General features: G+C 43.8%; 86 protein-coding genes, 19 tRNA genes, 3 rRNA genes, 4 pseudogenes and 2 other annotated features. Of the genes and pseudogenes, 24 read left to right on the top strand and 88 right to left on the bottom strand.

Annotated elements, in window-relative coordinates; all coding sequences use genetic code 11:
* The 13 genes from FZC79_RS19450 to FZC79_RS19390 all read right to left on the bottom strand — a co-directional run.
* Window positions 1-427 (bottom strand): 16S ribosomal RNA (locus tag FZC79_RS19450); the annotation flags it as partial.
* Between the two features lie 122 nt (window positions 428-549).
* Window positions 550-623: transfer RNA gene (locus FZC79_RS19445), tRNA-Gly, on the bottom strand.
* 16 nt (window positions 624-639) lie between these two features.
* Window positions 640-716 (bottom strand) — tRNA-Pro (locus tag FZC79_RS19440).
* 45 nt (window positions 717-761) lie between these two features.
* Window positions 762-838 (bottom strand) — tRNA-Arg (locus FZC79_RS19435).
* 17 nt (window positions 839-855) lie between these two features.
* Window positions 856-941, bottom strand: a tRNA-Leu gene (locus FZC79_RS19430).
* Window positions 942-1,012: 71 nt separating this feature from the next.
* A tRNA-Leu gene (locus FZC79_RS19425) sits at window positions 1,013-1,094 on the bottom strand.
* A gap of 36 nt (window positions 1,095-1,130) precedes the next feature.
* Window positions 1,131-1,206 (bottom strand) — tRNA-Lys (locus FZC79_RS19420).
* Window positions 1,207-1,210: 4 nt separating this feature from the next.
* Window positions 1,211-1,285 (bottom strand) — tRNA-Gln (locus FZC79_RS19415).
* An 84-nt stretch (window positions 1,286-1,369) separates the two neighbouring features.
* Window positions 1,370-1,446 (bottom strand) — tRNA-Asp (locus tag FZC79_RS19410).
* Window positions 1,447-1,598: 152 nt separating this feature from the next.
* Window positions 1,599-1,673 (bottom strand) — tRNA-Glu (locus FZC79_RS19405).
* Window positions 1,674-1,681: 8 nt separating this feature from the next.
* Window positions 1,682-1,772 (bottom strand) — tRNA-Ser (locus FZC79_RS19400).
* Between the two features lie 10 nt (window positions 1,773-1,782).
* Window positions 1,783-1,857 (bottom strand) — tRNA-Asn (locus FZC79_RS19395).
* A gap of 79 nt (window positions 1,858-1,936) precedes the next feature.
* Complete coding sequence (locus FZC79_RS19390; protein ID WP_148948376.1) at window positions 1,937-2,401, bottom strand: SprT family protein; 465 nt, start codon at window positions 2,399-2,401, stop codon at window positions 1,937-1,939.
* A 195-nt stretch (window positions 2,402-2,596) separates the two neighbouring features.
* Here FZC79_RS19390 and cmpA point away from each other — a divergent pair, with 195 nt between their 5' ends.
* Window positions 2,597-2,710: a cortex morphogenetic protein CmpA gene (gene cmpA, locus FZC79_RS19385; protein WP_006838640.1), complete on the top strand. Its 114-nt coding sequence runs from the start codon at window positions 2,597-2,599 to the stop codon at window positions 2,708-2,710.
* A gap of 98 nt (window positions 2,711-2,808) precedes the next feature.
* Here cmpA and FZC79_RS19380 read toward each other — a convergent pair whose 3' ends face one another.
* From FZC79_RS19380 to acpS, 14 genes are all read right to left on the bottom strand, one after another.
* On the bottom strand, window positions 2,809-4,974 hold the full coding sequence (locus FZC79_RS19380) for a Tex family protein (protein WP_148948375.1): 2,166 nt from the start codon (window positions 4,972-4,974) through the stop codon (window positions 2,809-2,811).
* 344 nt (window positions 4,975-5,318) lie between these two features.
* Complete coding sequence (locus tag FZC79_RS19375; protein ID WP_148948374.1) at window positions 5,319-5,915, bottom strand: PP2C family serine/threonine-protein phosphatase; 597 nt, start codon at window positions 5,913-5,915, stop codon at window positions 5,319-5,321.
* Window positions 5,912-6,709: an RNA polymerase sigma factor SigB gene (gene sigB, locus FZC79_RS19370; protein WP_148941362.1), complete on the bottom strand. Its 798-nt coding sequence runs from the start codon at window positions 6,707-6,709 to the stop codon at window positions 5,912-5,914. Before sigB ends, FZC79_RS19375 begins: the two co-directional genes overlap by 4 nt.
* A complete protein-coding gene (rsbW, locus tag FZC79_RS19365; RefSeq protein ID WP_286365386.1) occupies window positions 6,687-7,154 on the bottom strand; it encodes an anti-sigma B factor RsbW in 468 nt (155 codons plus the stop codon). Before rsbW ends, sigB begins: the two co-directional genes overlap by 23 nt.
* Entirely contained in the window at window positions 7,154-7,486 is a 333-nt protein-coding gene (locus FZC79_RS19360; protein WP_148948373.1) for an anti-sigma factor antagonist, read from the bottom strand. Before FZC79_RS19360 ends, rsbW begins: the two co-directional genes overlap by 1 nt.
* 70 nt (window positions 7,487-7,556) lie before the next feature.
* Window positions 7,557-8,567 carry a PP2C family protein-serine/threonine phosphatase gene (locus tag FZC79_RS19355; RefSeq protein ID WP_148948372.1) on the bottom strand — a complete coding sequence of 337 codons (1,011 nt, stop codon included), beginning with the start codon at window positions 8,565-8,567 and terminating at the stop codon, window positions 7,557-7,559.
* A gap of 10 nt (window positions 8,568-8,577) precedes the next feature.
* A complete protein-coding gene (locus FZC79_RS19350; protein ID WP_119547306.1) occupies window positions 8,578-8,979 on the bottom strand; it encodes an anti-sigma regulatory factor in 402 nt (133 codons plus the stop codon).
* Window positions 8,980-8,982: 3 nt separating this feature from the next.
* The gene (locus FZC79_RS19345) at window positions 8,983-9,339 is read right to left on the bottom strand and encodes an STAS domain-containing protein (protein ID WP_006838632.1); all 357 of its coding nucleotides are present in this window, start codon (window positions 9,337-9,339) and stop codon (window positions 8,983-8,985) included.
* Complete coding sequence (locus tag FZC79_RS19340) at window positions 9,336-10,166, bottom strand: RsbT co-antagonist protein RsbRA (protein ID WP_148948371.1); 831 nt, start codon at window positions 10,164-10,166, stop codon at window positions 9,336-9,338. Before FZC79_RS19340 ends, FZC79_RS19345 begins: the two co-directional genes overlap by 4 nt.
* 462 nt (window positions 10,167-10,628) lie before the next feature.
* A complete protein-coding gene (gene ndoA, locus FZC79_RS19335; protein ID WP_006838214.1) occupies window positions 10,629-10,979 on the bottom strand; it encodes a type II toxin-antitoxin system endoribonuclease NdoA in 351 nt (116 codons plus the stop codon).
* Between the two features lie 4 nt (window positions 10,980-10,983).
* The gene (locus tag FZC79_RS19330; RefSeq protein WP_148941368.1) at window positions 10,984-11,265 is read right to left on the bottom strand and encodes a CopG family ribbon-helix-helix protein; all 282 of its coding nucleotides are present in this window, start codon (window positions 11,263-11,265) and stop codon (window positions 10,984-10,986) included.
* 351 nt (window positions 11,266-11,616) lie between these two features.
* A complete protein-coding gene (gene alr / locus FZC79_RS19325; protein WP_252183403.1) occupies window positions 11,617-12,801 on the bottom strand; it encodes an alanine racemase in 1,185 nt (394 codons plus the stop codon).
* A gap of 692 nt (window positions 12,802-13,493) precedes the next feature.
* Window positions 13,494-14,510, bottom strand: a complete 1,017-nt coding sequence (locus FZC79_RS19320) for a LolA family protein (protein WP_148948369.1) — start codon at window positions 14,508-14,510, stop codon at window positions 13,494-13,496.
* Between the two features lie 882 nt (window positions 14,511-15,392).
* Window positions 15,393-15,746: a holo-ACP synthase gene (gene acpS / locus FZC79_RS19315; protein WP_148948368.1), complete on the bottom strand. Its 354-nt coding sequence runs from the start codon at window positions 15,744-15,746 to the stop codon at window positions 15,393-15,395.
* Between the two features lie 171 nt (window positions 15,747-15,917).
* Between acpS and FZC79_RS19310 the strand changes: the two genes are divergently transcribed.
* Window positions 15,918-16,520 carry a rhomboid family intramembrane serine protease gene (locus FZC79_RS19310; protein ID WP_148948367.1) on the top strand — a complete coding sequence of 201 codons (603 nt, stop codon included), beginning with the start codon at window positions 15,918-15,920 and terminating at the stop codon, window positions 16,518-16,520.
* Between the two features lie 641 nt (window positions 16,521-17,161).
* Here the strand turns inward: FZC79_RS19310 and FZC79_RS19305 are convergent.
* From FZC79_RS19305 to FZC79_RS19280, 5 genes are all read right to left on the bottom strand, one after another.
* Window positions 17,162-18,628 carry a PH domain-containing protein gene (locus FZC79_RS19305; protein ID WP_353733621.1) on the bottom strand — a complete coding sequence of 489 codons (1,467 nt, stop codon included), beginning with the start codon at window positions 18,626-18,628 and terminating at the stop codon, window positions 17,162-17,164.
* Entirely contained in the window at window positions 18,618-19,097 is a 480-nt protein-coding gene (locus FZC79_RS19300; RefSeq protein ID WP_148948365.1) for a PH domain-containing protein, read from the bottom strand. The genes FZC79_RS19305 and FZC79_RS19300 overlap by 11 nt, the downstream gene beginning before the upstream one ends.
* Window positions 19,098-19,165: 68 nt before the next feature.
* Window positions 19,166-20,131 carry a UV DNA damage repair endonuclease UvsE gene (gene uvsE / locus FZC79_RS19295; RefSeq protein ID WP_148948364.1) on the bottom strand — a complete coding sequence of 322 codons (966 nt, stop codon included), beginning with the start codon at window positions 20,129-20,131 and terminating at the stop codon, window positions 19,166-19,168.
* A gap of 515 nt (window positions 20,132-20,646) precedes the next feature.
* Window positions 20,647-22,113, bottom strand: a complete 1,467-nt coding sequence (locus FZC79_RS19285) for a DEAD/DEAH box helicase (RefSeq protein ID WP_113927680.1) — start codon at window positions 22,111-22,113, stop codon at window positions 20,647-20,649.
* A 462-nt stretch (window positions 22,114-22,575) separates the two neighbouring features.
* A complete protein-coding gene (locus FZC79_RS19280) occupies window positions 22,576-23,262 on the bottom strand; it encodes an alpha/beta hydrolase (RefSeq protein ID WP_148948363.1) in 687 nt (228 codons plus the stop codon).
* 255 nt (window positions 23,263-23,517) lie between these two features.
* Between FZC79_RS19280 and FZC79_RS19275 the strand changes: the two genes are divergently transcribed.
* The gene (locus tag FZC79_RS19275; RefSeq protein ID WP_187442896.1) at window positions 23,518-24,183 is read left to right on the top strand and encodes an HAD family hydrolase; all 666 of its coding nucleotides are present in this window, start codon (window positions 23,518-23,520) and stop codon (window positions 24,181-24,183) included.
* A gap of 66 nt (window positions 24,184-24,249) precedes the next feature.
* Here the strand turns inward: FZC79_RS19275 and FZC79_RS19270 are convergent, their stop codons facing one another.
* From FZC79_RS19270 to FZC79_RS19260, 3 genes are all read right to left on the bottom strand, one after another.
* Window positions 24,250-25,626 (bottom strand): UDP-N-acetylmuramoyl-tripeptide--D-alanyl-D-alanine ligase, encoded by a 1,377-nt coding sequence (locus FZC79_RS19270; RefSeq protein ID WP_148948361.1) that lies wholly within the window; start codon window positions 25,624-25,626, stop codon window positions 24,250-24,252.
* Between the two features lie 121 nt (window positions 25,627-25,747).
* Window positions 25,748-26,824 carry a D-alanine--D-alanine ligase gene (locus FZC79_RS19265; RefSeq protein ID WP_148948360.1) on the bottom strand — a complete coding sequence of 359 codons (1,077 nt, stop codon included), beginning with the start codon at window positions 26,822-26,824 and terminating at the stop codon, window positions 25,748-25,750.
* 382 nt (window positions 26,825-27,206) lie between these two features.
* Window positions 27,207-27,623, bottom strand: coding sequence for a universal stress protein (locus FZC79_RS19260; RefSeq protein ID WP_187442895.1), 417 nt, complete (start codon window positions 27,621-27,623; stop codon window positions 27,207-27,209).
* Window positions 27,624-28,216: 593 nt separating this feature from the next.
* On the opposite strand from FZC79_RS19260, the gene FZC79_RS19255 reads away from it, so the two are divergent.
* Both FZC79_RS19255 and FZC79_RS19250 read left to right on the top strand, forming a co-directional pair.
* On the top strand, window positions 28,217-28,537 hold the full coding sequence (locus FZC79_RS19255; protein WP_148948358.1) for a transposase: 321 nt from the start codon (window positions 28,217-28,219) through the stop codon (window positions 28,535-28,537).
* Entirely contained in the window at window positions 28,534-29,481 is a 948-nt protein-coding gene (locus FZC79_RS19250) for an IS3 family transposase (RefSeq protein WP_148948357.1), read from the top strand. Before FZC79_RS19255 ends, FZC79_RS19250 begins: the two co-directional genes overlap by 4 nt.
* 380 nt (window positions 29,482-29,861) lie before the next feature.
* Here the strand turns inward: FZC79_RS19250 and FZC79_RS19245 are convergent, their stop codons facing one another.
* The gene (locus tag FZC79_RS19245) at window positions 29,862-31,334 is read right to left on the bottom strand and encodes a SulP family inorganic anion transporter (protein WP_435873958.1); all 1,473 of its coding nucleotides are present in this window, start codon (window positions 31,332-31,334) and stop codon (window positions 29,862-29,864) included.
* 406 nt (window positions 31,335-31,740) lie between these two features.
* On the opposite strand from FZC79_RS19245, the gene FZC79_RS19240 reads away from it, so the two are divergent.
* Entirely contained in the window at window positions 31,741-32,991 is a 1,251-nt protein-coding gene (locus tag FZC79_RS19240; protein ID WP_148948355.1) for an MFS transporter, read from the top strand.
* A gap of 169 nt (window positions 32,992-33,160) precedes the next feature.
* On the opposite strand, the gene FZC79_RS24090 is transcribed toward FZC79_RS19240, so the two are convergent.
* From FZC79_RS24090 to FZC79_RS19225, 3 genes are all read right to left on the bottom strand, one after another.
* Window positions 33,161-33,316: a YjcZ family sporulation protein gene (locus FZC79_RS24090; protein ID WP_397541142.1), complete on the bottom strand. Its 156-nt coding sequence runs from the start codon at window positions 33,314-33,316 to the stop codon at window positions 33,161-33,163.
* A gap of 148 nt (window positions 33,317-33,464) precedes the next feature.
* Window positions 33,465-34,304, bottom strand: a complete 840-nt coding sequence (locus tag FZC79_RS19230) for a protein-glutamine gamma-glutamyltransferase (protein ID WP_187442894.1) — start codon at window positions 34,302-34,304, stop codon at window positions 33,465-33,467.
* A gap of 350 nt (window positions 34,305-34,654) precedes the next feature.
* Window positions 34,655-35,035, bottom strand: coding sequence for a VOC family protein (locus tag FZC79_RS19225; protein WP_148948354.1), 381 nt, complete (start codon window positions 35,033-35,035; stop codon window positions 34,655-34,657).
* Between the two features lie 151 nt (window positions 35,036-35,186).
* Here FZC79_RS19225 and FZC79_RS19220 point away from each other — a divergent pair, with 151 nt between their 5' ends.
* The gene (locus FZC79_RS19220) at window positions 35,187-35,756 is read left to right on the top strand and encodes a GNAT family N-acetyltransferase (protein WP_148948353.1); all 570 of its coding nucleotides are present in this window, start codon (window positions 35,187-35,189) and stop codon (window positions 35,754-35,756) included.
* 511 nt (window positions 35,757-36,267) lie between these two features.
* On the opposite strand, the gene FZC79_RS19215 is transcribed toward FZC79_RS19220, so the two are convergent.
* On the bottom strand, window positions 36,268-37,059 hold the full coding sequence (locus FZC79_RS19215) for a hypothetical protein (RefSeq protein WP_252183401.1): 792 nt from the start codon (window positions 37,057-37,059) through the stop codon (window positions 36,268-36,270).
* Between the two features lie 141 nt (window positions 37,060-37,200).
* Here FZC79_RS19215 and mgtE point away from each other — a divergent pair, with 141 nt between their 5' ends.
* Window positions 37,201-38,559, top strand: a complete 1,359-nt coding sequence (gene mgtE, locus FZC79_RS19210) for a magnesium transporter (RefSeq protein WP_148948351.1) — start codon at window positions 37,201-37,203, stop codon at window positions 38,557-38,559.
* Window positions 38,560-38,617: 58 nt separating this feature from the next.
* Here mgtE and FZC79_RS19205 read toward each other — a convergent pair whose 3' ends face one another.
* A complete protein-coding gene (locus FZC79_RS19205) occupies window positions 38,618-38,896 on the bottom strand; it encodes a hypothetical protein (RefSeq protein ID WP_148948350.1) in 279 nt (92 codons plus the stop codon).
* A gap of 325 nt (window positions 38,897-39,221) precedes the next feature.
* Here FZC79_RS19205 and FZC79_RS19200 point away from each other — a divergent pair, with 325 nt between their 5' ends.
* On the top strand, window positions 39,222-40,400 hold the full coding sequence (locus FZC79_RS19200) for an FtsW/RodA/SpoVE family cell cycle protein (protein ID WP_187442893.1): 1,179 nt from the start codon (window positions 39,222-39,224) through the stop codon (window positions 40,398-40,400).
* Between the two features lie 58 nt (window positions 40,401-40,458).
* Window positions 40,459-40,665: a binding site (T-box leader), on the top strand.
* Between the two features lie 73 nt (window positions 40,666-40,738).
* The gene (gene argS, locus FZC79_RS19195; protein ID WP_148948348.1) at window positions 40,739-42,427 is read left to right on the top strand and encodes an arginine--tRNA ligase; all 1,689 of its coding nucleotides are present in this window, start codon (window positions 40,739-40,741) and stop codon (window positions 42,425-42,427) included.
* 192 nt (window positions 42,428-42,619) lie between these two features.
* On the opposite strand, the gene FZC79_RS19190 is transcribed toward argS, so the two are convergent.
* The 4 genes from FZC79_RS19190 to FZC79_RS23380 form a co-directional block, all read right to left on the bottom strand.
* Complete coding sequence (locus tag FZC79_RS19190; protein ID WP_187442892.1) at window positions 42,620-43,435, bottom strand: DUF368 domain-containing protein; 816 nt, start codon at window positions 43,433-43,435, stop codon at window positions 42,620-42,622.
* 187 nt (window positions 43,436-43,622) lie between these two features.
* Window positions 43,623-44,540: a diacylglycerol/lipid kinase family protein gene (locus FZC79_RS19185; protein ID WP_148948347.1), complete on the bottom strand. Its 918-nt coding sequence runs from the start codon at window positions 44,538-44,540 to the stop codon at window positions 43,623-43,625.
* Window positions 44,541-44,634: 94 nt separating this feature from the next.
* Window positions 44,635-44,919, bottom strand: a complete 285-nt coding sequence (locus FZC79_RS19180) for a hypothetical protein (protein ID WP_252183400.1) — start codon at window positions 44,917-44,919, stop codon at window positions 44,635-44,637.
* A gap of 72 nt (window positions 44,920-44,991) precedes the next feature.
* A complete protein-coding gene (locus FZC79_RS23380) occupies window positions 44,992-45,141 on the bottom strand; it encodes an Lmo0850 family protein (protein ID WP_187442897.1) in 150 nt (49 codons plus the stop codon).
* A gap of 771 nt (window positions 45,142-45,912) precedes the next feature.
* Between FZC79_RS23380 and safA the strand changes: the two genes are divergently transcribed.
* The 5 genes from safA to FZC79_RS23375 all read left to right on the top strand — a co-directional run bounded on the left by safA (window position 45,913) and on the right by FZC79_RS23375 (window position 47,982).
* The gene (gene safA / locus FZC79_RS19175; protein WP_148948380.1) at window positions 45,913-46,533 is read left to right on the top strand and encodes a SafA/ExsA family spore coat assembly protein; all 621 of its coding nucleotides are present in this window, start codon (window positions 45,913-45,915) and stop codon (window positions 46,531-46,533) included.
* A 108-nt stretch (window positions 46,534-46,641) separates the two neighbouring features.
* On the top strand, window positions 46,642-47,163 hold the full coding sequence (locus FZC79_RS19170; protein WP_148948346.1) for a hypothetical protein: 522 nt from the start codon (window positions 46,642-46,644) through the stop codon (window positions 47,161-47,163).
* 172 nt (window positions 47,164-47,335) lie between these two features.
* Window positions 47,336-47,503, top strand: coding sequence for a hypothetical protein (locus FZC79_RS23685; protein ID WP_252183399.1), 168 nt, complete (start codon window positions 47,336-47,338; stop codon window positions 47,501-47,503).
* 16 nt (window positions 47,504-47,519) lie between these two features.
* Window positions 47,520-47,672, top strand: a complete 153-nt coding sequence (locus tag FZC79_RS23680) for a hypothetical protein (RefSeq protein ID WP_252183398.1) — start codon at window positions 47,520-47,522, stop codon at window positions 47,670-47,672.
* 151 nt (window positions 47,673-47,823) lie between these two features.
* A complete protein-coding gene (locus tag FZC79_RS23375) occupies window positions 47,824-47,982 on the top strand; it encodes a hypothetical protein (RefSeq protein WP_187442891.1) in 159 nt (52 codons plus the stop codon).
* Here the strand turns inward: FZC79_RS23375 and FZC79_RS19160 are convergent.
* From FZC79_RS19160 to FZC79_RS19150, 3 genes are all read right to left on the bottom strand, one after another.
* Window positions 47,965-48,471: an NUDIX hydrolase gene (locus tag FZC79_RS19160; protein WP_148948345.1), complete on the bottom strand. Its 507-nt coding sequence runs from the start codon at window positions 48,469-48,471 to the stop codon at window positions 47,965-47,967. The genes FZC79_RS23375 and FZC79_RS19160 overlap by 18 nt on opposite strands.
* Complete coding sequence (locus FZC79_RS19155) at window positions 48,468-49,055, bottom strand: histidine phosphatase family protein (protein ID WP_148948344.1); 588 nt, start codon at window positions 49,053-49,055, stop codon at window positions 48,468-48,470. Before FZC79_RS19155 ends, FZC79_RS19160 begins: the two co-directional genes overlap by 4 nt.
* 1,092 nt (window positions 49,056-50,147) lie before the next feature.
* Window positions 50,148-51,530: an L-cystine transporter gene (locus FZC79_RS19150; RefSeq protein ID WP_148948343.1), complete on the bottom strand. Its 1,383-nt coding sequence runs from the start codon at window positions 51,528-51,530 to the stop codon at window positions 50,148-50,150.
* Window positions 51,531-51,782: 252 nt separating this feature from the next.
* Here FZC79_RS19150 and cls point away from each other — a divergent pair, with 252 nt between their 5' ends.
* A complete protein-coding gene (gene cls / locus FZC79_RS19145; protein WP_148948342.1) occupies window positions 51,783-53,231 on the top strand; it encodes a cardiolipin synthase in 1,449 nt (482 codons plus the stop codon).
* A gap of 159 nt (window positions 53,232-53,390) precedes the next feature.
* Here the strand turns inward: cls and FZC79_RS19140 are convergent.
* The 10 genes and pseudogenes from FZC79_RS19140 to FZC79_RS19090 all read right to left on the bottom strand — a co-directional run bounded on the left by FZC79_RS19140 (window position 53,391) and on the right by FZC79_RS19090 (window position 66,427).
* Window positions 53,391-54,286 (bottom strand): annotated as a pseudogene (locus FZC79_RS19140) (3-hydroxyacyl-CoA dehydrogenase).
* A gap of 1,096 nt (window positions 54,287-55,382) precedes the next feature.
* Complete coding sequence (locus FZC79_RS19135; protein ID WP_187442890.1) at window positions 55,383-56,405, bottom strand: NAD-dependent epimerase/dehydratase family protein; 1,023 nt, start codon at window positions 56,403-56,405, stop codon at window positions 55,383-55,385.
* Window positions 56,406-56,418: 13 nt separating this feature from the next.
* On the bottom strand, window positions 56,419-57,009 hold the full coding sequence (locus tag FZC79_RS19130; protein WP_148948340.1) for a hypothetical protein: 591 nt from the start codon (window positions 57,007-57,009) through the stop codon (window positions 56,419-56,421).
* A gap of 145 nt (window positions 57,010-57,154) precedes the next feature.
* Window positions 57,155-57,919 carry a (S)-benzoin forming benzil reductase gene (locus tag FZC79_RS19125; RefSeq protein ID WP_252183397.1) on the bottom strand — a complete coding sequence of 255 codons (765 nt, stop codon included), beginning with the start codon at window positions 57,917-57,919 and terminating at the stop codon, window positions 57,155-57,157.
* Window positions 57,920-58,037: 118 nt separating this feature from the next.
* The gene (locus tag FZC79_RS19120) at window positions 58,038-60,413 is read right to left on the bottom strand and encodes a putative bifunctional diguanylate cyclase/phosphodiesterase (RefSeq protein ID WP_148948338.1); all 2,376 of its coding nucleotides are present in this window, start codon (window positions 60,411-60,413) and stop codon (window positions 58,038-58,040) included.
* A gap of 1,054 nt (window positions 60,414-61,467) precedes the next feature.
* Window positions 61,468-62,388 (bottom strand): DUF1002 domain-containing protein, encoded by a 921-nt coding sequence (locus FZC79_RS19115; RefSeq protein ID WP_148948337.1) that lies wholly within the window; start codon window positions 62,386-62,388, stop codon window positions 61,468-61,470.
* 54 nt (window positions 62,389-62,442) lie between these two features.
* A complete protein-coding gene (locus FZC79_RS19110) occupies window positions 62,443-62,988 on the bottom strand; it encodes a GNAT family N-acetyltransferase (protein ID WP_148948336.1) in 546 nt (181 codons plus the stop codon).
* Between the two features lie 767 nt (window positions 62,989-63,755).
* On the bottom strand, window positions 63,756-63,956 hold the full coding sequence (locus FZC79_RS19100; RefSeq protein ID WP_148941401.1) for a cold-shock protein: 201 nt from the start codon (window positions 63,954-63,956) through the stop codon (window positions 63,756-63,758).
* Between the two features lie 119 nt (window positions 63,957-64,075).
* Window positions 64,076-65,323: a tyrosine--tRNA ligase gene (gene tyrS / locus FZC79_RS19095; RefSeq protein ID WP_148948334.1), complete on the bottom strand. Its 1,248-nt coding sequence runs from the start codon at window positions 65,321-65,323 to the stop codon at window positions 64,076-64,078.
* A gap of 192 nt (window positions 65,324-65,515) precedes the next feature.
* Window positions 65,516-65,728 (bottom strand) — a binding site (T-box leader).
* Between the two features lie 159 nt (window positions 65,729-65,887).
* On the bottom strand, window positions 65,888-66,427 hold the full coding sequence (locus tag FZC79_RS19090; RefSeq protein WP_252183396.1) for a CBO0543 family protein: 540 nt from the start codon (window positions 66,425-66,427) through the stop codon (window positions 65,888-65,890).
* Window positions 66,428-66,693: 266 nt separating this feature from the next.
* On the opposite strand from FZC79_RS19090, the gene liaG reads away from it, so the two are divergent.
* Entirely contained in the window at window positions 66,694-67,560 is an 867-nt protein-coding gene (liaG, locus tag FZC79_RS19085; protein WP_148948333.1) for a LiaG family protein, read from the top strand.
* 100 nt (window positions 67,561-67,660) lie between these two features.
* Here the strand turns inward: liaG and FZC79_RS19080 are convergent, their stop codons facing one another.
* The 5 genes and pseudogenes from FZC79_RS19080 to FZC79_RS19060 form a co-directional block, all read right to left on the bottom strand.
* Window positions 67,661-68,551, bottom strand: coding sequence for a glycine betaine ABC transporter substrate-binding protein (locus FZC79_RS19080; RefSeq protein WP_148948332.1), 891 nt, complete (start codon window positions 68,549-68,551; stop codon window positions 67,661-67,663).
* 18 nt (window positions 68,552-68,569) lie between these two features.
* Window positions 68,570-68,863, bottom strand: a pseudogene (locus FZC79_RS19075) (ABC transporter permease subunit); the annotation flags it as partial.
* A pseudogene (locus FZC79_RS23370) lies at window positions 68,860-69,041 on the bottom strand (ATP-binding cassette domain-containing protein); the annotation flags it as partial. The pseudogenes FZC79_RS23370 and FZC79_RS19075, both read right to left, overlap by 4 nt.
* Before the next feature lie 289 nt (window positions 69,042-69,330).
* Window positions 69,331-69,540 (bottom strand): hypothetical protein, encoded by a 210-nt coding sequence (locus FZC79_RS19065; RefSeq protein ID WP_148948331.1) that lies wholly within the window; start codon window positions 69,538-69,540, stop codon window positions 69,331-69,333.
* A 75-nt stretch (window positions 69,541-69,615) separates the two neighbouring features.
* Entirely contained in the window at window positions 69,616-70,491 is an 876-nt protein-coding gene (locus FZC79_RS19060; RefSeq protein ID WP_148948330.1) for an alpha/beta fold hydrolase, read from the bottom strand.
* Between the two features lie 275 nt (window positions 70,492-70,766).
* Between FZC79_RS19060 and FZC79_RS19055 the strand changes: the two genes are divergently transcribed.
* The gene (locus tag FZC79_RS19055; RefSeq protein ID WP_148948329.1) at window positions 70,767-72,035 is read left to right on the top strand and encodes an MFS transporter; all 1,269 of its coding nucleotides are present in this window, start codon (window positions 70,767-70,769) and stop codon (window positions 72,033-72,035) included.
* Between the two features lie 470 nt (window positions 72,036-72,505).
* On the opposite strand, the gene FZC79_RS19050 is transcribed toward FZC79_RS19055, so the two are convergent.
* Both FZC79_RS19050 and FZC79_RS19045 read right to left on the bottom strand, forming a co-directional pair.
* Window positions 72,506-73,150 (bottom strand): FusB/FusC family EF-G-binding protein, encoded by a 645-nt coding sequence (locus tag FZC79_RS19050; protein ID WP_252183395.1) that lies wholly within the window; start codon window positions 73,148-73,150, stop codon window positions 72,506-72,508.
* Window positions 73,151-73,314: 164 nt separating this feature from the next.
* Window positions 73,315-73,578: a CD3324 family protein gene (locus tag FZC79_RS19045; RefSeq protein ID WP_148948327.1), complete on the bottom strand. Its 264-nt coding sequence runs from the start codon at window positions 73,576-73,578 to the stop codon at window positions 73,315-73,317.
* 388 nt (window positions 73,579-73,966) lie between these two features.
* On the opposite strand from FZC79_RS19045, the gene FZC79_RS19040 reads away from it, so the two are divergent.
* Together FZC79_RS19040 and FZC79_RS19035 are read left to right on the top strand one after the other, a co-directional pair.
* Entirely contained in the window at window positions 73,967-74,665 is a 699-nt protein-coding gene (locus FZC79_RS19040) for a DUF2294 domain-containing protein (protein WP_148948326.1), read from the top strand.
* A 201-nt stretch (window positions 74,666-74,866) separates the two neighbouring features.
* On the top strand, window positions 74,867-75,154 hold the full coding sequence (locus FZC79_RS19035; RefSeq protein WP_148948325.1) for a hypothetical protein: 288 nt from the start codon (window positions 74,867-74,869) through the stop codon (window positions 75,152-75,154).
* A 560-nt stretch (window positions 75,155-75,714) separates the two neighbouring features.
* Here FZC79_RS19035 and FZC79_RS19030 read toward each other — a convergent pair.
* A pseudogene (locus FZC79_RS19030) lies at window positions 75,715-76,143 on the bottom strand (peroxiredoxin-like family protein); the annotation flags it as partial.
* Window positions 76,144-76,519: 376 nt separating this feature from the next.
* Here FZC79_RS19030 and guaC point away from each other — a divergent pair.
* Window positions 76,520-77,503, top strand: a complete 984-nt coding sequence (gene guaC / locus FZC79_RS19025) for a GMP reductase (RefSeq protein WP_148948323.1) — start codon at window positions 76,520-76,522, stop codon at window positions 77,501-77,503.
* 61 nt (window positions 77,504-77,564) lie between these two features.
* Here the strand turns inward: guaC and FZC79_RS19020 are convergent, their stop codons facing one another.
* Window positions 77,565-78,722 (bottom strand): cation:proton antiporter, encoded by a 1,158-nt coding sequence (locus tag FZC79_RS19020; protein WP_252183394.1) that lies wholly within the window; start codon window positions 78,720-78,722, stop codon window positions 77,565-77,567.
* A gap of 171 nt (window positions 78,723-78,893) precedes the next feature.
* Complete coding sequence (locus tag FZC79_RS19015) at window positions 78,894-79,520, bottom strand: metal-dependent hydrolase (RefSeq protein ID WP_148948322.1); 627 nt, start codon at window positions 79,518-79,520, stop codon at window positions 78,894-78,896.
* 142 nt (window positions 79,521-79,662) lie between these two features.
* On the opposite strand from FZC79_RS19015, the gene FZC79_RS19010 reads away from it, so the two are divergent.
* Window positions 79,663-80,619 (top strand): D-2-hydroxyacid dehydrogenase, encoded by a 957-nt coding sequence (locus tag FZC79_RS19010; protein WP_148948321.1) that lies wholly within the window; start codon window positions 79,663-79,665, stop codon window positions 80,617-80,619.
* Window positions 80,620-81,271: 652 nt separating this feature from the next.
* Here the strand turns inward: FZC79_RS19010 and FZC79_RS19005 are convergent.
* The 9 genes from FZC79_RS19005 to sigW form a co-directional block, all read right to left on the bottom strand.
* Complete coding sequence (locus FZC79_RS19005; RefSeq protein ID WP_148948320.1) at window positions 81,272-82,411, bottom strand: mannitol-1-phosphate 5-dehydrogenase; 1,140 nt, start codon at window positions 82,409-82,411, stop codon at window positions 81,272-81,274.
* 5 nt (window positions 82,412-82,416) lie between these two features.
* Window positions 82,417-84,504: a BglG family transcription antiterminator gene (locus tag FZC79_RS19000; RefSeq protein ID WP_148948377.1), complete on the bottom strand. Its 2,088-nt coding sequence runs from the start codon at window positions 84,502-84,504 to the stop codon at window positions 82,417-82,419.
* A gap of 280 nt (window positions 84,505-84,784) precedes the next feature.
* Complete coding sequence (locus FZC79_RS18995) at window positions 84,785-86,698, bottom strand: PTS mannitol transporter subunit IICBA (protein WP_148948319.1); 1,914 nt, start codon at window positions 86,696-86,698, stop codon at window positions 84,785-84,787.
* Window positions 86,699-86,939: 241 nt separating this feature from the next.
* Window positions 86,940-88,742, bottom strand: a complete 1,803-nt coding sequence (glmS, locus tag FZC79_RS18990; protein ID WP_148948318.1) for a glutamine--fructose-6-phosphate transaminase (isomerizing) — start codon at window positions 88,740-88,742, stop codon at window positions 86,940-86,942.
* 605 nt (window positions 88,743-89,347) lie between these two features.
* Complete coding sequence (glmM, locus tag FZC79_RS18985; protein WP_148948317.1) at window positions 89,348-90,694, bottom strand: phosphoglucosamine mutase; 1,347 nt, start codon at window positions 90,692-90,694, stop codon at window positions 89,348-89,350.
* A 40-nt stretch (window positions 90,695-90,734) separates the two neighbouring features.
* On the bottom strand, window positions 90,735-91,970 hold the full coding sequence (locus FZC79_RS18980) for a CdaR family protein (RefSeq protein ID WP_187442888.1): 1,236 nt from the start codon (window positions 91,968-91,970) through the stop codon (window positions 90,735-90,737).
* Complete coding sequence (gene cdaA, locus FZC79_RS18975; protein WP_148948315.1) at window positions 91,963-92,799, bottom strand: diadenylate cyclase CdaA; 837 nt, start codon at window positions 92,797-92,799, stop codon at window positions 91,963-91,965. The genes FZC79_RS18980 and cdaA overlap by 8 nt, the downstream gene beginning before the upstream one ends.
* 283 nt (window positions 92,800-93,082) lie before the next feature.
* On the bottom strand, window positions 93,083-93,727 hold the full coding sequence (locus tag FZC79_RS18970) for an anti-sigma factor family protein (RefSeq protein ID WP_148948314.1): 645 nt from the start codon (window positions 93,725-93,727) through the stop codon (window positions 93,083-93,085).
* Window positions 93,728-93,734: 7 nt separating this feature from the next.
* Window positions 93,735-94,298: an RNA polymerase sigma factor SigW gene (gene sigW / locus FZC79_RS18965; RefSeq protein WP_113926574.1), complete on the bottom strand. Its 564-nt coding sequence runs from the start codon at window positions 94,296-94,298 to the stop codon at window positions 93,735-93,737.
* Window positions 94,299-94,464: 166 nt separating this feature from the next.
* Between sigW and FZC79_RS18960 the strand changes: the two genes are divergently transcribed.
* Window positions 94,465-94,623: an aspartyl-phosphate phosphatase Spo0E family protein gene (locus FZC79_RS18960; RefSeq protein ID WP_148941427.1), complete on the top strand. Its 159-nt coding sequence runs from the start codon at window positions 94,465-94,467 to the stop codon at window positions 94,621-94,623.
* A 235-nt stretch (window positions 94,624-94,858) separates the two neighbouring features.
* On the opposite strand, the gene rocF is transcribed toward FZC79_RS18960, so the two are convergent.
* Window positions 94,859-95,758 (bottom strand): arginase, encoded by a 900-nt coding sequence (gene rocF, locus FZC79_RS18955; RefSeq protein ID WP_148948313.1) that lies wholly within the window; start codon window positions 95,756-95,758, stop codon window positions 94,859-94,861.
* A gap of 198 nt (window positions 95,759-95,956) precedes the next feature.
* Here rocF and FZC79_RS23365 point away from each other — a divergent pair, with 198 nt between their 5' ends.
* Window positions 95,957-96,130: a hypothetical protein gene (locus tag FZC79_RS23365; RefSeq protein WP_187442887.1), complete on the top strand. Its 174-nt coding sequence runs from the start codon at window positions 95,957-95,959 to the stop codon at window positions 96,128-96,130.
* A 938-nt stretch (window positions 96,131-97,068) separates the two neighbouring features.
* Here FZC79_RS23365 and FZC79_RS18950 read toward each other — a convergent pair.
* The 10 genes from FZC79_RS18950 to FZC79_RS18905 all read right to left on the bottom strand — a co-directional run.
* Window positions 97,069-97,141, bottom strand: a tRNA-Lys gene (locus FZC79_RS18950).
* Window positions 97,142-97,145: 4 nt separating this feature from the next.
* Window positions 97,146-97,220 (bottom strand) — tRNA-Gln (locus tag FZC79_RS18945).
* Window positions 97,221-97,291: 71 nt separating this feature from the next.
* Window positions 97,292-97,375, bottom strand: a tRNA-Tyr gene (locus FZC79_RS18940).
* 8 nt (window positions 97,376-97,383) lie between these two features.
* A tRNA-Thr gene (locus tag FZC79_RS18935) sits at window positions 97,384-97,459 on the bottom strand.
* 75 nt (window positions 97,460-97,534) lie between these two features.
* Window positions 97,535-97,610, bottom strand: a tRNA-Val gene (locus tag FZC79_RS18930).
* A gap of 7 nt (window positions 97,611-97,617) precedes the next feature.
* Window positions 97,618-97,692: transfer RNA gene (locus FZC79_RS18925), tRNA-Glu, on the bottom strand.
* 17 nt (window positions 97,693-97,709) lie between these two features.
* Window positions 97,710-97,782, bottom strand: a tRNA-Thr gene (locus FZC79_RS18920).
* A 3-nt stretch (window positions 97,783-97,785) separates the two neighbouring features.
* Window positions 97,786-97,860, bottom strand: a tRNA-Asn gene (locus FZC79_RS18915).
* A gap of 7 nt (window positions 97,861-97,867) precedes the next feature.
* A 5S ribosomal RNA gene (rrf, locus tag FZC79_RS18910) occupies window positions 97,868-97,984 on the bottom strand.
* 144 nt (window positions 97,985-98,128) lie between these two features.
* Window positions 98,129-98,342 (bottom strand): 23S ribosomal RNA (locus FZC79_RS18905); the annotation flags it as partial.

Genomic DNA, 98,342 nt, shown 5'->3' with positions numbered 1-98,342 from the left:
AAAACCTTCATCACTCACGCGGCGTTGCTCCGTCAGACTTTCGTCCATTGCGGAAGATTCCCTACTGCTGCCTCCCGTAGGAGTCTGGGCCGTGTCTCAGTCCCAGTGTGGCCGATCACCCTCTCAGGTCGGCTACGCATCGTTGCCTTGGTGAGCCGTTACCTCACCAACTAGCTAATGCGCCGCGGGTCCATCTGTAAGTGGCAGCCGAAGCCGCCTTTCCACTTTTCCTCATGCGAGGAAAAGAACTATCCGGTATTAGCCCCGGTTTCCCGGAGTTATCCCAGTCTTACAGGCAGGTTACCCACGTGTTACTCACCCGTCCGCCGCTGATTTCAGGGAGCAAGCTCCCATCAATCCGCTCGACTTGCATGTATTAGGCACGCCGCCAGCGTTCGTCCTGAGCCAGGATCAAACTCTCCGAAAGAAGTTTGACTTGCTCATTTGCTAATTAAAGTGTTAGCAACTTTGTAAGAAACGAGTTCTTACTAGATTTACGTTGACGTTTTGTTTGTTTTGTTCAGTTTTCAAGGTTCAATTAGTATAGTATGGAGCGGGTGAAGGGAATCGAACCCTCATCATCAGCTTGGAAGGCTGAGGTTTTACCACTAAACTACACCCGCATATTCAATTGCTCACTGGTCGGGAAGACAGGATTTGAACCTGCGACCCCTTGGTCCCAAACCAAGTGCTCTACCAAGCTGAGCTACTCCCCGTTCTGTTCATCTCATTCCCAAAACAGGATTGAGTCACTATGAAAATGGCGCGCCCGAGAGGAGTCGAACCCCTAACCTTTTGATCCGTAGTCAAACGCTCTATCCAATTGAGCTACGGGCGCATATTGTATTGACTAGTTGGTGCGGCCGAGAGGAGTCGAACCTCCACGGGGTTGCCCCCACTAGGCCCTCAACCTAGCGCGTCTGCCATTCCGCCACGACCGCGTAAAAAGCGACAAAACCAATTATATAATTTAAAACGTTAGATGTCAATCATTATTTCAAAAAAATAAAAGTGCGGGTGAAGGGACTTGAACCCCCACGCCTTGCGGCGCCAGATCCTAAGTCTGGTGCGTCTGCCAATTCCGCCACACCCGCATGATTATAGTTTGTTTCACACCAAGTAAAACAAAATGGTGAGCCATGAAGGATTCGAACCTTCGACCCTCTGATTAAAAGTCAGATGCTCTACCAACTGAGCTAATGGCTCTAAATGGCTGGGCTAGCTGGATTCGAACCAACGCATGTCGCAGTCAAAGTGCGATGCCTTACCGCTTGGCTATAGCCCATCATTTTTTAAATCCCGCAAATGCGAGGTTTATAATATAACATGTTTCTTTAAAAGTTGTCAAGAACTTTCTCGAAAAATATTATGGCGGTCCGGACGGGACTCGAACCCGCGACCTCCTGCGTGACAGGCAGGCATTCTAACCAACTGAACTACCGGACCAGGATTTTTTGCTGACAAGCAAAATATCCTTCCTTAATGTAAGGGGCAGATATTACTTATCAAATTATCTCTCCTTAATGTAAGGAGCAGAAGTTATGCATTTGCCAAAGTCTTTCGAATTGGAGTTCAGCACTCCGCTTCACAAAAGAATTTGGTGACCCGTACGGGATTCGAACCCGTGTTACCGCCGTGAAAGGGCGGTGTCTTAACCGCTTGACCAACGGGCCATATAGTATGGCGGAGAAGGAGGGATTTGAACCCTCGCGCCGCTTACACGACCTACACCCTTAGCAGGGGCGCCTCTTCAGCCACTTGAGTACTTCCCCAAAAATAAAATGGCTCCGCAGGCAGGACTCGAACCTGCGACCGATCGGTTAACAGCCGATAGCTCTACCACTGAGCTACTGCGGAACAAGAAAACTATTAAGTCGTTGTCCGACTTTTATTATTATAACTACATCCACATAGGTTGTCAACGGAATTTCACAAGTTATTCAGAACTTGTTTTTTCAAGCTTCAATTTTCCTCTGCACTTTCCGCAGACATAACGGTCTACATTAATCCTTCGTCTTCTCCGGTAAATGAGGTCACAACTTGTACACCTGTAATAAAGCGTTATTCGCTTCTTCTGTTTTTGCGATTCCAATGGATTGCAATGCCTTGGGGCACCCACTTCCTTCATTAAATCTCTGAAGTCCTTATCCCGGTGCTTGTATCCTTTTCCCTCTATATGCAAATGGTAATGACATAGCTCATGCTTGATGATGCCTGTCAATTCTGCCATCCCATGCTCTGCTAAATACTTGATGTTAACTTCAATGTTGTGTGATCGAAGCATATAACGGCCGCCAGTAGTACGCAGCCTTCTATTGAAAAAGGCTTTATGCCTGAAGGGTTTCCCAAAACTTGCTTTCGATATATCTTCAACCAGCTTTTGCAGTTCACTGTTTTCCACTTATCTCAACTCCTTTGGTGAACATGACAAACTATTATAGCATAGATTAGAGAAATGAACTTTTACTGTACCTAAAAGGTATCCATAGCAATTGTCCCATTCAGCCTCATAACAGAATGATGGATATATTCAAATTGTTGGCCCAATCGATGACTGTATATTCTTTTCATTTTTTTAAAATAAGGAGGTTTGATTATGCCTAACTGGCTTGTCAGCCAAATGCGCAAGGCTTATTTTGAAAAAGATCGCTATCAGATCAAACTTCTCAACCAATGCTGGTATTTCTATAGAAAAAAACACTGCAGTTAACTGCAGTGTTTAATAAACCCTTGGAACGGGCGGAGTGAACTGGCCAAGAAGTAATGTTCCATCAACACTACGAACATTGCCTGTGTGGTCCAGTTTCTCTATTCCTTTACCATGGACAATGCTACTCTTCCTTTTTTCACATCAGCACTTTCTACCCAGACCGTAACGACATCTCCTACTGAAACGACATCGAGCGGGTGTTTGACAAAACCTTTACGCAGTTTTGATATGTGAACAAGCCCGTCCTGTTTGACTCCAATATCTACGAACGCCCCAAAATCTACTACGTTTCGCACCGTTCCTTGCAGTTCCATGCCAGGCTGTAGATCTTCTAGCTTCAGTACATCCTTCTTAAGCAGAGGTGCGGACAACTCGTCCCTTGGATCTCGGCCCGGCCTCACCAAAGCGTCCACAATATCTTTCAATGTCAGCTTGCCAATCCCAAGCTCTTCTGATAACTCTTCCAAGTTGAGCCCTTCCATTCTCTTTCTCAATTCTTCTGTGCCAAGAGAATTTCCGTCCAGGTCTAGTTTACGCAGCAGCTTCCTTACTTCTTCATAATTTTCAGGGTGGATTGGTGTCTGGTCAAGAGCTTCTTCTCCTTCCATGATTCTAAGAAACCCGATACACTGCTCGTATGTCTTGGCCCCAAGCCTCGGAATTTTCTTCAATTGTTTCCTTGAATTAATTCTTCCTTCCTCTTCTCTTTGCTTAACAATATTATTAGCAACTGTTTTAGATAAACCAGCCACATACTGTAACAGAGAGGAAGAAGCGGTATTGACGTTTACACCAACCTGGTTAACAACCGTTTCCACTACAAAAGTGAGGGATTCGTTTAGTTTCTTCTGTGAGACGTCATGCTGGTATTGGCCCACCCCAACTGATCTCGGGTCAATTTTCACCAGTTCAGCCAGCGGATCCTGCAGCCTTCTGGCAATGGATACTGCACTTCTCTCCTCTACTTGCAGATCAGGAAACTCTTCACGGGCGATGTCGGAAGCAGAATACACACTTGCTCCAGCCTCATTAACAATAAGATAAGAGATGTCCATATTGACATCTTTGAGAATATCGACCACAAACTGCTCCGTTTCCCTAGAGGCAGTCCCATTTCCAATTGCTACGATTTCAATATTGTATGTCTGCAATGTTTTCTTAAAGACCTCCACCGCCGCTTCCTTCTTTGCTTTCGGCGGATGAGGGTAGATGACACTGATATCAAGCATCTTCCCTGTTTGGTCCACAACTGCCAGTTTACAGCCAGTCCGGTAGGCCGGGTCGACTCCCAGCACCCTTTTTCCTTTAAGGGGCGGCTGAAGCAGGAGGTTTCTTAAGTTCTCCGTGAAAATATGTATGGCTCGGTCTTCAGCTGTCTCAGTTAAACTATTTCTAATTTCTCTTTCAATCGAAGGCTGAATCAATCGTTTATAGCTGTCCTCGATGGCTTGTTCAATTGATTGAGAAACTGTTGATTCCTTCTTGATGATATTTTTGACTAGGAAATTGTGAATCCGTTCTGCATTAGGTTCAATGGATACTTTAAGAATCCCTTCCTTTTCTCCTCTGTTTACGGCTAGGACACGGTGAGGGACAATTTTATTTACCGGTTCACTGTAGTCATAGTACATTTCAAAAACATTTTTTTCGTCCTCAGCATCTTTTTTCACCGAAGTGACAAGAGTACCTGTTTTGAAAGTGTCATTTCGGATCCACTCCCTGAACTTAGCATCATCTGACACCAATTCTGCAATGATATCCTGTGCACCTGCAATGGCGTCTTCTGCAGAGTTTATTTCATTTTCAACAGATACATACTTTTCCGCTTCACTTTCCAAGTTTCCGTTGACAGGAAAAGTTAACATCCATTCCGCAAGTGGCTCCAGCCCTTTCTCCTTAGCTACAGTCGCTTTCGTTCTTCGTTTTTGTTTGTATGGACGATATAAATCTTCTACTTTTTGAAGCTTGTCAGCTTTTTCTATGTCATTCTTCAATTCCGGAGTAAGCTTTCCTTGTTCTTCAATCAGGCGGAGAACTTCTTCCTTACGACTTTGCAGGTTCTGTACATAATTCCATGCATCCATGACCGCGCGGATTTGAACTTCATCCAGAGCACCCGTCTGCTCTTTGCGGTACCGGGCAATGAACGGAACAGTGTTCCCTTCATCCAGAAGAGAAATTACACTTTTAATCTGTTTTATGTTGATTGCAAGGTCCTTAGAAATTTTCTCTATAAGGTTCGGCTTTTCTTTTAATAACGACACTACTGCATTACCTCCAGTTTATTTCTATACTTATCAAGTTTACCATAGCCTTTCGTATATATACGGCTTGAGTACGATGCATTCCTTCTTGACATTGTTCGGTTCTGCTGCTTTTTGAGTCATCAGAAATCATAACGTAACAATTTTTGCAGCCACACTTCGCAGATAAGGTTGAGGTGCATTTTGAGAGAGTTTGTGTTTATTTATAAATTACCGCTTCGGGATATCCCCCTTGTTACGAGAATAGTACTCTTTGAACAAGCAAGCCTCATTTTTCTTTCTTGCTTATTCAAGAGAATAAGGTCTAACTAACGAATCATAAACAAAAAGAAAAAGCCTACTCATCAGAGTAAGCTCCCTACTATAAAAGTTGTATCGTCTATCGGCTCTGCCAGGTGCAAGCTGATTTCATCATTGATCTTCCTTAAGGAATTGCTTGTCTGAAGTAAGGATTTTATATTCGTGATATTTAATCCATCAGAATGCAGCAAGAATTTAGATTGGGGTTCATAAGTGAATCTTTGTGTTCGGTACTTTTGCGGTCTGCCTGAAAGATAGCCTGTCACCGGCAGGGGGTACGTCATTTTCCCCACCGAGGAATAAAGATAGAAACGTATATTGCCGACACAGCTATATTCAAATTCATTACTGTTATAATAAACCTTCATGATCGCTACAGCTGCGCCTCTTTTATGCATCAATTCTTCATTGCAGTAGTTCATTAAAGTGGAGACATCTTCTTGATGATGTCTTTCCACCAATTCTACTACCGCATGTGAAGATTCATATGCAAACTTCCCGCTACCCAAGCCATCTGCTAGTATGCAGATAAAGTAGTCGTCAGTGGATGTAAAAAAGAAGCTGTCACCGCAATATGGGTTCTGACCTTTTGAAACTTGCTTGGCATAAACCTCAATTTGATCTTGGAGTAAATGGGTCATTCAGAATAACTCTCCGAATTTCTCATTTCTGCGTCAATAGCTTCCTTCAACTTCTTAATAGCACGCCTTTGGAGTCTCGATACATGCATCTGTGAAATTCCCAACTTTTCTCCTGCGTCTTTTTGGCTGAGGTTATCCAAATAAGTATATTGAATAATGAGCCTTTCTCTCTCTGATAAAACGTGAAGGACTTTTTCAAGAACCAGCTTCTGGTTAATTCTTTCGTAGCCGTCATCTATGCTGCCGACTATATCAAGCAGCGTGACGGTACTTCCTTCTGAGTCTGCCTCGATAGAATGGTCCACAGACAAAGCCTGATAACTTTTGCCCATCTCCATCGCTTCCAAAACTTCCTCTTCAGTCACTTCAAGGTAATCCGCAATCTCTTCGACTTTAGGTGACCTCTCCAATGTGTTGGTGAGTTCTTCTACAGTTGATTTAATTTTAGGCCCTAATTCCTTGATCCGCCTAGGCACGTGTACACTCCACGTCTTATCACGGAGAAAACGCTTGATTTCGCCAACTATTGTGGGGATTGCAAACGCTTCAAAGGTTTTCCCAAAAGAATCATCATAACGGCGGATGGCACCTAACAAGCCAATCATACCTACTTGAACGATATCCTCGTGAAAAGATTTCCCTTTTGAATATTTACGGGCTATGGAAATAACAAGGTTTTCATAATGAAGGACTAAGTTACTCTGGGCTTCATCATCGTTCTCTTCTTGATAAGCTTTTATCCACTGTTTGACTTTCTCTTTTGTTTGCTGGTTAGGTTGAGATAGTTTCGGCATCTGTCTCCACCTGCTCTCCTTCTAGGAACTTAGTCATAAAGACTGTTACCCCTTCTTGATGGTGGACTTTCACCTCATCCATCAGACTTTCAATAAGGTATAGCCCAAGCCCGCCTTCTCTTAAAAACTCAACAGAGTTTTCTGCATCATAAGGACCTACTTCTTCACGAGTCTTTTTAAAATCGAAGCTTTCTCCATTATCCGCAACCATAACTTCCAGCCGCTCTTCATATAAAGCAAATCCGACAATGACTTCCCCGGTTTCATCCTTATAGGCATGCTGTACCGCATTGGTGATTGCTTCACTTGTAGCGATTTTCAAGTCTTCAATCGCATCATAGGTAAAACCCATTCTGCTGGCAATTCCGGATAATGTTAACCGGATTACACCCACGTATTCTGGTTTAGCAGGGATCTTCATCTCGATGTAGTCAAAATCTTGCATTATTCTACGCCACCTTTTACCTCGGAATTAATATTCATAATATCTCCAAGTCCTGTAATATCAAACAGGCGTCTTAAGCGTTCTGATAAACCGGTTAGGTAAAGTTGACCACCGTTTGCATTAATGGTTTTGAATAATCCAACAAAAACCCCTAAGCCTGTACTGTCCATATAGGAAACCTCGGAAAGATCAACGTTCATAACCACATTCTCTTCTTCCGCAGAAGAATTCAGTGCATCTTTAAGTTTTGGGGCTGTATATGCATCGATCTCCCCATTAACCTTTACGTCAATCACTTTATCATTTTCATTTAAATCTATCGTCAAATTCATCAATTTCACCTCTTCTGAACAAATCCATTGCTATATTCGTTTACCCTATTCCGGGGATATTAAACATTTATCAACAAATTCTTTTTAGAATGATGAGGGTGAAGTCGTCCCGCAGCTGGAAATGCTGAAGTCTTTCCAGTTCTTTATAGACACTGGTGACAATATCCTGTGCAGGGAGATGGATGTATTTTTCAATATATCCAACAAGGTCTTCCCTTTCAATGAATCCTTCCTCCGTCCGGCATTCCGTTACACCATCCGAAAGCAGGATGATGAGGTCGCCGACATTCACCGGCCTCTCATACTGGCGGTACTTGGCTCTCTTGTCCACTCCCAGAAGGAGCCCCTTTGCGTCGAGGTCTTCAAATTCATTTGTTTGGGAATTAAAGAAAAAGCCGGGTTCATGTCCTGCAGAAGAATAGTTGAATACATGCTTGTAAGGATCATACATGCCATAGAACATCGTGATAAACATGCTTGGATCCACATTCATCTCCACTACTCTATTCAGGCTTTCCAAGACAGCACTTGGATAATGCCTGTGTTCCGGAAGGCTGTCCATGGCATATTTGATCATGGACATACACAGTGCTGCAGGAATTCCCTTCCCAATGACATCGGCAATCGCCACACTTATATAGTCATTGTCATCCTGGACAAAGTGATAATAATCACCATTCATCCTTTTGGCAGGAACACTCAGCGCGCCGACATCCAATGCCTCTATTTCAGGGACGGTTGTGCCGAGCAGGGTCTGCTGCATGTTGGAAGCAATCTCGATTTCATTGTTAAGCTCCTGCTGCTTCGAGCGGAGGCTCTGGTGTTCACGATAGGCAAAACCGTAACCTATCATAACCTCTAGTAAAATATCAAAAGAATCAAGCACACTCTCGGACAGACCCGGCTCCATATCAAGCATGATACTTTTATGGAGGCTGATGATTTCTTCCGGAGAGATATTATGTTCAATCGACTTGCGGCTGAACTTCTGCCCCAGATACAACGCCTGTTCATCTTGTGCTTTTAAATAGTTTTCGATAATTTCTTTATACTTTACGTCCATCAATTCTCTAAAATCCATGTCACTCCCCCTAGCGGAGCCATTTTGTAGCTCTTATATCGGTACCTTCTCCCGGGGTTGACTCCACGTTGAATTCATCCATCAATCGCTTCACACCCGGCAGTCCGGCTCCAAGGCCCCCAGAAGTTGAAAAGCCGTCTTCCATCACTTTGCGAATATCCTTGATTCCAGGCCCTTCGTCCAAAGCGATTATTCGTACACCATTCTTTCCGTTCTCGCTTAATTTCTCTATACATATTTGCCCCTGTCCGGCATAAAGATATATATTCCTAGCCAGTTCAGAGATTGCAGTGGTAATCCGGGCTTGGTCGACAGTGCCAAATCCCAAATCCTTCGCTACATTCCTGCCAAGCTGCCTGGCCGCAACGATATCCCACTCATTTGTAATTTTAACGCAGGATTGGATTTCCATTCACTAGTCCCCCAATTCCTGTTGTAATTTCTCCAAACCTTTTTCTAGGTCCAACGCTGTCAGGACATCATCCAGATGTATACCAAGTTCAATTAATGTGATTGCAACTGCCGGCTGTATTCCAGTGATGACTACTTTTGCTCCCATCAGCCTTGACATATTGATTACATCACCCAGAACCTTGGCGATGAAGGAGTCGATGAAATCGATGGAAGTAATGTCAATAACCACTCCCCTGGCACTTGTTTCGTGAATTTTATGCAGCAGGTCTTCTTGAAATTGAAGCGCTGTTTGGTCATCAAGTTCCCATTGAATGGATATTAATAGACAATCGTGCAGTTTTAGTATTGGTATTCTCACACTGTTCCCTCCGTTGAAACAATTTTTCTATTCGTCATTTCCAGAGCTTTTTCAATGCCCTTTCTTAATGTGCTGTTAGTGCTGAATTGGTTCAAGTCAATGCCCAGATTCACAATCGTCTGCGCGATTTCCGGCCTGATGCCAACAAGCATGCACTGTGCACCCACAAGCCTGACAGCTTCAGAAGCCTGGATGATATGGTGAGCCACCATTGTATCCACCACTGGCACTCCGGTAATATCTATCAGGACTACTTCTGCGCGATGCTTGACCACTCCCGTAAGCAGGTTTTCCATGATCAGCCTGGCACGCTCCGTGTCAATGGTTCCGACAAGCGGCATGACGGAAATCTTTTCAAAAACCGGGATCAGCGGTGCAGAAAGTTCCTGAAGAGCGATTTTCTGCAGGGAAACCGTTTTTTCCCACGTCTTTGCATAAGCATTGACGACTTCGTTGTACATAGGTGAAAGCCACTTATCAAAGTATTCCGCAGCTTCCCTATAATTTTCCTTGTTGATTGTCCCATTTTCGCTCAAGTAATTATAGACAATGCGCCCAAACATCCTTAAGCCAGAGGTGACAAAAGTCAACGGCCAGCCCAGACCCACAATTTTCTCGGAAAAATCTGCAAGCCTGATGGAGTAATCTTCAGAATTCTCCAGGTTTGAGACGACTAAATCGACAAATTCATGGCTTGTCCTGACAAAAACCTGGTTCGATATAACCTCAGTGACAATATCGTCTGATTCGTCCTTCATTATCTCTATCCATTTGGTGACAAACTCCGATTTATTTTCTTTGATTGTTCCAATTAAATCGTTATACATCTAGTCCTCCCCATTTTATCATAAAATTTTCCGTTCCCCGTCAGAGGCGCCAGTTGTAACCTCGATTTAAAGATAGTAAAAATATATGAAGGCATACCAGAAACCGGAGCCGCCCTAGTCAAACATATATATATCAAGAAACAGAATTTCTAATTACCTAAATAAATGATTTACCCCTAATCTCTTTTATATTATAAATATGTTTTGAGTATTTGTCATATATTGTCCACTTTATAACAGTCAATGCACGCAATCCAGTTAAAAACATAATCTAAAAGAGCAATAAGTATGGTACCTTACTGTGCAATTATCCCCACAAGCAAACCTTTGTTTTCACTGGAGGTTCTACCGCCTTTTCAAATTATATGCGCTGGAAGGCCATTCCTTACATACTCATCATGCCCCGCACTAATTTTCTATCAACAAAAAAAAGAACACCCTTCCCTGAAGAGCGTTCTTTTGTCAAAACTGTATGAGACCCACACTGATCTGAAGGGCATCATCCACTTTTTCCATCATTTCATCATCTAAATGCGTAATCTTATCCGTTAAACGCTGTTTGTCGATCGTTCGTATCTGTTCGAGCAAGATAACGGAATCTCTTTCAAAGCCATAACGCTTTGCATCAATCTCAACATGAGTAGGCAGTTTTGCTTTTTGGATCTGGGCTGTGATGGCAGCCACAATCACAGTGGGACTGAACCGATTGCCGATATCGTTCTGTATGACAAGAACAGGCCGAACGCCTCCTTGCTCGGATCCGACTACTGGGGAAAGGTCCGCAAAATAGACGTCACCACGCTTGACAATCAAAGGCTTAGCCTCCACTCACTAAACGTTCGACTGTATGCTCTGCCTCATATTCTGCCTGGATGGCTTCAGAAGCAATGGCAAGATTGATCTTTGCCATTTCCATATATCCACGTCTCATTGTTTCGCGGATTTGGCGCTTCTTCCGTTCACGTAGATACATTTTAGTCGCACGATAGATATACTCATTGCGATTTACATTTTCTTGTTCTGCAAAGCCGTCTAATTCTGTAACGAGCTGTTGCGGTAAGCGAATTAAGATTTCTGTTGTTGTGCTGGAATCCGACACAAACCACACCTCCACCAATCACTATAAACCGTTTCGTTTTACTACCATGACTATCATATCATCAATTGCCTCAAGATAAAAGACATAAATAAAATCCTTCTCTATTATCGGCTTATCCCTTGGAGAATTATGCATCTTTTACCTGATCTTCCTCAATCTTATGGAATTGAACTTGATTCTGGGCAGCTCTTTCAAATAACGCGTTTGAATAAATTTGGTTCACCGCTCAGCGGGGCCTCGGCAGGCCGCTCTCCTTTCGATGCATCAGAAAGGCAGAATTTGATTCAGGCTGAAGTATCGTTTACGAACAACAGAAGGACAATAAGTGAAGGAAAAGCAGCCGCGGCCGCCTTATCTTTTATAAAACCCGCTGGTTGAAAGCAGCTGATTGGATACTTCCACAGGAGCGCCGTCCTTAAGATAAATCCTTGGAACGCGGTTGGAAATGATGCAGGGCACTTCGTAATTGATGGTCTCCATTTTGTCCGCAATCTCATCCATTGATATAAGATCATCCCCCTGCCTTCCAATCAGGGTCACCTTTGTTCCGGGCTTAAGTTCAGCAGGAAGGCTGATCATGCACTGATCCATGCAGATACGCCCTACAATCGGGACACGTTCCCCCTCTACCAGCACTTCCTGCCCTTGAAGCCTCCTTAACCAGCCGTCTGCATAGCCTATTGGCAGGGTCCCGATCCATTCATTTCTTTCTGTTTCATAAGTGGCGCCATAGCTGACCTTTTCACCGGGTTGCAATTCTTTCACCTGGACAACCCTTGAGTGAAGGGAGAAGACTTGTTCCAATGGAAACGGCAGAATTTTTTTCATTTCCTGCGACGGCGAAAGTCCATACATAGCTATCCCTGCCCTGACAGCATTGAAATGAGATTCCGGATGAGAAAGCGTTGCTGCGCTATTTGAACTGTGTATATAACGGGGCCTCTCGGACAGAACGGCTATCATTTCTTTGAAGGCCGTCAACTGCCTGTCAAAATACTGCCTGTCCAACTCATCAGCCGTAGCAAAATGGGTGAATACCCCTTCAAGCCGGAATTTATCTCCCCTCCTGATGAACTTTTCAATTTCCTTGAGTTCTTCAGGAGTCCTCACCCCGATGCGGCCCATCCCGGTATCACACTTAATGTGCAGGTTCAGCATTCCCTCTTCGTTCAACAGGCACTCTTTTGCTGATTGAAGCCACTCAAAATCAAAAACAGTCAGCGAAATTCTATGCGTTAATGCCAAGTATGCATCCTCCGCCCTTGTGGCACCAAGCACCAGGATCGGGGCATCAATTCCGTGTTCCCGAAGCGAGATGGCTTCATCTAAAAACGCCACAGCAAGTCCGCCGGCTCCTGCTTTCAATGCAGTCCGGGCTGTCTGGACATCTCCGTGTCCGTATGCATTGGCTTTAACTACCGCGAACATGGTGACATCCTTCGGTAAGTGCCGTCTGATGTTTTGAACATTTTTATATAAATTATCTAAATCAATTTCCACCCAAGTATCTCTGAAAAAACGGGTTTGAGCTATCACTGAATTCACTTCCTCTTCCTGTGAAAAAACTGCAGGCATTCCGGTATCATTTAAACTTGATTATTAAGGCTGACACAGCTGCCATAGCCTGCTTTCCTTTCCGCCTCCGAAAACCGCCAGTTTCTCAACCTTTGAAAGCCTGGCGCTTGCCGGAAAACTATTGATAAAAAACATTATGATTAAAAATTATATCAAATAGCAAACTGATTTATCTAACGGCAGCCTAAAAAGAATTCAATTTCCACAAGAAACAGCTTCATTATGGACAGCTATAAAAGATTAATTATCAGTCCAGAATCCTTTTTAAAAGGCTGTTTTCGCATATATTGTTGCTTTCGCACCCCGGATACTAAGAGTTTTATCTGTTATCGGGAAAGAGCAGCTCTTTTCTTTTCGGTATTTACCGTATTTTTTCCTTCTTCAGGTTGATATTTCTTCGGAATTAGTATCAAATAGCAACAAAGTCTTCGAAAAGCGCCTTTTTAAAAACTGGCAGAATCCGTTTAGATTGCTGCTTTCGGATACAACGATTTTCTCTTTAACCAATCTTGCTTCAAAGGGTACTTCAGATGAATAATGACGATGTTATTAAATTTATAAATAATCACCAGACGACGTAATGAGGCTAAGTTTACACCGCTCATACTCACCATAAAATAGGAGCCGCCCTATTAGAGCAGCTCCTTGAAAAATTATTTCACCATTGACCCTTGAACAGATTGTGCAATTTCCGTCATCTCTTCCGGAGTCAAATCATTGGAAGCAAGCATATAATCAACGCCATCATACGTCCAGGTAATAGAGCGGTCTGTCATAGCAGCAACCGTAAATCCAAGATCCTGGATCTCTCCGTTTACCGTCGTGGAGACCGTCACAGCCGGAACGACTGTTGATTTCTCTTGTACCAGGGTAAATGATTTTTCACCATCATAGGTGAGGACTACACGTTTTCCATCTTCCGTCTTCACTTCTTTTTCCTCAACAAGCTCTGCCCCTTTTTCAGCAGCTGCAAGCGGATAGTTGACGGAGAATTCACTGTCTCCCACACTGGCCGTTACAGGCATCTCCAGCTGAGCTCCAGTCATATTTTTCTTCATATCAAAGTCGTTTTTATCAAACGCCGCTTTTGTGTCCATTTCAGAAAACTCAACTGTCACAAGCGCATTGCGGTCTGCATCCATCACTTTTACAGATGCCGGCGTCAGATCCTTCTTGTTAAAGCTGATTTCCTGGACAGGAAGCATCTGGCTGTTTTGATACCTTGTAGCTGTTTCAAATACATAATGGCTCTTCGTTTCAGTGAACTTGGCTTCTTTGTCTTTTTCAATATCCTGCACTAATGATTCAAAAAGATAAGCCTGGCTGCTGTTGTTCGGCCAATCGCTTTCAAACCGGAAGCTTTTGTTCAATGCAGGCGTCAATACGAAAACACCTTCATCATTGCGCAAGATCATCTGGCTTTGTTCTTTTGCAGGATTAGATAAATTTACGCGGTAATAATTAGGATCATTATGCCAAATATCCACCTCATAGGTTTGCGGCTCATCGCCGACTTGAAGAGTCATCTTGGCTTTCGCTTTATATCCCTTCATATCTTCCGCTTTGGCAGTCAAATCCTTAAGAACATCTTCTTGCGACTTAGCTCCGCAAGCTGCAAGCATTACTATCGCCATCAACGCTGCAACCAAAACCACTAACTTCTTTTTCATCCTTTCAACCCCTTTTATCTCAGTTAACGTATTTGAGAGAGGGGAAAACCAGACAGCAAGAATGAACTGTTCCCATTCAAGCCGCTCACCATCCGCCGTCCAAATTCCTTCTAGGAACAGCAATCCTTTTGCCGGCTGGCCTTGTCTCTCCTATTGCACTATGAATATATGAGACAACCTTGGCGTTTATGCTAGGAAAGATGACAAGCCAGGAAAATTTAATGAGAGCAGAAGTTAATTGATTTGGATATTCCATAGGAAGTTATTCGATGAGGAGCTCGGTAAGAAGAAGTTGTGATTTCGATGGACAGATGGCTTAGGAAGGCTCAATACCCAATGGAATCTTAATAAGAGGACTAGAGGATTCTTGAGTCCTCTTGATGAAAGAAGTGCTTGGTTTGCGCAGGCTGAAGGGGTCTCTATAATGACCCTTGAGGCCAGTTCAGTCATCGCACTAGGACGTGGTCTCTAAACTGAGTTTTGAGTGCCACTTCAAGGGACAGCACACTCTGAAGTGGTCTCTAAACCTCACCTTGAGCCAATTCACGACACAAACACTCTGAAGTGGTCTCTACACCGATCTTTGAGACCTATTCAGGGCACAACACTCTCCGAAGTGGTCTCTTCACCGCCTCTTGAGACCTACTCAGGCCCCAACTCACCCCGAAGTGGTCTCTTCACCGATTCTTGAGACCAGTACAAGGATCAGCTCACTCCGAAGTGGTCTCTTCACCGATCTTTGAGAACTATTCAGGGCACAACACTCTCCGAAGTGGTCTCTAAACCGATCCTTGAGACCAATTCAAGGCACAACGCTCTCCCAAACGGTCTCAACCGGAACCCTATAACCAAATGAGGTCATCCCATTTTGAAAAGCGATATTTACACCTCTTCAATAATAACCTGCGCAGCAGCAAAGTCGCGGCTGTGCGTAATAGAAAGATGCACACCCTTCTCAACAGGAAGCGCAATATACGGCTTGCCCCGTGAGTCTTTTCTAACTTCAATATCCGTAAAAGAAAGGTCTGATCCGATTCCAGTACCACATGCCTTGGCGAACGCTTCTTTGGCGGCAAACCTGCCGGCGAGAAATTCATTCCGCCGCTCTCCAGATAAGGAGGCGTAATGATCAATCTCCGCCGCCGTTAAAATCCTTTTTATGAATTTTGGCTGCCTCTCGACAAGCTTTGCAATTCTTTTGATTTCCACAATATCCAGGCCGATTCCGCTGATCATCTAAATCCCCCGCATTCTATTTTTATCTTGACGAACATAGTATTAGTACAAGTTTCCCTCTTGAATCCTTACTGCACATCAGACTACACACTTACCGCTCCACCATGTAGAATGGTAATCATGTATGGAAAGATGCCCATCTGAACATAAGCTTATTAAAGGAGGCAATGTATGTTTATCCGGACAGAAAGTTTTTCTCAATTCATCCGTCTTTATCCAATAGTATCTCTTATCATACTCATTCACCTGCTATTATTCAGTGTGACCCTGATTCCATTTCTTCCCCAGATTTGGGTGTATGAACATCTCGCCGGAATCAACCTGTTAATATTCAACGGAGAATGGTGGAGGCTGATCACTCCCATTTTTGTTCATTTAGGGTTTGCCCACCTTTTATTCAACTCTTTTTCACTTATCCTTTTCGCTCCTCCACTGGAAAGAATGCTGGGAAAAGTAAAGTTTACCCTAGTTTATCTTAGCTGCGGCATCATCGCCAATGCCGCCACCTATTTGTTAAAGCCGCTCACCTATAATCATGTTGGCGCTTCGGGAGCGATATTCGGATTGTTCGGCATTTACGTCGGAATGGCCCTGTTCCATAAACACCTTATATCACAGCAAAATAAACAAGTCATCATTCCGATAGTTGTCATCGGGCTGGTCATGACTTTCTTTCAGTCGAACATCAATATTACCGCCCATCTATTCGGCCTGCTTGCAGGGATCACCATCTCATGGCTGCTGCTTCCTTTTATGGTCAAAAATCGGTATTAGGCTGCAGGAGCCCATCGAGGCCGGTTTTACAGCATGAGATCTCACAAGAAGACATTTGATGCTGTTAAAAGCTCTGCTATACATCATCAAATCTAATAAATCACGAGTTGATGCTGTTAAAAATCCGGTTATACATCATCAGATCTCATTAAGAGCAGGGTGATGCTGTTAAAAGTCTGGTTATACTGCATGAAATATCACCAAAAGGAATTTGATGCTGTTAAAAGCTCGGTTATTCATCATCAAATCTAATAAATCACAAGTTGATGCTGTTAAAAATCCGGTTATACATCATCAAATCTCATAAAAAGGAATTTTGTGCTGTTAAAAGTCCCTTTATACATCATCAAATCTCATTAAGAGCAGGGTGATGCTGTTAAAAATCCGGTTATACATCATCAAATCTCATAAAAAGGAATTTGGTGCTGTTAAAATTCCCTTTATACTTCATCAAATCTCACTAAAAGGAATTTGATGCTGTTAAAACGATCGTTCAACAGCACGGCATATTATAAAAGAAACGGCATCCACCGGAATCTTTCCCAAGTGGATGCCGTTCTTATTTACCAGGATAAGCCAAAAGGCAGATCACATCGCTAAGGCTGCTCGGCGTCTGGGTCCAGCCTTAACCTGCAGCTTTCTTAAAGACTCTGCTTCTCCGGATAATACCATTGATAGATGCTCCTCACACTTTCATCATCAAGATCAATGACCTTCCCGGCTGCCCCGGCTTCGCCTGATTTTACGATGGCCTTGATATTTGCCAGTTCTTTTTTCCCCTGAAAGATATTTTGGGTGGTTTCTAAAGATTGAATACGGTATTTTTTCATGAACAGTGTATTCTTTTCAATAAAACGGTGCCTTAAGGTGAGCTGCGTGTCATTGATATTCCAGCCTGCACTTCTGTATTTGGAATAGCCAAACAGCCAAAATGGAAGGTATAGCAGCAAGGACCAGAGACCGAGCGGCCAAAAGGCGATGGACAGCCCGATGACAGCTGCTGACACGAGCAAACTTTCCCTGAATAAATATCTTTTCAATGATCTTTTTGGAACCGGCATTAAGTCGACGGTAAAGTTGTATTCAGGGAGGACATCTTTCATGATTTCCGCTACCCTCCGCTTTTTTACCATGGGCAGAATTTGAATAGTGCTGCTTTCCTTTTCCAAAATCGATCCGCCGGCGCTCTCTATTTTTACTGTTGCAAAGCCCAGTGGCTGCCTCAGGATATTCTCTTCCATCCTGACACCCTGGATTCTATTGAGCGGTACAGTCATTTGCTTTTTCTCCATTAAGCCCCTTGTGATGATGAGGTCATCTCCTTGTTTTTTTACAGTGAAATCAGCATACACAATCAGAGTCCCGATAATTGCTGCAACCCACGCTATAAGAAGTCCGGCAATCACGACAAACGTTACTAGCAGCACGCCGCTGCGGACAAACTGTTCCACCTCATTAAAAACTCTCTCATATGGAATAAGTTCATCAAATTGAGATAGAAAGATAAGCACACCGGATATGACTACCCCGGCTCCTCCGGATGTAGTCCCCATCAGCAGCAAATCTCTGAATGTCATCTTAAAAATCACTTCTCCAGATTCCTGGACAACCTCATTTTCTTCTTCTGCCACTTTGTTTCTTTTCGCAGTTTTCGCTTCATTTATAATTCTCTGCAGTTCTCCAGCCTCCGCTTTGCTGATTGCAGTCAGCTCAGCTTCAGCCTGCTTCATATCAGTAGATCCGGCTGTTTCAACTTTTACCTTCACAAGCCCGAACGGCCTTTGCAGGATTCCTTCTGTCAGATTCAGACTTTGGATTCTTTCAAATGGAATATATCTCTTTTTCTTAACGAACAATCCATATTCAATCCTGAGCTCTCCGTCTTCGAGCCAGTAGGCAAAACGGAGCCACTTGATAATGCCTGCGATGAGCAGAACGACCAGGATGGCCGCCCCGATGATGAACGGAAGCCAGCCCCAAATGCCGTCCGCACTTTCTCCTCTGTTGATAAAAACAAGGAATACAAACGGAATAATAAGTTCTTTGAGCTGTTTAAGAAAGTTTGCGACTGCGGAAATCGGGTGAAGCTTCTTTTTTTCAGACATCATCTTCAGCCACCCTTGCCAATGAAGAAATGGAATTCCGGAGATCATCTGCCTCGTACATATCCAGTGCTGGTATCTCGTGTGTGGTGGCAGCTGTCGATATAGTTATGCTCGCCAGGCCATACTTCCTTAGCAAAGGACCCTGTACAGTATCAACATGCTGAACTCTTACCATAGGCACTAAGGTTCTTTTCACAAAAAAGACGCCTCTTTGAAGCTCAATTTCCTGCTCGCGCACTTCGTAACGCCATCTTTTCCAACGAATCACCGGTAATAGAAAAGCAGAAAAATATGTATATACAATAGCAGCCGCAACGGCCGCTGCCGGTATCCAAATCCGCCAGTCAAATATGACTGCCAATACAACCACCGCTATCGCCAGGATGATGACGGCAGCTGAATGCAAAAGACCAGACCACCTCCATACAGGAAGTGCCTTTTCTGAAATTCTTGTGTTTGGTTCACTAACCATCGTTCTTCCTCCAATCGATTTCTTCCCTTCTCCATTGTATACGATTGCAGAGGCTTTTAAGTTTCAATTCACGATAATATTTCAAAAGAAGCTCCATCAATCCAGCGGAGTCCTTCCTGGCTTTTCAGATCCTCCACCAGCTTAAATAAGGCATCATCCTTCTTTTTTGCTTCAATCATGCAGTCAATTTCACTGACAGAACCTTTAATCCCATTTATAAAATCCATGAACATGACAGGATCGATATATTCAGCATGTGCCCTGAATTCCTTTTCAGAACGGGGGCTCGAGATATGCATTTTCACAGGGAGAGGCGAGTTTTCCCAAGTACCGGCGACCCTTTCCCAATCTTCTTCCCAGCCTTTTTCGTGATGAGCAAGATGGTGATGATAGTCAAAGACCATTGGAATCCCAAGCTTTTCACATAAATATAAAGTATCGTGAAGCGTGAAGACGGTATCATCATTCTCGAGGATAACCATTTCCTGAAGCGGAACGGGTGTCAATCCCCAATTATGGATGAACTGTTCTAACGCCTGTTCTTTATCCTCGTATGCCCCTCCGACATGAAGGACACAGCGGTGCTTGGAATCAATTTCCATCCCTCTCAGCAATGCTTCATGAATCTTCAATGTTTGCAGCGTGTTTTTCAAAGTATCCTTATTATTTGTGTTGAGGAGGACGAAGTGATCAGGGTGAAACCCGACCCGCTGGGGATGTTCCTTAATAAAATCCCCCAATTCACCCAATGGTTCTTTCAGCGCCCTCATGAATTTCCAATCCTTCAACTCCGGATGATTGGCAAGAGGAATAAGTTTGGAGCTGAACCTGAAAAATTTTATATCGTGAGCCAGATTATGCTTAAGGAGCCTCAGGCAGTTTTGCAGATTGCTCACCGCAATCCGTTCGAGCTTCCGCAGGCCTGCCTCCCGATCCTTCAGCTGAGAAAACTGTTTATACGTCATCGTCTGGGATGGTGATGCATTCTCAAGGTGCACACTCATCGCTACATATCCAAGTCGAACTATTGTCATTTCTGCACCCGCCTTTTTGGGAATAGTATCTGCCAACGAAGTGATTTCTATCAGGGTCTTGGCGCTGCAGAATACTTAAAGTGGGTTTATCGGCGGCAACTGGGCGTCTATCGGCACTTTGCGAACTTTTTTCGGCGAAATCTAGAGATTTATCGGCGGTATGGCAGCTTTTATCGGCGAAAAAGGACTGTTTATCGGCCAAACAACAAATTTCGACATCTTTACACATGAACAAAAGCGGAAGCGCCTTGTCCAGCCCCGAGGGGCTAGGCGCTGAAGCTGGACGGACCAAAAGCGGAAGCGCCTTGCCAGCCCCGACAGGCAAATGTTCTCAAGAGAAAAAAAGGAGGGCTTTCCTTTTATTCTCTTGAGGTTATTTGACCCCGAGGGGCTAGGCGCTTAAGCTGGACGTGGATAATATAGCTATAAGCCATCCACAGAGGGTAATTTTTTCATTTTCTTTTCTAAAAAGTAAAAAAACCATCTCCCGAAGGAAATGGTTTTCAAATTCGATATTAAGATTCTCTTTGCTGCTTACGGCGAGGAGGGTTCTTAGAACGGCCTCTGGAAGAAGAGTAACCTTGTCTTCCTCCGCCTTTGCCTCCGCGTGAAGAAGATCCTTTTTTGTAGTCACGGTTTCCACCGCCGCGTCCGCCTTTGTTTGGAAGAGGTCTTTCTTCCGAGATTTGGACTGGAGTATCATCCGGCTCTTTCGTCATAAGACGAAGAGCTGCTGCTACGATTTCTACGCTGTCATGGTCTTCAAGAAGTTCTTTCGCCATACCGCGGTAGTTTTGCAATTCGTTGGATTTCACTGTTTCAACCAGCTTTTCCATTGCAAGGCGCTGCTGCCCTTCCAACGCTTCGTTGGAGCTAGGCGGCTTCATTTGAGTCATGCTCTTCTTCGTTGTTTTCTCAACGATACGAAGGTAACCCATTTCTCTTGGTGTAACAAATGTCAGTGCCATACCTTCTTTACCTGCACGTCCTGTACGTCCAATACGGTGAACGTAGCTTTCAGGGTCTTGAGGAATATCGAAGTTGTACACGTGAGTTACGCCTGAGATATCCAATCCACGGGCTGCAACATCTGTAGCAACAAGAACATCGATGCGGCCTTCTTTGAACTGGCGAAGAACAGTCATACGTTTCGCCTGGCTTAAGTCACCATGGATACCCTCTGCAGAGTAGCCTCTTAGTGTCAAAGCACGAGCCAGTTCATCAACACGGCGCTTTGTGCGGCCGAAGATGATGGCAAGTTCAGGTGATTGAACATCAAGAAGACGTGAAAGCACGTCAAATTTTTCTTTTTCATGTGCTTTCACATAGTACTGCTCAATGTGCGGTACAGTCATTTCCTTGGATTTCACACTTACTGTTTCAGGGTCTGTCATGAAGTTATTTGCAATCTTGCGGATCGGCCCAGGCATTGTCGCTGAGAACAATAGCGTTTGGCGCTCATCCGGTACATTCTTCAAGATTGATTCGATATCTTCGATGAAGCCCATGTTAAGCATTTCATCAGCTTCGTCCAAAACAAGTGTGCTTACGTTTCCAAGCTTTAATGTTCTGCGGTTGATATGGTCAAGCATACGACCTGGTGTACCGACGATGATATGAGGGTTCTTTTTCATTGCACGGATTTGGCGCTGGATATCCTGGCCGCCGTATACAGCTAAAACGTTGATTCTTTTATCCTGGCCGATTTTGTATAATTCTTCTGAAACCTGGATAGCCAATTCACGTGTAGGCGCAATGATAAGCCCTTGAACGTTCGGGTTTTTAACATCGATTTTTTCTACCATCGGGATACCGAAAGCAGTTGTTTTACCAGTACCTGTCTGAGCCTGGCCGATGACATCCTTGCCTTCAAGCGCCAATGGAATCGCACCTGATTGGATTGGTGTAGCTTCTTCAAAGCCCATGCGGTTGACGGCCTTTAATGTACTAGAACTTAAGTTTAACTCTGAAAACTTTGTCAATTTCTCATTCTCCTTTTGTTTAGGACAGTTTTCGCATTATTTGTTGCATTTCGAACCCGGAATCATCCGGATTCCTGCAGACATCTGCTCTATTCCCTAAAGATCCTGAAGGGGAGCGAATGATACAAAGAAATATTTCCACTCTAATAGCAACAAAGCTCACGAAAAAAGCCTTGGTTATTGATGTATATATTATATTGACATGGTCTACATTTTCCTAAAGAGAACCCGGCTATAGTCTAAGCTCCCTTGCAATCAGGGACATGGATCTTACCGAGAATATATTTAATGTGAAAGCCGTGTTATCCTTATCGGCAAAGTATTTGGGACAATTACTACCCTACAAAAAAAATTACTCTTCTTAAAGAAGAGTTTGCACAAAAAAATGTGAACAATGTTATGGATATGTTACCACTAATAGAAAAGAATTTCAATTAAAGTAAAATTATCTTGCTATTCACTTTACTTGGCAAGGAATATTTTCACCTTTTCAAACAACTCTTCACTGTCGTCGCTGTGGCAGATCAAGTGCTTTGCTTCATCCGAAAAATATTTTTCTTTTTCTTTGTATGTAATTTCTTCATACAAGAAATCCGCACTTTTCGGAGGGACGATACCGTCTTTTTTTCCTTGCGCAATGAAAACCGGAACCTCAATTTCCTTCAAAAGGGGCTTCACCATGAGCACTACCTTCCTGAATTGGTAGGTTGCCGATATAGGTGTATCTTTAATTTTTTTCTTATATCTCACATACAGCTCATTATTGGTCAGCTCTCCCCGAAAAACGTCCTGAATCATATCCTTGATGTCTGCCAGAAGTTGTTTCGGGTTGACATAGTATGCAGCCGCGCTCAGGAGGACCAGCTTGCTGACGGGATATTTGACAGTCAGATAGCTTGCAATCAAACCGCCCATCGAAAAACCGATCACATACACTTCATCACATTCCTCTAACAAGAACTGCAATTCTTTTTCAGCATGGTCAATCCATTCGTCCGCCTTCTTGCCTCTCAGGTCGAGGGTTTCACCGTGACCAGGAAGCGTCGGGACAGCAATCTTCCATTCTGTATGATGTTCCAGATATTGTGCAATAGGGTCTACTTCGTAAGGTCCACCTGTAAAACCATGTATAATTAAACATCCATTCATCATTATCACCGTTTTCAAGGTATTATATTTATAGCTGCTTAAATTATTTTTCCGCTCCAGGTGTTCGAAAACTTTGTGATGCTCCCGGGTTTTAAGTGCCAGAAACCAAAGCTTCAGAAACAGATGGCGAGTTTCTTTGTTCATATCCGAAGATTGCGAGACTCTAAGGCAAAATTATGGGCACTAATTGAAATATCGGGCAAATCTCATTTAAGCAGCTGCCGGTTCTTAACTCTTCTTTTAGGAGGCTTCTCCATGAACGCAATTTTGTTTGATCTCGACAGGACACTTCACGACCGTGACGCTTCAGTGCTGCAATTCCTGAAAGCGCAGCATCGATATTTAAACGAACTTCAACACTCTGCCATTCCCTACACTTATATTGACCGGTTCATTGAACTGGAGTGCAGGGGATATGTCTGGAAAGATAAGGTCTACAGCACACTTGCACAAGAGTTCAGTCTGCCTTTAACACCCGAAGAACTGCTTCTTGAATATGTGGCGGGCTTTCACCTGCACTGCCAGGAAATAGATGAAGCTTCAGCCCTCCTGGATTTTTTAAAAACAAAAGGCTATAAAATTGGAATGGTGACCAATGGTATGTCAGACATTCAAAATAAAACAATCGACTCCCTCGGAATCCGTTCTTACTTCGACACGATCATCATTTCTGAGGAAGCAGGTATCAAAAAGCCGGACCCTGCTATTTTTAACATGGCTGCCGAGGTGCTTGGAACAGCCCCGTCAGAATGTCTCTATATAGGGGACCATTATGAGAACGATATTCTCGCAGCCCAAAAAGCTGGCATGAAAGCAGCATGGCTCACGGAGGATGAATCTGCGGTAAGTGAACATGTAGCCGATTTGAAAATTTCATCCTTGGGTGAACTAAAGGGATACTTAACTACATATACTCTCTAAATTTATATTTCGGGGCAGGTGCCTGGCACAACTTGCAGATTCATGCCAGGCACTCCTGGTCAGCCTCTAGTTTGTAAGCTGTTCAATGACTTCTTCCAGCTTCATTCCGCGGGAAGCTTTAAACAGGACAACCTCACCACCCTGAAGGATACTTTCCAATTTCTCAGTCAAAGCTTGCTTATCTTCAAATGAAAAGACTTTTTCTTCACCGATGGATTCAGCTGCACCTTTGGCCAGATGCTTTGAAAGGCTGCCAAATGTAAAGACGAGGTCGATCTTCCCTGTTTGGATTTCCCTGCCCACTTCATAGTGGTAGGTTTCTTCATCCGGCCCTAATTCTAGCATATCGCCGGCCACAAGGATTTTCTTGCTGCCGTCTTCCAATCCGGATAGAAGGTTGATGGCTGCTCTCATGGAGGTAGGGCTGGCATTATAAGCATCATTCAGAATCTTTTCTCCCTGCTTTCCTTGCAGCATTTCCATTCTCATTTGCGTAAGCTTAAGCTGTTTAAAAGCCACTGGCATATCTTTGTACTCAACACCAAATTCTTTAGCGACCATTATGGCTGCTAGGGCGTTCATAACATTATGCTCTCCAAGCACCGGAAGTACGATCTCTGTTTGAGGGTCTCCGTTTACTCTGAACACACTTCCGGAATCTTTTGTTTTAACATCGACAGGATATAATGTATTCTGCTGTCCCGTTCCAAATGTTTCTACCCTGAACGGCCACTCATTGTTAATTCTTTCTCTTAATAACGGCTCTTCTCCGTAATAGACAAAAAGACCCTCTTTCTTCAACCCGCTGATAATTTCCAGCTTGGCTTTGGCAATCCCTTCTCTTGATCCAAGGTCCTGCAGGTGAGATTCCCCGATGTTCGTGATGATAGCTGCATCCGGACGCGCAATATCTGACAGCTTTTCAATTTCGCCAAATCCGCTCATTCCCATTTCCAGCACGGCAACCTCCGTGTCGTTTTCGAGATCAAGGATGGTCAATGGGAGGCCGATATGGCTGTTGAAGTTTCCTTGTGTCTTTTGAACCTTATACTTTAAGCTGAGCAGGTTGGCCACCATATCTTTAGTGGTCGTTTTCCCATTGCTTCCTGTGATCCCGACGACTTTAAGGCCCAGCTCATTGCGATAAGCCGTGGACAGATTCTGCAATGCCTCCAGGCTGTTCTCCACTATAATGATCGGCAGTCCTTCTGGAGGGTTCGGGACATCTTTTTCCCAAAGTGACGCACTCGCTCCGCTCTCGATGGCTCCTTCCACAAACTTATGGCCGTCCACCTTTTCGCCTTTGAAAGGGATGAACAGGTTTCCTTTTTCAATCTTTCTGGAATCAATGCACACTCCTTGAATCGTTACATTGTTAAATGCCGATACATCATTCTCTACTTTAATCATCTTGGCTAATTCGCCTAAAGACTTGTTTATCATTCCGACATCTCCCTTTCAGTTCGCCCATTTTCTTTTATTATAGGCTCTTTTTTCAACATTGTTACTCTTTAATATGTATAAAAGAAGAGAGCTGACCAGTAGATCGTCAGCCCTTCTTGCCTTACATGGTATGTTTGATGTTCTGCTTCTCAGCATGGCGTTCTTTTGCAAGGTGGACAAGGCGCTCGATCAATTCAGGATACTCGACTCCGCTGTGCTTCCAAAGGAGCGGGAACATGCTGAATGGAGTGAAGCCAGGCATCGTATTGACTTCATTCATATAAATCTGGCCGTCTTCTGTTAAAAAGAAGTCGGCGCGTACCAAGCCGGAGCAATCTAGTGCTTTAAAGGAATCGACAGCAATTCTCTTCATATCTTCGTATACATGCTTCGGGATTTCCGCTGGGATGACGAGAGCCGTGTCCCCATCTTCATATTTTGCTTTGTAATCATAAAAATCTTTTTTTGGCAGAATTTCACCAGGAACAGAACATTCCGGTTCATCGTTCCCCAGGACACCAAGCTCAATTTCCCTTGCTTTGACGCCCTGTTCAATGATGATCTTGCGGTCAAATTGGAAAGCTTCTTTGAATGCAAGGATAAGTTCTTCACGGGAAGAGGCCTTGCTGATGCCGACAGAAGAGCCAAGATTGGCCGGTTTGACGAAACAAGGATAGCCGATTTCTTTTTCCACATCCAGATAAGCGGCTTCAGGGTCGCTTTCCCATGTTTTCTTTAAGTACCAGACATAATTCACTTGAGGGATCCCCGCCTGGGCATACAGGTTTTTCATGATGACTTTATCCATGCCTGCAGCTGAAGCCAGGACACCGTTTCCGACATAAGGAAGATTCAAAAGCTCAAGCATTCCCTGCACTGTGCCGTCTTCCCCATTCGGACCGTGAAGAAGCGGAAGAATGACATCAAATGTACCCTCCTCACTTTCTGACGGGCTTAAGGTTGTACTCAAAGCATTGGGAGCAATCGCTTCTCCCTCGGTGAATGCCAGTTCCTTTGCATTTTCGACAGGCCCTTGAAGCTGAGGCCCTTTTACCCACTGGCCCTCTTCAGAAATATAGATAGGGTGGATATCGTATTTATCATTATCAAGTGCGCCGATTACAGCTTTTGCTGTCTGCAATGAGACCTGGTGCTCAGCTGATTTGCCGCCGTATAGTAAACAGATTTTTGTTTTCATAGTATAGCCTCCAATGAAGAAGTAAGATGTTTCTATTTTATCACTTTCGCATAAAAGCGGAAGAAGGATTATGCAGGAAAAACAAAATAAGTGTTTGGTTGATTCCTGCTGAATGAATTGACGAGCCGCTTAGCTTATAAAATGGATAAATTATCATTATTAACCTATGTAGTAAGAAGAATGTCCTGCCACCTGCTATTCAGGCGCATGTAAAATATACCCCCCATACACGCCCCGTCAAACATGATTATTATGGAGGAACAGCTCGGGAGCTATTCACCAATCCACTTTAACACATTAACGCACCGAAAGGGACAGTCCCCTTCAGTGCGTTAACGGGTTAAAGATTTGACATTTTCCCTTATATTTCGGGTGGTGACTGTCACCGCACCACCAGGACAGGCCTGTCCGCTTTTTGAACAACTTTATGGCTCACGCTTCCAAGCATAAGCTCCTGAATGGTGTTTAAGCCCCTGCTTCCTATGACAATCATATCCACGTTTTCCTTTTGTGCACAGAGGATGATTTCTTCTGCCGGATCACCTTTAGTCAGGTTGACAGAGTAGGCCAGTCCCGCTTCTTCAAAAACGTTGGATACCGGCTTCAACTTCTCTTCCCGTTCTCTCTGCCTTGCCCAGGGATTCATGCCGAGCCAGGCATCGTGCTTGGATGCTTCATGATCGATAACATGCACAACCATCAATCTATATTCCGCGCCGCCCTTTAGTAAAGTTACAACATGCTCTGCCGCTTTGCTTACATGCGGCGATCCGTCAGATGCCAGCAGTATCGATTTCAACCTCAACACCTCTTTTAAATGTATTTTAACAGATGCGTGCTTTCGAAGAAGTATCCTTTCGGACCAACTTTTCGTCTTTTTTTATCAAACTTTGCTATACCATACGTCTTTTTTCCTGTTTTTTTGTCGCATTAGAGATTTCTGTAATGAAACTGCTATAAAAGGGATTATAGTTTCTGGTGTGGAGGAAGCCCGCCGCTCATCTTATCGTGATAGTTGTCCTGCTGATTTCCGCTTCAGGTGCGCTGCTCCTCGGGGCAGTTGGTGAGCATCTCAGTGTTGTCTGCATAAAGCCCGATAGACAAATTCTTAAAGGTGAATCATGTCAGTTTTCCTTTTATTACTCCGCAGGGCTGGACGCTTCATTAGAAAAACAACAATGCTCACATAACAAAGCCTAAAATAAAGAGAGAAATTCCCCTTATTTAAGAAACTCGCACTCAAAATAGCTTAAATAGAGGGAAAAAGTCCCTCTATTTGCTTAAAAAACGGAAAAATAGTTCATTTCACTATGCTTACTATTTAGCCCCCTAACTCATTTGGACACCTCATTCTAAAAATAATAAGATAGAAGTATCAAAGGAGGAGTCCAAATGAGTAAACGAAATGGACCGATGGAAGATGTAAAAAAACAATATGTTCGTATGGCCTTAGAGTCTGGAAACATGTCTTTTATCGCTCGAAAAACAGGTGTGAATAAGTCGACTCTTGCTAATTGGGTGAAACAATATCGTGATGATATAGAAGAGGATATGAGGCGAGAAGGCGTTTTGCCCTTATCTAAAACCTCTTCAGAAAATGATATTCAAAAGAAGTACGACCAAGCCATGAAGCTGCTTGGTGAGAAAGAACTTGAAGTAACTATGCTTCGTGAAATGCTAAAAAAAAAGTTTCCGGACTTTCCGAGCGAATAGAGTTCGCCCATGAATGGATCCTGGAGGGTTTTCCTGCTACCCGTGTATTAAACATTGTTTCTGTACAACGAAGTACGTATTACCATAGACTTTCTCATACATCGGTAAAACAAGTGAAAACTGGAGGAAGGCCTATACCGGGATACTCCCGAACCAAGAAAGGCAAAAAAGTGACAGATACGAAAATAAAGGAATATCTATTGGCGTTAATAGAGGGAGAAGAAGCTGTATATGGCTATCGAAAACTCACTAAATCCTTAAAGAAGATCTATCAATTAATCATAAATAAAAAGAAGGTCTATCGCTTGTGTAAGGAGTTAGACATTCTCATGCCTCAACGGGAAAAGAAACAAAAGCATCCTAGAAAACTTGCTAGAAATCGTGAAGTGACAGCTCCTAATCAATTATGGCAGCTGGATATTAAGTATGGATATGTATTGTCTTCTAGGCGTTATTTCTTTCTTGCAAGCGCTAATGATGTCTATGATCGTACGATTGTTGGTCATTACAGAGGAACTGTTTGTGAAGCCAAGCATATAACGAAAATGCTTCAGAAAGCTGTGATGAAAAGGGGCCTTCATATCCCAGATGAAAGCGACACTGACACACCAAAGTTAATCATTCGAACGGATAATGGCCCTCAATTTTGTAGTAACCATTTTCGTGCATTTTGTGCTGAACAGATGAAGGTAGAACATGAAAGAATTCCACCTAAATCACCTAATCTCAATGCGTATATTGAATCGTTCCATAGCGTATTAGAGCGAGAGTGTTATCAACCCAATGAATTCATCACCTTTGAACATGCCTATAAAGTGGTAGATGATTATATTAGGTTTTACAACGAAAAAAGATTCCACGGAAGCTTAAAAGATGATTCTCCTCATGAATACTATGAGAAGTGGAAAAACAATCAACTTAAACCACTTAAGCTAACCATGTGACCTCCTATTCATTGAACTGGGAACCAGTTCAATGAATAGGAGGCAAGCAAGCGAAGGCGCGGTAGAGAGATGAAAAACTAAGCAATCTTAAGGAATAAGGAGAACGTGTCCAAACTTAGGGGGTTGAACCGCTTAAGGGGAATATTTCCCCTTATTTAACCTGAATGGAGTTCTATTTCGCATCTTAAAGGGAAAATTTCCCCTTATTTAAATTATGATTGGTTACTCAATTATTACCTTAACTAATTCACCCACTTTTCACTTAGACCTACTCCTTGCGATAAGGAAATTTGCCCATCCGTAGATGAACCAATAAAAAAACGCACCGTGAATTCACGGTGCGCTCTGTACCTTCCCAGTTATTCGTGGAAGAACATCTATTAATGTCCAGAAAGCTTAGCGCCTTCCTTATTATGGACAGCTAGTTTATCTATAAGATTCGAGCTTGCCTCGTTCATGCCTTTCAGCGTAACCACAGCACCAGAAGCTCTCAATTTCAGAACAATCCGGTCAATGGCGTTGACACCCGAATCATCCCATATATGGGCTTTGGAAAGGTCAATTTCAACCTTCTCCACTTTTTCATTGTAATCGAATGAAGCAATCAGGTCTGTTACTGACGCAAAGAAAATCTGTCCGGTAACCTGGTACACTTTTTGCCCTGTCTGCTTTTCAACAAATGAATGAACATGTACTTCCGAGATTTTAGCAGCAAAGAAAATCGCACTTAGGATAATCCCCGCAAAGACACCTTTGGACAAGTCATGGGTAACGACTACAACCGAGACTGTTACCACCATGACCAGTGAATCTGTGATAGGAGCCTTTTTCAGGGATTTCAATGAACCCCAGTCAAACGTACCAATAGATACCATGATCATAACTCCGACCAGTGCAGCCATCGGAATTTGCACCACAAGGTCTCCAAGTACCAGGATCAGGAACATCAGGAACACCCCTGCTACCAGAGCAGATAAACGTCCGCGCCCACCTGATTTGACGTTAATGACGGACTGGCCGATCATAGCACAGCCTGCCATGCCGCCGAAGAAGCCAGCAACGATGTTTGCAATCCCCTGTCCTTTACTTTCCTGGTTCTTATCACTTGCCGTGTCTGTCATGTCATCGACAATTGACGCGGTTAATAAAGATTCAAGAAGCCCGACCATCGCCAAAGCAATCGAATAAGGGAAGATGATAGCCAGTGTTTCAAGGTTGAACGGAATTTCCGGCACTAAGAATAACGGCAGGGACCTAGTCAGCTCTCCCATATCGCCAACCGTCTTGACTCCCAGTCCCCCAAAAATGACAATCATCGAGATGACGATAATGGCAATCAAGGGCGATGGAACAGCTTTTGTAAATCTAGGCAGAATATAAATAATGGCAAGCGCACCTGCAATCAGCGCGTACACCAGCATCCCTTCATCTAAAAAGTGAGGGACCTGTGCCATAAAGATCAGGATAGCCAGAGCATTTACGAAACCAACCATCACGGGACGAGGAATGAATTTCATATATCTTCCGAGCTTAAATACCCCGAAAAGAATCTGAAGGATACCCGTTAAAATCGTCGCAGCAAATAGATATTGAAGACCATGATCCGCGACTAACGTAACCATCAGTAAAGCCATTGCTCCGGTCGCAGCTGAAATCATTCCAGGTCGTCCACCGACAAAGGCTATCACAACAGCAATACAGAAGGAAGCATACAATCCTACCATCGGATCGACACCCGCAATGATGGAGAATGCGATCGCTTCCGGAATTAAAGCCAAGGCAACGACGATACCGGCAAGAACATCTCCTCTGATATTGCCAAACCATTCAGTTTTATAGTTTTTAAACAAAATCTGCACCTCTTTCCATGCTCTTTACGCACCTGTTATTTGCTAGGATACAGCGGTTCCTTCAGCCCCTCATGAAAACTTCTTCATCAATCAGAAAAGTTTCCATAGACAGCAGCAAATGATACGAAAATAGCACTCTAATAATATTTTTTTCTTTTCCCTTAGAAAAGACACCGACCAAAACATGAGTAATCATACCTTCTATCGAGAAACTTCACAAGGGGTTATGTAAGCGGTAATTTTATACGTTTACTTCAGTTCTCTTCATTTTTCTTTCACATTCGGAGTTATTCGGAGAAAATATCTTTTACAGAAGTTTAACTATTCAGAAATAAATCCGGTTTTTGAAGCCTTATCTTTACAATGGAACTGAGTAATTTTGCTATCCTATTCAAAGGAGGTTTTCAAAATGAGCTCAAACGCACCTATACATACGAAGTTTTACTACGGCTGGGTCATTGTCGCCATCGCTGGAATGGCTGTCTTTTTCTCAGGGCCCGGCCAAACTTATTCTGTTTCTGTATTCATCGACCGGTATATTGAAGATTTCGGCTGGAGCCGTTCTCAAGTTTCTTCTATTTATTCTGCTGCAACTTTGCTTTCTGGTTTATGTATGTTTTTTGTAGGCTGGTTCATTGACCGTTTTGGGCAGAGGCGAATGTTCGTATTGGTTGGCATCGGCCTTGCACTTGCCTGCCTGCTGAACAGTATGGTAGCGAATCTCACTATGCTTTTTATCGGTTTTTTCTTAATCAGGCTGTTTGGTCAAGGTTCCCTCACATTGATTCCGAACACCCTTGTTCCACAATGGTTTATATTGAAACGCGGTAAAGCTTTGAGCTTTATGGCAATCGGGGGGTTTGCAAGTTCAGCGGCGATTCCGCCTGTCAATGCTTGGCTCGTGTCTCAATACGGCTGGAGCTTCACGTGGACCGTATGGGCTGTGCTGCTTCTTATTGTGTTCACTCCGCTTGCTCTGTTTTTTGTGCGAAATAAACCTGAAGATATCGGTCTTCTTCCTGATGGAAGGCAGGTCAGGGCTAGTCTGGATGAAGAGGAAGAGGAGCTCGAGGATAACTGGACATTCGAGGAGGCAGTGAGGACAAAAGCATTTTGGCTTCTGTTATTCTGTGTGAGCATTCCAGCGCTGGTCAACACCGGCATAACCTTCCACCTCATTTCCATCTTCAAGTGGAATGACCTTTCTGCAGGTTCTGCCGCCATCGTACTTAGTTTGATGGCCCTTGTTGGCTTTCCGGTCACGCTGTTTGCCGGAAGGGTTCTGGATAAAGTAAAAGTCAATTACGTACTTGCCGGGATCTTCCTTGGAGAAATTATCTTTATTCTGTTCTTGTTTGTCACCAACACTCCTTGGCTGGCAATCGTTTTCGGTCTTCTATGGGGCATCAGCGGGGGCTTTGAAAGGATTGCATTGACCTATATCTGGCCTAGTTACTACGGCCGGGCAGCACTGGGGCGCATCAAAGGAACTGCAACAACCGTAATGGTACTTGGCTCTGCCTTTGGCCCTCCGCCATTCGGCTTTGCCTACGATACCTTTGGTGGCTACTCCGAAATCCTGCTGTTGACGCTGGTACTGCCTGCGATTGGAATCGCTTTCTCCCTGCTCGCCAAAAAGCCCGAGAGAGAAACTGCCTGATGCTGATATAAGTCGCTGCAACTCCAAGAGCAGTATACCGCCATTGCGTAAAACTACTTTCTCTTTGAACATGGCTCTGTTCCAGACGAGCAGCAATATTCAAACATCGCGCTTAACACAAAAAATCCCTGTACAGATAAAATGTACAGGGATTTTTTTCATTTCTATATTAGCACTTAGGGACGAAAGAGGCACCAACAATGATCAACAAGATGAACAACACGACGATCAATACAAAGTCCCCATATCCACGGGCTGGAGCCACAGGTGCACAATAACCATAAGATGGCGAAGTATACGCCGGAGAAACAGCTGTAGGAGCCATATTGACATTAGCCCCCATTACAGGTGCTGCATTTACATTTCCATACATTCTTTGTCACTTCCTTATAGGGCATATTTATCACTAACTATCATACTCCGCATGACCGGATTATGAGCCCGTCAACCTGAAAAATGGGTGAATGACTCGATTATGTGAACAGCCCTTTATTCAGGTAAGCACGATGGCGAATGCAGGATAATGAACTCTTGTTATGATGGACAACGATGTGCTGCTTGAATTTCCTGTTCCTCTGCACAGTTCCATATTGTTCTAAGTTGGTAAAAGACAGTCTGGTCACTAAATTTGCCAAATAGGCAGGCTGATTGCTATCCGGACTTCTGACTTCATTTAAAAATTCTATAATTTGATCAGAAGAGCTTATCCCGAAGCCATGCCCAAAAAATTGGCCATCTTCCAGCACAACCGCATTCACCCCTCTGTACCAGGGGTTTTCTGCACTGTAGTCCGGATTGTTAAAATAAACAACATCCCCCGGCAAGTAATGGTCACCATAGAAAGTATTGACTCCCAGATCCGGGTCGGCATGCCAGCTGTATAAATAGATGTCTTGAAAAAGAGAATTAAAGGCTGATGGACTGATGCTTTTCAATACAGCGTGATAAAAGATGATTACACAAGCCGTTGCACATTCGAACGCATAGAGCGCACTGTTTCTGTAAATATCCTGTACTGCTTCAGACGGTCTCACATCCTGCCGGAGTCTGAATCCGCCCGCAGCCGTCAAATCCCAATAGGCCGGATTACAAGCAGCATACTGAAAGGTCGTGAATACCACTTTGCTCTCGCTCATTTCCTTTGCACTCTCTATAATATTCCGGCGGGTTTTTAATTCAAATAATAGGTCCTTCATTGAAGGATAAGAATAAACGGTTTTGGCATCAAGGATTCTCTTCGCAATCTCTTCTTCGATAGTTTCCAAATTCAATGAGCCAACCTGCTGGATCTGCCTTCCTGCTACACTAATCATGAAATACCCCATCCCCAGCTGAAAGTATTTGTTACCACCTATCATATTCTTGCTGAAGGGTAAACATGTGATTTATATACAAAAGCGGAAGCGCCTTGTCCAGCCCCGACAGGCAAATGTTCCTCAGAGAAAAAAAGACGGAATTACCTTTTATTCTCGTTGGGTTATTTAATCCCAAGGGGATAGGTCGTTCTAGTGGATACGGATCCTACGGCGCTGCAGCTGGATGTGGATAATGAGGGTGATTGAATAATTTCATAGTCAATAAAAGAGGACGAAACTTATTATGGCTTCATCCTGATTGGAAATTTTTTGAAACACTCTTTTGGCCTCCTGTTGCAGAATTATTTTTATAAAGGTGTACAAATCTCAATATAATGTCCATCCGGGTCTTCAACATAGGCAACCACTTGGCCCCAAGGTTTTTCCGCCGGCTCAAGGAGAACAGTTACCCCTTCCTCCCTCAGCTTTTCAACAATTTCGTAGACATCCTTTGTGACCAGGCCGATTTCAAAAGTCTGTTCTTTCCGTTTCTTGTCCGGAATCGGCAATCCGGTGATTTCCCTCCCCGATTCTCTGGTATTGAAAGAAAGGGTAGTTCCGCCTGTTTCCAGCTCTATGTAAGTCCCTGCCTCCATTTTAATAGGAAGGCCCAGAAGGTCTCTGTAAAAGTGGATGGTGTTGGTTAAGTTCTCTACATACAAAATGATATAGCCTAGTTTAAGGTTCATCATAATCCTCCTTTTAATGTGTTCTTCTCAGTATTCGATTTTAGCAGCGGGATTCCTCTAATAAAGCCATTTTCTTTAGAGACACAGCAAGATATGGTTAAATATTAGTAGAAGTAATTTTCTGATTATAGATAGTAGGAGAGATAAAATAATGATCAAAGGACCAAAAGTAACATTGAGAATGACAGAACCGGAAGATCTGCCTGAATTATTCAAGCTCATATATGGTGAAGGTGATACTCTTCCAGAATGGAAAAACTGGGACGCTCCTTACTTTCCCTTCAGCAGGCCAAACTATAAATCTTACATAAAAGGTACGGCCAAAAAGATCAAAGAGGGAAAAGACAACCAAAGAATGGTCATACTGGTTGATGACGTCATTATCGGCACCGTCAATTATTACTGGGAAAATCAAGATACCAAGTGGCTTGAAGCCGGTATCGGGATATACCGCCCGGACTATTGGAATGGCGGATACGGAACCGAAGCTCTGGCCATGTGGGTAGAACATCTTTTCCAGACACTCGATATTCCCCGCGTCGGCATCACCACCTGGTCGGGTAACGAGCGGATGATGAAAGCTGCGGAGAAAGTCGGCATGATCCTTGAAGGACGATTAAGGAAATGCCGGTATTATAATGGAGAATATTACGATTCCATCCGGATGGGCATTCTCCGCGAAGAATGGGAAGAGAAGAAACCTGCGTTTTTGAGAGTGTGATTCTGTGGCTGGATTGAGCCGGGATCAGTTTCTGCTTTTTGAGCCTGCTCAGTCTCTGCTTTTTGAGCCGGGATCAGTTTCCGCTTTTTGAGCCTGGCTCAATTTCTGCTTTTTGAGCCTGGCTCAATTTCTGCTTTTTGAGCCTGGCTCAGTTTCCGCTTTTTGAGCCTGGCTCAATTCCTGCCTTTTGAGCCTGGCTCAATTTCTGCTTTTTGAGCCTGGCTCAGTTTCCGCTTTTTGAGCCTGGCTCAGTTTCCGCTTTTTGAGCCTGGCTCAGTTTCCGCTTTTTGAGCCTGGCTCAGTTTCCGCTTTTTGAGCCTGGCTCAATTCCTGCCTTTTGAGCCTGGCTCAGTTTCCGCTTTTTGAGCCAGGCTCAATTCCTGCCTTTTGAGCCTGGCTCATTTAGTTAGCACTTTTCTCCCTGTAATGCTTTAAAACACCAAAAGGGACTGTTTTCGCGCGCTAAGCACTAAAGAAACCAGATTAAGCACCCGGGCTTAATCTGGTTTTTTTAATTGATATGAAGGCTCCACTCTTTGGCCTTTTTGTCAAAGACGAAGTGGGCGTAGGGCTGTTTCGATGAACGCACTTGATAGTCTTCGTACATGGAGTCCATATGCATGTAATCACCCATCACCCATATCGGGACCTTGAGGTTTCCTCTGCCTTTAACCGTTTTTTCAAGAGAGATGGCCACTCCCTCTTTAATCTTTTCTTTGATTGTATAAATCACTTCTGTAGGAATGGGAGGAAGGCCGGTAATCTTTTGGCTTGGCAGGAGGCGTTTAAGCGACTTTTCCCCCGTTTGATGCAGAAGCTTCTTTGGGATGGAATTCCCCAACATGCTGTAAAAATCGTTTGTATAGCGGTAATAAACTTTATTGAACCAGCCGTCGTCATGTGCCAGATAAGCGAAGCGGTTATTCAGTTTTGAGTAAAAAGGAGAATTGAGGCTCTGCTTGGTGTGTCCCAAATAGAGTATTTCTGCAAGCTCCTGTCCGCTCAGCTGGTCGAGACCGTCCACTTCCTCAAAGTCGATCCAGCAGAAATCTCCATAACTGTATATGTTATCTCCCGCTAATTTACTGACTTCCTTTTTATTTGTATACTCCATCATTGTATTCATATTGAAAGAGCCGTGATCGAACTGATGCTTGATCATGAGCAAATGATTGAGAGGGTTCGGCAGGTTTTGCGAAAAATCACGAAACTCCAAACCGTAAGACATCACATATTGGAGCGTTTCATTTTGATGTACATAGATGACGTCTTTGAAATTACCGTTTTGTTTCAGTTGTACCACTTCCCTTATTTTGGAATCCGAGTTCATAACGTTAATTTTATCAAATTTTGGCGAAAATAATATTTTATTATCATTACATTTTTTCAACTCGGTTTATGATTATAATAGAAAATGTAACTTTTACCGAAATGAGGTCGGATCATGTATAAAACATTGCCTCAAGACCAGCTGACTCTGCTTACAATCAAAGCTCTTAAGGAGGGCAAGAAAAAGGAACTGCAGCAAATCTTAGAAGAACTGCAGCCGTACGATATGGCTTCTATTTATGCAGGCCTCCCGGAAAAGCACCAGGCTCGTTTTCTCCTTCAGTTAACCATACCCGTTCTGGCGGATATGATTCAGGAACTCTCTCCAGAAGAACAATTTTCTGCACTGCAAAAGGTTGGAAAAGAACGATCCGGCAAGGTTCTCGACGATATGGACAATGATGATATTGCCTCATTACTCGACAACATGTCTCCGGCGAGAGTTGAACAGTTTCTATCAGGGATGACGAAAGAGGAATCCGCGATTGTCCAGGACATGATGACTTACCCGCCGGAAACAGCAGGCCGGCTGATGACAAACCGGTTTGTCTGGATTCGGAACTATTATTCTGTCAGAGAAGCAGTTGAAAAATTAAAGTCTTTCGCCGATTTTGCGGAAACTATCAACTATTTGTATGTAGTTGATGAAGAACGGAAATTGGTCGGCGTCGTTTCATATAGAGACCTGCTCCTGGCCGAAGCGGAGCATCTGATAAAAGACATCATGTACACCCGTGTGATCGCAATCGGACTTGAAACCGACCAGGAAGAAGCTGCGAGACTGATTGAACGGTATGACTTTCTGGCCATTCCAGTCATTGATGAAGATGGAGTGTTAAAAGGAATCATTACATTTGATGACATCCTCGACGTGGTCATCCAGGAAGCAAATGAAGATATTGAAAAGTTATCAGCTTCCGGTAAAGCCATTGATTTTGATACCAAATCTCATGTCGCGGCTTACCGGCGGCTGCCATGGCTGATCCTGCTTCTATTTATCGGCTTGGTTTCCGGGAGTATAATCGCCTCTTTTGAAGAGACCCTTTCCAAAGCAGTGGCTCTCGCCTTCTTTATGCCAATGATTGCCGGAATGACCGGCAACACGGGTACACAATCCTTGGCGGTAGTGGTCCGCGGACTTGCCTCAAGGGATATCGATACAAAGACGGTAATGAAGTTGATCGGCCGGGAATTCTGGGTAGCCATGATTATCGGCATCACTTGTTCACTGTTGATAGCAGCAATAGCCTACGTGTGGCAGGGAAGCTTGATACTAGGGTTTGTTGTAGGAGCCTCCCTCTTGCTTACTCTCATTATCGGGACAATGGCCGGCACAGTGATTCCCTTGATTCTATATAAATTGAAAGTCGATCCCGCTGTTGCCTCGGGCCCCCTGATTACGACCATCAATGACATCCTGTCTCTGTTGATTTACTTTGGCATTGCTTCGTTCTTTATTAAATCATTGATGTAGCCATCCTTTTTCGCACTGTGTATATTTTACACAGTGCTTTGTTTGTTATGAGGAGCTGTTAATTGGGGGATTCGAGGGCGATGGACTGTATTTGGGATTTATGGGCTAGTGAGGTGGCGATTTCATCTGGAAAACGGTCTGCATTGGGACTTCGCGGGCCATTAAGATGGCCACTTCCACTGGATAACGGACCGCATCGGGACTTTGCGGGCCAGTGAGATGGCAATTTCCTCTGGATAACGGACCGCATCGAGACTTTGTGGGCCAGTGAGATGGCGATTCCCCCCGGATAACGGCCCGTATGAAACCCGGCTGCCATGTAAGTGTCATTTCTCAACTATCACCTCTTTTCCCGAAGAAAGGCAGAACCTCAGTGATAAAAGCTTTAAAATTCTATTTTCGGGTAATAGAAACACAGACTGAGACAGAGCTCATTATAAAATTCCTGCTAACTGATCATTGTTCATATAAAATATCTTTGTTAGAGTTAATTTGGAACTGGGCCATTAAGCGCAGTATGATCTTACAGGGGCCGGAGTCCGGGTTGTCCTAAACCGCTCTATTTCCCACCCAAAATTTTACTAACCGAAAACATTTTCAAATTTCACGTACTTACATTAAACTGTACTATAGAATTCAATTAGAAATTTAGGTGAATGCAAATGGAAACCCGTCAGCGTTTTTCAGATAAAATCGATTGGGGATTAATTTTTTTACTGTTTCTCTTTTTCATTGTCAGTGTCATCGCCATCAGCAGCGCGCAGACAACCGGGCAGTATGCAGGCTATAACTTTGTGTTTCTGCAAGCCCGTTGGTATATAGTCGGCTTTATCATTATTGGATTTGCATTATTGTTCGACCCTGATCAATACAGAAGGCTGGCCTGGTACGCTTATGGCTTCGGGCTGTTTTTACTCGCTATATTGATTGTTGCTCCTTCGAACATCGCGCCTGTCAGGAATGGTGCGAAAAGCTGGTTTGAACTGCCAGGGCTCGGATCGATTCAGCCTTCAGAATTCATGAAGACCTTTTTAATCCTTGCCCTCGCCAGAGTGATTAGCAGCCACCATGAGAACAATCCTAAGAAAACGTTAAAAACCGATTTCATTTTACTTGGAAAAATTGGAGTTGTTGCACTTATTCCGCTTGGATTGATTATGCAGCAGCCCGATTTGGGGACCTCACTCGTAATCATCGCAATTGTCAGCGGATTGATTCTTGTTTCTGGGGTTACATGGAAATTAATTGTTCCTATTTTTTCAGCTGCTGCTGCACTTGGTGGTACAATACTGGCACTCGTTGTATATGCTCCGCAAGTTTTGGAAAAATACCTTGGTGTTCAGCCTTATCAGTTCGGCCGTATCTATTCGTGGCTCGATCCTTATAACTATCAAAAACAAGAAGGTTACCACTTAGTCAACTCCTTGAAAGCCATTGGATCCGGGCAAGTATTCGGGAAAGGCTATCAGGATAAACAGGTGTATATTCCTGAAAACCATACCGATTTCATCTTCAGTGTCATCGGCGAAGAGTTCGGATTCATCGGTGCGAGTATCGTCATCAGTTTGTTCTTCCTGCTAATCTATCATTTGACGAAGACAGCACTTGATATCAAAGAGCCTTTCAGTGCCTATGTGTGTGCAGGGGTCATCAGTATGATCACCTTCCACGTCTTCCAAAATATCGGTATGACAATTCAGCTCCTGCCGATTACGGGTATCCCGCTTCCTTTCGTCAGTTATGGAGGAAGTGCGTTGATGGGAAACATGCTGGCTCTCGGATTGGTGTTCAGCATGAGGTTTTACCATAAAAACTATATGTTTTCTTCAGACGATTCTTAAATTTCGCCCCGGAAGGTTTCCTTTCCAGGGAGAAGTGTGTATAATACTCTCTAACAATATTAGTTCGATGACAAAGAGAGTAATTTCAAGGCCAGATCTTCAGAGAACCGGGAATGGTGGGAGCCCGGTGTTCCCCTTGAAATGAAGCGCACTTTGGAGAAGCATATCTGAACCATTAAGTAGGGTATGCCGGGTACATCCCGTTATCTGATGAGCTGCCCTGTTTGGGGAAGAAGAGTGGTACCGCGGGAAACCCGTCTCTATTTTTAGAGACGGGTTTTTTTGTATCCTCAGAAGCTCTTGTCATCCAACACTCACTACTACCGGAGGTGGAAATCATGAATTTAAACGACTTTTATGCCGGCCTGCTGGAGAAGCACCTGGACGGCGACATGAGCAAAGAAGAGATTATAGGAGTAATTGAAACACCAAAGTTTACCCACCAGGGAGATCTTTCGTTTCCTTGTTTTCAACTGGCCAAAAAGAAAAAGCAGTCTCCTGCAGCTATCGCAGGCAGCTTAGCAGTTTCCCTAAAAAGCTCTTTCCTGGTAAAAACAGAAGCCGCTGGACCCTATGTGAACATCTTTTTCAACGGGAAAACCACAGGAGCCAAAATCATGAAAGAAATCCTTGCTCAGGGAGACGAATTTGGCAGACACCACTTTGGAAAAAACAAGGTCATCACCATCGATATGTCTTCACCCAATATCGCCAAGCCATTCTCCATGGGGCACCTGCGTTCAACCGTCATCGGCAATTCGATTGCTTTAATCGCTGAAAAATGCGGCTATGAAACCGTGAAAATCAATTATATCGGTGATTGGGGCACCCAGTTCGGGAAGTTGATTACTGCCTACAAGAAATGGGGAGATGAGAATAAAGTTAAGGAAAATCCCATCCCCGAGCTTTTCAGTCTTTATAAAAAATTCCATGAAGAAGCTGAAACTGATCCATCTCTCAATGATGAGGGAAGAAAAGCGTTCAAACAACTCGAAGACGGAGATCCTGAGACTGTAGAGCTTTGGACTTGGTTCAAAGATGAATCTCTATCCGCCTTCCAGGAAATTTATAACCTGCTAGGTGTCTCCTTTGACTCCTACCATGGCGAATCTTTTTACAATGACAAAATGGAAGCTGCAGTGGAAATGATTAAAGAGAAAGGGCTGCTTGAAACATCGGATGGTGCAGAGGTTGTCCGGCTTGACGAAGAAGGCCTTCCTCCTTCCCTCATAAAAAAATCGGATGGCGCGACCCTCTATGCGACCCGGGATATCGCCGCAGCTCTTTACAGAAAAAAGACTTATGATTTCTCCCACGCCCTTTATGTCGTCGGCCAGGAGCAGACGATCCACTTCCGCCAATTGTTTGCTGTGCTGGAAAAGCTCGAAATGCCTTGGGCTGAAAAGATGGTTCATGTACCATTCGGCCTGTTCCTTCAAGGCGGAAAAAAAATGTCCACAAGAAAAGGACGGGTCACCCTCCTTGAGGAGGTATTGAAGGAAGCCATCAGCATGGCGTCCAGCAATATTAAAGAGAAAAATCCCGACTTGGAGAATGCCGAACAAACGGCACGTGAGGTGGGTACAGGTGCAGTGATATTTCATGATCTTAAAAATGACCGGATGAATGATGTGGAGTTTTCATTGGAGGATATGCTTACTTTCGAGGGGGAAACCGGTCCATATGTTCAATATACACACGCGAGAGCTCAATCACTGTTGAGAAAAGCGGGAGCACTGCAGCAGAAAGATTTCTCGGGCCTGGAAGACCCGGAAAGCTGGGAGTTGATTAAAACGCTGAACAAATACCCGGAGATAGTGGAAGAAGCTTATAAAAACTACTCCCCGTCCATAGTCGCAAAATATATTTTATCTGTCAGCAAAGCCTTCAATAAGTATTATGGAAAAACAAGAATTCTGGAGGAAAATGAAGAGTTATCTTCACGTCTATTGCTGGTGAAATCTGTCACCGATATCCTTTGCGACGGATTGAGCCTTCTCGGCATTAAAGCTCCAACAAAAATGTAAGTTGTCGATATTTCCCGAGAAATTTTTTGTGAATTCTCAGGTGTTTAAATAGAAAGCCATTATTAACTTTTAAAAAAAAGGCTTCTGCTTTTTTTCTCTAGCTCAATGTCCCAAAGACATTAAACCCTGAATATAAAAGCCCCATCTGCTCGTATACAATACGAGCAGATGGGACTTCAGATATAGCTTGTACTATGAATATTCGATACGTCCCAGCAGCCTTGCAAAGAATAAACCTATGAGGAACGTAATCACACTTGCAATAATAAGACCGGTTTCTTCCGGGATTCCCGGATAGATAACAACGATAGACCCTACGACAAGCCCGATAATGAGGGCATAGGTCGCTGATGAGTACTTTTCCAGGAAGAACTTGATTACTTTACTCATCAGGATAATTCCGAACAGAATTCCCAGTCCAACGACAAAAATGATGTCGAGCTGAAAATTGGAAATACCGCTGATGACAGTCGAATATACACCGATGATCAGCAAAATGAAAGAACCGCTGATGCCAGGCAGGATCATTGCGGCGCTTGCGATAAAGCCAGAGAAAAACAGCATGGTGTAAGTTCCTGCCGTCATTTCCTGGATCACTGCTGTTTCTTCCGATTTGAAGAACACCATGGATGCTACAATGACAGCACCAATCAGGAGGAGCACATAATGAGCCGGCTTAAAGTTATATTTCATCTCTGACTTCTTTGCCAGATATGGAATCACTCCAATGATCAATCCCATGAATAAAAATTGTGTCGGCGCTGGATAGTGTTCAAAAAGCCATTCAATCAGCCTTGCCAGCAGCAGAATAGATGTTACCACTCCCATACCAAGTGGGATTAAGAACCTTAAGTGTGTTTTCCATTCCCTGCTGAAAATTCCGTTGATGGCTGCGATTAAACGGTCATATATTCCAAGCATGACAGCGATCGTTCCGCCGCTCACACCTGGAATCACATCACTCGCACCCATAATCATACCTCTATATATATTTTTCCATTCCCACATTCTATGGTCTCCTTTATCCTTCTAAACTTTTAATTTCAAAAACTTGTTCAATGTCCTACCACATTTTATCATCATTAGAGATAATTTTCTATTCGCGATTTACTCTTGCCCCCAGGATAAAAATTAAAAGCAATTCAATTCAGGGCGCTTTACGAATTCCTGCATCCTGGACTGAACTGCTTGAAAATCAACCTGCTGTTTCTTTTCTTTCTTCTTCCCCTACGATGAAAGGGATATGGTGTTTCATTACTTCCATTCTTGTTGGAGTTTCTGTATAAACTTCTCCGTCCATATCGATATTTTGGAGCGGTGAAGTGCTTATCGATGCTTGGTGTGCTTGAAAATGCAGGATATCTCCACTTTTTTCATTCAGCTTGCCGGTACCTTTGGCAGCCATCAGCTCTTTTAGCAGCTTGAATCCTGCTTCTTTAATGATGAATATATCTACTACGCCGTCATTATACTTCTGCGGAGGCAGTGGCAGCTCACTGGTGCCAATGAACCGTCCATTTGCCACGAACACCATGACTGCCTCTTCTTCAACAGCCTGTCCATCAATCTCTGCTTGAAAGGTGAAGACTTTCGCTTCCTGCAAAGTTTGAAAGGCACTGAGATAATAACTCAGCTTGCCAAATACCCCTTTTACAGCCTCGTTGACATTTCGGGAAGCATCCGCGATGATTCCGACTCCCCAGAAGTTAGAAAAGTACCGATCGTTGGCTTTGACGATATCGATGTCTTCTGTGGCACCATGCTTGATCAGCTGTGCAGCCTGCTTGATATCCTGGGGAATCCTTAGTGAGCGGCTGAAGTCATTGCATGTCCCAGCTGGAAGAATGGCGGTTTTCGGCCTGACCGGAAGCTCTGCCAATCCATTGATGCACTCATGGACAGTGCCGTCTCCCCCAAGGATGATGAGGAGGTCGTAGCTTCCCCCTTTCTCCCTGCATACCCGTTCTGCATCCGATTTATCTTTGGTACCGTAAAGCGTCAATTCATCACAGCATGAAGACAGCTCACCTATGCAGTTACCCAAGGTCGCATCCATATCTTCCTGACCAGCTTTTCCATTATAGATAAGTAAAGCATTTTTATATCGATTCATAATAAACTTCAGCCCCTAACTGATTAGACTCCTATACTGTTAAACATACCACTTTTACTCAATAAAAAAACACCTAACAAATGTTAGATGCGGGTCAGGCTGTATTCGAATCATCTCGGGGAACCGTTTTCATGGCTTTGTAAGCAAAGGCCAATCTTCCTTTGATATAAGACTGCGGGTCATAGGCTATGTTTTCGTTTTTGATTCTCGAAATTTCCACCTCTGCAAAGGTGCCAAGGGCCCGGCATATGTTATCCAATGCCATTTTAAGCGCTTGCGGATCATTTGCCAGCTTTCTGTTCATACATTGGTATGACAGTTCATCTGCCTTTCGTCTGATCGCTTTAAGCGTCTCTACATCAAACATGGATTCAGTCATATTTTTCCCTCCCCTTCCTCATTAGATTATATCGGAAGGAAGGATTGATTATGTCTGTCCCACATTTCATTTTTATGAATCATGCGACAATGTTTTCGGCAAAGGCTGCAGGCTTTTCAGTGATTGAAAGACTTCCATCCTGGATTTGGTCTTTGTAATGTTAACACCGACTTTCGAGAGCTTCGAAACGATTTTCTTCATCCGTTCATTTTCGTTTGCCACTTTGTACACCCTCTCATAAAATTGTCTCTACTGATAATACGAATGAATCCAGAATTGGTTTCATTTCTTTTCCGAAACTTTTAATTCCATTTTATATTACCACTTCTAAACCTTTTTAACCTTATTTTGAATATTTTTTAACTTTTTCTTTTGTTTTTATTCCTTTAAGATTTGGTGCACTAAATCTGCGGGTTAAAGGCATGTTACACTGCCCGCCTTCCGATCCTGTGTAGTTGGGGAAGGCCGGATTTACAAGCTTCTCTCTATATCTAAATTTGATAACTTCTTACGGCATGACTTTTGATTTTCATGCTGTTTATACACGACCTTTACTGCATCAAACCCACTCAGCGATGGCTTTCATGCTGTTTATACACGACCTTTACTGCATCAAACACACTCAGCGATGGCTTTCATGCTGTTTAAACGCGCCTTTTACTGCATCAAACACACTCAGCGATGGCTTTCATGCTGTTTATACACGATCTTTACTGCATCAAACACACTCAGCGATGGCTTTCATGCTGTTTATACACGACCTTTACTGCATCATACACACTCAGCGATGGCTTTCATGCTGTTTAAACGCGCCTTTTACTGCATCAAACACACTCAGCGATGGCTTTCATGCTGTTTAAACGCGCCTTTTACTACACCGAATTTCTGCAGCGAAAACCAAGTAACCTTTTCCGCTCAACTCTTCTCGACACCAACAATTATTTTTTTAAAAAAGCCCACATAAATAATGAAGAATTAGACAACATAAGTATCATGAAAACTAAAATTCTTTCAATTGTCGTTCTGTTGTCTTTTGCTTTTGGGTTAATTACTCCGACTATCTCTCACGCAGCTGATGCCTATACTGTACAGAGTGGTGATACTCTTTGGAAAATCTCCAAGAAGTATCAAATCGGGCTTTCTGAAATCATCAATGCGAATACTCAAATTCAGGATCCTGACCTTATTTACCCTGGACAGAAGATCTCCATCCCGAATAAAGACGCCGTCAAAGGGATTGAAGGTGAAGTCATCAAGCTTACGAATCAGGAACGTGCCAAGAATGGCCTTTCCCCTCTTCGTGCTGATTGGCAGCTTTCAAGGGTGGCGCGTTACAAATCTGCAGACATGAGAGATAAAGGGTATTTTTCACATACGAGCCCAACGTATGGATCTCCGTTTACTATGATGAAAAGTTTCAACATCAACTACCGCGCCGCAGCTGAAAACATTGCCGCCGGCCAGCCTAGTGCACAATCAGTGGTACAGGCCTGGATGGAAAGCCCCGGCCACAGAAAAAATATTTTGACACCGAGCTATACTCATATCGGGGTCGGATATGTGAAGGGTGGATCCTACGGGTCCTACTGGACACAGATGTTCATTCAAAAATAAGGAGCTGACTCGCAAACAGAGCTGTCATATATGCAGCTCTGTTTGTTTTTGTCCTAATTATCTTCTCCGGGCATATATATGTAGTAAAAAAACCGGGGAGGAAATAAATTGAAAAAACTTATAATGCTCTTAGGGTGTATGTTAACCTTGCTCACCCTTCCCCTATCTTCAACAACCGCCTTTGCAGATGATCCTATCATCAAAAGTATTGATGAAAAACTGGAGAAGACTGACTCCTATTATCAAAAAGGTTCTGCGGGTGTAAAAGATTTCATTGACCTCACCATGGAAGTGGCAATTAATGAAGATGAGGTGGAATCACAGAAAGTGAAGATGGTTTTTGTGAAGTATAAGATCGACCGTGACACTATATTCCATTTTAATAAGCAAGAGATATTTTACTATAGTCTCGACAATGAGGCGCTCCTGGAAAATGGTTCCGTCATTGGAAACGGAGAATCCAAGGAGTTTATCGCTTCCCATCATGATGATTACCGCAAACAAATAAGTCCCGGATCATTGGTTTTGATCCTCACACTCATATTTGGGTCAGTGCTAGTATTCCCATATGTAATTTTCCTTGTTCAGAGAAATACTCCTTCTGATGAACGGTACCACTATGATCTGTAGCAGGAGACTCCTGATAGATTTTGAAGGATTCAAAACAGAAACAGAATTAAACTTGCGATACCCTCCTTACTAATTATGTACTGACCTATCGAACTCAAGGGGAAACCAGCATGAGAGTAGGTGACGTGATGACACCACATGCAGAAGCGTGTTCGGCACAAGACTCATTCCAATGAGTTCGTTAGGTGTCGGAGCCCTTCCTGTTGTTCAAAATGGACAGGTAGTCGGTATGGTAGCAGACCTTGACCTAGTTGTCAGAGGGTTATCTCATAATGAAACTGCTGGTACAATTCCAGGTGTGATTGTCTGTTGTAACCATTTCTCCCGAAGCTTCTGTTGAAGAAGATGAAGCTTTAATGCCTCAACATCAAGTCCGCCGCCTTCCAGTTGTGGAAAATGGTAACCTGGTCGGCATGCTTGCATTGGGCGACCTGGCAGTACAGCAGCAATCGGATCAAAAAGCCGGTGCTGCCCTTAGTGAAATTTTCGAAAAAGATCACCTTCATTAAGCAAGGCAAACGTCCGTTTTCAAACGGGCGTTTTATAATGGCACTGATTGCTGCGCACCACTAGTTATGGTTATTTTTTCATTCAGAGGGAGGATTTTACGTTTTTTTGTCGAAATCCTTTGTATCTGATGAATACAAAGGAGGCAAATCCATGCGTTCTGCAAAACAATCCCGTCGTGCTCCGCGCAGCTACAGGCGTGAAAAGCACAAGACTGCTATGCTTGATAACTTTGTCGATTTCCTCTATATGATGATCGGCATCACCATGATCACATGCGTTCTGCTGCTTGTATTAAACTATGGTGTTTAAGTCAGCTTTGACCGCCTCTTTAAAAGCCTCCAAAGCCAATTCATGTTCGTCGATTACATAAGGAATTTCAGCATGCTCCACCCATATCCGGCAAGTCGACTCGTTATTCCTTATAAAAGGGAATACCTCCTCAATATCCATGCGGTAAAACACCTGGTACCCAATCAAAGGGTACTTTCCTTTTGGGTTGAATTCAGGATTATTTTCATGGCTCACTTCAATTAATCCAATTCTAGTGGTTCTGCCTTTTACACAGCCTTCTTCCAGCACTTCTCTATGGAAGGCTTCTTCAGGGGTTTCGCCAGCTTCTATATGCCCACCCGGAAAAGTGAACCCTCTCCCTTTTATATGAACAAGAAGAACCTTTCCTTGTTCGAAGCAGCATCCGTGAACACTTGTGATTTTCTCCAGAGGAGGCATAGGTGCCTGGGCTCTCCAAGTCAACTCTACCTGACTGTTTCCCCACTGCGCCTGGATCCTCCTGCTCATACACTTCTCTCCAGAGCCGGTACTTTCCACAAACGAGTCACTGATTTAAGCTCCTGCCCTTCCAATTCGAGTTTATATATATCGGGTTTTGTCGTGCTCTGCCAAAAATCGATGGTTCCATAATCGGAGTTTAAGGCACCCATAATAATGGTCATCACGTGTCCGTGGATTCCGATGGCCGCGCTCCGGCCCTCACACTTCTCCAATACCTCCTGAAAAGCCGCAGTTCCCCTGGCTCTCACTTCATTATTGGTTTCTCCGCCAGGTAAACAAAGATCAGGATTTTCAAAAACTTTCCGCATAGCATCCTGTGGGTTTTCAATTATGTAATCCTTTGCTGCCAGGTCTCTTTCACGAAAACGCTCATCCACTTGTATCTTCAGATCGCGTTCATCAGCTAACCCTTGAACAGTTTGGATGGCTCTAGTATAGGAACTGGAATATACGGCATCGATCTTCTCAGACTTTAAAATGTCCTTTACACGCACCGCATCGGCCATCCCTTGCACGGATAAGCCTCGGGTCTCTTCCTCTTCCAGATTAAAGACCGAGTGAGCATGCCTTATCATATAAATGACTGTCATCCTTCCTCACCTATCCTTTCAACAACCAAATTCGTCATTAAACCGTTGATTCCTGCTTTTTGTATTTATTTTCTTTAAGCTGTTTTCCGCTAGGTTTGTGGCTGCTTTAAAATTAATAGATTTCTGCTCAAGGTGGATGGTTATCCTTCCAGAGACCACTTGTATTATCAAATCTGGTGGGTATGGGTCTCTTAGAGGGCCCTTGAGACCACTTGGGGGTTATTTTTAAAATGTATGGGCCTCTAGAAAAGCTTTAGACACCACTTGGACGCTTAAACCTGATGGGTACTGGTCTCTTAGAGGGCCCTTGAGACCACTTGGGGGTTATTTTTTAAATGTATGGGTCTCTAGAAAAGCTTTAGACACCTCTTGGAAGCTTAAACCTGATGGGTATGGGTCTCTTAGAGGGCCCTTGAGACCACTTGGGGCTTTTTTTAAAAATGTATGGGTCTCTAGAAAAGCTTTAGACACAACTTGGACGCTCAAACCTGATGGGTACTGGTCTCTTGGAGGGCCCTTGAGACCACTTGGGGGTTATTTTTAAAATGTATGGGTCTCTAGAAAAGCTTTAGACACCACTTGGACGCTCAAACCTGGTGGGTACTGGTCTCTTAGAGGGCCCTTGAGACCACTTGCGGCTTTTTTTAAAAATGTACGGGTTTCTAGAAAAGTTTTAGACACCACTTGGACGCTCAAACCTGGTGGGTACTGGTCTCTTAGAGGGCCCTTGAGACCACTTGAGGCTTATTTTTTAAATGTATGGGGCTCTAGAAAAGCTTTAGACACAACTTGGACGCTCAAACCTGATGGGTATGGGTCTCTTAGAGGGCCCTTGAGACCACTTAGGGCTCTTTTAAAAAATGTATGGGTCTCTAACAGAGCTTTAGACATTTAGACACCACTTGGACGCTTAAACCTGATGGGTATGGGTCTTTTAAATGACTCTTGAAACCATTATGGTGCTTAATTTTCAAACTATGGGCCTCTAGCAGAACTTTAGTTAGCTCTTCACGGTAAAACCAAAGGCCTGGAGACCTCTTTGAAAGCAACAAAAAACCCATCCAGCGAAAGCCGGACGGGTTTCTTCCCTAATCATCCCTCTGAGGCAGCAGGGTTATCGTACACTTCCTGATCCAATTCATCCGTCACTTTGCTGGTGATCAGTCCAGAGGTCATGGCCCCGCTGACATTGACGGCCGTCCGGCCCATATCGATCAGCGGCTCAATGGAGATGAGCAGCCCGGCCAAAGCGATCGGCAGGTCCATAGCCGAAAGGACCAGGATGGCAGCGAAGGTAGCGCCGCCTCCGACACCCGCCACACCAAATGAACTGATAGCGACAATGACAATCAATGTAAAGATAAAGGAAGGTGTCATCGGATTAATCCCCACAGTCGGTGCAATCATGACAGCAAGCATCGCCGGATAGACGCCCGCACAGCCATTTTGTCCGATTGACAATCCGAATGAACCCGAGAAGTTGGCAATTCCCTCCGAAACCCCCATATGCTTTGTTTGTGCATTAATCGTCAAAGGCAGTGTGCCTGCACTTGAACGGGAAGTAAAGGCAAAGGTCAAAACTGGAAAAGCTTTTTTCAGATAGGTTAGCGGATTCAGCCCTGCCATTGTAAGCATGATCAAGTGGATGGCCAGCATGACAATTAAGGCAGCGTAGGACGCGCCGACAAATTTACCGAGCTTTAAAATCGCATCAAAGTCACTGGTTGCTACCGTCTTAGCCATAATGGCAAAGACGCCATATGGAGTCAGGCGCAGAACCAGAGTTACTACCCTCATAACGATAGCGTAGATGGAATCGACGATTTTTTTAAAGAAATCTGCTGCTTCCCTGTCTTTGCGGTATACACCCAGATAGGCGCCCCCTATGAAGGCGGCAAATATGACAACCGCTATAGTGGAGGTGGCACGTTCCCCTGTTAAATCAAGGAATGGGTTAGCCGGAAGAAGCTCCAGGATCCTTTGCGGATAACTCTGGCCTTCCATAGCAGTAGATCGTTCTTCGAGCGCTAGTCCTCGTGAAGTTTCCGCCTCACCCTGCTCGATTTGAATTGCTTCAAGGCCGAATCCCTGGGCTGCTGCAATCCCGACTGCCGCCGCAATGGCCGTTGTCCCGACTAACAAGCCGATAATCAGAAGGGCAATCTTGCCGAGGTTGTTTCCGAGCTTAAGCTTGGTAAAAGCAGAAAGGATCGACACAAAGACGAGAGGCATGACAACCATTTGCAAAAGCTTGATATATCCTATTCCGACAATATTGTACCAATCGATCGACCGGGCCAGGGTTTCATCCGCGGGCTCATATAGCCACTGAAGGATAAACCCGAATAAGATCCCGAGTCCTAAGGCAGCGAACACTCTTTTGGAGAATGACAAGTGTTTTTTCTGCATATAAAAGAGGACTCCCACAATGATAAGAAATGCGGCTAAGTTAGCAAGAAGCGTTAAATTGTCCATTTCCTTCCCTCCCATTTATAAATGATGAATGATGCAAAAGCAGCCGGTTTGGACTGCTGTTACAATCATATGAGGGAAAAGGATAATGTATGTTAGATGCCGGTTGACAAGGGACAGGAAGAAATTTATACAAGCCTTAAACGGAAATTCACTTTGGAAGGTAACGGAATAAGTAGTGCGGTTATGATAAAATGATTAACATACAGAAATATCTTACTGCACTTTATCTTATTTATTCAGAGGGGAATTTCTATGGATATCCTTAGTGTTTTTCTTACGGTCCTTGTGGTTTTGAATATTGCTTTTGCCTCTGTCGTCGTTTTTCTGGAAAGGCGTGATGCCGGGGCAACCTGGGCTTGGCTGATGGTCTTGCTTTTCATCCCGGTGCTTGGGTTCATCATGTATCTGATTTTTGGACAGAACCTCACGCGGAAAAGGTTATTTCAATGGGATGACATTCAAAAAATCGGGATAGAGGAACTGATTGCCAGGCAGGTTGAAGAGATCAAGAGTGATCACTTTTCTTTCAGGGACAGTACAGTGAGTAACAACAAAGAATTGATTTATATGCACCTGATCAACAACGAGGCAGTCCTGACACAAGATAACGAGATCAAGGTTTTCACCCACGGAGAGGATAAATTTGATTCACTGCTGAAAGATATTGAAGCTGCGCGAAACCATATTCACTTTCAATACTACATATTACGAAGAGATGCCCTTGGTAAAAGGATCCTGAGTGCTCTTACGGAAAAAGCAAGGGAGGGGGTAAAAGTCAGGGTTCTATATGACGAGATGGGATCAAGGACACTGAACAAAAGATTCTTCCGTGACCTGATTAAAGCAGGCGGGGAAGTCGAAGTTTTCTTCCCTTCACGCATTCCCTATATCAACCCCCGGCTGAATTATCGGAATCACCGTAAACTTGTGATCATTGATGGTGTCACCGGCTACGTCGGCGGCTTTAACGTGGGCGATGAATACCTTGGGCTGAATCCGCGATTTGGGTATTGGCGGGACACTCACCTGAGAATTGAGGGGAGTGCAGTACTGGCTATGCAGACCAGGTTCATCCTGGATTGGAACCAGGCCTCCGATTCGAGGGATATTGACTTGGAGCACCGGTACTTCCCCGAAGCGAAATTTCGAGGAAATGCCGGAGTTCAGATTGTCACGAGCGGACCTGATTCGGAATGGGAACAAATCAAGAATGGATATATTCGGATGGTGTCTTCGGCAAAAGAATCCATTTACATCCAGACACCTTATTTTATTCCTGATACCAGCCTGCTCGATGCCCTCAGAATTGCTGCCCTTTCCGGAATTGATGTCAGAATCATGATTCCGAATAAGCCTGACCATATGTTTGTCTATTGGGCAACGTTTTCCTATATTGGGGAGATGCTGAAAGCCGGAGCACGGATTTACATCTATGATAATGGCTTCATCCACGCTAAAACGATTGTCGTGGACAGTAAAACCTCTTCGGTCGGAACAGCCAATATCGATGTGCGTAGCTTCCGCTTGAACTTTGAGGTGAATGCGTTCATTTATGATGTTGAATTGTCTAATGAACTTGGAAATGTTTTCTTAAAAGACATTCATCAATCAAGGGAACTGACTATAGAAGAGTATTCTAAGAGGCACCTGTGGATCCGTTTTAAGGAATCGATTTCGAGGCTCTTATCTCCCATCCTATAATAGATCAAAAGGCAGCTTACAATAGCTGCCTTTTGTGCGCTTTACTCCTTTACCGTACTGAAAGGGACAGTCCCTCTCAACACGGTAAAGCATTAAAGTGAGTATATATAGAGAAGGCAGCTTCGGGAAGCTGCCTTCTTCATTAGTTCAGGTATTCTATTACTTTAGGAAATCAGGATCTTCATACGCCGGGTTAGGGTACGTGTAAAATCCTTCTCCAGTTTCTCTGCCCAATTTTCCTTTATCAATAAATTCCGTTTTCAGCATGGATGCCAATTTGGCAAACTCCGGTGAGCCTGTTGCTTCGGCTTTCGCATTTGAGATATTGTAAGCTGTAGTGATTCCGACAATATCCAATATCGCAAATGGACCTTTTGGTGCACCTGTAGCAATCATCCATGTTTTATCGATGGTGTGAGCATCGGATACATCATTGACGAGCAGCATCTGGCCTGCCTCAAGGAAAGGAACCAGCAGGGAATTCAAGATATAACCAGGCTGTTCTTTGTATAGGGGCAGTGCAACCATACCGATGGCCTCGGCAAATTTCAGCAAGTCTTCAAAAACGTTCTTCTCTGTTCCTGGATGTCCCATGACTTCAGCTGTGTTGTTTGTCCAAATTTCATTGGCGAAGTGCAGAGCAAGAAATTTTTCCGGGCGCCCTGTCGCCTCAGCGAATTGGCTCGGCAGCAGAGTGGAAGAGTTGGTGGCAAAGATCGTTTTTGCCGGAGCCGCACTGCCCAGCTTCTCATAAAATTCCGTTTTGATCTTCACCACTTCTGGTACCGCTTCGATTACAAGATCTGCGTCTTCTACTGCTTTTTCCAAATCAGAATAGAATGACATTCTATTAAATGCGCATCTACTTCTTCTTGAGAAGCCCCTAAGTCTTCCTGATAACGCGGCTTCAGGTTCGTGACACGATCCTTCGCCTTCTCAAGTGCTTCATCACTGATGTCATAAACCGATACATTGAATCCGTGAAAGGCTGTCTGGAATGCAATCTGGCTTCCCAGTACTCCGCTTCCGGCAACCGTAATGTTTTTGTAGTTCATAGTACCTCTCCTTTCAAAATTCACCCTTGGATATTTATTACCACATTAGGGTGATGGTAAATCATAAGTTTTATTATACTCCTATAATGGTAATATAATGAAGTAAAACGCTTTCAATACAGGGCTTTTTATCATACAAAACTAAAAAGAACCACAGCCCCAAAAATAACCCGTTCGGTTGAGCGGGAGAAAACATAAAATAACACTGCTATTGGAGGTGGAACTAGCATGCTAATTCGCACCTCCATTTTTTATTGATATGACAACGTTTATAACGGAAAAAGAGCGTTTTAACATACAAATTAGCATATGTTTTAACACCCCTTTTAGCAGTAGTGAATAAATTTATTCACTACTGCTAAAAGGGGTGTTAATTCCAATGTTGAAAGTAATACTGAAGAAAAAAATAGGACCATCCAGGTTGGATGATCCTTTGTTATTTAATTAAAGCCCACGTTTGTTGAACAAGCAATTTGAAGAAAGGTTACTTAATACGCCCCTTACCTGTTAATTGGTAATAGATGGACCTTATCTAGCCTTTTCTTATGAAATTTAAAAAACCTAAAAAACACCAGAAAAAAATAGTCACAATCATTGCGTAAAACCATACAGAACGATACCATACATACTGTAATTCAAGCCAAAAGCTCATTCCGCCTTCTTCTGGAGGTAAAAGGGAATATAGCGACACTTCAATATAGAACATTACAAAGAAAAATAAAAACAAAGGGAGAAATAGAAGATATAATTTATCAAATTTAAACTTCATTAAAACCACCTTTTCAACGGGGACCAAATGTACCAAAACTATAAAATTCTTCAGTAAATCTGCCCTTTAATTGAACAACAGTCCTAATGCGAATGGAAAATTCTGATAACACTAGTTTATCATAAACTATATTATCACGGCAGGATCCATTATATATTCTCTGGAAAAACACTTCCTCACAACAGAAAAAAACAGCCCAAAAGTTTCACCATTTGGGCTGCTATTTTTCATGTTAAAGGATATGCTAAAAAGCATTCTATTTTATTTGTGAATTGCGTTTTTCTCCCTGACAACCGAACGGGTTACCCAAAAAGGACTGCGGTTATATTATTTTTGTATATCATTTCGTGGTTGGTCAACAATAGCCCGGCTTTGCAGAAGAGAGGCCTCCACCTCTTTTGCCAACCCCGCCTTCAAATCGTCTGATCCGTATGCTTTGAACCAAGCAAGTGTATCTTCAATCGTTTCCCTTGGATGCCTGAGAACGAGTCCTTTATTCAAGGAACGTGAATAATCAGCCAAAATAAAACCATCCGGATATTGCTCATTGACCGGAATCCACAATGGAAGCTGTGTAAACGGCGTGATGTCTCTCTCCACTAGAAATGTGTCCTCGACCCACGCAGCTTCTGTGCCTGAAGGAGCTATAAGGGTCAGGTCCTCAACGAATTCCTTCATGCTGTATCCCTGCTTTGGTCCCGTCACGTTATAAGTGCCCGTTTCACCGTCCTCCGCCATGAGAATGATCCACTGGGAAAGGTCACGCACATCGATCCATTGAATAACACGTTCTTTACTTCCGGGAACAAGGACTTCGCCGCCTTCAGAAAATCTTTTCACCCAGTAGGTGAACCGGTCCGTTGTATCATCAGGTCCGACAATTAATCCCGGTCTTATGGTAAGAACCTTCCCGGGAAGGATTTTCTCCAGTCTTTCCTCACATAAGGCTTTTAAGGGGCCATAAGTTTCCCCATTTACTTCTTCGGTGTCCGGGTTGTCCAGACTGCCCGTTTCATCTTCTTCCCGGGCTTCACCACTCTGAAAACTCTTATAAACGGAAATGGATGAAATGAATATGTATCTGCTTACTCGTTCCTTTAACAAGGACGCAGTCTTTTCCACTTTTCCAGGCGTATACCCCGATGTATCTATGACCACATCCCATTCACCCTTTTCCAGCGCCCTTAAGTCACCGCTCTCACGGTCCCCTATTAACTTCTCAGCTTCCGGAAACAAATGCGGATTGGTTTTTCCCCGATTGAACAGCGTCAATTCGTGGCCTTTAGAAAGCGCCGATTGAGCTATATGCTTCCCTAAGAATGACGTTCCCCCCAGTAATAAGATCTTCATCGCTTCTCCTCCTCTACTCTTTCTCATAATCTGTCAGCATCACCTTAAATACAAAAGCTGCATCTGCTGTTTTTACATCATCAGATAATGACCCATCCTCATTGATGGAGAGTCCCTCCAGCTCATTTCCTTTAGATCCAACCCACGATACAAGATAGACGGCTTCATCTTTAGCCAGCTTCCTTTCATCATTGATAAAGGAAGTGAATGATGCTGAATCTATTCCCTCGACATCATGTAAATTTTCTAACAAACCATTGACCATTCCGTTCAAAAAGAAAAGTTCGTTCTCTTGACGGTTAAATCCAAAGGATATCAGGTCTTCGTTGAATTCTTTTTCAACCTGCCCTTTTATATAAACCTGATCTTCTGTTAATACACCATCCTTGTAGATTTCCATGGCAAACTGAAGATCCTCTTCTTCTGCCAGTTTACCGTCTAATTTAAAAAATAGAATGGCATCCACTCCTGTTTTACTGATAAGATTTTGCTCTTCCTCACTTAAAGTGTACGGCTTGATTGAAATATTACTGCTGGTTTTTTCTGAACAAGCACTAAGCAGAACTACTATTAATAATGTGAGTAAAACAGCAGGCCTTTTCATTGATTATCCCCCTATTACTCTTCATCATTTCTACTATACTATTAGAGACGGGGTGCCTTAATTCCTTTTTTAAAATTCGACTCCACCCTGCTTCTGAATAAAATTCAAAACAAAAAGCCGGCTTGAATGCCAGCTTTTCGGTTCTTTATAAAAGATCGTTGATCTGATAGATTTTCCCGTTTTCGATTTCATCGCTCTTTAGTACGTTCACCAGAGCTCCCGCCACTGTTTCTGCGTCACGAAGCTTTCCTTCCTCTTTATAATTCTTGAAAGTTTCGATATCGTTAAAAGCTGACTTGGACGAGGAACGGATGGTTGACTGCATGTCGGTATCCATGATTCCCGGGCTGAAGGCAAATACCCTGTGATGACTTTTCCTATTATCCAATTCCAGTGCTGTCGTCTGGGTGAACATGTTGATTGCTGCTTTGGTGCTGCAATAGATACTCCATCCATGGACCGGACGGCTGCCTGCACCAGAAGAGATATTGGCAATCACCAGCCGTGCATCTGATGTATCAGCTTTATTAAGAAACAAATTGCTGATGATCATTGGTGAGAGCAGGTTTACATTTACATGTGTCTCTGTTTTCTCTACGTCCAGGTTTCCAGCAGTTTCAATGGGATCCACCATTCCGGCGTTATTGATGAGATAGACCTCTTCCCCGCGTTCCTGAAAAACCATTCCGGCAATTTTAGTGAAAACTGACTTTACTTCAGATGGGCTGCCCAGATCACAAGAGTAATGGGTGTATTCTCCACTTCCCTTCTGATCTATTTCCTTTAAGTCTACATTCTCCGAACGTGAAACCGATATGACTTTCAAGCCCTCTGAGAGCAGCTGTTTCGCTGCTGCTGCCCCAAGTCCTTTTGAAGCACCTGTGATAATTGCATAAGCCAAGACGATCACTCCTTTTTTCCTGAGTATATATAATTCGGCTGTGCTGATAAAGCGATGGGCCTTGGAGCTGAAGGAGGATAACCGGTCCCTGATGAAGCAGCAGGAGAATCTCCTTGTCATCAGCCAACTATACTGCCTTTTTTATATACTTTGCCTCTACTTCCTCCGGAGGAAGCGGACGGCTGAAATAATAGCCTTGTATATTGTCACAGCCAAGACTGTGCAGCAAGGATACTTGTTCTTTCATCTCCACCCCCTCGGCGATTACCCCCAGCCCGTTATGCAGGGCAATCGAGAGAATGGTGGAGACCATCGCCGATTGGTCTGCAGTAAGGTCATCAATAAATGACTTATCGATCTTAATAATATCGATCGGCAGTTTGTCCAGATAGCTGAGTGAACTGTACCCTGTTCCAAAATCATCAAGGCTGATTCTGATGCCCAGTTCCTTTAACTGATTCAATTTCTTAATAGTCTCCTTCTCATTGAACATCGTCATACTCTCTGTGATTTCAATTTCAAGAAGTGAAGCTGCGACAGTATGAGCTGCCATGGCATTCTGGAGATTGTTCAAAAAGGCTGGGTTGGCAAACGAACGCTGTGAAATATTGACTGATACCGGAAGTTCTTTCAGCTGGGTCGACTGCCAATATTGAAGTTGTCTGCATGCCTCCCTAACGACCCAGTCCTCCAGCTTCACGATGAGGTTGGTTTGCTCGGCAGCTGGAATGAATAATCCCGGAGAAACCAATCCTTTTACAGGGTGATTCCATCTCACAAGTGCTTCGAAACCGACCAGCTCCATAGCAGAAGAATTGACCTTCGGCTGATAGTACAGGGTTAGTTCGTCTTGTTCAATTGCCCGCTTCAATTCATTTTCAATAATGATTTTTTCGATATTGCTGGTATCCAGATTAATATTTTTATAAACAGCAAAGTTATGAAAAGAGTTATCGGAAATGGAAGCCCTGGCCGTGTCTGCACACTTGATCAGCAGTTCGGGATCTTCCCCATTCTCCGGATATATCGAGATGCCCGCTTTCATTTCCATAAAAATTTCATGTCCCTCGACAAAAAACGGAGTTCCGAGGATGGCTTGAAGTTGTGTGAGTACAGGCTGGATATCCTGATTTCGAGTTGGGACAAGGCAGTAAATTTCATCCCCACCAAACCTAGATACAATACTTTCATTTGGCAGCACAGTCGTCAGTCTCAGGGACAACTCTTTCAGTATCTGATCACCGACCTGAAAACCGAAAACGTCTCTGATGGTCCTTAATCTGCTGTAATCAAGGCTGTAAATGGCAAACGGCACCTGTTCCCTGACAAAATCCTCCACCTCGGAGATGAACTTCCTTCTATTCGGCAATCCGGTATAATCATCGTAGTGGAAAAGATATTCGATAGTATTAGACTGCTTTTTATTTTCTGTAATATCCTTGGTAATCGTATATACCCCATTGATTCCATGACCTGACTCTATCGGCACTCCGGTAATATTGACAATTCGCTGGGTTTTATCTTTTTTGATAATGCTGATTTCTGTTTGCTGGGGCATGCCCTCTTTTGTCATTTCAAATCGCTTCAGTGTTTGCGATAAATGAACCGGGGCAACTATATCCTTTATCGACATAGTGAGAAGTTCCTCCCGTCCATACCCTGTAACTTGTTCTGCAGCAAGGTTGGCAGTCATAAATCGGCCATTCAGATCAAAAGATATGACCGCATCAGGGTTATGGTTAAAGAGGGATTGAAAATGCTGTTCACTCACCTCGACCTTCGAGATATTTTCCTGATTACGCTGTTCACCGAACAAATCGGGCACGATTGACAGCAGCCACACCATTACAATTTCCAGTGCATACGGCAGCATGGATAGATGCAATTCGGGGTTTTCTTCATTGATGACAGGCAATACGGACATGGCTGTCAGATAGGGGATTCCTGCAAGGGCGATACCCGTGGCAAATGATCCTATGATGACCCAAAAATTCGTGTCCACCTTCTCCGTTTCCCTGGTGATCTGCAGAAGGAACCTGAGAGAATAGAAGGAGATCGCCAATGTTAAAATGAAGGTCATCAGAAGCAGGACAGGCTTAACTTCCAATAAGGGAAAAAATAAGATCAACACTGCAGTGTAGTCAGAAGCTAATATGACCAGTGTCAATCCCAGGCCGCCAAGCACGTACCTTCCCATGTCCAATCTTTTATTAACCGCCAGTTTTAGGACGAAATAAGTACCGAATATGCAGCTTAGTAAAAAAGTAACTATGTAGATGAGGAATGGTGTGCTTTCAAAAGGCAGATCCAATGCCAGGACAACGAATAGATTAGTTAGAAAAAAGGTCGTTCCAATAATGACGGCTTTGATTGCATCCGAACGGATAACCCTATTGGTAAGGGATTCTTTCTGTGCCGACTGAATCATCAAAAAACCATTAATAATGGAGAAGAGGATACTCCAGAGAACATAAGGCAGCTGAATTCCATAGCTAGATAACAAAATTTCGCCTCCTGTTTTTAAAATATATGAGTTTTATAGGTATATAGGCTTAACTTTATTTTAAATTATTTTAAACTGCATTGGTAGCTTTATTCATATTCATTTAGGTCTCATTCATATGAGAGTGACCTTCAACATCTATAAGTGATTCGGATACAGAACTCTGTTAAAAGCAGCGCTAATGTACTTCAATTCAGGCTTAGGGTGCGCACCCGCAACCGAGAAATCCACAAATCGTTTAGTACATGAGGAGCTCCCTTTTGTGTTGCTGGGACCCGAGTGGAAGACCTTATCTCCTGGTTTTGGAGATTCCGGATACATGGGTGGTGGTTTTTGAGAGGAGATATGTACTCAGAACGCGGCGCTGGGTACAGGAGTGGTGGGTTTTGAGAGGAGATATGTACTCAGAACGCGGCGCTGGGTACATGAGTGACTGGTTTTGAGGGGAGATATGTACTCAGAACCCAGCGCTGGGTACATGAGTGGTGGGTTTTGAGTGTAGATATGTACTCAGGCAACGCCGCTGGGTACATGAGTGACTGGTTTTGAGGAGAGGTATGTACTCAGAACCCGGCGCTGGGTACATGAGTGACTGGTTTTGAGGGGAGATATGTACTCAGGCTGCGACGCTGGGTACATGAGTGGAGGGTTTTGAGGGGAGATATGTACTCAGAACGCTCCGCTGGGTACATGGGTGGTGGTTTTTGAGAGGAGATATGTATTCAGAACGCGGCGCTGGGTACATGAGTGACTGGTTTTGAGGGAAGATATGTACTCAGGCTGCGACGCTGGGTACATGAGTGGCCGGTTTTAAGGAGAGATATGTACTCAGAACGCGGCGCTGGGTACATGAGTGACTGGTTTCGAGGGGAGATATGTGCTCAGGCTGCGACGCTGGGTACATATGTGGTGATTTTCGAGTGAAGATATGTAGCCAAGCAACGGCGCTGGATACATATGCAGCAGTTTTCGAGTGGAGATATGTACTCAGACCGTGCCGCTGGACACAAAAAAGGTTCCTGGCTTTTACATGCCCAGGAACCTTTTACAATGTTTACTTAAATAAATCTGCTATTGATTGAAATAAATTACGGAAGAAATCGAGTATGCCCTGCAAGAAGCCTTTTCCTTCTTCACCGACCACTTCATCAAGCCTTTTTTTGATATCATTCGAGATATCTTCGAGCTGTCCTTTGACGTTGTCGAAATTGATATCAAGGTTTCTCATCTTGTCGAATAAGTCGATAAGCAGCTGGCGGTCTTCGGGGCTCAATTCGATATTAAGCTTCTGCAACTGCTCGCTCACAATCCGTTCAACATCTTCTTTTGTCGCAGGATTTTGCTCGGCAATTTGTTTTTTGATTTCTGTCAGAAGTTCACTGACCTTTTCCTGGTCCATTCCTTCTTCTTTTGCCAGTTCAGTGGCAATTCCCAATTCTTCATTGGCGACTTCCATTCTGACTGTATCCAGCTTCTCCCCGCTGACTTCATAAGCTTTATAGATACCTGTAAGGGCCGAGTGGCCGCTCACCTTGACTGGGGATGCCACGACGACCGTCGCATCTTCAACTCCAGCCGTCAATAAGGCGTTGGCGTACATTTCATCTGTTACTTCAGTGATATTGCCAGGGGTCGCTCTTTCTATGATAAGGCCTTCGCCTTTCTCTTTTCTCGTGATTTTAGCTGAAGAAAACATCCTCGCATTTCTGTCTTCGCCTTGGATGTAACGCGCCAGGTCTTCGCCTGTAACTGTAATTTCCTCTACCATTTCAGGGTCGTCCACTTCGAGGGCTTTCCTGACTTCTTCTCTTTGTGCTTCAGATAGTGACTCTCCCAATACAACGATGGGAAGACCGAACTTTTCATTTATACTCTCTTTGTTTGTTTCATTATCTGCTGCCATGACTGTACTGCTCGCGAATAGACCAAAAAAGACTGCAAGAATTAAAGCGATCTTACTCCATTGCTTCATCATTCAGATAGTTCTCCTTTTTCCTTAAAAGATAGCTTACAGGAACATCATATCACTTTACTCTAATAATATGTCTACTTTTTTCTTCCATTCATCCTCCAGAATACTCATCTCCCAAAGGTTCCAGTACTCGTCTTCATACCTTTGGACATCGCGTTTCAGCCCTTCTTTTTGGAAGCCCGCCTTCTCGTAGCATTTAATGGCCGAATGGTTGAAATCATAAACACCCAGGCTGACCCGATGGAGATTGAGTTCCTCAAATGCAACCATCAGTATTTCTTTCATCATAGTTTCCCCAACGCCCTTGCCCCGCATGGAGTTGTCCCCGACGAGCACTCGGCAGACTCTCGCCGAATTGTTCTTCGTATCGATGCTCTCCAAAGAAATATGCCCGACGGCTTTTCCAGAAGATTTCTCAACCACTTTATAGATAAGCTTTTCACTATTCTCTTGATTGGCCTTATCGATATGGGAATAAAGGTTCTCCCTGGTAAGCGGATAACCAAATCCCCCGCCGCCCCACTGAATATATTCTTTTTTGCAACCGAACCATCCTATTAACTGCTCAAAATCCTCTTCCGTAAAATACTGTAGTTCAATCATCCTGGCACCGCCTTTTTGCCCATTTATTACCCCATCTGGATACGACTGACACTAAGTGTGTTATTTACGTCCAGCCCCGGGGTCAAATAACCTCAACTGAATAAAAGGAAAAACCCCCTTTTTTCTCTGAGGAACATTTGCCTGTCGGGACTGACCAGGGCGCTTTCGCTTTTGATACGTCCAGCTTCAGCGCCCACCCCCTCGGGGTCAAATAACCCTCAGAGAATAAAAGGAAAGAGCGCCTTTTTTCTCTGAGGAACATTTGCCTGTCGGGGCTGACCAGGGCACTTTCGCTTTTGATACGTCCAGCTTCAGCGCCCACCCCCTCGGGGTCAAATAACCCTCAGAGAATAAAAGGAAAGAGCGCCTTTTTTCTCTGAGGAACATTTGCCTGTCGGGGCTGACCAGGGCGCTTTCGCTTTTGATACGTCCAGCTTCAGCGCCCACCCCCTCGGGGTCAAATAACCTCAACTGAATATAAGGAAAAACCCCCTTTTTTTCTCTGAGGAATGTTTGCCTGTCCGGGCTGACCAGGGCGCTTTCGCTTTTGATACGTCCAGCTTCAGCGCCCACCCCCTCGGGGTCAAATAACCCTCAGAGAATAAAAGGAAAGAGCGCCTTTTTTCTCTGAGGAACATTTGCCTGTCGGGGCTGACCAGGGCGCTTTCGCTTTTGATACGTCCACAGCGATAATTTCATAACTTCCTGGCAAACAACAAAAAAACAAGTCCCCGGAACCGGGAACTTGTTTTATCAATTGACTCATATTAGGCTTTTTGAACGTTTGTCGCTTGAGGACCGCGTTGGCCTTCTTCGATATCGAAAGTTACTTCTTGGCCTTCGTCTAATGATTTGTACCCTTCACCTTGAATTGCTGAGAAGTGTACGAATACATCGTCTCCACCTTCGCGCTCGATGAATCCAAAACCTTTTTCACTGTTGAACCATTTTACTTTACCTTGTTCCATTTTTCGTTTCCTCCTAATGTCTAACAAAACAAAAATTTCGTTATAGTATTTTACTTAATTTATTATACCCAGCAGAATCCGCCTTAAACATCATTTCCCATATTTTTTTAAAAAAATTTTTAACTCACTTGAATTTTAATAAATTTACGTTTTCCTACACCGATAATCAAACCATCTGTAAGGGATACCTCGAGGGCCGGATCTTCCACTTTGCTGCCGCTGATTTTCACTCCTCCGTTAGCAATCATTCGGCGGGCTTCACTTTTCGAAGCGAGCATTTTCAAATCAACAAGAAGCTCAATAACCGGTACAGTCCTGCTCTTTTTCCACTGAACAACAGGGATATCACCCGGCACAGCCCCTTTTTGGAAGATCGCCTTGAACTGCTCTTGAGCTTTTTCAGCCACTTCCTCTCCATGAAACATTCTTACAAGCGTGCTGCCCAAAAGCATTTTTGCATCACGAGGGTGCAGGCCGCCAGCCTCCAAACCTTCCCTGATCTGATTTTTTTCTTCCACCGTCAGATCAGTAGCAAGTTCAAAGTACTTTATCATCAGTTCATCCGGAATGGACATTGTCTTTCCAAACATTTCTTTAGGTTCTTCGTCGATCCCAATGTAGTTGTGTTTCGACTTGGACATTTTCTCCTTGCCATCAAGGCCCTCCAGCAGCGGAAGCATCATAGCGACTTGTTTTTCTTTACCATAATGCTCCTGCAGGCCCCTGCCCATGAGCACATTAAAATGCTGGTCGGTACCACCGAGTTCAACATCACTTTCAAGGACGACGGAATCGTAGCCCTGCATAAGGGGGTAGAAGAATTCATGCAGGGAAATCGGTTTTCCCGTTGATAGTCTTTCGGAAAAATCATTCCGTTCAAGGAGCCTTGCGACAGTGATGCTCCCAGCCAGGTGGATGACATCTTCCAAGTTCAAATTCTTCAGCCACTTTGAGTTATAAAACAATTCCACTTTCTCTTTATCCAGCACTTTCCCGAACTGCTCAAAGTAGGTTTGGGCATTGTGCTTCACCTCTTCATCTGTCAACTGCTTCCTAGCTGCCGACTTGCCGGTAGGATCACCGATTTTCCCAGTGAAATCTCCGATGATCAACTGAACAATATGCCCATTCTCCTGGAATTGTCTCATTTTATTCAACACAACCGTGTGCCCTATATGGACATCAGGAGCAGATGGGTCGAGCCCAAGCTTAATTTTCAATGGTGTATTGGTCTTGATCGATTTTGCGATCTTTTGCTTGAGTTCGGCTTCCGGAATGACTTCCTGCGTTCCGCCGGCATAGATGTCGAATTGCCTCTCTACTTCATTTAACTGGTCTTCATTCAGGTCTTTCATCCAATCTGCCATCCTTGTTCTCCTCCTTTTAAAACTTTTTAAATTGCGGTCGGTTTCGCTGTGCGAACATAGCTCTCATTAAGCACGTTCACTGCATCACGAGCAGGGCACTCTCCTGTTGGACCAGCCGGAAATCCCTTTCCTTTATTGCAGCAATACCCCTAAAAAAGAACAGTTTAAAAACATAAAAAAACCACGTCCCAAAAAAGGGACGTGGTTTATTGCACGCGGTACCACCCTCGTTGAAGATCGCTCTTCCACTCAAAGAAATAACGGATCCACCGTCCTTTGCTACTGAAATTTCACAAAGAAAGCTCGAGGAGGTAATTCACATTCAACTATATACCGGTTTTCACCCTCCACCGGTTCTCTGAGATAGGGAGATGAGCTGCTACTTATTCCTGTCAACGCTGAATTTTAAATTAGAAATATTGTAACGAATCTTCCACTGAAATACAAGAAGTTTTTATTTCATCTTGTCTTTGCGTCTTTTTAAGTAAAGACCCATCAAGAAATAGGTTCCCAATAATAAGACGAGAAATACAGGAAGGGAAAAATAAGACATGCAGACACCTTCTATTTCATATCTCCAAGAGACGGATGAAAGAACATTAGCAAGACCGCAATGATGGGGATGGAGACTATTAAAGCAAGCAGCTTATTTTTATAGTGCATCCGAAGCATCACAAACATAATGATGTTAAAAACAAGAGACCAGCCTACACTCCATCCATTTTCGTATATAAACAATCCTCTTTTGTAAAACAGGAATTCCAGAAAAGTAAAATAGATGATCCAGATCAAGACATATACATATGACTTTTTTCCTTGTGGGTAATAGCGTAAATAGATCATGATGACAATTGGCAGTATAAAAAAAGAAAATGTCAGTTCAATCAGGGTATGGTTCAGCCAATCTACTGTAACGGCCTTATATTTCCACAATGTATGATTGTAGAAAACAAAATTATAAGCGAGGTTGCAGATAAGATAATATTGTACGGTCGGATAATAATCCTGCCAGCGTTTCCAATCCACAAAAACCTTTGCAAAAATGATATAAACAAGCACAACAAGGAGCAAATACATGTTTTCATTCTCCCGTTTTAGTTCCATTCTCTCTCTTTAGCAGGCTTTTTATAACTACAGAACTACTATTTCTTCTTTAAAGCATGCTTTTTCATCAACTCTGCTGCGTTATGGAATGCTACTTTCGGAAATAACCCCTTAAATCACCGAGAAAAATACGGCGGCAGATATACCGAAGCAATACCTTCTACGCCTCTGGTCTTATTAAAAAATAAACCGCGGGTGTTATTGTATAAAGTTGGTAATCCGAATAAGATAAAGATATTGAATAGCTGATGAAATGAGGGGAAACAATGAAAAACTTATTCGCAATTATCATTGCTGTCCTGGTCGTTGGTTCTGTCCTGCTTATTCTCAACGATCATACTTCTTTGTTTGCTTCAGGGAAACGCACCGGGGACAACAGCGTTGCAGTCAATGATAGGGTAAATTCCCTTAAAATTGACGTTCCAAGCAGTAATACAGTAATCATTCCTGAAGAAAGGGATGATGTGAAAGCCGAGCTGAAGGGCAAGGGCAATTTAATCGTCAGCTCAAAAGGCGATGAAATCAAAGTAGAAGTAAAGCGGAAATGGTTCAGCTGGATGTCATTCAACCATGATTCTGAATTGACCGTCTTCATCCCGGAACATTTTGACCGCAGCATGGACATCAATATCGGTTCCGGCAGCCTTGTATTTGAAGGAGAGTCTTCTTCTGAACCGATGGTGCTCGATACATTAAGAACAGATATGAGTTCGGGTAACCTTGAATTAACCGATATAAAAACTGCCAAATTCGTTCATAGCGGTTCATCTGGAAGCCTTATCGTTGACCGGTTTTCTGCCAAGGAGGGAGCCGTGGAAATCAGTTCCGGTGATGTAGAACTGATTGAGTATTCCGGACCGTTGAAAGGAGAGCTTTCTTCCGGGAAGATGGATGTGGAAATGGCTGAATTAAAAGGCGACATCAGCTTTGATCTCAGCTCAGGAAACGTCGACTTGGATCTTCCAGATGACAGCAGCTTCACCCTTACCGGAGAGGCAAGCAGCGGCAACATCTCCAGTGAATTTCCGTTGAAATCCCAAAAGGTGGATGACGGTGATATTTCCGGAACTCATGGTTCTGGTCAATATGACATTGAAATCTCAGTATCCAGCGGGGACGTAAGAATTTATTAGAGACACACTTCATTGCTTTAAAGCGCGAAGAGGGACAGTCCCTCTTCATGCTTTAAAGGGCTAAAGGATTGGCACTCTGCTATCCTTTAGCCACCAAATCTTATTTCCCTTTCATTTCCTTCACTTGCTCCTCATGATTATCGATCCATTCCTGTGCGATGGCTTCGGGATCTTGCCCTTCGTCAATTTTGATGATCATTTCTTCAATATCCGCTGCATCCATTTTCCACTTAGTGAGGAATTCATAGGCTTCTGCGGCATCGTCCTTCAGTTCCTTGTTCGTGATAACATGGACTTCAGAGGTTTGAAAATACTCTTCAGGACTCTCCAGCACTTTCAAATCATAATTAACAAACATAGGATGCGGTCTCCAGCCCAGAAACAACACAGGCTCCTCGTTTTCCATCATCCGCTGTGCCTGTGCAAGCATTCCTCCTTCACTTGAGGCTACATATTCCAAACCCAGCCCAAGTTTATCTATCATCTCTCTTGAAGTGACCGTCATTCCGGCACCTTCTTCAATTCCATACATCTTTCCGCCGAATAGGTCTTCTTTTCCCTTAATATCTTCTACCGAGTCAATTCCCTCTACATAAGTGGGAATAACCCAGCCAAGCTCTCCCTCTTTGTAGCTGACAGCTGTATCTTCCAGCTTATCACCATACTTTTCCATATAGTTGGCATGCATATCCGGCAGCCAGGCATCCATGAATACATCCAAATCTCCCCTTGCAAGGCCTGTGTATACCCCGCCTGCATCTGCTTTCGTTTCGTTGACCGTGTATCCCATGTCTTCAAGAATAAGCTTTGCGACTTTGGTTGGAGGCACCGTACTTGTCCAAGGAGTCACGCCAAAATTGATTGTGATTCCTTCATAATTGCCTCCATTTTGTTCGGCATTATCCTCTCCTTCATCATTAGCGCCTGTACCACAGGCAGTCATCATGAAAGCAGCAAACACCAGGAGGAATCCAATCTTCCATTTTTTCATCGCCAAAAACTCCTGTCCTCATTTTTTCTGACCCAGACCTTGCGTAATGCGATCCAGAATAATAGCGAGTACCACAATTCCTAGACCACCGACTAACCCAAGACGGACGTTCACACTCGAAATTCCAGCCAAAACAGTTGACCCAAGTTTTGGTGCTCCAATCATAGAGGCAATAACGGCCATGGAAAGTGCAAGCATGATCGTTTGGTTGATTCCCGCCATGATAGTGGGAACGGCAACAGGAAGCTGCACCTTTGTAAGCATCTGCCAGGAAGTCGACCCGAACGCTTTGGCTGCCTCTACCATGTCAGCCGTATCAACGTGGATTTACCGCTTCCGGACAAGCCCATGATGACGAAAAACTCGCCTGCCTTCACCTTAAAGGGAGCATTATTCACCCTACGGTCATGCCAGTCTCGTCCAGGATTTTCTCCTTTCCCTGTCCCTCATTTAACCTCTTAAGCCCTTCTTCGGGACTGGAGCGGAAAATTTTCGTACATAAGCATTTCTCTTTTTATATACTCTCTGACATTACTATTTGTCATTTTGACCATTTCATACTTACCGGATGTATATTTCACAAGTGAAAAGGAGGTCTGTTTTCAGGGATACTTCCACGCTAAAAAAGGTACTCATGCAGGCTCTCAATGATGCTTGAAACACTTACAGATTCCTGGGGTTTCTCGGGAACTTCACGAAGGACACCCCCACCTCAAAAATTGACTCTTTGGGGGTCTCTCCAAAAATTACTCAACAAAAAAGGACCCATTCAAGGCCCTTTATCGGTCATCCGCACTGTTCCACGTCTTGCCGTCTGTGGAATTTCTGACAGAGTATCTTTCTGCTGTTGTCAGTTCTTCTGCTGTCACACCCGGCATGACTCCCAACTCTGTATCGATGACATCATTCAGAATGGCAGGGGTATTGGTTTCCCTCAAAACGGACTGCAGTTGTTCTTTCGCTCTATTTCCTTGTCCTCGCTTGACCATTAACTACATCCCCCTTTAGAATTATATTATTTGGGGTTCAACCGCCCTTTTATAGGCTGTCGCCCTCTCCTTTACCTATTCGTTTGATAAAACATTCTCCACTATTCTCCTCCAGCATATCAAAAAGAAGAAATGTCCTTCTTGCTTTATCTCCTTCAGCTGTGATCCTTGGTATTTCTCCTGCAAATAGACTGCAGTCTTCTTTGGCCACATTTTATCCTTCTCTCCATACCAGATATAAGCCGGAAATGGAGGATTCTCCTCCGGAAGATTAAAGGGGACCATCATTGCTCGAAGTTCGGCATATTCGGACCAGCCTTTCGTTCGGTAAGCCTCCCACAACCCTTCAGCTGTTTGTTTTTTCAATTGTCCTTTCAGATCTTCCAGGTTCTTGTCTTCATTCTGCCTGTTCAGCAGCCCTAATAGCATTCTTTCTATACGGCCAGTCCAGATCTTATTGATGTGTTTCAAATACCCCCTGGTAAAAGAAGGGGCTAATCTAAACGTTCTTCGGATAAATTTCCAGCGAGCCGGCAAATACTCTCGGCTTTCTTTGCTTTCCAGAGGAATGGCACTGCCTGCCAATGACAAAGAAGTTACCTTTCGGGGATACTTAGAAGCGAACACTTGCGAGAATAAAGCACCATTTGACCATCCGAAGCAATGAGCCCGTTCGATGCCCAGGTAATCGAGCACTTCATTCACGTCTTCAGCATGGTCGTACATTGTATAATCTTCAAGGAAGCCTGATCCGCCATAGCCGGGCCGGTTCACCATAAGGATAAATATATGATTTTCATCAAGAAATGTTTTATCAAAAAAAATTGAGGAAGCAGCAGATCCCCAGCCATGAAAGTAAAGGAACGGGATTCCAGAAGGGTCACCAATCTTTTTATAAGTGATTTTTCGTCCTGATGAATGTTTGAACATAAAGTTTATGCTGTCCCGCATATTGCTACTCGCCCTCTCATATCCTCGTTTATGTATATATTCCCCTCCGCATCCGCCGTACAAACTGTTCAATCCTAGAGGAGACTAAGTTTATCCCAGTTTACGCTACTTTAGAACCTAGTTCTTAAGACCTCTCTTCTCAATTGAGAAGGTAAATAGATTTAACTGTTTTTACGATTTTATATTGTCAGGTGAGAAGCAAAAAAGTACAATCAATCAGTAAATTTGTTGCAGTTGCCATCATGAAAATTAACACAAAGAGGAGAGCTGCAAGCTTGAAATTCAATAAAAATGAAAAACTCAGCATCTACAATGGAATTGCTTCCACTGTGTCCACAAATGCTGTAAATGGATATATCCCGCTGTTTGCCATTGGTGTCCTGGGTGCGAGCAATACGCAAATGGGACTGATCACTTCTCTTCCCTCCATTATCGGAATGCTAGCCTTGATTCCAGGGGCCATGTGGCTGAACCGGGTAAAAAGCAAGAAGAAATTTGCTGTTGCATCTACTTTGTCAACCAGACTATTGTTCATGCTCATCTTATTTGTTCCATTTCTGTCTCCGCAATTTGCACCTTGGGCTCTTGTTGCACTGATTGCGCTTTTGAACTTTCCAGGGGCGCTGTCCGGTCTGTCCTGGCAGTCAATGATCGGCGATCTGGTCCCTGAAGAACGACGAGGCGGATTTTTCAGTTCCAGGAACCGATGGACGACCATTACCGCGATGATTGTAACCTTTTCTACAGGATTCTTTTTAGAACAATTCAATGAAAACAGCGTGTTTCCTTATCAAATCCTGTTTATCGCCGGTTTCGGTTTTGCACTAATGGAAGTGTATTACTTGATGAAGCATAAAGAAGAGACGGCAGAGCATACTGCCTTAGAAGTAAAAGAAGTAGTAGAGAAGAAGAAGTTTTCAATGGACGTGTTCAAGCACAAGCCCTATGTTGCCTTCATCATTTGCGCACTCCTATTTAACTTTGGAGCACAAATGGGCTGGTCCATCTTCAGCATTTATCAAATCCGTGAAGCCCATGCCACAGCCCTCTGGTTCAGCATGTTTTCAGTGACCAACCAGCTTTCCCAAATTGTCAGTATCAAGTGGTGGGCGAAGTATGCGGACAAATACGGCAACACGATGCTGTTATTCGTGGCAGCGGCCGGTATGGCTACAGCTCCTGCTTTGATGATCGTTTCGACGAACTTATACTATATCACTTTCATAAATCTTTGGATTGGAATTTTCGTAGCTGGAACAAACCTTCTGCTTTTCAACCAGCTGCTGAATTCTTCGCCTCAGAAACAGCTGACGACCTATATCGCCAATTATAACTTTTTACTTGCGATCATCGGGTTTCTCGCGCCGCAATTCGGGGTCCTGCTCCTGAACCAATTCGGGATGCAGAGTGCTATGCTTTCCACCTCCCTGGTACGGATGTTGGGAGCACTGGCCTTCCTGTTCGTGGCTTTGAAAATGCTTGCCCGCCAGCGTGCCCACTCTGGTGACAGTCACAACCCGAAAAATGTCGAATTGGCACCTTAAGGATCAAAAGCGGAAGCGCCTTGATCAGCCCCGACAGGCAAATGTTCCAAAGAGAAAAATGGCGGGTTTTCCTTTTATTCTCTTTGGGTTATTTGACCCCGAGGGGCTAGGCGCTGCAGCTGGACGGATCAAAAGCGGAAGCGCCTTGATCAGCCCCGACAGGCAAATGTTCCAAAGAGAAAAAAGGCGGGTTTTCCTTTTGGGTTATTTGACCCCGAGGGGCTAGGCGCTGCAGCTGGACGGATCAAAGCGGAAGCGCCTTGTTCAGCCCCGACAGGCAAATGTTCCAAAGAGAAAAAAAGGCGGGTTTTCCTTTTATTCTCTTTGGGTTCCCCTTACAAGTAAATCCGGTATAGTTTATCGCTTATTCTCAACAAGTTACACCTTCTACCCCGAACCAAAACAAAAAGCACACCCTTCAGTGCACTTTTCGTCCGTCATTCTATTCGACATAAACCGGGGCGTGACTGTCACCGGTTTTGAAGATGCTGTATGAATGCATTAAGCTTTTCTTTACTTTGCAGGCTGCGGTTGCAAGCCTGGCTGTCCTGGCAGATGTAGTTTCCGCGATTTCTATACGTCCCATTGGCAGCAGCTTTCGATTCGGTGATGAACATCCCGATTTCTCCAATGGAATTGCATATTGTGCAGACTCCTTTTTGACTGTGATTCTTGAAGGTTCCCCTCATTCCAATCAGCTTGCCGTTATCCTCTGTGACAAGGTATTTCCGCTCCTGCCCAATGTCATTCCAGCCTAAGTAAGTGACCTCCCTTAGGTCTACATTCTCAAGATCGGGGAGCTTCAGCTTCTTTACTTTTGGGAACAGTTTTAGCAGTGTTTTGTCAGACACTTCCCGAAAAGGTATGACAAAGGGTATTAGCTTAGCAAGATAATTCTCTGCATCCTGCTTATCTTTAATAGAGGCAATCGAACTCAGCAAATCGTGTTCTTCCTCTGAAGGAGCAGGCAGCAGGCTCAATACCTTTTCCAATGTGACAGCTTTGAGTGCTTTCATGACACCAGGATCATTTGCGTTTACATGACCATTGATCAGCACTTTCGTTTGTGCTTTTATAAAGTTGAATTGATCATTCCTAATAAAGGGCTTCATCATTATTACTCCTTTAAACTCTTCCTTTTACGATACTTCTATTATATCCAGGAATCTCCGGCAAGGATATGCCGGGAATGCCCTTAAACAGAATTCGCCATAAAAAGGGAAGCTCCCCCTGGAAAACGTACTAAGGCGAAACACTGGATGCCAATGCTTACCATCAATTATTTAGAGTATACAATCTTCTTAATGGTTTCCGAAGAAAGAAAATAATCTTCTGCAAGTCTATCAATTCTGCATCCGTTTTTGAATGCCTCTTTAATCCTTGCGTTCCGCTCTTCAATCATTTTCCTACCTCCTGAACGTGAACCCCACTTTTGATAAGAAGATTTTTGCTTCGGGATATAGATGGTTTTTCCCTGCACGTACTTCTGGATTTCCTTAAGTAAATGTTCAGGTAAAACATGTTGAGTTTTTACTGCTTTCATTTCAGCCAGCTCCTTATTATTTTTTTATAAAAAGAAAAATAAGGTGCAAAGCCGGTTCAATCAGAAACGTGAAAGCATGGTTGGGCGATTGTCTAAATTATATTCACCCCATGCAAAGTATCGCCTTCCTGATACCAGGCTTTGCATGAGTCGCTGCTGATTCTGACAAGGAATGGAATCTCGTCATGTAGTACCACCTCCTCAACCCTTTAGGTATGATAATATATGGTTTTTATTATAAAAGAATTTTTGCTTCTCCGCATTCCAAAAAAGTATTAATCCTTTTCAAATGTCCATCCTAACTGGCATAAGTACAATTGAAAAGTTTCATTTCTCACGTAAAGGGGAAAGAGATTTTAAAGGAATAATTTAAATGGAGAGGTATTTTATGGTAAAAACCAAGTTAGAAAAAACTATTTCTAGTTATATTGGCCGTCTGCTCAGAGACCATTTCGGCCGCGGACCCGGAAACGTCGTATGTACGGTATCCGGCCCCTATGTGGTTACTCAGTTCTCGGACTTTCTGTCACCTATGGAGCAATCCCTTATGGATAGTGATCAGACGGTTTATGTTGAAAAAACTAGAGACTTAATGATGGAAACATTAACGAAGGAAGTTACATCTTTTATCGAATTAAATACAGAAGGCCGTGTGGCTGAATTTTATTATGATTGGAACCTTACAGATAAGACAGGTATGATGATTGCAGTTCTCACAGCTCCTGATAAAGAACATCCTCTGCCGGAAATCAATGATTATAAAAACAGCGGCGCTCTAATTGAGGATATCATTCAAATCACCACCGCTGTACAAAAACCACCGGAGGAAACATATTCTATCATGCAGAACCCCCGCACCCTTCTTATCGTTCGAAAGGGGATTTTTATCCTCCTCGAAAAGGAGCTGATTCGCCTCGGGTTTCACGAAACACTCCGGATAACCAAGCGTAATTTGGAAAAAAGGTTCCTCTTTGAATATAAAGAAAGATTTGAAGAGCATTTAGATGCGGAACTGAAGGACATCTTTGTGGACTGGGACTTTGATGGTGATAAAAGCTTCATCCTCTTACATTTGAAGCCCTCTTAAAAAGTCTTTGATAAGTAGTACCTCTCATGGTATTATATAAAATATCAATCGCAACCAATAATGAGTTTCTGATAGCAATGAATGGGCATGGAACCGGACATAAGTCAGAAGAGAGGGATCCCGCCTTCTTTTCTGACTTTTTTAATTTCCATATATTGTAATTAACTAAATTATTGTTAAAAAGGATGAGGATAGACCAGAATGAACATCAATGACTTCTCTCAGAAAGAACAAGAAATCTTGTCTTGCTTAGATAACTATGTTGAAAAAGCACGTCAGCAAAGTGATCAGCCCGTAACAATTAGAAAGACCGACATTGAGGACCATGTGGAATCTGTGGCAGAAAGGCTGAACATCCCTTACGAGAAAAACTCTACCTCTGTCCAGACCTACTACACTTTCTTTCTGGATGAGCAGAAAGTTCAAGCTGAAATCTTTTATCGCTATCAGAGCTATTATACAAGGCACAGCATAAAAAAGATCATCTAGGCACAAAAGCGGAAGCGCCTTGTTCAGCCCCGACAGGCAAATATTCCCCGGAGAAAAAAAGGCGGTTTTTCCTTTTATTCTCCGGGGGTTATTTGACCCCGAGGGGCTAAGTCCGTTCCAGTGGGTACGGACCCTCAGGCGCTGCAGCTGGACGGCACAGAAGCGGAGGCGCCTCGATCAGCCCCGACAGGCAAATATTCTCCGGAGAAAATAAGCGGTTTTTCCTTTTATTCTCTGAGAGTTATTTGACCCCGAGGGGCTAAGTCCGTTCCAGTGGGTACGGACCCTCAGGCGCTGCAGCTGGACGGCCCAGAAGCGGAAGCGCCTCGATCAGCCCCGACAGGCAAATGTTCTCAAGAAAAAAATGCTGCCTGATTTTCGACCTGCCTTATAATAAAAGCAGTGGCAGCCTGCTGAGCTCAGTGAGAAAATGCTCCTAAGAGATTCAGCTCTATTCGGCTCATTTAATCTATTCGTTAGTAGTTGTCCACGCAGGTGTGACTAATAAATTTCCTCAAGAAACACAAACCCCCTTTCCAATTTCGGAAAGGGGCTTTTTTTTATTTATTGAGCTGCTCTAAAAGCTTCTCAATCGGCGCATGGTCCTCAGGTGACTCGTCTATATGGCTCCAGATGATTTCACCATTTTCATCGAAGATCCAGGAACCTCCCTGGATGTAAACATCCTGTGTTTTAAGGGACTTCTGTACCACTTTTTTCTGCCCCTCATCCTCAGGCAGAAACGCTTTCTTACCACCTTTCAAGAAGGCCTTCCCCGCCAATGCAAGGAGTTTCCACTTCGCCATGGATTTATGTCCCATACTTTTATACAAGGACCGCTTGGGATCTCCATATATTTCGAAAGGATATGGACCGAATTCTCTCGTGAACTGTTCAAGCAAAGATTGATTAGATGGGGTTATGGCAATAACCTGTGCCCCTCCGGCGGTTAATTGCTGGTGATGCTCACGCAACTGCGCGAGAAAGTCTCTGCAAACCGGTCAGCCCGGGTGCCTGACAAATATGACCAGGCTCTTTTGACCCTCTATGACTTCTTCAAAACTGCGGTCTTCGCCGAAAGGATTTTGAAGTATGTTCGTCATTCTTTCACCCTCTTTTCATTAGATGATTCTATCATAACAATCTTGAGGATAAAATCCATTTTAAACGTTTGGGTGTTAATACCCCGACAGCGCTTTAACACATTCCAGCACGAAAAGGGACTGTCCCTCTTCGTGCGGTGAAGCACTAAAGCTATAAAGCCAAAAAGTCTTTGACATAAATCCAATAATAAGGTAAATTACATAATGTACGAACATTTATTAATCAATATCAAAATAATATTCGTTTTTAGGAGTGTTACTCATGGATAATGTGTTTGATTATGAAGATATTCAATTAATTCCTGCAAAATGTGTAGTGAACAGTCGCTCGGAATGTGATACGACCGTAACATTAGGCGGCCATACGTTTAAACTGCCAGTTGTTCCTGCGAACATGCAGACAATAATAGATGAGAAGATTGCAATTTACTTAGCGGAGAATGGATATTTCTATATAATGCACCGCTTTAAGCCAGAAGAACGGCTGACTTTTATCAGGGATATGCATTCCCGCGAGCTGATTGCTTCTATCAGTGTCGGCGTTAAAGAAGATGAATATGGATTTGTAGAACAACTAGCTTCTGAAGGAATCACCCCTGAATTCATAACCATTGATATTGCTCATGGACACTCGAATGCAGTCATTAAGATGATCAAGCACATTAAGAAACACCTTCCAGACAGCTTTGTCATTGCTGGAAACGTCGGTACACCTGAAGCTGTAAGAGAATTAGAACATGCCGGTGCAGACGCTACAAAAGTGGGAATCGGGCCTGGAAAGGTATGTATCACAAAAATTAAAACTGGCTTTGGTACAGGAGGCTGGCAGTTGGCAGCTCTCCGCTGGTGTGCGAAAGCAGCAAGCAAACCTATCATAGCCGACGGCGGTATCCGTACGCATGGAGATATTGCAAAGTCTGTCCGTTTTGGAGCTTCCATGGTCATGATTGGCTCCCTATTTGCCGGCCACGAGGAATCACCTGGCGAAACAGTTGATAGAGACGGAAAATTTTATAAAGAATACTTTGGTTCCGCATCAGAATTCCAAAAAGGCGAAAAGAAAAATGTAGAAGGCAAGAAAATGTTCGTGGAGCATAAAGGAGCATTGATGGATACCCTGACAGAGATGGAGCAGGATCTTCAGTCATCTATTTCCTATGCAGGCGGCACCAATTTAGATGCAATCCGCCATGTGGATTATGTGGTCGTAAAAAATTCGATCTTCAATGGAGATAAAGTGTACTAAACATAAATAAAACCGGGCTTTGGTGTTCCACCATTGCCCGGTTTTTTATTGATCTGCACTTCTAATTGCTATTCTTCCGGAATACCCTGCCTCCGACTATTTTCGAGGACAACTGACATAGAAGCATTCCGATAAGCGCAGCGGCCAGGATGTACACCCCTGCGAAAATCTGCAGTGTCCCGGAAGCCAGTCCCGCAATGATAACCGAGAATTCTCCCCTCGGTGCCAGAGTAAAGCCAGTTTCCAACGATTCCTGCTTATTCAGTCCGTACCACTGTCCGCCTATATAACCGACAATCAGTTTATGGAATATCGACCAGATCAGGATGGCAGAAAGAAGCCCAAAGGCCGGAATATCACTAGTAAATTCAAGTGAAATCCCGAAATTCAGGAAGAAGAATGGCAGAAATAAGTTCCTGACAGGGAGTGCCACCTCCTGGATCTTGTCTTTAAAATTGGTGCCTGCAAACATAAGGCCGGCAAGGAATGCCCCGATTACCTCTGATAAATCGAGCAGCAGAGCAAAGCCGCCGTACGCCAAAGCAATTCCTAAAATATACACAAGCAGATAATCTTCATGCAGAAATTTTTCAATAAGGGTATACGCCTTTTTCTGGATGAATCGGCTGATGGCAACCGCCAGCCCTACAAGCAATGCGACTTTCAAGAAAATAAATAGAAAGTCCAATATACTTAACCCTTCTCCCCCGCTCAGGCCAATAAGGATAGTAATAAGGATAGGAGCCACCATATCCTCAAATATCAACAGGGTAAGAACATATCCCGATTCTTTCCTGTCCAGTTTCTTATTGTGTTCAAGAAGTTTAAGAGTAATTGAAGAGCTGGTCGCATAAACCAATCCCCCTATCAAAAGGGAATTAAATAGCCCTTGTCCGAACAAGGCACTGATTCCGGCTGTTACCCCGACACCCAGGGCCAAATCCAATAGGCCCGGCTTCCATACCTTCTTTCCTTTCGCAGCAATTTCCTTCAATGGATACTTCATCCCAAGAAGAAAGAACAACAGGATCAAACCGATTTCTCCTGCAACCTCTATCGTCTTGACATCTTCAAGCAGTCCGGCAAGTGAAATGCCTGCACCCAGCAGAATATATATGACAATATCAGGTATGCGCAGTGCCTTGTTTCCAAAGTACGCAGTAATAAATAGCACTAACAGAAATAAACCAAGAAATAACGGCAGATTCACAAACGGCACACCCTCTCATCCAATAAACATTTTAAGTATTCTACTATACCCGTATCTTTTGAAATCTAAGCATAGTATAAATTGGCACTCTGTAAACAAATTTCAAATTGTAAGAGGAGTTTTAGAAAAGAGCCAAGAAAAAAGAAGCTTAAAGGCATATATAAGCCCTTAAGCTATCAATTAAATCTCTTTCCGGGAGAAAGGGAGAAACAGCTTTACACCTCTCTTATTAAAAGGCAGCCATTTCATATCAGCAACCAGGTGGCTCATATATCCACCGGCACCTGCCAATAAGATTCCTTCAGTCTGAAAACTGATCTGCAGGTAATAAAGAATAATAGCATAGAAAGCCACACCAAGGAGAGAGTGGGTATAGCTGCGGTGTGACACTAATGAGGCAATGATAATATAAATGCCAAATAACCAGAGCCAGTTTTCATCGAGAAAAAGTCCTCCCGTCAATGCACCCGCTCCCGCAACAGTCAATAAATGCCGCTTCTTGATAAAAACAGACACCAGCATGATTGCCAACCCGGCTGCAATCCCTCTCCACATCTCAGCATCCGTTCCTGCCCACCAGCTGTAAACAATGACCGCAATTCCTATCAACTGAGCTAATGACATCAAAAACTTATGAGACGATGTAAAGGTATTCCTCAGCTTACCGTCCACATCCAAATCGGGGACCAAACCAGATAGCCCGCCTGCTCCTATCAATAAGAGTGTCTCTTCAGGAGCTGCCTGTAAATGCTGAGCCGCCAAAAGCCCGGCTCCTGACCCAATGACCATATGAGCTGTTCCGTTCACAATTGTTCCTCTTTTCTGTTGTTATTCTTGATGGTTTCCCCATTATAGGACAACCTGCTGTCCGCGTAAAACCTTTCTTTTCTATTTTTTATGAAAACTTTGGTACTATTAAGATAATAGGAAAGAATGGAGGGACTACTATATGAAAAAACTGATTGTCGCTCAACATCTTGAAGAAAACCAGCTGGAATTGATTCAGCAGGCTGCACCTCAATGGGAAATCATCACAGGCAAGGAACCCGAACATTGGAAGAGCCATTTGAATGACGCTGAGATTATCGCAGGCTGGAAAACTTCCATGGAAGAAGCTGCACTTGAAAAAGGCTCGGCTCTCCGCTGGATACAGACATGGAGCGCTGGAATCGACAGTATGCCTTTAGATCAACTGGACTCAAATGGTATCCTCCTTACAAGCGCAAACGGAGTTCATGCTTACCCCATTTCTGAAACCATCTTTGCCATGATGCTCGGCCTGACGAGGAAAATTCATACATATATACGGAATCAGGCTCAGAAGGAATGGGCTCATTCCGGCCTCAAGCTTGAAATTCACGGAAAGACCATTGGGATCATCGGAGTCGGTGCCATCGGAAAAGAAACCGCAAAGATTGCCAAAGCCTTTGGAATGAATGTTCTCGGGGTCCGCCATTCCGGAAAAGACAGCGAGTACGTCGACCAAATGTTCAGGACCGAACAGCTTCATGATGTCCTGTCCCGCTGTGATTATGTTGTTAACACTGTGCCACTCACTCCAGATACCCGCGGCATGTTTGGCAGGAGCGAATTCGAAGCCATGAAGGATTCTGCTTTTCTGATTAATATCGGCCGTGGTGAAACGGTTAAGGAACACGAATTGATACAAGCCCTGAATGCCAAAGAGATCGCAGGAGCCGGCCTGGATGTGTTCGAAACAGAACCTTTGGAAAAAGACAGCCCGCTTTGGGAGATGGAAAATGTCATCCTTTCCCCCCACACTGCCGGCTCGACAGAGTTTTATAATAAGAGGGTCATTGAAGACATCTTCATCCCCAATTTAAAAGAATATATCTCCGGCAATCCCCCGCCTGTCAATTTAGTCGATTACAGGAAAGGGTATTGAATCCCTTAGAGGGGAAAAAGGGCATACCTATCAGCTGATAGGTATGCCCTTTGCTTTTTTTCTGAACCTTACTATATTCCTTATAAAAAAGCTGGCAGGTTGGAATTAACCCAGGGGCAGGAGAATATCTTCGGTCACGAGAGATCTTTTTCCGTTGAGATATGTATGATGGTGCGCGCACTTCGGTCGCGAGAGATCTATTTCCGTTGAGATATGTATAATGCTGCGGGCACTTCGGTCTCGAGAGATTTATTTCCGCTGAGATATGTATGAAGCTGGGGGCACTTCGGTCACAGGAGATCCATTTGCACTGAGATATGTATGATGGTGCGGGCACTTCGGTCACGAGAGATCTTTTTCCGTTGAGATATGTATGATGTTGCAGGCACTTTGGTCACGAGAGGTGGTTTTCGCTGAGATATGTATGATGGTGGGGCTGCTTCGGTCACGAGAGGTCTATTTCTGCTGAAATATGTATAAAGTGCAGGATCAGCGAGAGCTTATTAGTCCCGTGAGGAAAATATCCCTGGAGAAAAAGCGATTTTTCCTTTTATTCTCCAGGGATTATTGCTGTACTTGGTTTCAGAAAGGCTGCCTAATTTTCAAGCCAATATTTTTTTGATCTTTTGACAAAATCAAAGCTTCCGGCCGCTTATCCTTTTAATAGTTCATATTGTTTGATGACTTCTTGTGAGATTTCACTTTCCTCATCCAGACCGCTTACCTTTTTCAGCACTCCGGCCACTCCATTCTCTTTGATCATCTCCTGTATTTCCATAGCTTGTTCATCTTCAGGGTGATCAAACAGCAAGGCAGCTGCGATAGCCTTGGCAAGGTTTGAATATGGAAGGCCCTCCTTCTGTGCCTCTGTAGTCGGGCGCACAAGTCTGTCTTCAGGGCCTAATTTACGTATTGGCGCTCGGCCTACACGAGTAACCCCATCATTTAGATAAGCGTTTTTAAAGCGCTCAATATTTTTATTGATATAAGCCAAGTGGTCCTCTTCATTAAGTCCATATTGTTTTACTAAATATGCTCCGGTTTCCTTAAGAGTCTCCTTAACTTGATCGGCAATTCCTTCGTCAGCCAGTGTTTGGTCAATGGTTTCTTTGCCTTGAAGATAACCGAAATACGCAATGACCGCATGGCCTGTATTCACCGTGAATAATTTTCTTTCAATGAAAGGAGCAAGGTCTTCTACGATCGTCATTCCTTCGACTTCCGGGAGACTTTCTTTGGCTTCCACAACCCACTCATAGTAAGGTTCTACAAGTACATCGAGAGAGTCCTGATCCTGGATCGGCACGATACGGTCAACAGCTGAATTGAAGAAATATACACGGCCATCGAGCTTAGCAATTGTCTCCTGATCAAGGTTTTCCAGAACATGCTGCTTTAGTATATCTGTGGCACCGATTTGGTTTTCACAGGCGATTACATAGAGTTTGTCATCCGTTGAAGAAACACGTTTCGATAGCCCGCGTGCAATCAGCGGGGCTATTCTCGGCAGGATATTGGGACCGATGGCAGTCGTCAAATATACTGCGTTAACAATGTGGTCAATGACCTCATCTTCCTGGCTGAGATTGTTCAAACCTGAAACATTCTCAATTAATGCCGTCTCTTTTTCTTCTGTAGCCAGGACCACATTATATTGCTTTTCTTCATTTAATTTATTTATGACACTGTCGGCAATATCCACAAAGGTTACATGATAACCAGATTGTGAAAAGAGAGCTCCAATAAACCCTCTGCCAATATTTCCAGCTCCGAAATGTACAGCTTGTTTCATGATAATCAATCCTTTACCAAGTTATTTTGTAAGTAGTCTAAAAATAGGTCTTCTAACTTCCTGCGGATCATTTCCCCATTTGCTGACGAGTAAATCATCATAGATTTTTCATCCTCGATAAGGCTGGTACTGATGAGACTCACTACTTCTTGCTCCCTATTGTTCAGGTTTTCCGGAGCAAGCATCAGGAGTACGCTTTTCATGGGCATCTCAATTCCGTCCATCCCCGTGATTATACAAGGCTCTTTCAAGTGGGCGATTTGAAATATAAGCTGCTGGATACCTTTACTTCTACAATGAAATAATCCCATATTGGTATTGGGTATCCCCAGTCCGCCTTTTCTCTCCCGCTCCCTCAATTCATGCATCACCTTATCCGTATTGTGGAGAAGTCCATCTTTCTCTGCCTGCGTTACCATGTCGCCCAGCACAGTAAAGTGGCTTCCTGTGTGTTCCATTCTGTAGAACCTGTAATTATCAAGGATGGACTCTATACTTGAATGGATCTCTTTTATCTCCTGCAGAAGACTTCTAACCTTCGGACGTTCGTCTTGATCCCTTTCCTTTTCTCTTGCAAACTGCTTCAGATACTTATCATTCCTAGTCAGTTTCTCCAAATTGTTCTGCAAATAATTGTGAATGAACTCAATGTCTTTCTCACTGAGAAGAGGGTTGACGAGAATATAATCGATGTCAGTGAAAGGAAGCCTTACCGTAGAGATGACAATGTCATAGTCTCTCATATCTGCCGATTGAAAATCTGTAAGTGATAGAATTTCAACAGAGTTAATTTCTGCTATCTCCTTTTGAATCCGGCTGGCAAGCATCTTGGAAGTTCCGATTCCTGTCGGGCAGACTACAACGGCGTTAATTCTGACTTTTTCCTCATTCATGACCAGAGCAGATCCAAAGTGCAGGACGACAAAAGCAACCTCTGCCTCTGGAAAATAAATATCCTTGAATCGATTTTCCAAACTGTTTTTAACAGCTAAAAATAAGACAGGATACTTCTTCTTTATTTCATCTGTGAGCGGATTGAACAATTCCATCTCCTGTTTCAACCGAAAGATCGAAGGTTCCATGTGTGCGATTAACCCTTGATATAAGGAAAAGTCATCTGATAAATCAATATTGAGCTTCGATGAGACATCATGTATTAAATTTTTTATGTGCTGGCCCAACAGAATACTGTCATAGTCGATTGAATCCGCAGCTTGCACCTTTGAACCTTTCAGTACAACACTCAGAAAATGCACATCACTGCTGCTGATTGGTACAGAAAGGGTTTGGATCAGTTCATCACAAATTCTATTCATCTTCCTGTATTCATTGTCATACCGAGTTTCCGTTATATCCATTTCTTCCAAGAGGAAGCCGCTTTGAATCCTTTGGATAGTTAAACATATATACACTATAAGGCCTGTGTAGTCACTGTCAGTTAATTTGGATTGTGCTTTGTCCAATACAGGATTCACCGCCTGGTCGGCGAGTAATAGATATTCAGGAGAAAAATAACCCAGAACCGTATCATTTAAATGCTGGCCTTTTTGGATTAAGTAAAGACTTTCGATAATATTTTCATAAAAATGGACCAAGAAAAAGTTAGCAAGTGCATGGCGTTTGTTTGCCTCAGTCGCAGCCACTTCCACCCCGACCCCTCTTTTTCTTGTTAGGTTAACAGAGAACTTGCTTAGCCAGAGGGCTAACTCGTCGAGATAAACAGTAAGGGTGGCTGTACTGATGCCCAGTTGATTTGCGAGCACCTGTTTTTTGAAATAAGGACCTTCATCAAGCAATGTAATCAGCAGATGCAGCTTTCTTTCCAAAGGGGTTTCATCGGTAGGAACGATATCTGTCAGCTTTTGGATCAGCCGAAAAATCTGTTCATTTCTTCCGTCGATAAATAATCCCTCATTGGTTGTTCTTTTCAACTCCAAATCGTGTTCATTCAATATTTTTTCTACTGATTTAAGATTGCGCTGTATAGTCCTCCCGCTGACATGTAAATAGTCCGAGAGAGTCGATACAGTATGTTTTCCGGATGTTCTTATGATTAAGTCAATGATGGATTTTTCCCTTGAGGTAATAAACATTCTATCCACTCATTTCTTTAAGAAGGGCTCTTTTGGTAAACTTGTTGCTATTCTATATAAATTACGAAAACTACCGCCAGAATTGAACGGAAATAACCTGATATGCAAGTAAGAAAAGAGCTGCTCTCCCTGGTTAGAGAGGAAACTGAGACTTCAGGGAAAAATCAACCACTTGGGATTTTCCCGAAAGCCTCAATTTATGCTAAAACAGCCTAAGAAGACATAAAACTTCAATAAAGCAGAACAGAAAGGCAGGTATCCCCGCCTTTCTAATTCAATGCTATTTGCTATTGATGATATCCTTCAGTTCTTTAGCAGTTTTTGCCCCAACCATCTGATCTACATTCTCCTGCTCTGAGCAGATGACGGCAATTCCAGATAGAATTTCAAGGTGAGTACCGTCTTTACCTGCAATACCAAAGATCAACTTAGCCTGTTCTCCGTCAAAGTCGACACCATTAGGTACCTGGATAACCGTGAAGCCTGACTTGATAACTGCCTTCTTGGCTTCTTCCGTTCCATGGGGGATTGCTACGTTATTCCCCATATACGTGGTTGTTATGCCCTCACGATCGATCATCGCGTCAACATAGCTGTCTTCCACATACCCGGCTTTGACTAAAGCTTCACCTGCAAAGCGGATGGCTTCTTCTTTGCTTGCGAATTCCTTGCCGATAAAAATGTTTTCCTCTAATAATAGATCATCATCCTTATCTCCATTTGGTTCTGTACCAACCGCCTCAGTTTCCGACTCTTCCACCAGCTCGGCCTGTTCTTCTGTAACCCCGTCCTGCAGGCTGGCAATCAGCTTGTCGTATTCCGGACTGGATAAGAAGTTATCGACCGAAATATGATAAGCGCTAGGAATCTTATTGACGGCTCTTGGTGTCAATTTTTCCTGTGTGATAACCACTTGCGCGTCAGATGGAATTGAACTGATTGCCGTGTTTGTTACGGAAACGTCTAACCCGGCTTCCTTCATCTTCTTGCGCAGCAGTGAAGCCCCCATAGCACTAGAGCCCATTCCGGCATCACACGCAAAAACAATTTTATTAACTTCTTCAGGAAGTGTTCCTTTATTTTCAGAAACATGCCCTGCTACAGAACTCTTCTTGCCTTTCATTTGTTCCATTTTCTTTGTTGCTTCATTGATATCTTCATCAGATGTCTTGCTTGTTTTCATGATAACCGCTGAAACCGCGAAGGAAACTGCTGCAGCTACAAGGACGGCTGCGTAGTTGGCTACATAAACCATTCCATCATTTGGTGTCACGGCTGTGATAGCAATGATACTTCCTGGTGAGGCAGGTGCTGAAAGACCTCCGCCCAATAATACCAGAGTAAATACACCGCTCATTCCCCCCAGGATGACTGAAAGGAAAAGCATTGGTTTCATCAAAATGTAAGGGAAGTAAATCTCATGGATTCCACCGAAGAAGTGAATGATTCCAGCCCCCGATGCCGACTGTTTCGCAGTTCCTCTGCCGAAGAACATGAAAGCCAGTAAGACACCAATACCTGGTCCCGGATTTGCTTCCAAGAGGAACAAGATTGACTTTCCTGTTGATTCAGATTGTTCCAGACCAATCGGCGACAAAATACCGTGGTTGATTGCATTGTTCAGGAATAGGATTTTCCCAGGTTCGATCAGAATACTAGTTAAAGGCAGCAGCCCTGCTTCAACCAGCCAGTCTACACCTGTCACAAGCACTTCTGTAAAAGCATCTACCGCTGGTCCGACACCGAGGTAAGCTAAGATAGCAAGAGCAGCCCCAAGGATCCCAGCGGAAAAATTATTGACTAGCATTTCAAACCCTGATCGGATCTTACCTTCGATCATCTGGTCAAACTTCATGATGACAAATCCACCTAATGGACCCATCAGCATTGCTCCTAAGAACATCGGAGTATCCGGTGCACCAACAATGACACCCATTGTCGCAATCGCACCAACAACTCCTCCGCGCTGATCGTAAATCAACTTACCTCCTGTATAACCGATTAATAGAGGCAGAAGGTACGTTACCATTGGTCCAACTAAATTGGCAAGGCTTTCATTTGGAAAGAAGCCTGTTGGAATGAAGAGCGCCGTAATCAATCCCCATGCTATGAAAGCCCCTATATTCGGCAGTACCATAGAGCTGAGGAAGTTACCGAACTTCTGCACTCTGACTTTTATAGTAGATTGAGCCATATATTTTCTTCCTTTCATTATTGAATAATTGCAGTGAAACCTATCTTAATCATAAATGACTGCATCAGAGGGCTTCAAGAACGTTGAAAGGTAACTTTGTCGCACCTGTCGTGACAAACCTATTGTTTCTCCGGGTAATATTCTTATTCTCTTTTAAGCGGGTTATTTGGAATGGGAGTTCATAGAGGAATTTATCAAAAAGGTCCCTGGAGATTTCTCCAGGGACCTGCTTTATTAATGACTATTCAACAGTTACTGATTTCGCAAGGTTACGCGGCTTATCTACATCACAGTCACGGTGAAGCGCAGCGTAATAAGAAATCAATTGCAACGGTATTACAGAGATAAGAGGTGTTAATAATTCATTTACTTCCGGGATGACGAAGCGGTCGTCTTCCTCTTCAAGACCCTTCATGGAGATGATGCACGGGTTGGCGCCGCGGGCAGCTACTTCTTTCACGTTTCCGCGGATACCAAGGTTAACAGCTTCCTGCGTAGCAAGAGCGATAACTGGTGTTCCTTCTTCAATCAAGGCAATTGTTCCATGCTTCAACTCTCCGCCGGCAAAGCCTTCAGCTTGGATGTAAGAGATCTCTTTTAACTTAAGGGATCCTTCCAGGCCTACATAGTAATCAAGATGACGGCCGATGAAGAAAGCGTTGCGTGTCGTAGCCAGATAATCACGGGCAATGGCTTCGAATTCTTCTTTTTGTTCGCATAAAGCTTCCATTGCTGTTCCAACGATACCAAGTTCATGGATCAAATCAAAGTTTAATTTGATTCCGCGTGAATTAGCTGTTACATATGAAAGAATAGAAAGCACCGCAATCTGAGCTGTGTATGCTTTAGTCGATGCTACCGCAATTTCAGGACCTGCGTGAAGAAGCAATGTGTAATCCGCTTCACGGGAAAGCGTAGAACCAGGGACGTTTGTAATCGTCAGTGACTTGTGCCCAAGTTCTTTCGTTTGTACAAGGACCGCACGGCTGTCCGCTGTTTCACCGCTTTGAGAGATGAAGATGAATAATGGCTTCTCTGATAGAAGAGGCATATTATAGCTGAATTCGCTTGCTACATGAACTTCTACTGGAATCTTTGCCATATTCTCAATGAACTGCTTGCCGACCAAACCGGCATGATAGCTAGTTCCTGCCGCAATGATATAGATGCGGTCAGATTCATTCATTGCTGAAATGATTTCTTCATCAATCTCCAACTCTTGATTATCGTTACGGTAAGCGCTGATAATCTTACGCATAACTGCAGGCTGCTCATCGATCTCCTTCAGCATATAGTGAGGGTATGTGCCCTTCTCAATGTCACTCGCATCCAATTCAGCAGTATAAGGCTCACGTGAAACTTCTTCACCTTCAAGGTTCTGGATTGTTACTTTTTCTTTTGTAACAATAACTGTTTCCTTATCCATAAGCTCAACATACTGGTCTGTTACCTGAAGCATCGCCATCGCGTCACTCGCTACAACATTGAAATCTTCTCCAAGACCTACAAGCAATGGGCTTTTGTTCTTGGCAACGAAAATCGTCTCGTCATTTTGATTATCCAGAAGCGCAATTGCATAAGACCCTTTAAGAAGCTTAAGCGTCGTACGGAACGCCTCCTCAACACTTCTTCCTTCGTTAACCAGCTTTTCAATAAGCATAACGATGATTTCAGTGTCTGTATCACTTTTTAAAGTTACGTCTTGCAAGTATTCACGCTTTAGAGCTGAATAGTTCTCGATAACACCATTGTGAACGATAGTGAAGCGTTCTGTTGTACCTTGATGAGGGTGAGCATTCACTTTGCTTGGCGGACCATGAGTCGCCCAGCGTGTATGGCCGATCCCTGTGTTGGATAACACATTTTCATCTACATTATCTCGAAGGTCCGCAATGCGTCCCTTCTCCTTGAAGATATGGACGCCATCAGCATTTTTGACGGCAATTCCTGCTGAATCGTACCCGCGGTATTCAAGCTTTTCAAGTCCTTTTAGAAGTATTTCTTTTGCATCCTTATTTCCAATATATCCCACGATACCACACATAATTAAATTTCCTCCCTGGATGATAAGAGGGCAGGAAGCACGGGGGCCTCTTGCCCCCTTATCTCTGATTGTAATTGTTTTGCATTTCCTTTCTTTTGTCCACGGAGTTGCCTCGGTGATTTGAGAAAGAAATTGACGGCTCTGCTTTAAGCCGGGAGGCATCCGCCGAAAAATCGATGAACCTCCACCTCGTCAACTAAACCGCTTCGAACGCGGTTTAGTCCTGGCGCTTTTGAATCTTTATTAACCTCTATCCTCCTAAGCAGCATTGAATTATTCCTGATTCCTCTCGACGAGAGAACCAAAAACAGGATAATCATACAACACCCCGAATGAATCCGTCAATAAAAATTTTTCAGCCCATTTAGATCTGAAGACAAAATAAAACTTCCAGCACATGACCTCTAGGCCTCTCTCCTCATATCACGAGGAAGAACGTCCCATACAGCCTGGTGATAGTTAAAATACCTTCCTGCTTATGGTGCTTACTTAATTTTCCCGAAATACATTCAGTTAAACCAGATATTATTGTGAAAGGGGTATAGTTAAAAAATATGCATAAGAGGACACAAGGGTCCCTCTTATGCATGCACATTTTCAGCTTATTACTTTAATCCCATCTCTTGATCAACAATATCGACAATTTCATCGACATATTTCACGCACAGCTCTTCTGTAGGTGCCTCAGCCATTACCCGTACAAGAGGCTCGGTGCCGGAAGGACGCACAAGGATTCTTCCATTGCCGTTCATTTCCGCTTCAACCTTCTCAATCACTTCTTTGACCCTGGCATTATCTGTCACGTGATGCTTATCCGTCACTTTAACATTGACTAGTCTTTGCGGGAATTTCTTCATCTCACCTGCAAGTTCTGATAATGTTTTGCCGGTCAACTTCATGATATTGACTAACTGGATGCCTGTCAGCAGGCCGTCACCCGTTGTATTGTAATCCAGGAAGATGATATGGCCGGACTGCTCGCCGCCCAGGGAATAGTTATTCTTGCGCATTTCTTCTACTACATAACGGTCTCCTACAGCCGTTTGAAGGCTCTGAATATCGCTTGCTTCCATTCCTTTATGGAATCCAAGATTACTCATGACAGTTGAGACGACAGTGGACTGCTTCAAGCGCCCTTCTGATTTCAAATGCTTAGCGCAGATGAACATAATCTGGTCTCCGTCTACAATATCTCCATTTTCATCTATCGCAATCAAGCGGTCACCGTCACCGTCAAAAGCAAGGCCAATATCCGCTCCCTTTTCTTTTAACAGTTTTGCAAGTTCTTCAGGATGAGTCGATCCGACTCCATCATTGATATTCAAGCCATTTGGGGACGCTCCCATTGTAATAAGATCAGCATCAAGGTCTGCAAATAAATGAGGCGCCAATGAAGACGTCGCTCCATGAGCGCAGTCCAGAGCGATGGTAAGCCCCTCGAACTCCTCATCGACTGTTTGCTTCAAGTATTGCAGATACTTCTGTCCGCCTTCGAAATAATCGCTGACTTGTCCCAAATCAGCTCCGATTGGACGAGGAAGTGCATCCTCCTCCTGGTCAAGAAGGTCCTCGATTTCTTTTTCCTGATCATCGGTCAGTTTAAATCCATCAGATCCAAAGAATTTGATTCCGTTATCCCCCACAGGGTTATGGGAAGCAGAGATCATGACTCCGGCTTGAGCATCAAGAGCTTTCGTCAAATAGGCAACTCCAGGAGTTGATATGACGCCAAGACGCATCACTTCAGCTCCGATTGACAGCAGCCCGGCAACCAGTGCCCCTTCCAGCATATGGCCTGAAATTCTTGTATCACGGCCAATTAGAATCTTTGGTCTTTCAGCGTCTTTCGTCAACACATAACCGCCGAAACGCCCCAATCTAAAAGCCAACTCTGGAGTCAGCTCTGTATTAGCAATTCCTCTTACACCATCTGTCCCGAAATACTTTCCCATTGATATCGCTCCTTAGTGGGCTTAAAGATCCAGTGATAAATTAAGCCGGTATTTTCTCTTGTATTTGGATTGTAACTGTAGTGTTAGTCAATTCCCATTCGATGTCTTCCGGACCCTCAGCTGTCAATTCTATTTCATGATCGCCGGGGGCAAGTCCTGTTACATCTGCAAACAGCGAGAATGATTGAGAGTCCACGGTACCCAGCTGTTCCGGAAAACCTGAAACAGTTATATCCACTGCCCCTGATTCCGGATTCACAAACTCATACTCCAGGTCCTCGTCAGCACCTTCTAGCGTTATGGTATTCCCCATGACTGTTTTCTTTTCAACTTCTTTAATATCTATTGTCACTTCGACTTGTTCCGGCGTGGCTTTATTTACACCCTCCGGAAGTTCGAGCGGCACTTCAATTGTCGTATCTTTAGTAACTTCGCTTAAATCCAGTTCTGCCTGAAGCTCATTAATCGACCTGAGAAGAGCGTCCCTCCCAAATACCGTTACTTTCTTTGGGTTGACAGTGATGGACTCGAGTTCCAACCCATCAGGCAGGTCGCCTGTCTGGTTCACTGCTACCGTAACCTCTTTGCTTGGATTGATGACTTCAATCGTCACATCCACTGTTTCAGGTTCAATAGCCACATCCAGTTTATTATAGTCTCTGTCAAGTACCTGAACTCGTGCTTCCCTGGTAATAGAAGCGTCTATACCACTGTTCACATCCGGGGTGGCTACGACATAAGCAATTTGCTCAATGATATCCTTGGCTCCCGTAATTTCCACGTTCCGGGGCTCCACTGTCACACTCTCTGACTGATACCCTTCAGCCAGCAGGGCTTCATTGAATTCAGGATCTACGGAGAATTCTTCCGTCACCTTTTCCTGGATGGAAACATTTACAAAGGAAGGGTCAAGATTCACTTGCAGCTTGTCAGATATCCCTTCAATTTTCAGCTGTACTTGATGGTCGCCTATGCCTAAATCATTCAAATCTGCGTACACATGGAAGTCCCTTAAAGTCTTCGCAGAGGTAACCAGATTCTTCGGTCCATCCACTTCGATTGTAACGGTTTCAGGAACACCGCTTACAAATAAATTTTCACTGTCATAAAAAACTTCGACCGGCACGTTCTCAATCGTCTCTATTCCTTGCTGCGGATTGCTGCTTTCATTTCTCTGCACAGCCATCTCATCAAAATTGACGGAAACATAAAGGACAAAGGCCAATAGCAGTCCGACTATACGCATAAACCAGCGATTTTCGATGAATTTATCCATTGTCTCTCTTCCCCCTCCAGCTCCATTTTGTAGAGGATGCATTTGCTTTTTCACCTATCAGCTCATGCTCGAGGATCAACTTAAGATCATCCACTGAAATATTCCGTTTCAAGTCTCCATTCACCGTAACGGAAATACTGCCGGTTTCTTCTGAAACAACGATTGTAATACTGTCCGTCACTTCACTGATCCCTAAGGCAGCCCTGTGCCTTGTTCCCAGCTCCTTAGAGATGAATGGACTTTCGGATAACGGCAGATAACAGGCAGCCGCCGCAATCCTCCTCTTTTGCAGGATGACAGCACCATCATGAAGAGGCGTGTTTGGAATAAAGATATTAATCAGCAATTCTGAAGAAATCTTTGAATGAATCGGAATACCTGTTTCTATGTATTCACTCAGTCCCGTTTCCCTCTCTATTGAAAGAAGGGCGCCTATTCTCCTTTTCGCCATGTAACTAACGGCTTTGCCGATCGCTTCGATCATCTGGCCCTGCTCTTCTTCCTCTTGATTTCCGCTTCTGGAGAACAGTCTTCCTCTTCCAAGCTGTTCAAGCGCTCTACGCAGCTCCGGCTGGAAGATGATGATAATGGCCAAAATCCCCCAGTCAATTGCCTGGTCAACCAAGGATCTTAAAGTATCCAGTCCCAGCAGGCCGCTGAGACCCCTTACGATAATAATGACGAAAATCCCCTTTAACAGCTGGACAGCTTTCGTTCCTTTAATAAGCATTATTAATTTGTAAATAACAAACCATACCAGAAGTATGTCGACTATATCTGAAGCATAGTCCAGTACGGAATAATTTGAGTAAACATCAAAAAACGGCATATAGTATCCTCCAATAGAAGTGATCTAAAGGGATAGCCGTGAAAATGGCTATGTAGTTAGTAACTTTATTATTATATCACAAAGAGCCTTGACAAAGAATAATAAGGATAAATGGAAATATATATAAACTGATTTGCGATTCACTGTAGGCAGCGGCATCTTCAGCCTTTCATTCTTTAACCGCAGACTGAGTAAGTACTGCTAAGCATGTAAATCTTGAAAAAAATATCCCTTTAAAAAAAGACTGTTCCAGCATGGGTGCCGGAACAAATTCTTTTACTTCTTATATACCCTCAGGCTGGTCTTCAAACCAGTCTAATGTTTCATTGAAACCCTTTTTTATCTGATACCATAACCACTCAAAAGCCGCATCGATTTCTTTGATTTCCCCAGTTACATCTCCAGCCGATGCCATGTACTGATTGCCATTGATGATCGTTACATCACCATTGACCTTCCCTTCAACTTTGACATCGCCGTTCTTCACTGTGATATTCCCATCAATCACTTTGCCTTCAGGGACGATCACTGTATGATCTTGGACTATTAGATCCGGCTGCTTCGTAAAGGAAAATTCTTCGCTTTCATTCCAGGAGGAAAACAGGCTGCCAATCATCAGTACGAAAAAGAGGGAAGCTGCTGTCATAAGAGGATGATGTCTCAGCCACCTCTGAACTCCAACCTTTTTCTTCTCCCGAGGCAGGTTCGCCATCACCTTGCTTGTAAAATCAGCAGGCGCCTGTATATGTGATGTGCTCTGCACTAATGCTATTGATTTTTTCATCTCATGGAAAAACTGCTGACATTCTTCACACCTTTGAAGATGTTCTTTTAGTCTGTTCTCATGGTCTTGTGAAATTTCTTCATCTAAATAATCATGAATATATTCTTCATATTCTGCTGAACAACAAGTTTTCAAAGGCTTCACACCCTTCCTACATGTTTCTTAATTGTTTTCTGAGAGCTTCGCGCCCTCTATGTATTCTGGTTTTCACCGTCCCTAAAGGAAGATCCAGAATTTCACTAATTTCCTGGAGAGACAATTCTTCAATATACTTCAGGACAATCACCGACCTGTATTTATCCGGAAGCTTGAGAATCTGTCGCTGGATTTCTGCCTGAAGTTCCATCTCTTCCACTTCTTCTTCCGGCAGCTGTCCTTCTGCGGCTACTTGAGAATACATTGTAAGGCCTTCTGTCCCAGTTACTTCTGCATCGAGATAATAATCCGGTTTCTTTTTCCTGATTCTGTCGATGCACAGATTTGTGGCAATCCGGTACAGCCAAGTGGAGAACTTGCGCTTCTGGTTGAAGGTGTGGATATTCACATAAGCCCTGATAAAAGCCTCTTGTGATATATCTTCAGCTTCGTGCCGATTGCCCAGCATACGGAAACAAATTTGGAACACTTTATCTTTATAAAGTTCTATTACCTCTGCAAATGCATCCTGGTCCCCTTTGAGCACTTGCTTTATTCTTTTATTGACTAGCGCATCCATTTTATACCTCCGCTCTATGCGGCTATACATATATACGAACGTATAGCAAAAAGGTTTCAATTTTTTTCATCTACTATATCCTAACAAAAAATAACAAAGAAATGTTTACTTTTTTTGCTATATGGGTATAAAAGAATTAAACAATGTCGGAAACGAGGTAATTAGTGTGGGGAGAGCTGAATTACTGAAACAAATAGAAGAGCACCGGAGCAGAATGGTAGAATTGGCACTGCAATCATCCTTTGCAAATGAAAAAGTCGTTGAAATCAGTTCAAAGCTTGATCGCCTGCTCAATACCTTCCATCAAAAAACTGAAGAATTATAAAAGCAGCTTCCTAAAAAGGGAGCTGCTTTGTTTATTAGATAAGAAAGTAACTTATAGAGTGAAAATTAAGAGGCGTTTCTGAATTTAGCTCCAGCGCCCGAGGGTCCGTACCCACTGGAACGGACTTAGCCCCTCGGGATCAAATAACCCCCGTAGAATAAAAGGAAAGACCGGCTTTTTCTACGGGGAACATTTGCCTGCCGGGTCTAAACGGGGCGCTTGCGCTTTATATACCTTAAAGTAATTTTTCTCCGAAAAGAGAGCCCATCAAAGCAACAGCCACAGATGCCGTCCTGTTTTTGTCATCCAGAATCGGGTTGACTTCCACAAACTCTGCTGACGTTACCAGGTTTGATTCCGCAAGCATTTCCATTGCTAAATGACTTTCCCGGTAGCTGATCCCGCCCATAACTGGAGTTCCGACACCAGGAGCATCGCTTGGATCCAGACCATCAAGATCAAGTGATAAATGAACTCCATCCGTTTTATCCTTCAAGTAGTTGATGGCTTCTTCCATTACCTTCGTCATACCCATACGGTCTACCTCATGCATAGTAAATACCTTGATACCGCGTTCTTTGATTAATTCCCTCTCTCCCTCATCGAGTGAGCGGGCTCCGATGATTACGATATTCTCTGGTTTCACCTTAGGTGTGTATCCCCCGATACCCGTCAGGCTTTCATCCCCGATACCCAAACTTACAGCAAGCGGCATACCATGGATGTTGCCAGAAGGTGATGTATCGCTTGTATTCAAATCTCCATGAGCGTCATACCAAATGACACCCAGGTTCTCGTAATGCTTGGAAACACCAGCAAGCGTTCCAATCGCAATACTATGGTCTCCGCCAAAAACCAGCGGGAAATCTTTATTCTCAATCACCTTATCTACACTATCAGCCAGCTTTTGATTTCCTTCTGCAACCGCTGTCAAGTTTCTCAGATTTGAATCAGAAGTATGTACCCTTTCCGGCTGTGCAATTTCAATATTCCCCAAGTCATTTATCGTATGGCCAAGTCTCTCTAATCTCTCTGCCACACCCGCATAACGGATAGCACTTGGCCCCATATCTACTCCACGGCGCATCTGCCCTAAATCCATAGGAACGCCAATGATCGATATATTCTTCTTCATATACTAGTTCCTCCTCAACCTGTTCTATACCCATTGTAACGAACAACCCCAACATGACTCAACCGGACAACATAGTGTATATATATACAAAAGCGGAAGCGGCCGTTCAGGGACGTACGGATTTGAGCGCTGCCGTATTGAGATAAAGGAAACACAACGAATGAAGTGAGTTGATGTTGACTTATCGCAGAGGAGGCAGTGACAAATCCGCTAGTCCCTGGCCGCTGGAGCTGGACGGAACAAAAGCTGAAGCGGCCGTTCAGGGACGTACGGATTTTAGGGCCCCTGCATGAGATAAAGGAATCACGAAGAGCGGAGCGATTCGATGATGACTTATCGCAAGGAGGGGACTGGCATTTTGCTAGCCTCTAGGCCCTGGAGCTGGACGAAACAAAAGCGGAAGCGGCCGTTCAGGGACGTACGGATTTTAGGGCCCCCGCATGAGATAAAGGAATCACGAAGAGCGGAGCGATTCGATGATGATTTATCGCAAGGAGGGGACTGGCATTTTGCTAGCCTCTAGGCCCTGGAGCTGGACGAAACAAAAGCGGAAGCGGCCGTTCAGGGACGTACGGATTTTAGGGCCCCCGCATGAGATAAAGGAATCACGAAGAGCGGAGCGATTCGATGATGATTTATAGCAAGGAAGGGGACCGAAATCCGCTAGTCCCTGGCCGCTGGAGCTGGACGAAACAAAAGCGGAAGCGGCCGCTTAGGGACGTACGGATTTGAGCGCTGCCGTATTGAGATAAAGGAAACACAACGAACGAAGTGAGTTGATGTTGACTTATCGCAGAGGAGGCAGTGACAAATCCGCTAGTCCCTGGCCGCTGGAGCTGGACGAGACAAAAGCGGAAGGGCCTGCTCAGAGGCGTACAAAATGACCAGGCCCCCCATGAGATAAAGGAATCACGAAGAGCGGAGCGATTCGATGATGACTTATCGCAAGGAGGGGGATTGAATTTGGAAAGACACCTCAAGGGTTAAATAGGGGCTGTGGTGGCACTCGTAGCCATTTTAGCAGTCAACACAAAAGCAAGAAGATTTCATGTGTCACTCGAGAGCCTATTCCCAGGCGAACATAGGAGCTGAACGAATTAATAGTAAAAACAGCCGTTTAGGGAGACGGTTTGATCCAACTGCCGGCATATTCAAATAGAGGAACCACGATGAACACAAGTGACTGGATATTCGCTTTTTCAGATCTAGGGGGATTAGATTCTCTTATTGACAATCCTTCTTCTTGTATCTCTCAAACTGAGGACACAAAAAAAGCTTCTAGAAATAAATCTAGAAGCTTTTTTCAAGAATGAGCCATGAAGGATTCGAACCTTCGACCCTCTGATTAAAAGTCAGATGCTCTACCAACTGAGCTAATGGCTCTAAATGGCTGGGCTAGCTGGATTCGAACCAACGCATGTCGCAGTCAAAGTGCGATGCCTTACCGCTTGGCTATAGCCCAATAACAGCAAAATAAAAAGACATTAGTTAACATGTCCGTTTTTCACTTTATGTATTCAATAAATCCAAAAATGGTGGAGGGGGGCAGATTCGAACTGCCGAACCCGAAGGAGCGGATTTACAGTCCGCCGCGTTTAGCCACTTCGCTACCCCTCCAAATAAGATGGTGCCGGCAAGAGGACTTGAACCCCCAACCTACTGATTACAAGTCAGTTGCTCTACCAGTTGAGCTACACCGGCAAGTGTTTTAGTTTGAAAAAGTGATTTTATTAGGTTATAAAAGTCCTATTGATTGTTCACTTTGTGAAAATATCATGGTGGAGGATGACGGGATCGAACCGCCGACCCTCTGCTTGTAAGGCAGATGCTCTCCCAGCTGAGCTAATCCTCCAATATAATGGTGACCCATACGGGATTCGAACCCGTGTTACCGCCGTGAAAGGGCGGTGTCTTAACCGCTTGACCAATGGGCCGTTCTTATAAACTAGTAAGCTTCCAACCGGATTCGAACCGGTGACCTCTTCCTTACCATGGAAGTGCTCTACCTGCTGAGCTATGGAAGCAAATGGCTCCGCAGGCAGGACTCGAACCTGCGACCGATCGGTTAACAGCCGATAGCTCTACCACTGAGCTACTGCGGAACGATAAGCCTGGCGACGTCCTACTCTCGCAGGGGGAGATCCCCCAACTACCATCGGCGCTGAAGAGCTTAACTTCCGTGTTCGGCATGGGAACGGGTGTGACCTCTTCGCCTTAATCACCAGACATATGTATTTGCTTTTCTTGAAAGGACAAATTTTATTATAACAACTTTCTTTAGAAAATCAAGCGTTATTTTTAATTTGTTCTCTCAAAACTAGATAAAGTATTAGAAGAAAGAAGAAAGCATTCCGAGTTTCGCTGTTATTCGTGGTTAAGTCCTCGATCGATTAGTATCTGTCAGCTGCACGTGTCGCCACGCTTCCACCTCAGACCTATCTACCTGATCATCTTTCAGGGATCTTACTCACATAAAGTGATGGGAAATCTCATCTCGAGGGGGGCTTCATGCTTAGATGCTTTCAGCACTTATCCCTTCCGCACATAGCTACCCAGCGATGCCTTTGGCAAGACAACTGGTACA

The sequence above is a fragment of the Rossellomorea vietnamensis genome (assembly GCF_008180615.1).
GTDB classification, from domain to species: Bacteria; Bacillota; Bacilli; order Bacillales; family Bacillaceae_B; genus Rossellomorea; species Rossellomorea vietnamensis_D.
Note: the sequence above shows the minus strand (reverse complement) of the source record. Positions and strands in the feature narration are given on the sequence as shown.

What these genes read in the sequence shown, in the direction of transcription:
- rocF (WP_148948313.1), bottom strand. Translation starts at nt 95,758, where the DNA reads ATGAAGAAGAATATATCGATCATTGGCGTTCCTATGGATTTAGGGCAG.
- FZC79_RS19300 (WP_148948365.1), bottom strand. Translation starts at nt 19,097, where the DNA reads ATGGTTAGTGAACCAAACACAAGAATTTCAGAAAAGGCACTTCCTGTA.
- FZC79_RS19220 (WP_148948353.1), top strand. Translation starts at nt 35,187, where the DNA reads ATGATCAAAGGACCAAAAGTAACATTGAGAATGACAGAACCGGAAGAT.
- glmS (WP_148948318.1), bottom strand. Translation starts at nt 88,742, where the DNA reads ATGTGTGGTATCGTGGGATATATTGGAAATAAGGATGCAAAAGAAATA.
- FZC79_RS23685 (WP_252183399.1), top strand. Translation starts at nt 47,336, where the DNA reads ATGAGTTCGTTAGGTGTCGGAGCCCTTCCTGTTGTTCAAAATGGACAG.
- FZC79_RS19060 (WP_148948330.1), bottom strand. Translation starts at nt 70,491, where the DNA reads ATGCGGGACAGCATAAACTTTATGTTCAAACATTCATCAGGACGAAAA.
- FZC79_RS19275 (WP_187442896.1), top strand. Translation starts at nt 23,518, where the DNA reads ATGAACGCAATTTTGTTTGATCTCGACAGGACACTTCACGACCGTGAC.
- rsbW (WP_286365386.1), bottom strand. Translation starts at nt 7,154, where the DNA reads ATGCAAGATTTTGACTACATCGAGATGAAGATCCCTGCTAAACCAGAA.
- FZC79_RS18980 (WP_187442888.1), bottom strand. Translation starts at nt 91,970, where the DNA reads ATGGATAAATTCATCGAAAATCGCTGGTTTATGCGTATAGTCGGACTG.
- FZC79_RS19230 (WP_187442894.1), bottom strand. Translation starts at nt 34,304, where the DNA reads ATGATTAGTGTAGCAGGAAGGCAGATCCAGCAGGTTGGCTCATTGAAT.
- FZC79_RS19360 (WP_148948373.1), bottom strand. Translation starts at nt 7,486, where the DNA reads ATGAATTTGACGATAGATTTAAATGAAAATGATAAAGTGATTGACGTA.
- FZC79_RS19180 (WP_252183400.1), bottom strand. Translation starts at nt 44,919, where the DNA reads ATGACTGAATCCATGTTTGATGTAGAGACGCTTAAAGCGATCAGACGA.
- tyrS (WP_148948334.1), bottom strand. Translation starts at nt 65,323, where the DNA reads ATGGCAGATTGGATGAAAGACCTGAATGAAGACCAGTTAAATGAAGTA.
- sigB (WP_148941362.1), bottom strand. Translation starts at nt 6,709, where the DNA reads ATGCCGAAACTATCTCAACCTAACCAGCAAACAAAAGAGAAAGTCAAA.
- FZC79_RS19280 (WP_148948363.1), bottom strand. Translation starts at nt 23,262, where the DNA reads ATGAATGGATGTTTAATTATACATGGTTTTACAGGTGGACCTTACGAA.
- FZC79_RS19100 (WP_148941401.1), bottom strand. Translation starts at nt 63,956, where the DNA reads ATGGAACAAGGTAAAGTAAAATGGTTCAACAGTGAAAAAGGTTTTGGA.
- glmM (WP_148948317.1), bottom strand. Translation starts at nt 90,694, where the DNA reads ATGGGAAAGTATTTCGGGACAGATGGTGTAAGAGGAATTGCTAATACA.
- FZC79_RS19155 (WP_148948344.1), bottom strand. Translation starts at nt 49,055, where the DNA reads ATGACAGTCATTTATATGATAAGGCATGCTCACTCGGTCTTTAATCTG.
- FZC79_RS19375 (WP_148948374.1), bottom strand. Translation starts at nt 5,915, where the DNA reads ATGACCCATTTACTCCAAGATCAAATTGAGGTTTATGCCAAGCAAGTT.
- FZC79_RS19355 (WP_148948372.1), bottom strand. Translation starts at nt 8,567, where the DNA reads ATGGATTTTAGAGAATTGATGGACGTAAAGTATAAAGAAATTATCGAA.
- cmpA (WP_006838640.1), top strand. Translation starts at nt 2,597, where the DNA reads ATGCCTAACTGGCTTGTCAGCCAAATGCGCAAGGCTTATTTTGAAAAA.
- FZC79_RS19255 (WP_148948358.1), top strand. Translation starts at nt 28,217, where the DNA reads ATGAGTAAACGAAATGGACCGATGGAAGATGTAAAAAAACAATATGTT.
- FZC79_RS19090 (WP_252183396.1), bottom strand. Translation starts at nt 66,427, where the DNA reads ATGGAACTAAAACGGGAGAATGAAAACATGTATTTGCTCCTTGTTGTG.
- cdaA (WP_148948315.1), bottom strand. Translation starts at nt 92,799, where the DNA reads ATGCCGTTTTTTGATGTTTACTCAAATTATTCCGTACTGGACTATGCT.
- FZC79_RS19320 (WP_148948369.1), bottom strand. Translation starts at nt 14,510, where the DNA reads ATGAAAAAGAAGTTAGTGGTTTTGGTTGCAGCGTTGATGGCGATAGTA.
- FZC79_RS24090 (WP_397541142.1), bottom strand. Translation starts at nt 33,316, where the DNA reads ATGGCTCCTACAGCTGTTTCTCCGGCGTATACTTCGCCATCTTATGGT.
- guaC (WP_148948323.1), top strand. Translation starts at nt 76,520, where the DNA reads ATGGATAATGTGTTTGATTATGAAGATATTCAATTAATTCCTGCAAAA.
- FZC79_RS19310 (WP_148948367.1), top strand. Translation starts at nt 15,918, where the DNA reads ATGTTTATCCGGACAGAAAGTTTTTCTCAATTCATCCGTCTTTATCCA.
- FZC79_RS19265 (WP_148948360.1), bottom strand. Translation starts at nt 26,824, where the DNA reads ATGAAAACAAAAATCTGTTTACTATACGGCGGCAAATCAGCTGAGCAC.
- FZC79_RS19050 (WP_252183395.1), bottom strand. Translation starts at nt 73,150, where the DNA reads ATGATGAAGCCCTTTATTAGGAATGATCAATTCAACTTTATAAAAGCA.
- FZC79_RS19110 (WP_148948336.1), bottom strand. Translation starts at nt 62,988, where the DNA reads ATGATTGAACTACAGTATTTTACGGAAGAGGATTTTGAGCAGTTAATA.
- FZC79_RS19340 (WP_148948371.1), bottom strand. Translation starts at nt 10,166, where the DNA reads ATGTATAACGATTTAATTGGAACAATCAAAGAAAATAAATCGGAGTTT.
- mgtE (WP_148948351.1), top strand. Translation starts at nt 37,201, where the DNA reads ATGTATAAAACATTGCCTCAAGACCAGCTGACTCTGCTTACAATCAAA.
- FZC79_RS18995 (WP_148948319.1), bottom strand. Translation starts at nt 86,698, where the DNA reads ATGGCTCAATCTACTATAAAAGTCAGAGTGCAGAAGTTCGGTAACTTC.
- FZC79_RS19045 (WP_148948327.1), bottom strand. Translation starts at nt 73,578, where the DNA reads ATGAAAGCAGTAAAAACTCAACATGTTTTACCTGAACATTTACTTAAG.
- FZC79_RS19035 (WP_148948325.1), top strand. Translation starts at nt 74,867, where the DNA reads ATGAACATCAATGACTTCTCTCAGAAAGAACAAGAAATCTTGTCTTGC.
- FZC79_RS23375 (WP_187442891.1), top strand. Translation starts at nt 47,824, where the DNA reads ATGCGTTCTGCAAAACAATCCCGTCGTGCTCCGCGCAGCTACAGGCGT.
- FZC79_RS19135 (WP_187442890.1), bottom strand. Translation starts at nt 56,405, where the DNA reads ATGAAGATCTTATTACTGGGGGGAACGTCATTCTTAGGGAAGCATATA.
- FZC79_RS23680 (WP_252183398.1), top strand. Translation starts at nt 47,520, where the DNA reads ATGCCTCAACATCAAGTCCGCCGCCTTCCAGTTGTGGAAAATGGTAAC.
- cls (WP_148948342.1), top strand. Translation starts at nt 51,783, where the DNA reads ATGGATATCCTTAGTGTTTTTCTTACGGTCCTTGTGGTTTTGAATATT.
- acpS (WP_148948368.1), bottom strand. Translation starts at nt 15,746, where the DNA reads ATGATCAGCGGAATCGGCCTGGATATTGTGGAAATCAAAAGAATTGCA.
- FZC79_RS19225 (WP_148948354.1), bottom strand. Translation starts at nt 35,035, where the DNA reads ATGAACCTTAAACTAGGCTATATCATTTTGTATGTAGAGAACTTAACC.
- FZC79_RS19240 (WP_148948355.1), top strand. Translation starts at nt 31,741, where the DNA reads ATGAGCTCAAACGCACCTATACATACGAAGTTTTACTACGGCTGGGTC.
- FZC79_RS19065 (WP_148948331.1), bottom strand. Translation starts at nt 69,540, where the DNA reads ATGGTCAAGCGAGGACAAGGAAATAGAGCGAAAGAACAACTGCAGTCC.
- FZC79_RS19040 (WP_148948326.1), top strand. Translation starts at nt 73,967, where the DNA reads ATGGTAAAAACCAAGTTAGAAAAAACTATTTCTAGTTATATTGGCCGT.
- FZC79_RS19080 (WP_148948332.1), bottom strand. Translation starts at nt 68,551, where the DNA reads ATGAAAAAATGGAAGATTGGATTCCTCCTGGTGTTTGCTGCTTTCATG.
- liaG (WP_148948333.1), top strand. Translation starts at nt 66,694, where the DNA reads ATGAAAAACTTATTCGCAATTATCATTGCTGTCCTGGTCGTTGGTTCT.
- FZC79_RS19010 (WP_148948321.1), top strand. Translation starts at nt 79,663, where the DNA reads ATGAAAAAACTGATTGTCGCTCAACATCTTGAAGAAAACCAGCTGGAA.
- FZC79_RS19200 (WP_187442893.1), top strand. Translation starts at nt 39,222, where the DNA reads ATGGAAACCCGTCAGCGTTTTTCAGATAAAATCGATTGGGGATTAATT.
- FZC79_RS19185 (WP_148948347.1), bottom strand. Translation starts at nt 44,540, where the DNA reads ATGAATCGATATAAAAATGCTTTACTTATCTATAATGGAAAAGCTGGT.
- uvsE (WP_148948364.1), bottom strand. Translation starts at nt 20,131, where the DNA reads ATGACAATAGTTCGACTTGGATATGTAGCGATGAGTGTGCACCTTGAG.
- FZC79_RS19305 (WP_353733621.1), bottom strand. Translation starts at nt 18,628, where the DNA reads ATGATGTCTGAAAAAAAGAAGCTTCACCCGATTTCCGCAGTCGCAAAC.
- FZC79_RS19160 (WP_148948345.1), bottom strand. Translation starts at nt 48,471, where the DNA reads ATGAGCAGGAGGATCCAGGCGCAGTGGGGAAACAGTCAGGTAGAGTTG.
- FZC79_RS19005 (WP_148948320.1), bottom strand. Translation starts at nt 82,411, where the DNA reads ATGAAACAAGCTGTACATTTCGGAGCTGGAAATATTGGCAGAGGGTTT.
- FZC79_RS19350 (WP_119547306.1), bottom strand. Translation starts at nt 8,979, where the DNA reads ATGGAAATCCAATCCTGCGTTAAAATTACAAATGAGTGGGATATCGTT.
- FZC79_RS19130 (WP_148948340.1), bottom strand. Translation starts at nt 57,009, where the DNA reads ATGAAAAGGCCTGCTGTTTTACTCACATTATTAATAGTAGTTCTGCTT.
- safA (WP_148948380.1), top strand. Translation starts at nt 45,913, where the DNA reads ATGAAAACTAAAATTCTTTCAATTGTCGTTCTGTTGTCTTTTGCTTTT.
- FZC79_RS19115 (WP_148948337.1), bottom strand. Translation starts at nt 62,388, where the DNA reads ATGATGAAGCAATGGAGTAAGATCGCTTTAATTCTTGCAGTCTTTTTT.
- FZC79_RS19190 (WP_187442892.1), bottom strand. Translation starts at nt 43,435, where the DNA reads ATGTGGGAATGGAAAAATATATATAGAGGTATGATTATGGGTGCGAGT.
- FZC79_RS19150 (WP_148948343.1), bottom strand. Translation starts at nt 51,530, where the DNA reads ATGGACAATTTAACGCTTCTTGCTAACTTAGCCGCATTTCTTATCATT.
- sigW (WP_113926574.1), bottom strand. Translation starts at nt 94,298, where the DNA reads ATGGATGCGCTAGTCAATAAAAGAATAAAGCAAGTGCTCAAAGGGGAC.
- FZC79_RS19270 (WP_148948361.1), bottom strand. Translation starts at nt 25,626, where the DNA reads ATGATAAACAAGTCTTTAGGCGAATTAGCCAAGATGATTAAAGTAGAG.
- argS (WP_148948348.1), top strand. Translation starts at nt 40,739, where the DNA reads ATGAATTTAAACGACTTTTATGCCGGCCTGCTGGAGAAGCACCTGGAC.
- FZC79_RS19000 (WP_148948377.1), bottom strand. Translation starts at nt 84,504, where the DNA reads ATGTTTATTACCTCAAGGGAAAAATCCATCATTGACTTAATCATAAGA.